General features: G+C 62.3%; 84 protein-coding genes, 3 tRNA genes, 2 pseudogenes and 2 riboswitches (1 of these 91 only partly in view). Of the genes and pseudogenes, 54 read left to right on the plus strand and 35 right to left on the minus strand.

Annotated elements, in window-relative coordinates:
• From ABWP22_RS11125 to ABWP22_RS11170, 10 genes are all read left to right on the plus strand, one after another.
• Positions 1-460, plus strand: partial view of a carbohydrate ABC transporter permease gene (locus ABWP22_RS11125; protein ID WP_353200046.1) — the 3' portion only. The gene continues 371 nt to the left of window position 1, outside the view; 460 of the gene's 831 nt are visible here — the last part of the coding sequence; the start codon falls outside the window, past its left edge; it ends in the stop codon at positions 458-460.
• A gap of 3 nt (positions 461-463) precedes the next feature.
• Positions 464-1,555: an ABC transporter ATP-binding protein gene (locus tag ABWP22_RS11130; protein WP_353200047.1), complete on the plus strand. Its 1,092-nt coding sequence runs from the start codon at positions 464-466 to the stop codon at positions 1,553-1,555.
• Between the two features lie 14 nt (positions 1,556-1,569).
• Positions 1,570-2,475, plus strand: a complete 906-nt coding sequence (locus ABWP22_RS11135; RefSeq protein ID WP_353200048.1) for a dihydrodipicolinate synthase family protein — start codon at positions 1,570-1,572, stop codon at positions 2,473-2,475.
• 23 nt (positions 2,476-2,498) lie between these two features.
• Positions 2,499-3,935 carry a diaminopimelate decarboxylase family protein gene (locus tag ABWP22_RS11140; protein WP_353200049.1) on the plus strand — a complete coding sequence of 479 codons (1,437 nt, stop codon included), beginning with the start codon at positions 2,499-2,501 and terminating at the stop codon, positions 3,933-3,935.
• Positions 3,936-3,940: 5 nt separating this feature from the next.
• A complete protein-coding gene (locus ABWP22_RS11145) occupies positions 3,941-4,723 on the plus strand; it encodes an SDR family oxidoreductase (RefSeq protein WP_353200050.1) in 783 nt (260 codons plus the stop codon).
• A gap of 2 nt (positions 4,724-4,725) precedes the next feature.
• A complete protein-coding gene (locus ABWP22_RS11150) occupies positions 4,726-5,463 on the plus strand; it encodes an SDR family NAD(P)-dependent oxidoreductase (protein ID WP_353200051.1) in 738 nt (245 codons plus the stop codon).
• A 549-nt stretch (positions 5,464-6,012) separates the two neighbouring features.
• Positions 6,013-9,165, plus strand: a complete 3,153-nt coding sequence (locus ABWP22_RS11155) for a TonB-dependent receptor plug domain-containing protein (protein ID WP_353200052.1) — start codon at positions 6,013-6,015, stop codon at positions 9,163-9,165.
• A 205-nt stretch (positions 9,166-9,370) separates the two neighbouring features.
• Entirely contained in the window at positions 9,371-12,535 is a 3,165-nt protein-coding gene (locus ABWP22_RS11160) for a VPS10 domain-containing protein (RefSeq protein ID WP_353200053.1), read from the plus strand.
• A 34-nt stretch (positions 12,536-12,569) separates the two neighbouring features.
• A complete protein-coding gene (locus ABWP22_RS11165; RefSeq protein ID WP_353200054.1) occupies positions 12,570-14,003 on the plus strand; it encodes an aminopeptidase P N-terminal domain-containing protein in 1,434 nt (477 codons plus the stop codon).
• A 70-nt stretch (positions 14,004-14,073) separates the two neighbouring features.
• Positions 14,074-16,041, plus strand: a complete 1,968-nt coding sequence (locus ABWP22_RS11170) for a TonB-dependent receptor (protein ID WP_353200055.1) — start codon at positions 14,074-14,076, stop codon at positions 16,039-16,041.
• Here ABWP22_RS11170 and maiA read toward each other — a convergent pair whose 3' ends face one another.
• The 3 genes from maiA to ABWP22_RS11185 are packed head-to-tail and all read right to left on the minus strand — an operon-like array spanning position 16,042 to position 18,735.
• On the minus strand, positions 16,042-16,683 hold the full coding sequence (maiA, locus tag ABWP22_RS11175) for a maleylacetoacetate isomerase (protein WP_353200056.1): 642 nt from the start codon (positions 16,681-16,683) through the stop codon (positions 16,042-16,044).
• Between the two features lie 39 nt (positions 16,684-16,722).
• Positions 16,723-18,288: a glutamine-hydrolyzing GMP synthase gene (guaA, locus tag ABWP22_RS11180; protein ID WP_353200057.1), complete on the minus strand. Its 1,566-nt coding sequence runs from the start codon at positions 18,286-18,288 to the stop codon at positions 16,723-16,725.
• A gap of 9 nt (positions 18,289-18,297) precedes the next feature.
• Positions 18,298-18,735 (minus strand): acyl-CoA thioesterase, encoded by a 438-nt coding sequence (locus tag ABWP22_RS11185; RefSeq protein WP_353200058.1) that lies wholly within the window; start codon positions 18,733-18,735, stop codon positions 18,298-18,300.
• Positions 18,736-18,848: 113 nt separating this feature from the next.
• Here ABWP22_RS11185 and ABWP22_RS11190 point away from each other — a divergent pair, with 113 nt between their 5' ends.
• Genes ABWP22_RS11190 through arsC form a run of 4 tightly spaced genes read left to right on the plus strand, consistent with a single transcriptional unit; the run spans position 18,849 to position 20,678 of the window.
• Positions 18,849-19,277 (plus strand): ArsI/CadI family heavy metal resistance metalloenzyme, encoded by a 429-nt coding sequence (locus ABWP22_RS11190; RefSeq protein WP_353200059.1) that lies wholly within the window; start codon positions 18,849-18,851, stop codon positions 19,275-19,277.
• Positions 19,278-19,288: 11 nt separating this feature from the next.
• Entirely contained in the window at positions 19,289-19,630 is a 342-nt protein-coding gene (locus ABWP22_RS11195) for an ArsR/SmtB family transcription factor (protein WP_353200060.1), read from the plus strand.
• Entirely contained in the window at positions 19,627-20,292 is a 666-nt protein-coding gene (locus tag ABWP22_RS11200) for an aquaporin (protein ID WP_353200061.1), read from the plus strand. Before ABWP22_RS11195 ends, ABWP22_RS11200 begins: the two co-directional genes overlap by 4 nt.
• Positions 20,289-20,678 (plus strand): arsenate reductase (glutaredoxin), encoded by a 390-nt coding sequence (arsC, locus tag ABWP22_RS11205; protein ID WP_353200062.1) that lies wholly within the window; start codon positions 20,289-20,291, stop codon positions 20,676-20,678. The genes ABWP22_RS11200 and arsC overlap by 4 nt, the downstream gene beginning before the upstream one ends.
• 65 nt (positions 20,679-20,743) lie before the next feature.
• Here arsC and ABWP22_RS11210 read toward each other — a convergent pair.
• Positions 20,744-20,819: transfer RNA gene (locus tag ABWP22_RS11210), tRNA-Ala, on the minus strand.
• 121 nt (positions 20,820-20,940) lie between these two features.
• Entirely contained in the window at positions 20,941-21,261 is a 321-nt protein-coding gene (locus ABWP22_RS11215; protein ID WP_353200063.1) for a TIGR02300 family protein, read from the minus strand.
• Positions 21,262-21,382: 121 nt separating this feature from the next.
• Between ABWP22_RS11215 and aroA the strand changes: the two genes are divergently transcribed.
• Positions 21,383-22,738, plus strand: coding sequence for a 3-phosphoshikimate 1-carboxyvinyltransferase (aroA, locus tag ABWP22_RS11220; RefSeq protein WP_353200064.1), 1,356 nt, complete (start codon positions 21,383-21,385; stop codon positions 22,736-22,738).
• Here the strand turns inward: aroA and wecB are convergent.
• Both wecB and ABWP22_RS11230 read right to left on the minus strand, forming a co-directional pair.
• The gene (gene wecB, locus ABWP22_RS11225) at positions 22,632-23,837 is read right to left on the minus strand and encodes a non-hydrolyzing UDP-N-acetylglucosamine 2-epimerase (RefSeq protein ID WP_353200065.1); all 1,206 of its coding nucleotides are present in this window, start codon (positions 23,835-23,837) and stop codon (positions 22,632-22,634) included. The two genes, aroA and wecB, sit on opposite strands and share 107 nt — an antisense overlap.
• A gap of 96 nt (positions 23,838-23,933) precedes the next feature.
• Entirely contained in the window at positions 23,934-25,211 is a 1,278-nt protein-coding gene (locus ABWP22_RS11230; protein ID WP_353200066.1) for an FAD-dependent oxidoreductase, read from the minus strand.
• A gap of 134 nt (positions 25,212-25,345) precedes the next feature.
• Here ABWP22_RS11230 and ABWP22_RS11235 point away from each other — a divergent pair, with 134 nt between their 5' ends.
• From ABWP22_RS11235 to ABWP22_RS11290, 12 genes are all read left to right on the plus strand, one after another.
• Positions 25,346-26,239 carry a sterol desaturase family protein gene (locus ABWP22_RS11235; protein WP_353200067.1) on the plus strand — a complete coding sequence of 298 codons (894 nt, stop codon included), beginning with the start codon at positions 25,346-25,348 and terminating at the stop codon, positions 26,237-26,239.
• Positions 26,240-26,325: 86 nt separating this feature from the next.
• On the plus strand, positions 26,326-26,976 hold the full coding sequence (gene cmk, locus ABWP22_RS11240) for a (d)CMP kinase (protein ID WP_353200068.1): 651 nt from the start codon (positions 26,326-26,328) through the stop codon (positions 26,974-26,976).
• A gap of 193 nt (positions 26,977-27,169) precedes the next feature.
• The gene (rpsA, locus tag ABWP22_RS11245; RefSeq protein WP_353200069.1) at positions 27,170-28,891 is read left to right on the plus strand and encodes a 30S ribosomal protein S1; all 1,722 of its coding nucleotides are present in this window, start codon (positions 27,170-27,172) and stop codon (positions 28,889-28,891) included.
• Positions 28,892-29,178: 287 nt separating this feature from the next.
• On the plus strand, positions 29,179-29,490 hold the full coding sequence (gene ihfB / locus ABWP22_RS11250; RefSeq protein WP_502951117.1) for an integration host factor subunit beta: 312 nt from the start codon (positions 29,179-29,181) through the stop codon (positions 29,488-29,490).
• A gap of 61 nt (positions 29,491-29,551) precedes the next feature.
• Positions 29,552-29,637: transfer RNA gene (locus ABWP22_RS11255), tRNA-Leu, on the plus strand.
• Between the two features lie 357 nt (positions 29,638-29,994).
• Positions 29,995-30,651, plus strand: coding sequence for a Tim44/TimA family putative adaptor protein (locus ABWP22_RS11260; RefSeq protein WP_353200071.1), 657 nt, complete (start codon positions 29,995-29,997; stop codon positions 30,649-30,651).
• A 30-nt stretch (positions 30,652-30,681) separates the two neighbouring features.
• Entirely contained in the window at positions 30,682-31,869 is a 1,188-nt protein-coding gene (gene mltA, locus ABWP22_RS11265; RefSeq protein ID WP_502951118.1) for a murein transglycosylase A, read from the plus strand.
• Complete coding sequence (locus ABWP22_RS11270) at positions 31,869-32,399, plus strand: Smr/MutS family protein (RefSeq protein ID WP_353200073.1); 531 nt, start codon at positions 31,869-31,871, stop codon at positions 32,397-32,399. Before mltA ends, ABWP22_RS11270 begins: the two co-directional genes overlap by 1 nt.
• Positions 32,400-32,510: 111 nt before the next feature.
• Positions 32,511-33,287, plus strand: coding sequence for an enoyl-CoA hydratase (locus ABWP22_RS11275; protein WP_353200074.1), 777 nt, complete (start codon positions 32,511-32,513; stop codon positions 33,285-33,287).
• A complete protein-coding gene (locus ABWP22_RS11280) occupies positions 33,284-34,591 on the plus strand; it encodes a cytochrome P450 (RefSeq protein WP_353200075.1) in 1,308 nt (435 codons plus the stop codon). The genes ABWP22_RS11275 and ABWP22_RS11280 overlap by 4 nt, the downstream gene beginning before the upstream one ends.
• On the plus strand, positions 34,588-35,019 hold the full coding sequence (locus ABWP22_RS11285; protein ID WP_353200076.1) for an acyl-CoA thioesterase: 432 nt from the start codon (positions 34,588-34,590) through the stop codon (positions 35,017-35,019). Before ABWP22_RS11280 ends, ABWP22_RS11285 begins: the two co-directional genes overlap by 4 nt.
• A 33-nt stretch (positions 35,020-35,052) precedes the next feature.
• Entirely contained in the window at positions 35,053-35,499 is a 447-nt protein-coding gene (locus tag ABWP22_RS11290) for a peptidylprolyl isomerase (RefSeq protein ID WP_353200077.1), read from the plus strand.
• Between the two features lie 126 nt (positions 35,500-35,625).
• Here ABWP22_RS11290 and ABWP22_RS11295 read toward each other — a convergent pair whose 3' ends face one another.
• Genes ABWP22_RS11295 through metX form a run of 3 tightly spaced genes read right to left on the minus strand, consistent with a single transcriptional unit; the run spans position 35,626 to position 37,730 of the window.
• Entirely contained in the window at positions 35,626-36,009 is a 384-nt protein-coding gene (locus ABWP22_RS11295) for a DUF1905 domain-containing protein (protein ID WP_353200078.1), read from the minus strand.
• A 15-nt stretch (positions 36,010-36,024) separates the two neighbouring features.
• Positions 36,025-36,618 (minus strand): methionine biosynthesis protein MetW, encoded by a 594-nt coding sequence (metW, locus tag ABWP22_RS11300; protein WP_353200079.1) that lies wholly within the window; start codon positions 36,616-36,618, stop codon positions 36,025-36,027.
• Positions 36,615-37,730, minus strand: a complete 1,116-nt coding sequence (gene metX, locus ABWP22_RS11305) for a homoserine O-acetyltransferase MetX (protein ID WP_353200080.1) — start codon at positions 37,728-37,730, stop codon at positions 36,615-36,617. The genes metW and metX overlap by 4 nt, the downstream gene beginning before the upstream one ends.
• Before the next feature lie 63 nt (positions 37,731-37,793).
• Here metX and hisC point away from each other — a divergent pair, with 63 nt between their 5' ends.
• Both hisC and ABWP22_RS11315 read left to right on the plus strand, forming a co-directional pair.
• A complete protein-coding gene (gene hisC, locus ABWP22_RS11310) occupies positions 37,794-38,912 on the plus strand; it encodes a histidinol-phosphate transaminase (RefSeq protein WP_353200081.1) in 1,119 nt (372 codons plus the stop codon).
• Positions 38,912-39,817 (plus strand): prephenate/arogenate dehydrogenase family protein, encoded by a 906-nt coding sequence (locus ABWP22_RS11315; RefSeq protein WP_353200082.1) that lies wholly within the window; start codon positions 38,912-38,914, stop codon positions 39,815-39,817. Before hisC ends, ABWP22_RS11315 begins: the two co-directional genes overlap by 1 nt.
• 93 nt (positions 39,818-39,910) lie before the next feature.
• Here the strand turns inward: ABWP22_RS11315 and ABWP22_RS11320 are convergent, their stop codons facing one another.
• The 8 genes from ABWP22_RS11320 to fabD form a co-directional block, all read right to left on the minus strand.
• Positions 39,911-40,906, minus strand: coding sequence for a hypothetical protein (locus tag ABWP22_RS11320; RefSeq protein WP_353200083.1), 996 nt, complete (start codon positions 40,904-40,906; stop codon positions 39,911-39,913).
• Positions 40,903-41,661 carry a lysophospholipid acyltransferase family protein gene (locus tag ABWP22_RS11325; protein WP_353200084.1) on the minus strand — a complete coding sequence of 253 codons (759 nt, stop codon included), beginning with the start codon at positions 41,659-41,661 and terminating at the stop codon, positions 40,903-40,905. Before ABWP22_RS11325 ends, ABWP22_RS11320 begins: the two co-directional genes overlap by 4 nt.
• Entirely contained in the window at positions 41,661-42,296 is a 636-nt protein-coding gene (locus ABWP22_RS11330) for a YdcF family protein (RefSeq protein WP_353200085.1), read from the minus strand. Before ABWP22_RS11330 ends, ABWP22_RS11325 begins: the two co-directional genes overlap by 1 nt.
• The gene (gene mltG / locus ABWP22_RS11335) at positions 42,293-43,258 is read right to left on the minus strand and encodes an endolytic transglycosylase MltG (protein ID WP_353200128.1); all 966 of its coding nucleotides are present in this window, start codon (positions 43,256-43,258) and stop codon (positions 42,293-42,295) included. Before mltG ends, ABWP22_RS11330 begins: the two co-directional genes overlap by 4 nt.
• Before the next feature lie 11 nt (positions 43,259-43,269).
• Positions 43,270-44,532: a beta-ketoacyl-ACP synthase II gene (fabF, locus tag ABWP22_RS11340; protein WP_353200086.1), complete on the minus strand. Its 1,263-nt coding sequence runs from the start codon at positions 44,530-44,532 to the stop codon at positions 43,270-43,272.
• 216 nt (positions 44,533-44,748) lie between these two features.
• The gene (locus ABWP22_RS11345; RefSeq protein WP_353200087.1) at positions 44,749-44,988 is read right to left on the minus strand and encodes an acyl carrier protein; all 240 of its coding nucleotides are present in this window, start codon (positions 44,986-44,988) and stop codon (positions 44,749-44,751) included.
• A 367-nt stretch (positions 44,989-45,355) separates the two neighbouring features.
• Positions 45,356-46,096, minus strand: a complete 741-nt coding sequence (gene fabG / locus ABWP22_RS11350) for a 3-oxoacyl-[acyl-carrier-protein] reductase (RefSeq protein ID WP_353200088.1) — start codon at positions 46,094-46,096, stop codon at positions 45,356-45,358.
• 88 nt (positions 46,097-46,184) lie between these two features.
• On the minus strand, positions 46,185-47,120 hold the full coding sequence (gene fabD / locus ABWP22_RS11355) for an ACP S-malonyltransferase (RefSeq protein WP_353200129.1): 936 nt from the start codon (positions 47,118-47,120) through the stop codon (positions 46,185-46,187).
• Between the two features lie 259 nt (positions 47,121-47,379).
• Here fabD and ABWP22_RS11360 point away from each other — a divergent pair, with 259 nt between their 5' ends.
• Positions 47,380-48,477: a hypothetical protein gene (locus tag ABWP22_RS11360; protein ID WP_353200089.1), complete on the plus strand. Its 1,098-nt coding sequence runs from the start codon at positions 47,380-47,382 to the stop codon at positions 48,475-48,477.
• Between the two features lie 60 nt (positions 48,478-48,537).
• Here the strand turns inward: ABWP22_RS11360 and ABWP22_RS11365 are convergent, their stop codons facing one another.
• Both ABWP22_RS11365 and ABWP22_RS11370 read right to left on the minus strand, forming a co-directional pair.
• Complete coding sequence (locus tag ABWP22_RS11365; RefSeq protein WP_353200090.1) at positions 48,538-49,185, minus strand: superoxide dismutase; 648 nt, start codon at positions 49,183-49,185, stop codon at positions 48,538-48,540.
• Positions 49,186-49,220: 35 nt separating this feature from the next.
• Positions 49,221-49,394, minus strand: coding sequence for a hypothetical protein (locus ABWP22_RS11370; RefSeq protein WP_353200091.1), 174 nt, complete (start codon positions 49,392-49,394; stop codon positions 49,221-49,223).
• Between the two features lie 223 nt (positions 49,395-49,617).
• On the opposite strand from ABWP22_RS11370, the gene ABWP22_RS11375 reads away from it, so the two are divergent.
• Positions 49,618-50,601 carry a hypothetical protein gene (locus ABWP22_RS11375; RefSeq protein ID WP_353200092.1) on the plus strand — a complete coding sequence of 328 codons (984 nt, stop codon included), beginning with the start codon at positions 49,618-49,620 and terminating at the stop codon, positions 50,599-50,601.
• 151 nt (positions 50,602-50,752) lie between these two features.
• On the opposite strand, the gene bfr is transcribed toward ABWP22_RS11375, so the two are convergent.
• The 3 genes from bfr to mutL all read right to left on the minus strand — a co-directional run bounded on the left by bfr (position 50,753) and on the right by mutL (position 53,519).
• Positions 50,753-51,232 (minus strand): bacterioferritin, encoded by a 480-nt coding sequence (gene bfr, locus ABWP22_RS11380; RefSeq protein WP_353200093.1) that lies wholly within the window; start codon positions 51,230-51,232, stop codon positions 50,753-50,755.
• A 186-nt stretch (positions 51,233-51,418) separates the two neighbouring features.
• The gene (locus ABWP22_RS11385; RefSeq protein ID WP_353200094.1) at positions 51,419-51,592 is read right to left on the minus strand and encodes a (2Fe-2S)-binding protein; all 174 of its coding nucleotides are present in this window, start codon (positions 51,590-51,592) and stop codon (positions 51,419-51,421) included.
• A 103-nt stretch (positions 51,593-51,695) separates the two neighbouring features.
• Entirely contained in the window at positions 51,696-53,519 is a 1,824-nt protein-coding gene (gene mutL / locus ABWP22_RS11390; RefSeq protein ID WP_353200095.1) for a DNA mismatch repair endonuclease MutL, read from the minus strand.
• 240 nt (positions 53,520-53,759) lie between these two features.
• Between mutL and ABWP22_RS11395 the strand changes: the two genes are divergently transcribed.
• The 6 genes from ABWP22_RS11395 (at position 53,760) to ABWP22_RS11420 (ending at position 59,696) form a co-directional block, all read left to right on the plus strand.
• Positions 53,760-54,800: a rod shape-determining protein gene (locus ABWP22_RS11395; protein ID WP_353200096.1), complete on the plus strand. Its 1,041-nt coding sequence runs from the start codon at positions 53,760-53,762 to the stop codon at positions 54,798-54,800.
• A 47-nt stretch (positions 54,801-54,847) separates the two neighbouring features.
• A complete protein-coding gene (gene mreC, locus ABWP22_RS11400) occupies positions 54,848-55,852 on the plus strand; it encodes a rod shape-determining protein MreC (protein ID WP_353200097.1) in 1,005 nt (334 codons plus the stop codon).
• A gap of 29 nt (positions 55,853-55,881) precedes the next feature.
• Positions 55,882-56,409 carry a rod shape-determining protein MreD gene (mreD, locus tag ABWP22_RS11405; protein WP_353200098.1) on the plus strand — a complete coding sequence of 176 codons (528 nt, stop codon included), beginning with the start codon at positions 55,882-55,884 and terminating at the stop codon, positions 56,407-56,409.
• Positions 56,402-58,405 carry a penicillin-binding protein 2 gene (gene mrdA, locus ABWP22_RS11410; protein ID WP_353200099.1) on the plus strand — a complete coding sequence of 668 codons (2,004 nt, stop codon included), beginning with the start codon at positions 56,402-56,404 and terminating at the stop codon, positions 58,403-58,405. The genes mreD and mrdA overlap by 8 nt, the downstream gene beginning before the upstream one ends.
• Entirely contained in the window at positions 58,405-59,514 is a 1,110-nt protein-coding gene (rodA, locus tag ABWP22_RS11415; RefSeq protein ID WP_353200100.1) for a rod shape-determining protein RodA, read from the plus strand. Before mrdA ends, rodA begins: the two co-directional genes overlap by 1 nt.
• Before the next feature lie 106 nt (positions 59,515-59,620).
• Positions 59,621-59,696 (plus strand) — tRNA-Lys (locus ABWP22_RS11420).
• Between the two features lie 143 nt (positions 59,697-59,839).
• On the opposite strand, the gene ABWP22_RS11425 is transcribed toward ABWP22_RS11420, so the two are convergent.
• Both ABWP22_RS11425 and ABWP22_RS11430 read right to left on the minus strand, forming a co-directional pair.
• Positions 59,840-60,421, minus strand: a complete 582-nt coding sequence (locus ABWP22_RS11425) for a hypothetical protein (RefSeq protein WP_353200101.1) — start codon at positions 60,419-60,421, stop codon at positions 59,840-59,842.
• A 137-nt stretch (positions 60,422-60,558) separates the two neighbouring features.
• The gene (locus tag ABWP22_RS11430; RefSeq protein ID WP_353200102.1) at positions 60,559-60,777 is read right to left on the minus strand and encodes a helix-turn-helix domain-containing protein; all 219 of its coding nucleotides are present in this window, start codon (positions 60,775-60,777) and stop codon (positions 60,559-60,561) included.
• A 141-nt stretch (positions 60,778-60,918) separates the two neighbouring features.
• On the opposite strand from ABWP22_RS11430, the gene ABWP22_RS11435 reads away from it, so the two are divergent.
• The 3 genes from ABWP22_RS11435 to ABWP22_RS11445 all read left to right on the plus strand — a co-directional run bounded on the left by ABWP22_RS11435 (position 60,919) and on the right by ABWP22_RS11445 (position 62,624).
• A complete protein-coding gene (locus ABWP22_RS11435; RefSeq protein WP_353200103.1) occupies positions 60,919-61,461 on the plus strand; it encodes an outer membrane protein in 543 nt (180 codons plus the stop codon).
• A 77-nt stretch (positions 61,462-61,538) separates the two neighbouring features.
• Positions 61,539-62,057 carry a hypothetical protein gene (locus tag ABWP22_RS11440; RefSeq protein ID WP_353200104.1) on the plus strand — a complete coding sequence of 173 codons (519 nt, stop codon included), beginning with the start codon at positions 61,539-61,541 and terminating at the stop codon, positions 62,055-62,057.
• 45 nt (positions 62,058-62,102) lie between these two features.
• Positions 62,103-62,624 (plus strand): DUF2846 domain-containing protein, encoded by a 522-nt coding sequence (locus ABWP22_RS11445; RefSeq protein WP_353200105.1) that lies wholly within the window; start codon positions 62,103-62,105, stop codon positions 62,622-62,624.
• A 268-nt stretch (positions 62,625-62,892) separates the two neighbouring features.
• On the opposite strand, the gene ABWP22_RS11450 is transcribed toward ABWP22_RS11445, so the two are convergent.
• Together ABWP22_RS11450 and ABWP22_RS11455 are read right to left on the minus strand one after the other, a co-directional pair.
• Positions 62,893-63,354, minus strand: coding sequence for a hypothetical protein (locus ABWP22_RS11450; protein WP_353200106.1), 462 nt, complete (start codon positions 63,352-63,354; stop codon positions 62,893-62,895).
• A gap of 726 nt (positions 63,355-64,080) precedes the next feature.
• Positions 64,081-64,662 carry a hypothetical protein gene (locus ABWP22_RS11455; RefSeq protein ID WP_353200107.1) on the minus strand — a complete coding sequence of 194 codons (582 nt, stop codon included), beginning with the start codon at positions 64,660-64,662 and terminating at the stop codon, positions 64,081-64,083.
• Positions 64,663-64,719: 57 nt separating this feature from the next.
• Positions 64,720-64,823, minus strand: a riboswitch (SAM-I-IV-variant riboswitch).
• Positions 64,824-65,733: 910 nt separating this feature from the next.
• Between ABWP22_RS11455 and ABWP22_RS11460 the strand changes: the two genes are divergently transcribed.
• From ABWP22_RS11460 to ABWP22_RS11500, 9 genes are all read left to right on the plus strand, one after another.
• Positions 65,734-66,120 carry a hypothetical protein gene (locus ABWP22_RS11460; protein WP_353200108.1) on the plus strand — a complete coding sequence of 129 codons (387 nt, stop codon included), beginning with the start codon at positions 65,734-65,736 and terminating at the stop codon, positions 66,118-66,120.
• Positions 66,121-66,152: 32 nt separating this feature from the next.
• The gene (locus ABWP22_RS11465; protein WP_353200109.1) at positions 66,153-69,500 is read left to right on the plus strand and encodes a DUF4132 domain-containing protein; all 3,348 of its coding nucleotides are present in this window, start codon (positions 66,153-66,155) and stop codon (positions 69,498-69,500) included.
• Entirely contained in the window at positions 69,500-70,033 is a 534-nt protein-coding gene (locus tag ABWP22_RS11470) for a hypothetical protein (protein ID WP_353200110.1), read from the plus strand. Before ABWP22_RS11465 ends, ABWP22_RS11470 begins: the two co-directional genes overlap by 1 nt.
• On the plus strand, positions 70,030-71,076 hold the full coding sequence (locus ABWP22_RS11475; RefSeq protein WP_353200111.1) for an ATP-binding protein: 1,047 nt from the start codon (positions 70,030-70,032) through the stop codon (positions 71,074-71,076). Before ABWP22_RS11470 ends, ABWP22_RS11475 begins: the two co-directional genes overlap by 4 nt.
• Positions 71,073-72,200, plus strand: a complete 1,128-nt coding sequence (locus tag ABWP22_RS11480; protein ID WP_353200112.1) for a vWA domain-containing protein — start codon at positions 71,073-71,075, stop codon at positions 72,198-72,200. Before ABWP22_RS11475 ends, ABWP22_RS11480 begins: the two co-directional genes overlap by 4 nt.
• A gap of 43 nt (positions 72,201-72,243) precedes the next feature.
• Entirely contained in the window at positions 72,244-73,323 is a 1,080-nt protein-coding gene (locus ABWP22_RS11485; RefSeq protein WP_353200113.1) for an ATP-dependent DNA ligase, read from the plus strand.
• A gap of 51 nt (positions 73,324-73,374) precedes the next feature.
• Positions 73,375-74,337 carry a hypothetical protein gene (locus ABWP22_RS11490; protein ID WP_353200114.1) on the plus strand — a complete coding sequence of 321 codons (963 nt, stop codon included), beginning with the start codon at positions 73,375-73,377 and terminating at the stop codon, positions 74,335-74,337.
• A gap of 494 nt (positions 74,338-74,831) precedes the next feature.
• Positions 74,832-75,734, plus strand: a complete 903-nt coding sequence (locus ABWP22_RS11495; protein WP_353200115.1) for a hypothetical protein — start codon at positions 74,832-74,834, stop codon at positions 75,732-75,734.
• Between the two features lie 225 nt (positions 75,735-75,959).
• The gene (locus ABWP22_RS11500; RefSeq protein WP_353200116.1) at positions 75,960-77,144 is read left to right on the plus strand and encodes a DUF1963 domain-containing protein; all 1,185 of its coding nucleotides are present in this window, start codon (positions 75,960-75,962) and stop codon (positions 77,142-77,144) included.
• Positions 77,145-77,299: 155 nt separating this feature from the next.
• Here the strand turns inward: ABWP22_RS11500 and ABWP22_RS11505 are convergent.
• Positions 77,300-77,440, minus strand: a pseudogene (locus tag ABWP22_RS11505) (integrase core domain-containing protein); the annotation flags it as partial.
• A 197-nt stretch (positions 77,441-77,637) separates the two neighbouring features.
• Positions 77,638-77,802: a transposase gene (locus ABWP22_RS11510; RefSeq protein ID WP_353200117.1), complete on the minus strand. Its 165-nt coding sequence runs from the start codon at positions 77,800-77,802 to the stop codon at positions 77,638-77,640.
• A 463-nt stretch (positions 77,803-78,265) separates the two neighbouring features.
• Here ABWP22_RS11510 and ABWP22_RS11515 point away from each other — a divergent pair, with 463 nt between their 5' ends.
• From ABWP22_RS11515 to ABWP22_RS11530, 4 genes are all read left to right on the plus strand, one after another.
• A complete protein-coding gene (locus ABWP22_RS11515; RefSeq protein WP_502951119.1) occupies positions 78,266-78,601 on the plus strand; it encodes an ASCH domain-containing protein in 336 nt (111 codons plus the stop codon).
• Positions 78,523-79,515 carry an IS481 family transposase gene (locus ABWP22_RS11520; RefSeq protein ID WP_353200118.1) on the plus strand — a complete coding sequence of 331 codons (993 nt, stop codon included), beginning with the start codon at positions 78,523-78,525 and terminating at the stop codon, positions 79,513-79,515. The genes ABWP22_RS11515 and ABWP22_RS11520 overlap by 79 nt, the downstream gene beginning before the upstream one ends.
• 109 nt (positions 79,516-79,624) lie before the next feature.
• The gene (locus ABWP22_RS11525; protein ID WP_353200119.1) at positions 79,625-79,810 is read left to right on the plus strand and encodes a hypothetical protein; all 186 of its coding nucleotides are present in this window, start codon (positions 79,625-79,627) and stop codon (positions 79,808-79,810) included.
• Positions 79,811-79,864: 54 nt separating this feature from the next.
• Positions 79,865-80,991 (plus strand): IS3 family transposase gene (locus ABWP22_RS11530; protein ID WP_502951120.1). Its coding sequence is split into 2 segments (ribosomal slippage): positions 79,865-80,105 and positions 80,105-80,991, totalling 1,128 coding nucleotides; the frame shifts between segments, so codons are not numbered across the junction.
• A 506-nt stretch (positions 80,992-81,497) separates the two neighbouring features.
• On the opposite strand, the gene ABWP22_RS11535 is transcribed toward ABWP22_RS11530, so the two are convergent.
• From ABWP22_RS11535 to ABWP22_RS11560, 6 genes are all read right to left on the minus strand, one after another.
• On the minus strand, positions 81,498-82,073 hold the full coding sequence (locus tag ABWP22_RS11535) for a hypothetical protein (RefSeq protein ID WP_353200121.1): 576 nt from the start codon (positions 82,071-82,073) through the stop codon (positions 81,498-81,500).
• Between the two features lie 57 nt (positions 82,074-82,130).
• A riboswitch (SAM-I-IV-variant riboswitch) is annotated at positions 82,131-82,234 on the minus strand.
• 97 nt (positions 82,235-82,331) lie between these two features.
• Positions 82,332-82,652, minus strand: coding sequence for a hypothetical protein (locus ABWP22_RS11540; protein ID WP_353200122.1), 321 nt, complete (start codon positions 82,650-82,652; stop codon positions 82,332-82,334).
• 103 nt (positions 82,653-82,755) lie between these two features.
• Positions 82,756-86,283, minus strand: coding sequence for a DEAD/DEAH box helicase (locus ABWP22_RS11545; RefSeq protein ID WP_353200123.1), 3,528 nt, complete (start codon positions 86,281-86,283; stop codon positions 82,756-82,758).
• A complete protein-coding gene (locus ABWP22_RS11550; protein WP_353200124.1) occupies positions 86,280-87,734 on the minus strand; it encodes an EH signature domain-containing protein in 1,455 nt (484 codons plus the stop codon). Before ABWP22_RS11550 ends, ABWP22_RS11545 begins: the two co-directional genes overlap by 4 nt.
• Positions 87,731-88,495 (minus strand): OmpA/MotB family protein, encoded by a 765-nt coding sequence (locus tag ABWP22_RS11555; RefSeq protein ID WP_353200125.1) that lies wholly within the window; start codon positions 88,493-88,495, stop codon positions 87,731-87,733. The genes ABWP22_RS11550 and ABWP22_RS11555 overlap by 4 nt, the downstream gene beginning before the upstream one ends.
• A 3-nt stretch (positions 88,496-88,498) precedes the next feature.
• Positions 88,499-90,841, minus strand: coding sequence for a hypothetical protein (locus ABWP22_RS11560; protein WP_353200126.1), 2,343 nt, complete (start codon positions 90,839-90,841; stop codon positions 88,499-88,501).
• A 267-nt stretch (positions 90,842-91,108) separates the two neighbouring features.
• On the opposite strand from ABWP22_RS11560, the pseudogene ABWP22_RS11565 reads away from it, so the two are divergent.
• Positions 91,109-91,415, plus strand: a pseudogene (locus ABWP22_RS11565) (transposase); the annotation flags it as partial.

Below are 91,415 nucleotides of genomic sequence, written 5' to 3' on the forward strand. Positions count from 1 at the left end.
CTATCTGATGCTGGTGAAGGTCGGGCTGGCCAACACGCTGGCCAGCCTGGTTGCGGCCTACATGAGCTTTGCGCTGCCCTATGCGCTGTGGCTGCTGCGTTCGTTCATGGCCGGCATTCCCGAAGATCTCGAATCTGCGGCCATGGTCGACGGTGCCAGCCGAATGGGCGCGTTCGTCGATGTCGTGCTGCCACAGGCGCTGCCGGGGATCATCTCCACGGCGCTGTTCACCTTCATCCTGGCCTGGAACGAATATCTCTATGCGCTGGTGCTGGTGAACAGCGATGAAGCGCGGCCATTGACCACCGGCGTGATGAACATGCTGATTTCGGCCTTCAATATCGAATGGTCGCTGCTGATGGCGGCATCGGTGATGATGAGCATCCCGCTGGTCATCCTGTTCGCCTTCTTTCAGCGCTATCTGACCAGCAGCTTCGGTGCCGGCGGCGTGAAGGGTTAGGGCGTGGTACAGGTCGTCTTCGAAAAGGTCCGCAAGAGCTTCGGCGCGACGGTCGCCATCCCGTGCCTCGATCTGAGGATCGAATCCGGCGAGTTCGTGTCGCTGCTGGGGCCTTCGGGTTGCGGCAAGACCACGACGCTGAGGATGCTGGCCGGGCTGGAACAGACCAGCAGTGGCAGCATCCGCATCGGTGACCGCGATGTGGTCGATCTGGCGCCGGCCGCGCGGGACATCGCAATGGTGTTCCAGTCCTACGCGCTTTATCCGCACATGACCGTCGCCGAAAACATCTGCTACCCGCTGAAGAAGCGCGGGGTGGCCAAGGCGGAGCGCGCCACCAAGCTGGCCGACGTCGCCGCGCTGCTGCAGCTCGGCCCGCTGCTGGACCGCAAGCCGAAACAATTGTCGGGCGGCCAACAGCAGCGCGTCGCGCTGGGCCGCGCCTTGGTGCGTGACCCCAGCGTCTTCCTGCTTGATGAGCCGCTGTCCAATCTTGATGCCGCGCTGCGCGCCCATATGCGCGCCGAACTGATCGAGCTGCACCGCCGGCTGGGCAAGACGATGGTCTATGTCACCCACGACCAGTTGGAAGCGATGACCATGTCGACCCGGATCGCGGTGATGCGCGATGGCGTGCTGCAGCAATTCGCGCCGCCTGCCGAAATCTACAACCATCCGGCCAATGCCTTCGTCGCCGGCTTCATCGGCACGCCGGCCATGACCCTGGCCGATGGCCTCCTGTTGCGCGAAGCGGACAAGGCGATTGTCCGGGTTGGCGCGCTGGCCATCGATCTGCCCCAAGCACGGGCTGCTTCGCTGCCGGCGGCGACGCCAAGCGCCATCACCGTGGGCATCCGGCCCGAAGACGTGGCGGTGGGGGCCGGCCCTTGGGCTGCAAGGGTGCGGCTGGTCGAACCGATCGGCCATGAAACCATCGTGTTTCTGGACGCCGATGGCCTGTCGTTGACCGCTCGCGTCACCGGATCGGCGGCGCTGCACGCCGGCGAGACGGTCGCCTTTGATCTGCGGCGGGACCGCCTGCATCTGTTCGACAAGATTGACGGCCGCCGGCTGGCGACCGTGCCCAGCGCCTGATCAGGGAGAGACACGTGGATCGAAACAGCGTCAACTGGTCGGGCCCGATGCCCGCCGTCACCACGGCCTTCCACGCTGATGGCCGCATCGATGAAGCCGGCTTTGCCGCCAACATGATCGAATTGATCGAAGCCGGCGCCACCGGCGTGGTGGTGGGCGGGTGCACCGGCGAATTCTGGGCGCTGAGCCATGATGAGCGCAAGCGCCTGTTTGATGTGGCGCGCGAGGCGATCGGCAGCCGCGGCACGTTGATCGTGGGCACCGGGGCAATCACGGTCGAGGAAAGCGTGGCGTTGACCCGCCATGCCGAAGCGATCGGCTGCGATGGCGCGCTGATCCTGCCGCCCTATTTCGTCAAGCTTTCAGACGACGAGATTTTCGCGCATTTTGCCGATATCACCGACCGTATCGGCCTGCCGGTGCTGCTCTACAACATCCCCGGCAACGCCGTGAATGCCATCACGCCGGCCCTCGCCCTGCGCCTCGCCGCGCTCGATCCGGTGGTGGCGATCAAGGAAAGCTCCGGCGACTGGAACAATTTCTACGGCACCTATCTGGCCGTCCATGATCGGCTGCGGGTGTTTTGCGGACCATCATCGGTGTTCGGCGTGCCGGCCGTGCAGTTGGGCGCCGATGGCACCATCGATTGCTTCCCCAATGTCTGGCGCCGCGGCGGCCTCGATCTCTATTTCGCGGCCAAGAATGGCGACAGCGCGCACGCCGCCGAACTGCAGGCGATGGGGCGCAAGCTGACCGACCTGTTCACCAGCGGCGGGCGCACATTGTATCCGGCCACCAAGGCCGCGATGGACATGCTAGGCTATCCCGGCGGCGGCACGCCGCGCCCGCCGCTGCGCCGCCTGTCGGCTGACGCGGCCGATGGCCTCAAGGCGGGGCTCCAGGCGCTTCATTTGCTTTGATCAGCGATTAGGGGAGAAACGACATGAACGTGCAGACCAGGATCGCCAGACAAGCGCCTGCGCTGGTGCCGGCCCGCCATGATGTGCAGTTCGGCGAGTTTATCGGGATCGGACCCAACGGCAATCTGTGGGTTGATGGCTGTGATGTCGCCGATCTGGCCGCCCGCTTCGGCACGCCGCTGTACATCATCTCCGAAAATCAGTTGCGCCACACCTATCGGGCGTTTCGCGATGCCTTCCGCGCCGAATATCCGGACGTCGAGATCCTGTTCGCCAACAAGTCCAACAATGGCCTTGCCATCCGCCACATCATGAACAGCGAAGGCGCCGGTGGCGACTGTTTCGGCGCGCAGGAAATGTACATGGCGCTGCTGGCCGGCACCAATCCGAAAACGCTGGTGCTGAACGGATCGAACAAGCAGACCGACGAACTGGAGATGGCCATCGCCAACGGCCTGTGCATCAATATCGATGCGATGGACGAGCTTGAGCGCATCGACGACGTGGCGCGCCGGCTGGGGGTTGTCGCCGATATCGGCATCCGCTTGAAGCTCGATCTGGAACCGCTGCGCGACCGCATGGGCGTGTCGATGCACGGGCCCGGCACCCTCAAGCAGCAGAGCGATTCCACCAAATGGGGCATGACCCGCGAGCAGACCGCCGACATCGTCCGGCGCGCGCTCACCCTGCCGACCGTGCGGCTGAAGGAGACCCATTTCCACCTGTCGCGCATGTCGAATGATCCGGCCGATTTTGCCGTGATGGCGCGCGAGATGATCACCTGGTCCGGTTACTTGCGGGATCACACCGGCTGGGTGCCGCCGTGCATCGATATCGGGGGCGGCTGGACCTTCGGCAAATGGTACGGCACCGGCCCCAATAGCCAGATGGATGACCAGAACGCGCCGACGCCGGCGGATTATGCCCGGCTGTGTTGCGGGGCGATCAAGGACGAGGCCGCGAAGCTGGGGCTGCCGCTGCCCCGGCTGCGGCTGGAACCGGGTCGCGCCTTGTCCGGCCCGGCCGGTGTCGCTGTGGGGCGCGTCGGCGCCGTGAAGCAAGGCGACACCCGCAAGTGGGTCAATCTCGATATCTCCACCAACCATCTGTCGTGGGCGGCGGTGCTGGATTGGTATTATCATGCGCTGCCGGTGGTGGATGCCGGCGCCGAGCCGACCGAAACCGTCGATCTGGTCGGGCCGTTGTGCAATTCGGATGAAGTGGGCAAGCATCGCCGCATGCCGGCGCTGCAGCGCGGCGATCTGGTCGCTTTCCTCGATACCGGCGGCTACACGGAATCCTCGGCGGCGCGCTACAATGCGCAATTGTTGCCGGCGACCGTGCTGGTCACCGGCAGCCATGCCGAAGTCACCACCGAACGCGAGCAATTGAAGGATGCCGTGGGCCGTTTCCGCGTGCCCGCGCATCTGCTCGCCGCTTCGTTCGCGCCGGCGGAATAAGCGCCATGGATCTGGGAATTTCCGGTCGTCACGCGCTGGTTTGTGGCGGCAGCAAGGGGCTGGGCCTGGCCGCAGCGCAGTCACTGGCGCGCGAAGGGGTGCATCTGACGCTGGTGGCGCGCAGCGCCGAAACCTTGGCCGCCGCGGCGCGCACGCTGGCAGATGAAACGGGCATACAGGCCAATATCATTGCCGCAGACCTGACCTTGCCGGACGCGCGCGCACGGGTGATCGCCGCCTGTCCCGATCTCGATATCCTGGTGTGCAATCCGGGGGTGCGGCAAACGCCCGACGATTTCCGCACCATGAGCCGCGCCGATTGGGATTTCTGGATGGAGGCGCATTTTTATGCGCAGCTCGATTTCATTCGCGCTGTCGTGCCGGGCATGTGCGACCGCAAGTTCGGCCGTGTCGTCAATATCTCGGTGAGCAACATCAAGTTCCCGCAGGTGAATTTTGCCCACAGCCATGCGGCCCGGGTCGGGCTGGCGGGCGCCATCGCGTCGATGGTGCGCGAACTCGTGCCGCACAATGTGGTGATCAACAGCGTGCTGCCGGGCTTTTTCGATACGGACGCGCTGCGCACCAACCTGCACAGCCATGCCGCGCGGGGCAATACGACCTATGAAGCGATCGTCGAGGACCGGCTGAAGATGACCCCGGCGCGGCGCTTTGCCGATCCGGCCGAGTGTGGTGAGCTGATCGCCTTTCTGTGCAGTGCCAATGTCGGCTTCATGACCGGGCAGAACATCGTCATTGATGGCGGCGTCTACCAGGGTCTGTTCTGATCATGGCTGACGCCGCACCCGCATCGATGCTGACGCCCGATGGCCGGGTGGTGATGATCTCGGGGGCGTCGCGCGGCATCGGCCTGGCCATTGCCCGCAAGCTGGCCAGCGAAGGCTATTTGCTCTCGCTTGGGCTGCGCAGTCCCGCCCGCTACAATTCGGACGGCTTCGATCCGGCCACGACGTTCATTCATGAGTTCGACGCGGCAGAGCCGGCCACGGCGCTGGCCTGGGTGGACGCGACGGTCGCGCGCTTCGGCCGCATCGATGGCTTGATCAACAATGCCGGCATCCTGCGCCAGATCGATTTCGACAGCGGCGACGAAGCGCTGCTCGACGCGCTCTGGGCGATCAACGTCAAGGCGCCATTTCGCCTGATCCGCCATGCGCTGCCGCATCTGGCGAAGGGCGGCAACGGCCGCATCATCAATATCGCCTCCACCGATGGCAAGCGTTACCGGCCCGGCGTCTCGATCGGCTACACGATGAGCAAGCACGCCGTGGTGGCGCTGACCCACGCCGCCCGCTTTGCCGGCCATGACCATGGCGTGCGGGCGACAGCGCTGTGCCCGGGCGCCGTGGACACCGATCTGATTGCCGGCATCCCCGGCGTGACCCCGCGCCAGGACCGCATCGACCCGGCCACCATCGCCCAGACCATAGGGTTCCTGCTGAGATTGCCGAACAGCAGTGCAGTTGCCGAGCTGGTGATGAACACGCGGCTGGAGACCTGGATCTAGGGCGGATTCCTGCGCGGGCACGGCCGCATGCGCAGACAGGTTCACGGGCGGCATCATGCGCCGTGCGCCGTGCGCCATTGGTGGTTTGATGGCCTGGCTCGGCGGCAGATCGCGCAGTCGATTGCGCACAATTCGACTCAGTTGATCGCCACAGAGCGGCCATTTGTTCGCTATTCGACCATGATTTTCCGCCTGTCTTAGGCACATGATGCGCATATTCTTCGATGCCCAGGGGAAGAAATGACACACAATCTGCCAGCTACCCGCGCATGAAGTCAAGATATTATTCTGTTAAATCAATAATTTAAGGTCAATTTTCGATCTCCCGGTCGCTGACAGATCCGACATCATGGTCTGATATTCGACCCTGCAATCTGTTCGCATAGGCGATATGAAGTAACGCTATTGACTCATCAATGCGTTGACATTCAGACTGTATCTTCAGGTTCACGAACGGGGATTGGCGTGCCTGACCCATGTCGGTTGCACGGTGCCACGTTCTGAAAGGGGAGCCGGGCTGGGTCCGGCCTGCAAGAGGGGAACAGACTCATGTCGGGATTTGAACAGCGTCGCCATCTGATGGGTTCGGCGATCCTTTCAGCCATGCTTGCCCTGTCCGCGCGCGCCGCGTTTGCGCAGCCAGCACCAGCCGAGCAGGCGGTGGCCGTCGACAACGCCGCCGAAGACGCCGCCAGGGACTCTGCCGAAACCATCATCGTCACCGGTTCCCGCCTGACGTCCAAGAATGTCGTGTCATCCAGCCCGGTGCAGACCGTCACGGAACAGGCGTTCGACGTGATCGGCGCGGTGGACACAATCGACCTGCTCAACACCCTGCCGGCCTTCACCCGCGCGCAGGACACCAGCTTTGCCAACGGCGCCAACGGCACCTCGACGCTCGATCTGCGCGGCCTCGGCTCGATCCGCACGCTGGTGCTGGTCAACGGCAAGCGCCTGCCGCCCGGTTCACCGACGCCGGGTGGCTATCCGTCCGACATCAACCTGATCCCGGCCCAGTTGATCCAGCGCGTTGAAGTCGTCACCGGCGGCGCTTCGGCGGTTTATGGCTCCGATGCCATCGCCGGCGTTGCCAACTTCATCATGAAGCGGGATTTCACCGGTCTGGAAATTGATGGCCTGTTCGGTTTCAACCAGTCGAACAACAACAGCGCGGACGCGCAAGCCCGCCTGCGGGCCGCAAACATCACGCCGCGCACCGGCAGTGACACCGGCAATCCCACCGTTGACGTCTCCGCCGTGTTCGGCGCCTCGCTCGATGGCGGCCGCGGCAATGTCACCGGCTTTGTCCGCTACATGCGCAACGATGGCCTCAACCAGTCGGAACGGGACTTTTCGCAGTGCGCGCTCAGCCTGGGGGCGAACCCCAGCCCGACGTGCCTGGGCGCCCCGACCGGCCCGTTCCCGACCAATTTCATCCTGACACCGGTGTTCGCGCCGGGCAGCGCCACGGCAGTCCCGCTGCGGGCGGCGAACGGCAGCATCCTGCTCGACGCGCAAGGCAATCCGCGCACGTCCGCCGCACTTGCCTTGCAGCCCGATGGCACGGTGGTGGACGGCACCAACAGCTTCAACTTCAACCCGTTCAACCCGTTGCGCCGCCAGGTGACGCGCATCAACGCCGGCTTCAGCGGCTATTACAACCTGACAGACAGCATCGAAGCCTATGCCGAATTCGGCTTCACCAAGTCGCAATCGCCGCAGATCATCGCGCCGTCGGGCGGCTTCGGCTCGGAAATCACCCGGGTGAACTGCGACAACCCGGTGCTGACCGTGCAGATGCGCCAATTGTTCTGCGGCAGTGCCTCGCTCACCGGCCCGTGGCCGCGCGATGTGGACAATGATCGCTATGTGCAGGCGCAGGTGCAGCGCCGCTTCGTTGAAGGCGGTCCGCGCACCGATGACCGCACGCTTACCAACTTCCGAACCGTTTATGGCGTGAAGGGCGACATCCTCGACAATGTGAAGTTCGACGTGTTTGGCCAGTGGGCGGAAACCAGCCTCGATCGCGTGCAGACCAACAATGTCACCCGCACGCCGCTGCAGAATGCGCTCGACATCATTACCGATCCGGCCACCGGCCAACCGGCCTGCCGCGTGGCGGTGGCCGGCACGGACCGCAACTGCGTGCCGTTCATCACCAATTACAACCCCAACGGCACCAATGATCCGCGCCTGGCCGCCTATCTCGACACGCCAACGCTGACCCGCGGCAAGACCAGCCAGATCATGTTCGGCGGCACGCTGCAATCCGATCTGGGCGCCTTCGGCATCACCAGCCCCTGGGCCGAGGATGGCATCTCGCTGCTGATCGGCGCGGAGTATCGCAAGGAGCAGTTGGTCACCCGCCCCGATGCCACCGCCGCCTCCGGCCAGTTGCTGGCCGGCGCCGGGGCGCTGCTGCCCGGCGACGGCCAGACCGAGGTGAAGGAATTCTTCGCCGAAACCTCGGTCCCGCTGGTGCAGGGCCGGCCCTTCTTTGATTCGCTGGCGCTGATCGGTGCCGTGCGTCGCTCGGAGTATGAATCCCGCAACAATCTCACCGGGGTGCGCGGCGGCAATTTCTCGCCGGTCAGCTATGCATTGGGCCTCAGCTGGGCACCGCTGAAGGAACTGCGGCTGCGCGGCCAGTATCAGCGCGCCATCCGCGCGCCCAACATCCTGGAGCTGTTCCTGCCGGTCAACACCGGTCTGGCCAATGTCGCCGATCCCTGCTCCGGCTTCACCGGCACCAGCCAGGCGCCGACGCGGCCGCTGAGCGCCTGCACCCGCACCGGCGTGACCGCGGCGCAGTTTGGCGCAATTCCGCCATCGGGCGCACAGGTCAACATCCGCACCGGCGGCAACCCCAATCTGCAGCCGGAAGTGGCCGACACGGTGACTTTGGGCGCGGTTTGGCAGCCCAGTTTCATCAGCAACCTTTCGATCAGCCTCGATTATTTCAACATCCGCGTGAAGGATGCCGTCGGCACGGTCCCGGCTGTGTTCACCATCGAACGCTGCCTCGATTCCGGCGCACCCGAATTCTGCAGCCTGATCCAGCGCGGTCCGGATGGCTCGCTCACCTTCCGCGGGGAGCCGCCGTCCTTCGTCGATCAGCGCACGCAGAACGTCGCCGGCCTGTCGACCTCTGGCATCGATGCGCAGGTCAGCTATGCCCACGATATCGGTGGGCTCGGCCGGCTGAACTGGAATTATGCCGCCACCTATCTGTTCAGCTTCAAGACCACGCCGGTGGCGGGCGGGTTCACCGCCAACTGCGTCGGCAAATATGATCTGCAGTGCGAACTGCCGCGCTTCCGCTATCGCCACAATGTCACCACCACCTGGCGCACGCCGTGGACGGTCGATATTGCGCTGAACTGGCGCTATTCGTCGGCCGTGGATCGCATCCAGTCGATCAACCCGACGACGGGCGTGCCCTTGACCTGGACCGAAGCCGGGCGGGGGAATTTCACCGGGGCACGCCTGAACGCCGAAAGCTACATCGATCTGACTGCGTTCTGGAACATCACCAAGAAAGCGCAACTGCGGGCCGGTGTGCGCAACCTGCTCGACAATGATCCGCCGGTGGTGCCGCAGTTCAACCCGGCGCCGTCGTTCACCGTGGAAGGCAACACCGTGTCGGGCGTCTATGAAGCGGTCGGCCGCTTCATCTTCGTCGGTGCCAATTTCCGGTTCTGACGCCGGGTCTGGCCAAGGAGACCGCTTGCAGCCTGGGCTGATGTCGGCTTCAATCACCCGCGTGTTGAAGGTGCCTGATCCGGTTGTTGCGCATGGGGTTCGTCTCGTCTTCCCCTGAGACGGCCCCCATGTCTTTTTCGTTTTGCTGCTTCGGTGTTTTGCAGTTGAAGCCCGTTCTGCCCTTACCGCATGGAGACGTGTTGACATGTCCGCACCCATAGATCCGATGTCCCCGCTGCGCCGCGCGCGGCTTGCCACGGCCGCATTTGCGGCGGTCCTGCTTGCGTCGGCCGGCTGGGCCGCAGCGCCCGATGGTCTGGTGGCCGAGGATCTGACTGCGCTGCAATGGCGCGAAGTGGGCACGGCGATGTCGAGCGGCCGCGTCACGCGCTTTGCCGTGCATCCCACCGATCAACGGATCATCTACACCGCCACCGCCTCGGGCGGCCTGTGGAAGACGGTGAATGCCGGCACGACCTGGACACCGGTGTTCGAGAAGGGTTCGACCATTTCGATGGGGGCGGTCACGCTCGATCCCAATGATCCCAACACCGTGTGGATCGGCACCGGCGAGCAGAACAACGTCCGCAGCTCGCAATATGGCGACGGCGTCTACCGGTCGCGCGACGGCGGCACGACCTGGGAACATATGGGCCTGACGGAAAGCCGCCACATCGGCCGGATCATCGTGCATCCCAAGGACAGCAACACGGTGTTCGTCGCAGCGCTGGGCTCTTTGTGGGGGCCGAACGAGGAACGCGGCCTGTACCGGACCAGGGACGGCGGCAAGACCTGGACGCGCCTGCTGCGCCCCAGCAAATTCACCGGTGTCGTCGAGGTGGCGATGCACCCGAACAATCCCGACATTCTTTATGCCGCCACCTTCCAGCGTGAACGGCGCCAGTGGAGCATGATCGGCGGCGGCGAAGAGGGCGGGCTGTGGCGCAGCACCGACGGCGGCGACAGCTGGGCGCGGGTGGGCAATGGCTTCCCGACCACCGCTGTCGGCCGGGTCGGCGTCACCTTCTGCGCCAGCAATCCCGACATGGTGTACGCGACGGCGGTTGGCCCCGCCGGCGGCACCTTCCGGTCCACCGATGGCGGCAATTCATGGGAACTGCGCAACGCCCAGTTGCAGAGCCACTGGTATTACGGCGAAATCTTCTGCGATCCGAAAAATCCGGAGCGGATCTATGAGCCCACCACGCCGTTGTCGCGATCGGATGATGGCGGGAAGACGTTCACCAACATCCTGCCGAATCAGGTCCACGCCGACAATCACACCATGTGGATCAACCCGAAGGACAGCGACCATCTGCTGCTCGGCAATGATGGCGGCATGTACACGTCGCGCGATGGTGGCAAGCGCTGGGTGTGGCAGTCCAACCTGCCGCTGATGCAGCTCTACACCGTGGCGGCCGACATGCAGGAGCCGTTCTACCACGTCTATGGCGGCACCCAGGACAATGGCTCGTGGGGTGGCCCGATCGGCACGCGGTTCGACGACGGCATCGCCAACGAGGATTTCAGCTTCCTGTCCAGCGGTGACGGATTTTATGCGGTGGCCGATCCGACCGATGCGGACATCATCTATTCCCAGTCGCAATATGGCGGCTTGGTACGCACCAACCGCAAGAGCCAGGCCCAGAAGCGCATCCAGCCGTGGCAGCCGCAGAAGGGCGAATTCCCGGCCTATCGCTGGAACTGGAGCGCGCCGTTCGTCATCTCTCCGCACGATCCCAAGACGCTGTATTTCGGCGCCAATGTGCTGTTCCGCAGCCGCGATCGCGGCGACAGCTGGGAGCGGATCAGCCCGGACCTGACGCGCCAGCTCAGCCGGGACAATCTGCCTTTGCAGGGCAAGATCCAGCCCGCCACCACCATCGATCTGCATTCGAGCACGGCGCTGTACGGCAACCTCCACTCCGTGGCGGTCTCGACCATGCGCCCCGGCTTGCTGGCGACTGGCAGCGATGATGGCCTGATCCAGGTCAGCCGCGATGACGGCCGCACCTGGACGAAATCCGCGGCCTTCCCCGGCGTTGCCAACCAGAAGAAGGTCGGCATGGTCACCTGGTCGCCGACCAAGGAAGGCACGCTCTATGCGGTCTTCGATGGCCACCAGGACAATGACTTTGCGCCCCATGCCGTGCGCAGCGACGATTATGGCGTTACCTGGCGGAACATCACCGCCGATCTGCCGGCCTTTGGGCCAACCAAGAGCATCACTGCCCACCCGAGGAACGGCGAGCTGCTGTTTGCCGGCACCGATTTCGGCGTGTATTTCTCGCGCGATGGCGGCGGGCATTGGCTGCCGCTGCGCGCCGGCCTGCCGACCAATTCGGTGCAGGGCATCATCGTCCACCCGCGCGAGAATGATCTGGTGATCGGCACCCACGGCCGCGGCTTCTGGGTGCTCGACCAACTCAACCTGGTCGAGAAGCTGACGCCTGAAGTTGTCGGCTCACACTCGTATCTGGCGCCGCCGCGCCGAGGCACGCAGATCCGCGATGTCGGCCGTGGCCGCAAGAACACCGGCCACCTGTATTTCACCACGAAGAATCCGCCGCGCGGCGCCATCATCGATTACTGGATCGGCACGCCGGGGGCCGGCCAGCCGGTGTCGATCGAGGTGCTCGATGGCAGTGGCAATCTGGTGCGCAAGATCGCCCAACCTACGCCCAAGCGCGGGGCGCAGCGCGCCGTGTGGGATCTGCGGTTCGAAGCGCCGCCGAACGACAACCCGTCCGCCTATCGCCGGCTGGCGGGGCGGTTCGTGATGCCCGGCACCTATCAGGTCCGGCTCAAGGTGGGTGATCAGGTGCACACCCAGCCGCTCGCTGTGCGGCTCGATCCGGGCATCAGCATCTCGAATGCCGACAGTGCCGCGCTCGAGGCCCTGCTGGCGTCGCAGGCGAAGCTGGTGGCGGCCACCTATCATGCGGGCAAGACGGTGAGCGCCAGCCTGACGCAAACAACGGCGCTGGTGAAGGCGCTGAAGGATGGCAAGGCCAACGCCAAGTTGATCGCCAGCGCCGAGGCTGCGCAAAAGGAGGCTGATCGGCTGAATGTCGTGCTGAATGGCCGGGAGGAAGGCATCGCCCAGCAGGAAACCTTCCTGCCGCTGATCGATCTCACCCAGCGGCTCTATTCCTCCACGCAGGAGTATAGCGCCGCGCCCGATCCGGCCCAGCGCCAGCTGACCCAGGTGGCACAGGGCGATGTGCAGACGCTCTACAAGGATCTGACCGCATTGGTGTCGGTGCAGCTTGCCGCGCTGCAAGCCGCCACGACGGCCGCCGGTGTGGCGTGGCCGGCCCCAGCCCTGCCGCAGCTGCCCCCCGCCGCTGTCACTGCTGCCCAACCCTGAGAAAGAGAGAAACATGATGACAGGCTCGAAACGCATGATTGTCCGCCTTGCGCTTGGCGCCGGGCTGTTGGGGCTGGCCGCGCTGTCTGCGCCGGCCGCGGCGGACGGGGGCGGCGGGCTGCTGTCGTTCGAGGCGCTCAAGTTTCGTGAAGGCCATCGCGAGGCGGCCATCGAGCGCCGGGCGCAATTCGCGCGCAAGATGCAGGGCGGCATCGCGGTGATCACCAGCGCCGACCGGTCGCAGCACAATCGTTATGAAGGCTATACCGACGACACGGAGAACAAGGATTTCGTCTATCTGACCGGCATTTACGATGCCGAACCCCCCGGCCATGTGCTGGTGATCAATCCGGGCGGCAGCACCTACAAGGAGGTGCTCTACACCGACATGAAGCCGGAAGAGGCGACCCGCCTGTCGGGCATCAAGCATGTTTTCCCGCGCAGCCGGTTCCTGGAGCATATGAGCAGCGCGGTCACCGATTATCGCAACCTGCGCATCACGCAATTGCGCTTCAAGGAAGTGGCGTCGGACTATGCGCGCGGGTGGGGTGACAAGGAAAAATTGCTGTACGTCAACTATCCACGCTTCGAGAATCTGAACGAGCCGCCGGCGCCGCGCCTGGCCTTTGTCGATCGCATCCGCGCAGCCAGCAGCGAGATCGCCGTGCGCGATGCCGGCGATATCCTCGATCCGATGCGCATGATCCTCGACAGTTTCGCGCGCAAGAATATCGATCAGGCCATCGCCATCACTGGCCTGGGCCTGCAGGAAGGCATGAAGCTGGCGCGGCCCGGCCTGACCACCTTGCAGGTGATGCACACCATCGATCATGTCTATCGCCTGCAAGGCGCGACGCTCGGCTTCATCACCGGCGTGATGGTGGCCAGCAATCTCAACGAGAAATTGAAGTGGGAAACCACCGCCGAGGAAGAGGCCGCGCGCAAGGGCGACGCCCGCATCCAGGCCGGCAACCTCGTCCACATCGATACCGGCGCGGCGATGAACCATTATTCGGCCGATACCCAGCGCACCGTGCCGGTGGACGGCAAATTCACCCCCGAACAGCGCAAGGTCTATCAAGGCGTTCTCGATGTGCAGAAGGCGGTGATCGCGGCGGTGAAGCCCGGTGTGACCTGGCAGGCGTTGCAGCAGATCGCCGAAACCGAACTGCGCAAGAAAGGCGGTTGGGACGAAAGCTATACTTATGGCATCGGCCATTTCATCGGCATGGAAGTGCATGAGAACGGCGATTATGTCGGCCCGCTGAAACCCGGCATGGTGATCGCCATCGAGCAGGGCGCGATCGTGAACGGCACCCGCGTGGCGTTCGAGGATGATGTGCTGGTCACGGAAACCGGCCATGAATGGCTGACCCGCTTCATCCCGATCGAAATCGACGAGGTGGAGGCGCTGCGCCGCCAGCCCGCCGCCTTGCAGCCCATTTCGGTGCCGACAAAGCGCCGCTGAACGGCCTTTGCCCTGACCGCACGGCAATCCTATACGCCGTGAGGCCATGACCAAAGGAAAGTTCACAAGGGTGGGCACGCTTGCGCATATCGCCCTGGGCGGACTGCTGCTCGCAGAGGCGACGCATGCGCAGGTTGCGGCGCCGCAGCCGGCGCAAACGCCGGAATCCGCGTTCATCACGGTGACCGCGCCGGCGCTGCCCGGCCGCGTCGCGACGCCACTGGTCGGCCTCAAACCCGAAGCCCTGCTCGATCGCCAGCCGCGCAGCGTGGCCGATGCCTTGCGCGGCTTGCCCGGCGTCTCGATCCGCACCAATTCGCGCGGCGAGACCTCGCCGCGGGTGCGCGGCGGTGACGAGCGGCAGACCCTGGTGTTCCTCGATGGCGCGCCGCTGGCGGTGCCCTGGGACGGCCGCATCGATCTCGGCCTATTGCCGGCCGGCATCCTCGGCAGTCTTTCGGTGCGCAAGGGTGCCGGCGCCATCGAATATGGTGCCAATGCCGTGGCCGGCGTCGTCGATCTGCAAAGCCGGCTGACCGGCGCGGTGGCGCAGGCGCAGGCCGGCCCCCATGGCCTGACCAATTTGTCGGCGGCGGCGGCGCTGCCGGTCGGCGGCCTCAAGCTGACACTGGCGGCGGCGCATCAGGCACAGGATGCGGCGGTTGTGGCGCGCAATTCGGCGCTGCCGTTCACGCAGCCGGCCAGCAATCGCCGGCTCAACAGCGATCTGGCCGCCACCAGCCTGTTCGGCGGCATTGGCGGCAGCGTCGGCGTGGTGAACTGGCGCGCCAGCCTGTTGCACATCGATGCCAGGCGGGGCATCGCGCCGGAATCCGATCGCGACCCGGCGCTCGCCGCGCCGCGCTTCTGGCGCACGCCGGATTGGCAATTGACGCAGGCGCAGGCCGCCGGCGAAGCCGGGCTGGGCGCGGCGACCGCCCGCGCCGTGGTGTGGCGGCAATGGTTCGGCCAGCGCATCGATGCGTATCGCGATGCCAGCTACACCACGCTGCGCAGCCGCGAAGGCAATGACGACGACATGATCGGTGGCCGCTTCACGCTCACCCACAAGGCCGGCCCGGCAACGCTGCGCTGGAGCCTGTCCAGCCAGCGCGGTGACCATCTGCAAACCGATACCGCCTTCCCGGCCGGCACGCCGGGGCCGACGCTGCGCTTTGCCCAGTTGCTGGCCTCGGGCGGGGTCGAAGCCGATCTGCCGATCGCCGGCGCTGCCCTCACGCTGGGGCTTGGCCTCGATCGTGCCTCCTACCCGGCCACCGGTGACAAGCAGGCGCAGCCCGTGCGCCAGGCCGCCGCCTTTTCCGCCGCACTGAAAACGCCGCTGGCCGCCGGGCTTGATCTCACCGTGTCAGGCGGGCGGCGCAACCGCTTTGCTTCGGCCCGCGAATTGTTCGGCGAAGCGCTGGGCCGGTTCCTGCCCAATCCGGCTCTGGAGCCGGAACAGGTCTGGCTGGCCGATGCCGAACTGGCTTGGGCGGCTGACGGCGTGCGGCTGAGCCTGAACCCGTTCTGGGCGCATACGCGGGGCAGCATCGGTCAGCGCGTCGTGCGGGTGAACAATGTCAACCTGCGGCAACGGTTCAACCAGAGCGCCGCCACCAGCTTTGGCGTCGACATGGCGGCGCAGATCAAGGTCGCGCAAGGCCTGACGTTCGAAGTGACCGGCACCGCACTCGATGCCAGCGCCGCCGGCCAGCCGCAGGTGCAGCGGCCATTCCACGAGGTGATGGCGGCAATCGATTGGGCGCTGGGCGAGGCCTTCGATCTGCGCGCCGAACTGCGCCGGCTGGGGCCCGCGCGCGATCTGGACGCGGCCGGCGCCCTCACCCGGCTGCCGCCGGCCACAGAGGTCAATCTGCGCGCCCGCCTGCCCGTCGCCTGCGTGCATGGCGCGCGCCTGTCGGCGACGGCGGCGGTGGACAATCTCACCAACGCCGTCGTGTTCCCGCAAGTGGGGCTGCCGCTGCCCGGCCGCACCGTGCGCATCGGCCTGCTGCTGGCGCGATCGCCCTGCTGATCATTCGGCGTCGGGCTGCTGCGCCGGTGCCGCCTGCGCGAACGGCGGCAACGCCATGGCGGCATCGAACACGCGCCGGATGCGGGGGTAGGGCGCCAGGTTCAGCTTGAAATTGGCCGCGTTGAACAGCTGCGGCACCAGGCAGATATCGGCCAACGTCGGGCTGTCGCCGTGCATGAACCGGCCGGTCTGCGGTTCGGCCAGCCGCTGTTCGATGGCGTCGAAGCCAGCCGCGATCCAGTGGTTGTACCAGCGCGCGACCGCTGCTTCATCCTGCCGTAGATCGTGGCGCAGGTAATTCAGCACGCGCAGATTGTCGATCGGGTGGATATCGCAGGCCACCATCTGCGCCAGCGCCCGCACCCGCGCCCGGCCCAGCGGATCGGCGGGGAGCAGGGCCGGGCCGACCGCCGTCTCATCCAGATATTCGATGATCGCCAGCGACTGGGTGAGCAGCGCGCCATCCGCCTCCAGCGCCGGCACCATGCCCTGGGGATTGAGCGCCAGATAATCGGGCAGCCGCTGCTCGCCGCGGCGCAGGTGGTGAAAGACCTGATCAGCGGCAAGGCCCTTCAGCGCCAGCGCGATCCGGACCCGAAACGCCGCCGACGACCGATAATAACCATGCAGAACCAGGCTCATGCCGCAAAGCACCTTCTCAGTCGGATGAACCGGCTCCCGTCACTCCCATTCGATGGTGCCGGGTGGTTTCGACGTGTAATCATACACCACGCGATTGATGCCCTTCACCTCGTTGACGATGCGGGTGGCAGTGCGGGTGAGGAAGCTGGCGTCGAACGGATAGACGTCGGCGGTCATGCCATCGACGCTGGTGACGGCGCGCAGCCCGCAGACCCGATCATAGGTGCGGCCGTCGCCCATCACACCAACGGTGCGCACCGGCAGCAGCACGGCAAAGGCCTGCCAGATCTCGTCATACAGCCCGGCCTTGCGGATCTCGTCGAGATAGACGGCATCGGCCTTGCGCAGCGTGTCACACGCCTCTTTCGTCACTTCGCCGGGGATGCGGATGGCAAGGCCAGGGCCGGGGAACGGGTGGCGGCCGACAAACGCCGGCGGCAGGCCAAGCTCGACACCCAGGCGGCGCACTTCATCCTTGAACAATTCACGTAGCGGCTCGACCAGCTTCATGTTCATGCGTTCGGGCAGGCCGCCGACATTGTGGTGGCTCTTGATCGTCACGCTGGGGCCGCCGGTGAACGACACGCTTTCGATCACATCGGGGTACAGCGTGCCCTGCGCGAGGAAATCGGCGCCGCCGAGCTTCTTCGCTTCGGCGTCGAACACCTCGATGAAGGTCTTGCCGATGAACTTGCGCTTGGCTTCCGGATCGGTGACGCCGGCCAGGCCGCCCAGGAACAAAGCCTCGGCCTCCACATGCACCAGCGGGATATGATAATGTTCGCGGAACAGGCTGACGACCTGTTCGGCCTCGCCCAGCCGCATCAGGCCATGATCGACGAACACGCAGGTGAGCTGATCGCCGATCGCTTCATGGATGAGCACCGCAGCCACCGCCGAATCGACGCCGCCCGAAAGCCCGCAGATCACCCGCGCATCACCAACCTGCGCGCGGATGTCGGCGACCTTGGCCGCGCGGAACCCGGCCATCGACCAGTTCGGCGTGACCCCGCAGACGCCGACGACAAAATTCTTCAGCAGCGCTGCGCCATCGGGCGTGTGCACCACTTCCGGGTGGAATTGTACGCCGTATCGCCGGGCTTCGTCGTTGGCGATGGCGGCGAACGGCGCGCCGGCGCTGGTCGCGACCGCGCGGAACCCCGCTGGAATGGCTTCGATGCGGTCACCGTGGCTCATCCACACGGTGGGCCGATCGCCCTTCGCCCAGACGCCGGCGAAGAACGCGCAATCATCGACGATCTCGATCTCGGCGCGGCCGAATTCGCGGTGGTCGGACGCCACCACCGACCCGCCGAGCTGGTGGCAGAGCGACTGCTCGCCGTAACAGATGCCGAGCAGCGGCACGTCGGCGGCCAGCACATTGGCCGGGATGCGCGGTCCGTTTTCGTCGCTGATGTTGGCCGGGCTGCCCGACAGGATCACGCCGCGCGGCTGCATCCGGTCATAGGCCTCGCCGCCCTTGGCGAACGGCACGATCTCGCAATAGACCCCGGCCTCGCGGATGCGCCGGGCGATCAATTGCGTCACCTGGCTGCCGAAATCGAGGATCAGGATGGAATCATCGGGGCGGGTTGGCGTGGTCATCGCAAGCGCTTAAGGCGTGTCTGCAGCGCGTGCAACCACCAGCGGCGCCAGCACACTGCGCCACGCATCGGGCAGCGCCAGCGGTCGCCGCGTCGTGCGATCGACATAGACATGCACGAAATGGCCTTCCGCCGCAGGCCCATCATGGCCAGCCGTGAACAGCCCTACCTCCCAGCGCACGCTGCTGGTGCCCAGCTTCGCGATCCGCAGATACGCCTCCACGGTTTCGGGAAACGCCACCGATCGGACATAGCGACAGCCGGTTTCCACCACCAGGCCGATGGGATTGCCGTGCTGGATATCCAGCAACCCAGCCTCCACCAGCCAGGCGTTCACCGCAGTATCGAACCAACTGTAATAAACCACATTGTTGACATGCCCATAGGCGTCGTTGTCCATCCAGCGCGTCGGGATGGTGCGCGATGTGCGATATTCGCTCCTGTTCATGACCCACCATCTGCCAGCGAACGGCGGAAAAACAAACCCCATTTGCCCGCATGTCCGCTCTTGCAGATGCTTTATTTCGATGTTACCCGAATTATCGAAACAAGGAGACCGCCATGAAGCGTCTGCACTTGCACATCAGCGTTGCCGAGCTGGAGCCCGCCATCGCCTTTTATTCCACCCTGTTCGGCAGCCCGCCCAGCGTCACCAAAGATGATTATGCCAAATGGATGCTCGAGGATCCCCGGGTCAATCTCGCCATCTCGTCGCGCGCCCGCGCCGTCGGCGTCGATCATGTCGGCATCCAGGTCGAAAGTGCCGCCGAACTGGCCGACATCGCCGGTCGCCTGAAATCTGCGGGTGCTGCGACCTTCGATCAGGCCGCCACCACCTGCTGCTATGCCAAATCCGACAAGAGCTGGGTTACCGATCCGGCCGGTGTGCGCTGGGAAAGCTTTTTCACCCACGGCGAATCGACGGCCTATGGCGAAGACGAAGCCCTGCCGGTCGCCACGCGCCAGCCGGCCAGTTCCGCCTGCTGCTGATGCAGGCCGCGATGAACGCACCCGGCGCCATCGAAACCCTGTCGGCGCTCGCCCATGCCAGCCGCCTTGCCGCCTTTCGCGCGCTGGTGCGGGCCGGGCCGGACGGGCTGTCGGCCGGTGCACTGGCCAGCGCTGTCGGCGCCCTGCCCAACACGCTGTCCACCCACCTTGCCATTCTCGAACGCGCGGGCCTGGTTGGCGCGCGGCGCGCCGGCCGCTCGATCATCTACACGGCGCAATTTGATCATATGCGCGCGCTGCTCGGCTTTCTGATGGCCGATTGCTGCGCCGGCCGCCCGGACATTTGCGACGCCATCCCTGCCCTCACTGCCGAACCGGAGACCTGCCCATGACCGACGCCCGCGCCATCGCTGCCGAACTGGTCGGCACCGCCTTGCTGCTCGCCATCATCGTCGGTTCCGGCCTGATGGCCGATCGCCTGTCGGCCGACAATGCCGGGGTGGCGCTGCTGGCCGACATGGTGGCGATCGGCGGCGGCCTGATCGTGCTGATCCACATGTTCGGCCCGATCAGCGGCGCGCATTTCAATCCGGCGGTCACGCTGATGGCCGTCGCCCGCCGCGAACTGCCATCCCATACGGCGTTCGCCTTCCTCGCCGTGCAATTCATCGGCGGCGTGGCCGGCGTCTGGCTGGCCCATGCCATGTTCGACCAGCCGATCGTGCAAGTCTCCGCCACGGCCCGTGCGGGCCTTGGCTCTGGCATTGCCGAAGCCGTCGCCACCTTCGGCCTGATCGGCACCATTCTGGCCGTGCAGCGCCACCGCCCGGATTTCACACCGGCGGCGGTGGGCATCTACATCACCTCGGCCTGCTGGTTCACCGCCTCCACCAGCTTCGCCAATCCGGCGGTGACCGTGGCGCGCGCGCTCACCACCAGCTCCACCGGCATCGCCCCGTCATCCGTGCCCACGTTCCTCGCCGGCCAGGCCGTCGGCACGCTGGCCGCCGTGCTGTTCTTCGGCTGGCTGCTCAAGCCCGAGGCAAAGCCATGAACGATGCGTTTCCCATCACCATCTATCACAACCCCGATTGCGGCACGTCCCGCACAGCGCTGGCTCTGATCGAGGCGGCTGGCCATGCGCCGACCATCATCGATTATCGCCAGGCCGGCTGGACCCGCCCGCTGCTCGATCAATTGTGCGCCGCCATGGGTCTCGGCCCACGCGCGCTGCTGCGCGAAAACGGCACACCGGCGGCCAGCCTCGGCCTGATCGATCCCGCCACCCATGACGAGGCCCTGTTGGCCGCAATGCTGGCCCACCCGATCCTGGTCAATCGCCCGATCGTCGTCACACCCAAGGGCACGCGCTTGTGCCGCCCGGCTGATGTGGTGCTCACCCTGCTCGATTCGCCGCCGGCCGACATGGCAGCGCCCTGAAAACCGCCTGGCCCAAACGAAAAACCCCGGCCGTTTGGCCGGGGTTTTCGTGTCTCATGGTGCGATGGTGGAGCCTAACGGGATCGAACCGTTGACCTCTACAATGCCATCGTAGCGCTCTCCCAGCTGAGCTAAGGCCCCCTACCAGAAATCGCACCATCCTGCCCCGCGGCCGCTGTTGCCAGCAACGTTGGGAGCGGCCGATTAGGCGAAACGATCTGACCATGCAAGCCATAATCGTTCGCGGCATCGGCCGCAGCGATCAATTATCTTCTTCCTGGCCTTCCGACACGACGCCCAGATCATCGTCGTCACCCAGATCGACATCGGCATCGGCCTGGCCGGCTTCGACATCGGTGTCGAGATCCAGATCCTCGTCCACCGCCACGGCCGGGTCATCGCCGGCAGCAACCAGCGGCTTGGCCTGTTCGAACGGCGTCGTCTGCTTGGATTTCAGGATGGGTTCCGGCGCCCAGGCAAAGCCGCAGGAAATGCAGGCCACCGGATCATCCTTGCCCAGATCATAGAATCGCGTGTTGCATTTCGGGCAGGCACGCTTCGTGCCCCATTCAGGCTTGACCATATCGTCTCCGTGCAGCTGCGATTTGGGCACCGCAGCAAATGGCAAGGGCCGGGCGGCAGACACCAGCCCGGCGAAGGCTGGCGCATTGCCACAGCCGGCCTGCCCTGTCAAAGCGCGGCACATGAACCCTGCGTCCGCCGCCACCCAACCGCTCAGCCTGTCGACCTCTGGCCCGCTGGCCGGCACGGTCACAGTGCCAGGCGACAAATCGATCAGCCACCGCGCCATCATGCTGGGCGCGCTCGCTGTGGGCGAAACCCGCATCACCGGCCTGCTGGAGGGCGAGGATGTGCTGGCCACGGCCGCTGCCATGCGGGCCATGGGGGCTGAGATCGAGCGCCGCAACGACGGCGACTGGCGGGTGCACGGCGTGGGCGTCGGCGGCCTGCTGCAACCCCGCACCGCGCTGGACATGGGGAACAGCGGCACCTCCACGCGGCTGTTGCTGGGCCTGATCGCCTCCCATCCGATCACCGCGACGTTCATCGGCGATGCCAGCCTGTCCGGCCGACCGATGGGCCGGGTGATCACGCCGCTGTCGTTGATGGGCGCCAGCTTCACCGCCACGCCCGGAGCCGGCGGCCGGCAGACGCTGCCGCTTACCATCACCGGCCTGTGCCCGGCGGTGGCGCTGTCCTACACATTGCCCGTCGCGTCGGCGCAGGTGAAATCCGCCGTGCTGCTCGCCGGGCTCAACACGCCGGGCGATACGGTGGTGATCGAGCCCGTCGCCACCCGCGACCACAGCGAGCGCATGCTGGCCGGATTCGGCGCGAAGCTGACCGTTGCCGAATCGCCGCAGGGCCGCATCATCACCCTGGCTGGCGAAGCCGAGCTGCGCCCGCAGGATATCATCGTGCCCGGCGATCCCTCCTCGGCGGCGTTCCCGATGGTCGCCGCGCTGATCGTGCCGGGCAGCGACATCCTGATCCGCAATGTCGGCATCAACCCGACCCGCGCCGGGCTGATCCGCGTGTTGCAGGCCATGGGTGGCGATATCACCCTTGTGAATGAGCGCATTGTCGGCGGCGAGCCGGTCGCCGATCTCCACGTCCGCCACAGCGCGCTAACCGGCATCGAGGTGCCGCCCGACGGCGCGCCGAGCATGATCGATGAATATCCCATCCTGTTCATCGCCGCCGCCTGCGCCGTCGGCACCACGGTGATGCGCGGGCTGGAGGAGTTGCGGGTGAAGGAATCGGACCGCATCAGCGTCATGGCCCAAGGCCTGGCCGCCTGCGGCGTTGCCTGCGAGGAATTGCCCGACGGCCTGATCGTGCACGGCCAGGGCGGCGAGCCGCTCCCCGGTGGCGCCACCGTGGCGGCGCAGCTTGATCACCGCATCGCCATGAGCTTCGCCGTGCTTGGTCTCAACGCGCAGGCGCGCGTGACCGTGGATGATGCGCGGCCGATCGCGACCAGCTTTCCGGATTTTGTGGCCATGATGCAGATGCTTGGCGCAACAGCACATCGTTGATCGCCTGCGCAGCCCCGCCGGCGCCATAGGGCAGCGCCGGACGCGACATGCTGGCCCGCAAGGCCGCATCATGCATGATCTGTTGCGCCGTCGCCACGATGACCGGGGTTTCGCACCCCAACAATATCGCATTGCCGCTGGCCACAGCCTCCGGCCGCTCCGTCACATCGCGCAGCACCAGGCACGGCAGGCCCAGCGCCGGCGCCTCTTCCTGCACCCCGCCGGAATCGGTCAGGACCAGCATCACACGGCCCATCAGCGCCACGAAGGCGGCATAGCCGAGCGGCGGCAGCAGATGCACGCCCGCCCGCCCGCCGAGGGCGCTTTGCACCGGGCCTGAGATCGCCGGATTGGGGTGCACAGGCAGGATGATTTCCACCGCCCCGGCCAGATCAGCCAGCGCCGCCAACACCGCCGCCAGCCGCGCACCCTGATTCTCGCGGCGATGGATGGTGGCCAGCAGCCAGGGCCGATGCTGCGGAACCTGCGCCAACGGCGCCGCCGCCAGCGACGCCAGCCCCGGATCATGCGCCAGTCGCGCCCGCATCAGCAGCAACGCATCGATGCCGCTGTTGCCGGTCACGTGCACGCCGGCCCGCACACCCTCCGCGGCCAGCGCCGCCGCTGCGGCGGCAGTCGGCGCGAAATGCAACTGTGCCATCTGCGCCACCAGCTTGCGATGCATTTCCTCCGGGTGCGGGTCATGGGTTCCGGTCCGCAGCCCGGCTTCCACATGCGCCAGCCGCGCGCCGGCATAGCGCGCGGCCAAAGCCCCGGCGAGCGTGGAACTCGTGTCGCCCTGCACCACCACCCACGCCGGTTGCCGGGCGCGCACCACGTCGGCCAGCATCGGCACCAGCCGGCCGACCGCCGCATCCGGCGAGGCCGCCATCAGCCCCAGATCATGATCGGCCTGCAATCCAAAGCCCGCCAGCGCTTCATCGAACATGTCGGGATGCTGCCCGGTCGCCACCAGCACGGGGCGCTGCCCACGCGCCAGCAGATCAAGGATCAACGGCGCCAGCTTCACCGCCTCCGGGCGGGTGCCGGCGATGAACATGATCGGGCCTGTTGCAACATCGGGGTCGTCGGCAGCCATCGCCCACCTGTGCGACGTGACTGACCCTGAACCCTGTTGTGCGCGAAGCCTGTCGATCTTGCAACTGCCGGACGGGCACCGCCCACGGCAGCAAGATCAGAACTTGGCGTCCTTCACGCGGAACAAGGCTTCCAGTTCCGGATCAGACCGCCGGCCCAGCACGCGCTCGGCAATATACTCGCCCACCACTGGCCCATGCTTGAATCCGTGGCCGGAACCGCCGCCGGCAATCCAGACATTGTCCCACCCCGGATGCTGCTGGATCATGAAATGTTCGTCCACGCTGTTTTCCAACTGGCACACCCGCGTTTCGATGACCGGCTGGTCCTTCAGCCCCGGAAAGCGGCGCGCCAGATAATCGCGCGACCGGCGCACCTGGAACGGCGTGACCATGCGATCATCATTGTCAGGGTCCATGATCGTATCGCCACCGACCGGGCAGACCTTGACGCCCTTGCCGTCAACACTGGGAAAACCATAATGGCTGGCTTCGGAAAACACCGGCAGATTGGGGCAGGAATATCGATCGTCACCGGCCGGCATGCCAAAGAAATAGACCTCGCGCCGCGGCGTCTGCAGCTTCTGGCCCAGCAGATCGGGGAACAGCCGTCCCAGCCACGGCCCGCAGGCAAAGACATATTTCGCGCCGCTCACCGCGCCGCCGCCTTGCAGCGCCAGATTGGCCATGGCGCCGCCACTGGCCTGCCCCGGCGCGGCGCGACCCGACACCAACTGCACGCCCTTGCGCGCCGCGGCTTCCGCCACGGCCAGGCAGGCGCGGTGCGCCCGCACGATCAGGGCGCCGGGTTCATACAGACCCACCGTGTTTTCGCCCGGCTCCATCTGCGGCCAACGCCGGCGCATGTCGGCGGCGGTCATCAGTTCATGATCGACCTTCAGCCGGGTGAACACATCGCGCGAGCCGCGCAGACCGGCATTGAGATCGGTCGCCAGTTGCAGCCGCCCCGCCTGTGACAGCAGCGGCAGCCCGAATTCGCGTTCGCGTTCCCGCCACAGCTCCATGCCGCGCAGCACCCAGCGCGAATAGACTTCGCGATCCCCATAGCCCACGCGGATCTGCCGGGTTTCCCCGCCCGACGTGGCCCGCGCATTGCCCGGCCCATAGGCATCAACCAGCGTGACCGTGTGGCCCATTTCGCGCAGCCGCAGCGCCGTCCAGCCGCCGAACGCGCCGGCGCCGATCACCACCACATCGGCGGGCTTGGCCGTGCGCTGCCATTTCAACGCGGATTGCGCCGAAGCGGACGCGGCGACACCGCTGGCCGCTGCCAGGCCGGCTGCCTTCAGAAATGTGCGACGTTCCACCGTTGACCCCCCAATTTTCAGCGCTTCACCGATTGCGGCGCGCGACATTTCTGCGGAGCCTAGGTCTGGCCCCGGCCACCGTCAATTGCGCCCCCCTGATGGCACGACAAAACAGCGCATTCCAAAGCGCTTGTCCTCGTGTAACCTGCCCGCAATCAACCAATGCGGCAGGAGCAGGCAAAGTGACCGCCCCAACAGGCACATTCAAAGACGCCATCTTCCGCTGGTTCGAACCGGCGACCCTGGCCTTCATCCTGCTGTTGTGGAGCCTGCTGCCCGCCGAAACCGCCAGCAACCCGCTCACCATCCTCGCCGCGACGCTCACCACGCGGGCAGTGATCCTGGGCCTGGAATTCGTGGGCGAACGCCATGCCGGCTGGCGGCTGAACCGGCGCGAGCTGCTGACCGATCTCTTCTATCTGGTGCTGGGCTACACGGTCATCCAGGCGGTCAACAACGAAGTCATCGATGGCGGCTTGCTGGCACTGAAGGCGCAATTGGGCATCGCCACCCCCGGCCTTGCACAACTGCCGCTGGCAGTGCAGGCGCTGCTGATCCTGTTCATCATCGAATTCGGCCAATATTGGCTACACCGCGGCATGCACAATTGGCGGCCGCTGTGGCTGCTGCACGCGCCGCACCATCACCTCACGCAGCTCAACGCGCTGAAGGGCGGCGTCGGCAATCCGCTGGAGTTGATCCTGGTGTTCGCCTCCGTGGTGGCGCTGTTCGATTTCTCGCTGCCGGCCTTGTTCTGCGCCGGGCATCTGGTCACCGCGATCACCTGCTTTGCCCACGCCAATGTCCGTTTCAAGGCGCCGGCCTGGTATGGATTTTTCTTCACCACCATCGCGCACCACAGCCTGCACCACAGCGTCGCCTATGACGACACACGCTGCAATTATGCCAATTCGCTGATCATCCTCGATCGCCTGTTCGGCACGTTCCGTGTCGGTGAAACGGATACCGTCGGCCAGGGCGAACGCCGCCGCCTGAGCATCCGCGAGCAATTTCTGTTCCCGGTGCTGCCCGCCATCAACGGCGCCAACGAACGGCCGGGTATTCCGGCAGAGTGAAGCGAGTCACCTTTCCCCCTGGGGGAGAGGTGATCGTGATCGCGGCCAGCTTGTGAAACGTCCACCCGCCCGCTAACGCCGCATCTGTGAACATATCTCCCCTCGTCATTGCCGTCGATGGCCCCGCCGCCAGCGGCAAGGGCACCATCGCCAAGGCGTTGGCCGCCCATTACGGCCTGCCGTTCATGGACACCGGCAAACTCTATCGCGCCTGCGGGCTGGCGGTGCGGTTGGCGGGGCATGATCCTTATGATGCCGATGCGGCCGCCGATGCGGCGCGGCACATCGACACCGGATTGCTCGACGATCCCGATCTGATGAGCGCGCTGAACAGCGATTATGCCTCCATCATCTCCAGCCATCCGCAGGTACGCGCCGCGCTGTTCGATACCCAGCGGGCCTTTGCGCAGCAGGCGGGCGGCGCCGTGCTCGATGGCCGCGATATCGGGACTGTCATTGCGCCCGATGCACCAGCCAAATTGTTCGTGACCGCTGCGCCCGAAATCCGCGCCCAGCGCCGCCACGCCGAACAGGCGGCGCGCGGCGCCCCCCATATGCTGGCCGATGTGCTGGCCGATATCCAGGCGCGCGATGCCCGCGATTCGGGGCGCTCGGCCGCGCCGCTGGTCCGCGCGGCCGATGCTGCCTTGCTTGATACCAGCAATCTGGATATAGCCGCGGCCGTTGCAGCCGCGATCGCGCTTGTTGAAAGTGCGCTTGCGCGCAACGGCCGCTGACCAGCGCCGCCCCGGCAGGACACCCGATTAGGGCCTGCGCGGGCGTTTTTGGTTTTCGGTGAATACCCAAGGGAGCGGCTGGCATGGTGCCACCGCGACGGCGATGAACGACGGGCAATGGTGCCACGTCGATGGGTTTGATGGCGCAGGTTCGCGCTGTCCCGGCCCGTGAATGCAAGGTGTTTTACTGTCTATGGCGACGTCTGCCCAACCGACCCGCGATGATTTTGCCGCGATGCTGGATGCCATGCTTGGCAAGAATCAAAGTTTCGAAGGCCGCGTTGTCCGCGGTGTCGTCACCGCGATCGAAAATGAATTTGCCGTCATCGATGTCGGCCTGAAGAGCGAAGGCCGCATTCCGCTGCGCGAGTTCGCCGACCTTACGGGCAAGGTCGAGCTGAACGCCGGCGATGAAGTCGAAGTGTTCGTCGATCGCGTCGAAAACGCCAATGGCGAAGCGATGCTGAGCCGCGACCGCGCCCGCCGCGAAGCCAGCTGGGACGCTCTGGAGAACAAGTTTGCCGCCGGTGAGCGCGTTGAAGGCGTGATCTTCGGCCGCGTGAAGGGTGGCTTCACCGTCGATCTCGGCGGCGCTGTCGCCTTCCTGCCGGGCAGCCAAGTCGATATCCGCCCGGTGCGCGATGTCACCCCGCTGATGAACCTGCCGCAGCCGTTCCAGGTGCTGAAGATGGACCGCAAGCGCGGCAACATCGTCGTCTCGCGCCGCTCGATCCTCGAAGAATCGCGCGCCGAAGCCCGCACCGGCCTGATCAGCAGCCTGGCCGAAGGTCAGATCGTTGACGGCACCGTCAAGAATATCACCGATTACGGCGCTTTCGTTGATCTGGGCGGCATCGATGGCCTGCTGCACGTCACCGACATGAGCTACAAGCGCGTCAACCACCCGTCGGAAGTGCTGAACATCGGCGATGTGCTGCGCGTGCAGATCGTGCGCATCAACCGCGACACCCAGCGCATCAGCCTTGGCATGAAGCAGCTCGAAGCTGATCCGTGGACGACGGCTGCTGCCAAATATGCCGTGGACACCCGCCACAAGGGCCGTGTCACCAACATCACCGAATATGGCGCCTTCGTCGAGCTCGAAGCCGGCATCGAAGGCCTAGTGCACGTGTCCGAAATGTCGTGGGTCAAGAAGAATGTCCACCCCGGCAAGATCGTTTCGACCAGCCAGGAAGTCGAAGTCATCGTGCTGGAAGTGGACGAAGAAAAGCGTCGCATCAGCCTTGGCCTCAAGCAGGCCCAGCGCAATCCGTGGGAAGTGTTTGCCGAAACCCACCCGGTTGGCAGCATCGTCGAAGGTGAAGTGAAGAACGCCACCGAATTCGGCCTGTTCATCGGCCTGGACGGCGACGTCGACGGCATGGTGCACATGAGCGATATCGCCTGGGGCATGACCGGCGAAGGTGCCCTGTCGCGCCACCACAAGGGCGAGCGCGTTTCCGCCCGCGTGCTGGAAGTGGACATCGAGAAAGAGCGCATCAGCCTGGGCATCAAGCAGCTCGATGAGACTGCTCCCGGCCCGGTCGTGCGCAACAACACCGGCGCCGACTGGAAGAAGAATGACGTCGTGACCGCCACGGTCGTTATCGCCCGCGACGGCGGTCTGGATGTGCAGATCGGCGAAGATGGCCCGGTGGTGTTCATCAAGCGTGGTGATCTCAGCCGTGACCGCGACGAGCAGAAGGCCGAACGCTTCCAGCCCGGCCAGAAGGTCGACACGATGGTTGTCGGCTTCGAAAAGGGCCGCAAGCCGATGCTCAGCATCAAGGCGCTGCAAATCAGCGAAGAAAAAGAAGCCGTTGCGCAGTTCGGCACCTCGGATTCGGGTGCCACGCTCGGCAATATTCTGGGCGCTGCCTTCAACAAGGCCCGCGAGGACGCCGAAAAGGGCTGATTTTCGGTTCATTTCAGGAACAAGGAAACCCCGGCGGTCCACCGCCGGGGTTTTTTGTGGGCGCGTCGCCAGATACGTCTGAATTTGTGACACCAATGTTGCATTTTTTCCGTTGGCACCTTGACCAGCGGCCCGGTTACAATAAGCTTCACCCGTGAAATCGGGCTTTGGTGCCTGTGCGCCAAACGGGGTACAGCAGCATGATGCGGTCTGAACTGGTTGCAGTTATTCGGCTGGCACCTTGACCGGCGGCTCGGTTGCAATAAGCTGGCGCAAAAAATCATGGGGTGGCGCGTGTGCGCCAAACGGGGAACAGCAGCATGATCCGGTCTGAACTGGTTGCCGTCATTGCCGAAGCGAATCCGCATCTGACCATTCGTGATGTGGAACAGATCGTTGCCACCGTGTTTGACGAAATCACCGATGCGCTGGCGCAGGGCCGCCGCGTGGAACTGCGCGGCTTTGGTGCCTTTTCCACCCGCGCCCGCGATGCCCGCACCGGGCGCAACCCGCGCACCGGCGATGCCGTCAAGGTCGATGCCAAACGCGTCCCCTATTTCAAGCCCGGCAAGGAATTGCGGGAACGGCTGAACGGCTGACACGCCGCTCAACACCGGCTAAGAGACGCTTCGTGGGCGGGCGCTATTGATGCCCCGCATTGCGGGCGTGGCGGAACCGGTAGACGCAGCGGACTTAAAATCCGCTTTCCCCTGGAAGTGCGGGTTCGAGTCCCGCCGCCCGCACCATGTTTTTCGCGCGATGCCGCCCACCAACCCATCGCGATTTGTCGCGCGATGCCGCCCACCAACCCATCGCGATTTGTCGCGCGATGCCGCCCGCCAACCCATCGCGCGGTCAGGCGCGGCAACAGCGCCGACCCGCGCGGCCCGCAAGCCCCCGCCACCACTGGCCAGGGCCTGCGGGTGTTTTCCCCATTGCCGTCATTGCCGCATTGGCTTGCATAAACGCGCGCAAAGGCCGATTATCACAGATGAGCAATCGCATGCCGTGAATGATTCTGCGGATTGCACGCGCCGTGTTAAACAGACATGGTGCGATATTGCGTTTATACTGCCGCCGCTTTGGCTGGCTGAGGAATGATGATGTCCGACGGGAATGCGTGGATCGAAATCGTGCTGCTGGCAATGCTGGCCGCGTTCATCGGTCTGCGGCTGGTGTCGGTGCTTGGCAAGCGCACCGGGCAGGAGCGGCCGATCGGTGACAGTTTCCGCCCCAGCACCGAAGTGGTGCCGGCCCCGCGCCGGGAAGCCGATCGCCCGGTGCGTGGCCGCCTGGTGCTGCCCGCCGGCACCGATGCCGCGCTGCAACCGATCCTGGAAGACATTGCCGCGGCCGATATCGGGTTCGCGCCGGAAAAATTCCTCGATGGCGCGCGCTTTGCCTATGGCATGATCCTGGAAGCCTTCTGGTCCGGCAATCTCGGCTCGCTGCACGGCCTTGCCTCCGATGAAGTGCTCGACAATCTGGGCGCGGCCATCGATGCCCGCGGCGCGGCGCGGCTTGGCAACACGCTGGTCGCCGTCGATGCGGCCATCATCCACGGCGCCGATCTGGTTGGCACCATGATCGAGATGACGGTGCGTTTTTCGGCCCGGGTATCGACCGCCGACGGCGAAACCGAAAGCCATGATCTGTGGACATTCAGCCGGCTGGCCGGCAGCCCCGATCCGGCCTGGGTGCTGATTGCCACCGACAATGAAGCCGACAGCAGCGACATGCTGCCTGACCATCTCGACTGACCACCGGCCGCAAGGCAGGGTGAAAGGATGATGCGCCAGACCATAGCGCTGGCCACGTTGTTGTTGCTTGCGGCCTGTGCCGGCAAGCGCGAGCGGCCGGCAACGCCGCCAGCCCCACCGACCATGCCGGCGGCGGCCGTTCCCGCACCAGTCCCGCCCGCCACGCCGGCCCGCGCCGCCGATGCCGGTGCAGCCCGCATCGAGTTGTCAACCCTGCCCGATGCCGTGGCCGCGCTCACCGCCTTCCGCCGCTCCTGCCCCGCCCTGCTGCGCCGCGAAGACCTGTCGGGCCTGACCACAACCGCTGATTGGCAAGCGGCCTGCGCGGCGTCCGCCAGCGTCGCGCCCGGCGCCGAAGCCGGCTTTTTCCAGCTATATTTCACCGCCGTTGCCGTGACCGGCGGCGACGGCTTTGCCACCGGCTATTATGAACCCGAAATCGCCGCCAGCCGTACCCGCGCGCCCGGTTACGACGTGCCGATCTACCGCCGGCCGCCCGATCTGATCGATGTGCCGCTGGGCGATTTCGCCGCCAGCCTGAAGGGCCGCACCGTGCGCGGCCGGGTGCAGGGCAACCGGCTGGTGCCCTATGCCAGCCGCGCCGAGATCAGCGCCGGTGCGCTCGCCGGTCGTGGCCTTGAACTGGCGTGGGCGGCCGATCCCTACGAGGCATTTTTCCTGGAAATCCAGGGCAGCGGCCGCCTGCGCCTGCCCGATGGCGAGGTGCTGCGCATCGGCTATGACGGGCAGAACGGCCGTGACTATCTGGCGATCGGCCGGCTGCTGATCGAACAGGGCCGGCTGGAACGCGGCAAGGCCAGCATGGTGCAGATCCTCGCCTGGCTGCGGGCCAATCCGGCCGAGGCGCCCGCCGTGCTCGACGCCAATGGCTCGAAGATCTTCTTTCGCATCCTGACCGGCGAAGGCCCGATCGGCGCGCTGAATGTGCCGGTGACGCCGCGCGTGAGCGTCGCGGCCGATCCGGCGTTCATTCCGCTTGGCGCGCCGCTGTTGGTGGATACGGTGCTGACCCGCAGCGGCGAGGCCTTCACGGCCCTGATGGTGGCACAGGATACCGGCGGGGCGATCAAGGGCGCCAACCGAATCGATCTCTTCCTGGGCGCCGGTGCCGACGCGGCGGCCACCGCCGGCGCGCAATCCGCGCGTGCACGGATCATCCTGCTGATCCCGACCAGCGCCGCCGCGCGCCTGCCCTGATGCGTCGGCTGAGCGCCCACGAACGCGCGCTGTGGGCGCGGGTGGCAGCCAGCGTGAAGCCCCTGCCCGGCCGCGAAATGCCGAAATTGCCCGCCGCGCCCGCGCCGGTCGCCACCGCAGAGCCGCCACCCGCGGCAAAGACCCCGCCCAGCCCGTCACGGCGTCCGCCCGCAGCACCGGCCGCCAAAGCAAAAGCCCCACACCCGCTCGGCGCGACACTGGATGGCAGTTGGGATCGCCAGATCGCCCGGGGTCGCCTGGCACCCGATCGCGTCGTCGATCTGCACGGCCACACGCTGGCCACAGCGCACGGCGTGCTGGCCAGCGCCATCCTGGCCGGCGATGGCGCGCGCGTCATATTGGTCATCACCGGCAAGGGCCGCCCGGACCGCCCGGCGCGCATCCGCGATGAACTGATGCACTGGCTGGATCGCCCCGATCTGCGCCCGCACGTCGCCTCCCTGCGCGGGGCCCACCCGCGCCATGGCGGCGGCGGCGCATTCTACATCATTTTGCGCCGGGGAAAGTGACAGCCCTATCGCCAATTGCAGTCGGCGCGGCCGTCACAAGCCTCTAACGATAATGGCGCTCAACGCCCTTCCCCTTGCGGGGACGGCGTGGCCTTGCGCAGGAGAATCGACATGAGCGAAGATGTGGTGCTGGTCAGCCGCGACGGCCCGGTGGCAATCGTCACCCTCAACCGGCCGCAGGCGATGAACGCACTCAGCGCCGCGCTGCGCCGCGCGCTTGCAGCGACGTTCCGCGACCTGGAGGCTGATGACAGCGTGCGCGCCATCGTGCTCACCGGCGCCGGCACACGGGCGTTCACCGCCGGGCTCGATCTGAAGGAACTCGGGCAACAGGGCCTGGGCGCCGCGAACGCCGAAGGGCCGGATGACAATCCGGTGAAAGCCATCGAGCAGACCGGCAAGCCGGTGATCGGTGCCATCAACGGCGTGGCCATCACCGGTGGCTTCGAGGTCGCGCTGGCCTGCGACGTGCTGATCGCATCGCAGAACGCCCGTTTTGCCGATACGCATGCGCGGGTGGGCATCATGCCGGGCTGGGGCCTCAGCCAGAAGCTCTCCCGGCTGATCGGCCCGTATCGCGCCCGCGAACTGTCGCTGTCCGGCAATTTCCTCGATGCTGCCACCGCCGAGCGCTGGGGGCTGGTGAACCGGGTCGTGCCGGCGGACGAATTGCTGCCGGCCGCGGTCAAGCTGGCGCACGACATGGCCAGCATCGCGCCGGAATTTTCAAGGACGTACAAACGGTTGATCGGCGACGGCTATGCGCTGCCGTTCGGCGAGGCGATGGCATTGGAGAATTCGCGCTCCACCGCCGCCAACGCCCGCGTATCGGCCGCCGATGTGGAGGCCGCACGCGGCCAGGTGCAAGAACGGGGACGCAGCCAATGACCGCCATGCCATTCCAAGGTTTCAACAGCGACACTATCGACGACATGCTGGTCAACCCGGCCGCCTATGCCGACGAAACCATCCATGACGCCTACACCACGCTGCGCCGCGACGATCCGGTGCACTGGACCCAGCCCACCGGCTTCCGACCGTTCTGGTCGATCACAAGGCACGCCGATATCGTGGCGATTTCCAAGGCCAATGATCGCTTCATCAACCGGGAACGCACCTATATCTCGCCCGTCGAGGCCGAAGACTGGGTGAAGGCCACCACCGGCGACACGCATCTGTTCCGCACGCTGGTTGATCTCGACGATCCGCTGCACATGAAATTGCGGCGCATCACCAACACATGGTTCATGCCGCAGAATCTGCGCGCGCTGGAACCGCGCATCGCCGGCATCGCCAAGGCGCATGTCGATCGCATGGCGGCGCTGGGCGGCACCTGCGATTTCGTGAACGAGGTCGCGCTCTGGTATCCGCTGCGGGTAATCATGATGATCCTGGGCCTGCCCGACGCCGACGAGAACCGCATGCTGCAGATGACGCAGGAGATTTTCGGCCCGCAGGACCCGGATGTGGTGGCGCGCAGCCGCATCATCACGCAGGGTTCGGGCAACCCTGAAGCCTCCGGCAATCCCCAGATCGATCTGTTCGCGCTGGTGCAGCAGTTCTTCGTCTATTTCGGGGAGGTGATCCAGGATCGCCGCGCCAACCCGCGCGACGATCTGGCGACCGTGATCGCACAAGGCACGGTGGATGGCGAACCCATCGGCCTGCACGAAGCGGTCAGCTATTACGCGATCACGGTCACCGCCGGCCATGACACCACCAGCAGCAGCGCGTCGGGCGGGCTGTTGCAACTGATCCGCAAACCCGCCGAGATGGCCAAGCTGAAGGCCGATCCGGCGCTGATCCCGCAAGCGGTGGAAGAAATGATCCGCTGGGTGACGCCGGTGAAGCATTTCATGCGCACCTGCACCCAGGATACCGAAATCGGCGGCAAGACCATCAAGGCCGGCGATGGCGTCGCCTTGTTCTATTGGTCGGGCAACCGCGACGAGACGGTGTTCGATGACCCGTTCAGTTTCAAGGTCGACCGCGCCGCCAACCCGCAGACCGCGTTCGGCAATGGTGTCCACCAATGCCTGGGCCTGCATCTGGCGCGCATGGAAATCCGCGCCTTGTTCGCCGAACTGCTGCCACGGCTGGACGAGATCGCCCTGACCGGCGAGCCGAAGAACAGCATCGCCAATTTCGTCTCCGGCCTGAAGACCCTGCCGGTGCGGTACAGCTTGCGATGAGAGGTGATCCGGGCCGGCTGCTGGCCGAAACCTATCCGGCACGGCTCGATCTGCCGACGCGCTTTGGCGACATGGATGCCAACGGCCATCTCAACAATGTTGCCATCGCGCAACTGTTCGAAGAGGCGCGCGTGCAGTTCAACACCGGCACGGCCAGGCTGTTCGCGGGGCCACGCCCGCGCTTCATGGTCGCGCATGTCGGCATCGATTATCTGGCGGAAGGCCATTATCCGCACGCCGTGGCGCTGATGCTGGGCGTGTCGCACATCGGCACCTCCAGTTTCCGCATGGCGATGGCGGCGTTCCAGGCGGAGCGCTGCATTGCCCTGTCCGATGCCGTGCTGGTGGTGCGCGGGCCCGATGGCGGCGCAGCACCGTTGCCGGCGATCCTGCGGGAACGGCTTGAGGCGCATCGCTTGCTCGGCTAAGGCCGCTTCCTTTCCCCCATCCGGAGACTGACCATGGCCGACACGCTCACCCTCACCCTGGAAACCGGCGATGTCGTCATCCGCCTGCGCAACGATCTGGCCCCCGGCCATGTCGAGCGCATTGCCGGCCTCGCCAACGAAGGCTTTTACGACGGTGTGGTCTTCCACCGCGTCATCCCCGGCTTCATGGCGCAGGGCGGCTGCCCCAAGGGCACCGGCACCGGCGGTTCGAAACTGCCCGATCTGAAGGCGGAATTCTCGGCCGAACCGCATGTGCGCGGCGTCTGCTCGATGGCCCGCACCAGCGCGCCGAACAGCGCCAACAGCCAGTTCTTCATCTGCTTCGACGATGCGCGCTTCCTCGATCGCCAGTACACGGTGTGGGGCGAAGTGACGTCGGGCATGGAGCATATCGATGCTCTGCCCAAGGGCGAACCGCCGCGCAGCCCCGGCAAGATCATCACCGCGCGCGCCGCCTAAGCGGGTCGATACAAGAACCAAGTCATGCTGGCGCAAGCCAGCATCCACCGTGCCGCCGGGCCCTTGCCCCACCGTGGATGCTGGCTTGCGCCAGCATGACTTGTTCTGTTTGGTGACCGCTGCGCTTCAAAGCGACAGTTCCACCGTCACCACATCACCCTCCCCCACGCCTTCCTTCTTGCGCACCGCGGCCTTGAACGGCAGCAGATAACCGCCGGCCTCCTTGGACGGGAAAACGGACGTCTGCCATAATGTCCCGCCCAGCCGCACCTTCACATACACCGATCCCCACGCCGCCGTGCGCCCCGGTGCTGCTGCCTTGATGCCATCGGCCACCGCGCCGGTGATGGTGAGGAAATGCCACGACACCGGGCTGGGCTTGCCGTCCTGCACCTTGCCCTTCCAGATCCACAGCGGCCCGCTGAACGTCCAGTTGCGGCCCGTCGGCAGTTCATGGCCGAGCTCCTCGCGCAGGAAGCGGATCAGTTCGGGATCGAGGTCGGCGTCCATGTGCCGGACGATATCCTATCGCCGCAACACGAACACCCCGGTATCGCCGAGCAGATTCGGCCACAGCGCCACCGGCTTGCCGGCGCTCAGCGCGGTGCGGCCCTGCACGGTCAGGCCCATCGCCACCGCCAGCGCTTCGAAATCCGCGATGGTGCAGAAATGGATGTTGGGCGTTTCGTGCCAACTGATCGGCAGGCTGCGCGTCACCGGCATCTGCCCCGTCAGCGCCAGCATGGCGCGCACCCGCCAATGGCCGAAATTCGGGAAGGAGACCACGGCACAGCGCCCGATCCGCACCAGTTCGCGCAGCACCACCGCCGGCCGCTGCATGGCCTGCAATGTGTTGGACAGGATCACCACATCGAAGGCGGCATCGGGATAATCGGCCAGATCGGTATCGGCATCGCCCTGCACCACCGCCAGCCCGCGCCCCACCGCCGCCGCCACATCATTCGGATCAAGCTCGATGCCGCGGCCCTCCACGGCCTTGGTGTCGCGCAGCCAGGCCAGCAACTGCCCATCGCCGCAGCCGATATCCAATACGCGCGCGCCAGTCGGCACAGCCGCAGCCACGGCGGCCAGATCGGGGCGCAGATGCACCGGGGTCATGCGGTGAGAAACCCGTTGATGACGCGGTTCATGTCCGGCGCCTCAAGCAGGAAGGCGTCATGGCCGAAGGGGCTTTCCAGCTCCACGAAGGAGACCGGCGCGCCAGCGGCGTTGAGCGCGCGCACGATGCGGCGGCTTTCGGCGGTGGGATAAAGCCAGTCGGAGGTGAAGGAGACGAGACAGAAGCGGCTCTGCACGCCGGCAAAGGCGCGCGCCAGATTGCCGTCATGCGGCTCGGCCAGATCGAAATAGTCCATGGCGCGGGTGATATAGAGGTAGGAGTTGGCATCGAACCGCTCGACGAAGCTGAGGCCCTGGTGGCGCAGATAGGATTCGACTTGGAAATCCGCGTCGAAGCCGAACGACACCGCGTCGCGATTCTGCAGCCGGCGGCCGAATTTTTCGGTCAGCCCGGCTTCGGACAGATAGGTGATGTGTGCCGCCATGCGCGCCACGGCCAGGCCCGCCACCGGCGGCGCGTCGCCATAATCGCCGCCCTGCCACATCGGATCGGCCATGATCGCCTGCCGCCCGACTTCGTGGAAGGCGATATTCTGCGCCGAATGACGCGCCGCCGTGGCAATGGCCACCACCTTCTGCACGCGATCAGGGTGCCGCACCGCCCAGGTGAGCGCCTGCATGCCGCCCATCGAGCCGCCGATCACCGCCGCGAGGCGATCCACCCCCAGATGATCGAGCAGGCGGGCCTGGGCCGCCACCATGTCGGAAATGGTGATCACCGGAAAGCGCGAGGCATAGGGCCGGCCATCGCGCGGATCGATGCTCGATGGCCCGGTCGAACCCATGCAGCCGCCCAGCACATTGGCGCAGATCACGAACCAGTCTGCGGGGTCCACCGGCTTGCCGGGGCCGACGAGCCGTGTCCACCAGCCGGCCCTGGCGGTGCGCGGGTTGGGGCTGGCGACATATTGATCGAGTGTCAACGCATGGCAGATCAGCACGGCATTGCTGGCATTGGCGTTGAGGCGCCCATAGGTTTCATAGGCGATGGTGAGTTCGGGCAGCACCGCGCCGCCGGCCAGCGGAAAATCGCCGGCCAAGGTGACGCGGCGATCAAGACCAAAGCGGGATTGGGAATAATCGTCATCCATGCTGCGCCGCGCAATACTTGCGCAGGGGTGACTGTGCCAGCGATATTCGCTAACCGGGCCGACATGAGCCCTGCCACCGCTGCCGCACCCGTGATGAAGCCCTGGATCGAAGCCATGCACGCCTATGTGCCGGGCAAGGCCGGCGCTGGCGGCGTGGCCGTCGTGGCCAAGCTGTCCTCCAACGAAAACCCCTGGGGGCCCTCGCCGCTTGCCGTGGCGGCGATGCAGAATGTGGTGGCGCAGGGCCACCGCTACCCCGATCCGGCGAGCACGGCGCTGCGCGATGCACTGGGCGCGAAATTTGGCGTGGACCCGGCCCACATCATCTGCGGCACCGGCAGCGACGAGATATTGCACATGATCGCCAGCGCCTTTGCCGGGCCGGGCGACGAGATCATCCATGTGCGCCATGGCTTTGCCGTGTACGAAGGCGCGACGCGGCGGGTGGGGGCAACGCCGGTGGTGGTGCCGGATGTCGATTACGCCGCCGATATCGATGCGATATTGGCTGCGGTCACACCGCTGACCCGCATCATCTATCTGGCCAATCCCAACAATCCCACCGGCACGCTGCTGCCGGCCGCAGACATTCGCCGCCTGCATGCCGGGCTGCGCCGCGATGTGATCCTGGTGCTGGATTGCGCCTATGCCGAATTCGTCGAGGGCGATTATGAAGACGGCTTCACCTTGGCGCAGGCCGCGCCCAACCTGATCGTGACCCGCACCTTTTCCAAGATCCACGGCCTCGCCGCGCAGCGCGTCGGCTGGGCGGTGGCACCACTGGCGATCATCGCCGCGCTCGATCGCGTGCGCGGGCCGTTCAACGTCACCAGCACCGGCCAGGCGGCAGCAGTCGCCTCGCTGGGCGACGATGCGCATATCGCCATGGTGCGGGCCGAAACCATCCGCCTGCGTGGCTGGCTGGCCGGCGAGATCGCGGCGTTGGGCAACGCCGGCCTGCGCGCCATCCCATCGGCGTGCAATTTCCTGCTGGTGGAATTCCCGGAGGATGGTCCGGTCACGGCGGCGGCGGCCAACCAGCATCTGCTCGAATCCGGCATCATCTGCCGTTACCTGGCCGTGCAGGACATGCCGCGCTGCCTGCGCATCTCGATCGGCACCGAAGCCGAAACCCAGGCCGTCGCCGCCGCGCTGCGGGCCTTCGTCGGCAGCGCCGCCTGATGCTGCCGTTCGCGCGCGTCACCATCATCGGCATGGGCCTGATCGGCTCGTCACTGGCGCGCGCCGTGCGCACCGCCATGCCCACGGTGCGGTTGAGCGTGTCCGACGCGGACCCGCAGGTGCGCGCGCGTGTGGCAGAGCTCGATCTGGCCGATGATGTGGCCGACCATGCGGGCGCGGCAGTGGTCGATGCCGATCTGGTGATCCTGTGCGTGCCGGTCGGCGCGATGGCAGCGGTCGCCGCCGAAATCGCTGGCGAACTCGCCCCCGATTGCGTGGTCAGTGATGTCGGTTCGGTGAAGGAAAGCGTGGCGAAGGTGCTGGGCGATGCCCTGCCCGGCGTGCATGTCATCCCCGCCCATCCGGTGGCCGGCACCGAAAAATCCGGGCCGGATGCCGGCTTTGCCAACCTGTTCCGTGATCGCTGGTGCATCATCACGCCGCCGCCGCGTGCCGATGAAGTGATGGTCGAACGGCTGGCGGAGTTCTGGCGCCGGCTGGGCGCGCGGGTCGATCGGATGGACGCCGCCCACCATGATCGCGTGCTGGCCGTCACCAGCCATCTGCCGCACCTGATCGCCTATTCGATCGTCGGCACCGCCAGCGATCTGGAAGCCGTCACCCGCAGCGAGGTGATCAAATATTCCGCTGGCGGCTTCCGCGATTTCACCCGCATCGCCGCTTCCGATCCGGTGATGTGGCGCGACGTGTTCCTCAACAATCGCGAGGCGGTGCTCGAACTCTTGGGCCGCTTCACCGAAGATCTGGTCGCCCTGCAACGCGCCATCCGCTGGAGCGACGGCGACACGCTGGAAGCCCTGTTCACTCGCACCCGCGCCATCCGCCGCAGCATCATCGATGAAGGGCAGGATACCGACAAGACGGATTTTGGCCGCAACGATTAGACCCGATTGGGTTTTGATTGAAGCACGTCGCCGCCCTCGCCCTTGCGGGGATGGCGTTAATCGCTTCAATCTCGGCGCAATGTTCCTTGGGCTTCAGCGCAAGCGCGGGCACGCCGGCAACTGGCCACGGCGCGGGCGGGTGGCGAGATCGGCGGGCATGCCGCGCAGGGCCACGGCGTCGCCGGCGGGCAAAAGGCTTTCGATGGCCAGTTGCACGGGCGCACGCAGCCGTTGTTCGGCCGGCGGCACGATGCCCGCCAGCGCCGCCTGCACACTGATCGGGCAGACGGTGCGAACCGTGCCCGCCAGGCGCAATCCGCTGCCCACCGGCACCAGGCTGGCCGCCAGCGCAAACAATTCGCCGGTGGCATCGCGGCCGCTGATGGCCAGATCGACACTGCCGGTGCCTGCCCACGCGCGCCACGCCCGCAGCGGCGCGGCGCCACGCACGTTCGCTTCCCCGGCCAGGCTGATCGCCGCACCGGCCCCGATGCGCAGCCCCTGTGCGCCGATCACCAATTGCCCGCGCGGCGGCAGGCTGGGATCATTGGCGGCGGGGGTGCCCGCCGGTTCGATTTCGCGCGCGTGCAACTCGAGATTGTCGGCCTGGAATGAAGGGCCTTCGCTGGCCAACCCGACGCTTCCGCTGGCTCCCGGCAGCACGATCGACAGCCGCGCCAGCCTTGTCTGGCCGCGTGGGTCCCTGCTCAGCTTCAGGCTCGCCGTGCCCGCTGGCGCGGTGATTCGCGGCGACAGGCCAGGCAACGCCGCCGCCAGCACCAGCCCCTCCCCTTGCGCCACCGTCAATTCCGGCCGCCACGGCCCGCGATTGAGCCGCAACCGCTCGGCCGTCATGCGCACGTCCACCTCGCCATCATGGGCCAGCGATACGCCGGCCAGCTCGGTTTCCAGCCGATAGGGAAAGCCGCTCACGATCGGCGCTTGCCCCGGAAACCAGCCGGCCAGCGTGGTTTCGAACTGCGCCGCCCAACCGCGCCACAACTGGCCATAGACCGCCAGCCCGAGGATCAGCGGCAACAGTGCCAACAGCAACGGCCAGCGGCGCCCGCCGGCAATTTTTTCGGTCATGATGGTATCCGCAACGCATTGATGGCGGCATGCACCCGCGTTTCCACATCGGCGCGCGGCAAGCCGGGCGGGATCGATGCGCCAATCTTCATGTGCACGGTGCCGGGATATTTGATGAAGCGTTTCGGCCACACGCTGCCGCTGTCCAGCGCCACCGGCACCACCGGCAGTTTCAACATCTTGTACAGGCCGGCAAAACCGGCGGCCAGCGGCGGGGTATCACCCACTTCCACCCGCGTGCCTTCCGGAAAGATCACCACCGGGCGCCCCTGCGCCACCGCCGCCTGCGCCTGGCGCATCATCTCGCGCAGCATGCCGGCGGTGCCGGCGCGATTGACGAAGATCGATCCATGCCGCGCCGACGCCAGCCCCCAGATCGGGATGGCGCGCAATTCCTGCTTCATCACCACCGCTGGGCGGTGGAACCACCACAGGGTCAGGATCGCTTCCAGCGCGCTTTCATGTTTCAGGGCAAACAGTTGCGGCCCCGCTGGAATCTGGCCGTCGATCTCGATGCGCACCCCGGCCACCACGCGGCTGGTCAAGCGGAACCAGCCGGCCCACAATTGCGGCCCGATATAGAGCAGCGCACTGCCGGAACCCTTCGGCACGATCAGCCCCAGCAGCAGCGCCAGCGGCACCAGCACCAGCGATCCGCCCATGAAGGCGATCTGGAACAGGCAGGTGCGCACGAAGGCCAAGATGGTGGCCAGCACCGGCGGCGCATCCTGCTGAGCCAACAGGGCCCGTTCCATCAGGCCACGCCGGCCAGCAGCGCCGCACGGCGCAGCAGATATTTCGAATATTCAAACGCCAGGCTCGGCGCTTTCGGTTCCGACGGCACGCCGTCCTGCAGCACGATCACCGCGGCCGGCAGCACCCGCGCCAGTTCCAGCCGGGCGCGCGGCATGTGCGCCGCCGACGTCACCAGCCGGATCGACGTGAACTTGTGACTGGCCACCCAGCGCGCGGTTTCTTCGGCGTTGGAGCGTGTGTCGATGGCTTCATAGCCCAGATCGGTGGTGCGCAGCCGCCGCGTGGCCACGCCGAACGCCCCGGCCAGATCGCGCCGGCTGGTGTTGGCGCCCACGCCCGACACCAGCAGGCGCCGCGCCGATCCGGATTCGACCACCGCCAGCCCGCGCCGGAAGCGGCCAACCCCGCCCGTCAGCACCACCACACCATCGGTTCGCGCGGCAAGCGGTGCCGGGCCGGGCAGCGCCAGACTGAACCAGATCAGCCCCAGGCACCAGCCGAGCACCGGCAGCGCCGCAAGGCGGGCCACCCACAGCCAGACACCGGCCCGGCGCTTGCGGGCGCTGGCAGGGCGGAACGGCACCGGCCGACTGGTCCGATTCGAATTGGCGCGCAAGGCCGGCTTGCGGCTCACATCTCACCGCGCTGGCGGCGGATGGCGAACCAGCGCTGCACGTTGCGGTTCTGCTCGGCGAGCGTGGCGGCAAAGACATGGCCGCCGCTGCCATCAGCCACGAAATACAGCGCGTCGGTCGCGGCCGGATCGAGCACGGCGCGCAGGCTCGCCCGCCCCGGATTTGCGATCGGCCCGGCGGGCAGGCCGGGTTTCAGATAGGTGTTGTATCCGGTGTCGCGCCGCAATTCCGATTGGCGGATTCGGCGACCCAGCGGCTTGCCCCTGGTGATCGGATAGATCACCGTCGGATCGGCATCCAGCTTCATGCCGGTGCGCAGCCGATTGCTGTACACGCCCGCAATGGTCCGGCGCTCGCTGGCCTTGCCGGTTTCCTTTTCGACGATGCTGGCCAGGATCACCGCTTCGGCCGGGCTTTTCACCACGGCGCGGGCGCTGCGCTTTGGCCATTCTTCGGCCAGCGCCCTGGCCATCGCGGCCTGCATGCGCCCCAGCACGGCGGCGCGCGGTTCGCCCGATTCATACGCATAGGTATCGGGCAGGATGCTGCCTTCGCGCGGTGGCGCGATCGTGCCGGCCAGGCCGGGCAGGCCGTTCAGGCGCTCAGCCACCAGCACCGCGGGCCAGCCTTCGGGGATGGTGACCGCCTGACGTTCGGTGCGCCCCTGCTGCAGGGCCGATAGGATGTCGCGCCAGGCCATGCCCGCGGCCAGGCGATAGCGGCCGGCCTGCACCGGTGCGTCGCTGCCCAGCACGCGCGCCAGCACGCGGAACTGCCCTGCCGAATGGATGATGTGCTGGTGCTCCAGCGCGCGCGTCACTTTGCCCAGGCTGGCGCCATTTTCGACGATGAAAGGCTGCGGCTGGCCCAGCGATGCCCCCCAGCCGAACCACGGTGCCACGCCCAGCGGCAAACCCAGCAGCGCCAGCAGAAGCAGAAAGGCCAGGCCGGTGCGCCGCATCACTCACACCATCACACGCCGCGCATCACCAGCGTGGCATTGGTGCCGCCAAAGCCGAAGCTGTTGTTCAGCACGGCGCGGATGCGGCGGGGTTTGGCGACATGCGGGACCAGATCGATGCCGATGCAGGCTTCGGACGGGTTGTCCAGGTTGAGCGTCGGCGGGGCCACCTGGTCGCGCAGGGCAAGCAGGCAGAAGATCGCTTCAACCGCGCCGGCACCGCCGAGCAGGTGACCGATGGCGGATTTGGTGGACGACATCGACACATTGCCGACGGCATCGCCGAACAGCCGCCGCACCGCCCCCAGTTCCAATTCATCCCCCATCGGCGTGGAGGTGCCATGGGCGTTGATGTAATCAATGTCTTCCGGGTTCAGGCCGGCCCGTTTCAGCGCCATCGCCATCGATCGGAACGCGCCCGATCCTTCCGGATGCGGCGCCGTCACATGCCAGGCATCGCCGGTCAGGCCATAGCCGATGACCTCACCATAGATTTTCGCGCCGCGCGCCTTGGCGTGCTCATATTCTTCCAGCACGACCACGCCGGCGCCTTCGCCCATCACGAAACCGTCGCGGGCCTGATCCCACGGGCGGCTGGCGCGGGTGGGATCATCGTTGAAATTGGTCGAAAGCGCGCGGGCCTGGGCAAAACCGGCGATGCCGAGCGGGCACAGCGCGCTTTCGGCGCCGCCGGCCAGCATGACATCGGCATCATCCAGCGCAATCATGCGCGCCGCATCGCCGATGGCATGGGCGCCCGTGGAACAGGCCGTCACCACCGCATGATTCGGCCCCATCAGGCCGTATTTGATCGAAACCTGGCCCGAGATCAGGTTGATCAGCCGGCCATGCACGAAATGGGGGCTGACGCGGCGCGGGCCTTTTTCATGCAGCACGATCGATTCGGCTTCGATGCCCGGCAGCCCGCCAATGCCGCTGCCGATCGAGCAGCCGGCGCGGAAGCGCTGTTCCTCGGTCATGTCGGTCAGCCCGGCATCCTCGATGGCCTGGCCGGCGGCATCGATGCCGAAGATGATGAACGGATCGACCTGGCGCTGCACCTTGTAATCGACGCGCTTGTTGGCATCGAAGGTCATACCGGTGCCATCGCCGGGCTTTATTTCGCCGGCGATGCGGCAGGCCTGGTTGCTGGCATCAAAGCGGGTGATCGGGCCGATGCCGGATCGCGACGCCAGGATATTGGCCCAGATGGTTTCGACATCACTGCCCAGTGGGGTGACAAGACCCAGCCCGGTGACCACGACACGGCGCATTGGCGCTCCACTTCCTCTGTGTCCGGCCTGTGTGGGCCGGCACCCTGACTTATTCTCTCACAAGCGGCGGGCCAGCGCAAAACGGCCCTCCGCTCAAGCTGAGCGAAGGGCCGGAAATTCGCAGGCGGGGCTGCTGGCCGGCCCATCGCTGACGGTCCGGCCGATTACGCCGAACCGCCCACGCGGGTTGAACCGTGCCCTTGCCCGGGCCGATCATCAACCCTTGCTGTTTTCCGCGATGAACCCGATCGCATCAGCGACGGTGAGGATCTTTTCAGCAGCATCGTCGGGGATTTCCACGCCGAACTCTTCTTCGAACGCCATCACCAGTTCGACCGTATCGAGGCTGTCGGCGCCCAGATCATCGATGAAGCTGGCAGCTTCAGTGACCTTCTCGGCTTCCACGCCCAGATGCTCCACCACGATCTTCTTCACGCGCTCGGCGACGTCGCTCATGTTCATTCCCCTAGGTTACGGCGGTCATTCGCCGGTAGGTTGCTTGGCGGCGATAGCCCGATGGCGAAATTGTGGCAAGAGCGCAGCGCCGCGGGCGCGCGTGCCGCGCGCCGACAGACGCAAGCACGGCCGGGCGGGCGGCGCGCGTACCTGCGCGCCGCCCGCTTCGAACCCGGCCTTCGCCGGGGCAGGCTTGTGGCGCCGCCACGCTCTTTCTTGCGTTCTTCTTTTGACAAGTTTCAGCGGACCCGGCGGCTTTGCCGCCGGCCGCGCCCGCTGGGGCCAAAGTCAGGCCCAGCGGCACATCCCCACCCCCGGCCCGGCCCCTGAGCCGCAGGCGAGCGCAGCTCAACGGGAGGGGAGATGGTCACGGCATCACCATCCCGCCATTCACATGCAGCGTCTGCCCCGTCACATACGAAGCCTCCTTCGACGCCAGATACACCACGCCCGCGGCAATATCCTCGCCAGCACCAAGCCTTCCGGCCGGAATTCGCCCCGTCAACGCCTCTTTCTGCGCATCCGGCAGTGCATCGGTCATCGCCGACACGATGAAGCCCGGTGCCACGCAATTCACCGTGATGGCGCGCGACGCCAGTTCCTGCGCCAGCGCCTTGGACATGCCGATCAGGCCGGCCTTTGATGCGGCATAATTGGCCTGGCCGGGATTGCCGGTCACGCCGACCACGCTGGTGATGGCGATCAGGCGGCCAAAACGCTGCTTCATCATCGGGCGCGCGGCGGCGCGATACAGGCGGAAGGTGGCTTCGAGGTTGATGCGGATCACATCCGACCATTCCTCATCCTTCATGCGCATCGCCAAATTGTCGCGGGTGATGCCGGCATTGGCGACCAGGATGTCCAGCCGGCCGCCCAGCGCCTCGACTGCCTGGCCGACCAGCGCATCGACCGCGGCAGAATCGGACAGGTTGCAGGGCAGGATCACGGCATCGGGGCCACAGTCTGCCGCCACCGCCGCCAGCGCCTCGGCGCGCGTGCCCGACAGCGCGACGCGCGCGCCCCGCGCCGCCAGGGCGCGCGCGATGGCGCTGCCGATGCCACCCGAAGCGCCGGTCACCAGCGCGGTCATGCCTGTCAGATCGAACATTTTTCGAACTCCCTCATGTCACAACGGGCGCAAACCCCTCACCCCGCTCGCCTGCGGCGAGTCGCCCTCTCCCTCAAGGGGAGAGGGATCAAAGCGACTTCGCAATCGCCTCCAGGCCGGGCATGTCCACGGCGGTGATCGTCGGCACATCGGGCGTGATGCGGCGGATCATCGGGCCGAGCACCTTGCCGCCCAATTCGACAAAGCCGGTCACGCCCAGATCGGCCATCGCCAGCACCGATTCGCGCCAGCGCACCGTGCCGCACACCTGTTCCACCAGCAGGCGGCGAATATCGTCGGGATCGCTGACCACGGCGGCCGTCACATTCGCCACCAGGGCGACCTGCGGCGCATGCAGCGGCGCCGCCGCCAGCGCCTCGGCCATGGCGTCCGCCGCCGGCTGCATCAGCGCGCAATGGAACGGCGCCGACACGGGCAGCAACACCGAATGACGCGCGCCCTTGGCCTTGGCGAGGTTCATGGCGCGAGCCACCGCCTCGACATGGCCGGAAACCACCACCTGGCCATTGGCATTGTCGTTGGCCGCCGCACAGACCTGACCCTGCGCGGCCTCTGCTGCCAGGCCGGTCACGGTTTCGAAATCCAGCCCGAGCAGCGCCGCCATCGCGCCCACGCCAGGCGGCACCGCCGCCTGCATCGCCTGCCCGCGCAACCGCAACAGCCGCGCCGTATCGGCCAGGCCCAGGCTGCCGGCGGCGCACAGCGCCGTATATTCACCCAGCGAATGCCCGGCCACGAAGGCCGCCTTGTCGGCCAGCCTGATGCCGGCTTCGGCTTCCAGCACGCGCAGGCAGGCCATGCTCAAGGCCATGATCGCCGGCTGCGCATTGGCGGTGAGCGTGAGATCGTCCTCCGGCCCCTCCCACATCAGGCGCGACAGGCGGTCGCCCAAGGCCTCGTCCACTTCCTCGAAAACGGCGCGGGCGTGCGGGCTGGCGTTGGCCAGGGCCTTGCCCATGCCCACCGATTGGCTGCCCTGGCCCGGAAAGATGAAGGCGCGAATGGTCGGTCTCCCCAGCAATTTGGCCCCGCCTGGCCGCAATATTGCGTCGGCGGATAGGCGCTTCACTGCGCGCACGCAACCATTTGGCCATAATTTGGCCATGCTACGGCGATTTGCCCCGTTGCGCCGGCTTTTCAATTCGCTAAACGGTGAAGCTTGCTTTGGGAGGAAGCAAGGGGGATTCGGTGGCGTTGCGATGGCAGCGCGCACGCTCCTTGCAACTGACCAGGCCTGGGTCTGCAACAGCCAAGGAAGAACAATGCTGAAAACCGCCCGACTGTTGATTGTCGTTCCGCTGCTTGCCGCGGCCATGCCGGCCAGTGCCGCCGTGTCGCAGGCCGTCGGCAAGGCGCTGAATGCCGCCGCTGCCGCCGCCAAGTCGCGCAATGCCGCCGGGGTGGCCGCCGCCATCGGCCAGGCCCGCGCTGCATCATCCTCAGCCGAAGAAAAGCAGAAGACCGCGCAGATGGCCGGCTACGCCTTCACTGCGGTCGGCCGTTATGCCGAAGCGGCGGCCGCGCTGCAGGAAGTCGGTGCCCCGTGCAACCAGTTGGCGCCGCTCTATTATCAGGCCGGTCAGCTCGACAAGGCCGTCGGCATCGCCAAGGGCTGCGGCGGCGAAGGCATGCAGATCCTGGTCGCGCAGGTCTACACCCGCCAGGGTCGCCACAAGGATGCCATCGCCTCTTACAACAAGCTGATCGCCAGCAACGGCGCCAAGGCGATCTATCTGGAAAATCTCGCTGGCGCGCAGTACAAGTCCGGCGACAAGGCGGGCTATCTGGCGACCACGACCAAGCTGATCAAGGTCGATGCCTCGCCGGCGCGCTGGAAGGCGCTGCTCACCAATTTCCAGCAGACCAACATGCGTTCGGAATCAAAGCTGGCGCTGTATCACCTGATGTTCAGCACCGGCACGTTGGACCGCAAGGAAGATTATCACGATTTCGCCAAGCTGGCGCTGATGAACGGCCAGGCCGCCGTCGCCAAGGCCGCGCTCGACAAATCCGGCGTGACCAGCGATCCGATGGACCAGAAGCTTTCTGCGGCCGCCGGCAAGGCCGTCGCCAGCGAAGGCCCGGAAGCCGCGAAATTGTCCGCCGCGCCGGCCACCGCCTTCAAGGGCGGCAACGCCTGGCTGGGCCTGAACGAATATGGCAAGGCCATCACCGCCTATGACAAGGCCATTGGCGCGAACGGCGCCGATGCCGATTATGCGCGCGTGTTCAAGGGCATTGCCGCGGTGAAGGCCGGCCAGAAATCCGTGGCCATCGCCAGCTTCAAGGGTGTGCAGGAAAAGAGCGGCATGAAGGACATCGCCGATCTGTGGAGCCTCTACGCGTCCAGCCGCGGCTGAGCCTGTTCGCAGCAGAATTTGGGCCGCTGTGGGCAACCACGGCGGCCCGTTTCGTTTCGTTCACACCGGATATTGCCAGCCTTCATCATCGGCAATGGCGGCCGCAAATTGCGCTTCGGCGTGGCGCCAGTTGGCCAGATCACCCATGAACGCCTTCAGAAACGCGCCGCGATCGTTGCGCCAATCGATATAATAGGCGTGTTCCCACACATCACACACCAGCAATGGCATCACCGGCTGTTCGACCCACACCGGCAGCGCATCGTGGGTGGAACAGATCGACAAGGCGCCATCGGCATCGCTGACCAGCCAGACCCAACCCGATCCGAACTCCGCCGTGCCGGTCTTCACGAATTGCGCCGCCATGGCATCAAAGCCACCGAAATCCCGCGCCATCGCCTCGGCCAGCCCGCCGCCGGGCCGCGCATCGGACGGCATATCAGACGGGGGGGCCGCCAGGCTGGCCCAGAAGAAGCCGTGATTCCACGCCTGCCCCGCCGCGTCGAACAGCGCGACATTGTCGGCTTCATCGGCATTGTCGACGATGGTTTCCAGATCGGCATCGGCATCGTCGGTGCCGGCGATCAATTCGTTGGTCTTGGTGACATAGGCGGCAAAATGCTTGCCATGGTGATAGGCAAAGGTCTCGGCCGAGATGTGCGGGGCAAGCGCATCGGCGGCGAATGGCAGGGGCATCAGGGTGATCATGGACGTCCTTTCAGGGGCGGATAGAGCCCGACAGATCACCAACCACCCAAACCGGCCTTTGGCTCCCTGCGGCAAAGCCAGCCACGCCACTGGTCCCGCCAGGGACGCGAAAACAGCAATTCAAAGCCGCCGTTGGTGAAGCTGCTGGCGCCTGCCGGGCTGCCGAGTGCGACGAGCGTGCCGGCAAGTAAGATGGTTGCCAGCTTCACGGATCATCCTTTGGTGGCTGGGTTGAACCGGCACAGCGCCGCTGCACCCCCGATGTTTTCAGCAGACTGCGCGCCATTGCCGCGTGGCTTGCGCCCCGAAATGAGCAGCCACCGTCTGACAAATGTAAAATCCTTCACTATCCTATATCGTGACGTCATTTCTGGAGCACGAATGTCAGCGATCGCCCCCGATCAGGGTTCCGGATTTGACGGGGGGAAGGCGATGGCCCCGTCATTTGCGGCGCCTGACATCGCCCGGCTGCTGGCGCGGCACTTCATTGCTGCCGGCAGCCTGCGGGCAGCGCGCTGGCGCGCAACACTCGACCTCAACGCCACCACGCTGCTGATCGTGCACGTCGCGCTGGCTGCCAATCTCGCCCGCATCCGTCTCGATGATCCGGCCGGCGCCGGCCTCGCCGTCGATGACAACCGCCGCCGGCCGGTCAGCCTGATGAGCATTGCCGAATCGATGGGGATTCCGCACGAAACGATCCGCCGCCAGGCGCTCGATCTGCAACGGCGCGGCACGCTCCAGAAGCTTGGCTCCGGCTGGATCGTGCCGGCGACGCTGCTGACGTTGCCCCCCGGCAAGGCGCTTGTCGACGCCGATGCGGCGGCGCTGGTGGCGATCGTCGGCGATCTCGCCGGGCTCGGCTCGGCATCGGCGCAGGCCATCGATCCGGCAACGCTGCGGGCGCTGCCGCCGGATCTGGTCGCGAGAGTGTGGAACGAATTCGCGGTGCTGACGGCAGAGGCTGCCTCCGATATGTGCGGGTCGCTGCTGGGTTTCACCCTGTTCATCGCCATCATCCGCATGAATGTCGAACATATCAACGCCGATCCGGGACGCTCAAGCCGCCACGCCGCTGCGGACGCCATTCCCGACGATCGCGACCGCCTGCCTGCAAGCCTGCGGGCGCTGGCGCAGTCCGAACAACTGACTTATGCGACCGTACGGCGGCGCGTTTTGGCGCTGATCACGCGCGGCCTTGTGGAAAGCCGTGGGGGCGGCGTGATCGTTCCGGCACGGGTGCACGGCAGTGAAGCCATGGTGCGCAACGGCCTGCTCTACGTCCGGCGCATCGAAAAGCTGTTGGCCGATCTGAAACGGCTTTGCTGCGCAGCCGCGGCGCCGCGCGCCGGAATGGGCATCGCCCAGCGTGAAGATTGCCGCATGCCGAACCCGACGCTGCAACCACCCTTATGACGCGCTGGCGGCGCACGACCGGTGCGGTCAGCCGCTGCAACGCCGCACGCTCTGGGCCTTTTCGGCCTTGAACGACCGGCCCCAGAGGAGCGGCCGGATGGGGGTCTGGCGCAGCCGCCGTCCTGGCGGTGCCGTCAATTGCCGCTCGTCCTCACGCCGCCGCCGACTTCGATTGCAGCTGGATATAATTGTGCAGGCCCATCTGACTGATCATCGTCTGCTGGGTTTCGATGAAATCCACATGCTCTTCCTCGGCGCGCAGGATTTCGGCGAACAGGTCGCGCGACGGGTAATCGCGCACGCTTTCGCAATATTGGATGGCGTCGCGCAGCAGGGCGATGGCCTCGTGTTCAAGCTCCAGATCGGCTTGCAGCACTTCTTCCACGGTTTCGCCGACGCGCAGGCGGCCGAGCTGTTGCATGCCGGGGAAACCATCGAGGAAGAAGATGCGCTCGATCAACTTGTCGGCGTGCTTCATCTCGTCGATGGATTCATGCCGCTCATAATCGGCCAGGCGCTTGATGCCGAGATTGTCGAGCAGGCGGTAATGCAGCCAATATTGGTTGACCGCGGTCAACTCGCCCTTGAGCACGGCGTTGAGAAAATCGATGACCTTGGCGTCGCCCTTCATGGCGTGTCTCCTAAGTTGCTGCAGGAGTGATGCCATCCGATCTGGCGCACGTCAAGAAAAAGCGTGATATTTCCGATACTTGCTGGTGAAACGCACTCGCAGTAGCAGTGGGATATCGCCACAACCATCGTCGTCACCCCGTGCTTGACACGGGGTGACGAGCGTATTTGATCGTAATTGCCGCCCTCAGGCGAAGCTGCTGGCCTGGGCGACGACTTCGCGCGCAAACGGCAGGCACTGGCCACATTTCACCTTGGCGCCAAGCTGGGCATAGGCCGCGTGCGGGCAGGCCGTGCCGGCAGCGCGGGCGGCCTGCTTCACGTCGCGTTCCTTCAGGGCATTGCAGACACAGACGTACACGCCAATTCCCCACTCCGCCCGCTGACGATCCAGCGGCTGTTGAGACGCGTTATCACCGAGTCGCGCGCCAAATGCAAGTGGTTCGCAACAGCAAAGATGCGTTTCAGCGCCGTCCGAACAATTTCTCGATATCGGTCTTGGCGAGGCGCACCCAGGTCGGGCGGCCATGGTTGCACTGGCCGCTGTGGGGGGTGATCTCCATTTCGCGCAGCAGGGCATTCATTTCGGCGACGGACAATTGCCGGCCGGCGCGCACGCTGCCGTGGCAGGCCATGGTGGCGGCGACCGCATCCAGCCGTTCTTTCAGGGACAACGCCTTGCCGAAGGCGGCGAGATCATCGCCGAGATCGGTGATCAGGCCGCGCACATCGCAGGTGCCGAGCATGGCCGGGGTGGCGCGCACGAGGATGGCGGTGGAGCCGAAGGCTTCGATGTCCAGCCCCAACTCGGCCAGTTCCGGGGCGCGGGCGGCAATGCGGCCCGCGGCAATTTCATCCAGCTCGACCACTTCGGGCACCAGCAACGCCTGCGCCGGCACCGCGCCGCCGGCCAAAGCCGCGTCTTGCAATGCTTTCTTCATGCGCTCCAGCGTCAGCCGTTCGTGGGCGGCATGCTGATCGACGATGATCAGCGCATCGGCGGTTTCGGCGACAATATAGGTGGCGGCGATCTGGCCGCGCGCCGCGCCCAAGGCATATTGCTGCGGAAATTGCTGCGGTGCTGGTGCCGCCGGCGCCGGCATGTGGGCAGCAAAGGCCGGCGGGAAGGCCGGTGGCAGTTCAGTGAACAGGCGCGGCGGTTCGGCGAATGCAGCGGGCGGCGCAGCGACCCCGAACGCCGGCATCTGCGGTTCGGCCGCGAACGCCGCCGTCATCGGTTCGGCGACGAACGCCGAAAGCGCCGACGCCGCCACCCGGCTGCTGGCGCGGATGCCGGCCTCGTCCAGCGCACGCCGCAGCCCCGAAACGATCATGCCGCGCACCATGGCAGCATCCTGAAACCGCACCTCCGTCTTGGCCGGGTGCACGTTCACATCGACGAAATCGTGCGGCACATCCAGGAACAGCGCCACCACCGGATGGCGATCGCGGGCCAGCAAATCCTGATAGGCGCCGCGCACCGCGCCGACCAGCAGGCGGTCGCGCACCGGGCGGCGGTTGACGAACAGATATTGGTGATCGGCGACGCCGCGGTTCCAGGTCGGCAGGCCGGCAAGGCCAGCCAGATGCAGGCCATCGCGCGCCAGATCGACTGCCACGGCATTGCCGGCAAAGTCCGCGCCGATGATCGCGGCCAGCCGCGCCAGGCTGCTGGCCGGCGACGGGTCGGGCAACGGCGGCAGATTGAGCAGCCGCCGGCCTTCATGTTCGAGCACGAAGCCGACCTGCGGATTGGCCATCGCCAGGCGGCGGATATGATCATGGCACACCGCCAGTTCGCTGCGCGGCGATTTCAGGAATTTGCGGCGCGCCGGCACCTGTGCGAACAGGCCTTCGACCCGCGCCACCGTGCCGGGCGCGGCGCTGGCCGGGCCATCGGCGATGATGCGGCCATTATCGACCACCAGTTCCCACCCTTCGCCATTTGCCGCGCGGCTGGTGAGCGACAGCGTGGCGACGGAGCCGATCGACGGCAGCGCTTCGCCGCGAAAGCCCATGGTGGCGATGGCCGACAGATCGCCATCGGGCAATTTGGAGGTGGCGTGGCGTTCGATGGCCAGGCGCAATTGATCGGGCGCCATGCCAATCCCGTCGTCGGCAACCTCGAGGCCGTCGATGCCACCATTCAACAGCACAACCCGGATATGGCGTGCGCCGGAGTCAAGCGCATTTTCGACCAGTTCCTTGGCCGCGCTGGCCGGCCGCTCCACCACCTCGCCGGCAGCGATGCGGTTGATCAGCGTTTCTGGGAGGCGACGGATCGGCACAAGCTGGTGTTTAAGCTCAAAAAGCCGCAATGTCAGCCGCTGCGGAGCGTTTTGGCCATGCTTCGCATACCAGATCGGGGCAAACCGATACCAACGGAACCGTTATTGGCGCTTTTCAGCGGTTGACGGCGGGTGTTGACGCTTGCCGAATCGGACGTTCAGGGCCAAAGCCGACTCGGTTGTTCGCGTGCCCCCCCGCGATCGATTCCGGCCATCCTCCTACCTGCGGTTTCCATTTGTATGTCGTTTTTTTCGCGCATGTTTTCGTTCCTTGCACAGGACATGGCCATTGATTTGGGCACGGCCAACACGCTGGTCTATGTGCGCGGGCGAGGCATCGTGCTGAACGAGCCGAGCGTGGTGGCGATCGAGACCATCCGCGGCAACAAGATCGTCAAGGCCGTCGGCAACGAAGCCAAGGTGATGATGGGCCGCACGCCGGGCAATGTCGAATGCATCCGCCCGCTGCGCGATGGCGTGATCGCCGATATCGATGTCGCCGAACAGATGATCAAGCACTTCATCAGAAAGGTGCAGACCAGCCGCTTTGGCCGTTACCCCGAAATCGTCATCTGCGTGCCATCGGGTTCGACCAGCGTTGAAAAGCGCGCCATTCGTGACGCCGCCAACAATGCCGGCGCCACCCAGGTCTACCTGATCGAAGAGCCGATGGCCGCCGCCATCGGCGCCGGCATGCCGGTGACCGAACCGATCGGATCGATGGTCGTCGATATCGGCGGCGGCACCACCGAAGTGGCGGTGCTGTCGTTGAAGGGCCTGGCCTATACCACCAGCGTGCGCGTCGGCGGCGACAAGATGGACGAAGCCATCGTCAACTATGTGCGCCGCAACCATAATCTGCTGATCGGCGAAATGACGGCCGAGCGCATCAAGAAGGAAATCGGCACCGCCAAGCGACCGGCGGACGGGGTGGGCCTCACCATCGACATCAAGGGCCGTGACCTGATGAACGGCGTGCCCACCGAAATCCAGATCAACCAGGCGCAGATCGCCGAAGCCTTGTCCGAACCCGTGGCCACCATCGTCGAAGGCGTGCGCGCCGCGCTGGAAAACACCCAGCCTGAACTGGCGGCCGATATCGTCGATCAGGGCATCGTGCTCACCGGCGGCGGTGCGCTGCTGACCAATCTGGATGTCGTGTTGCGCGAAGCCACCGGGCTGCCGGTGAGCATTGCCGATGAACCCTTGTCCTGCGTTGCCATCGGCACCGGCCGTGCGCTGGAAGATCCGATGTACCGCGGGGTGCTGATCTCGGCTTGAGCCTTTAGAACACAATCGAAAAGCCCGCATCGGGGACCTGCCGGCACATGGATTGGACACAGACACCGCGCCGTTCGAGCGCCATGCGCCGCGAGCAGAATCTTGCGCTGGTTTCGGCGGTGATATCTGGCGCGGTGATCGCGGCCGGCCTGCTGCTGCTGCTGCTGGCGCGGGTAAACCCCGAAACCGCCAGCAGCATCCGCACCATGGCAACGGACGTGGCGGCGCCCGCGTGGGGCGTGGTGCGCGCGCCGATCGATGGCATGACGCGGCTGGTTGCCGGAATCGGGGATTATTTCGGTGCGGTGTCACGGGCGCAGGCGCTGGAAACCCAGCTTGATCTGGCCAATGCCCGGCTGCGGCAATCCCGGGTTCAGGCGCGTGAACTTGTGCAATTGAAACGGCTGATGGCCGTGCGGGAGCCAAAGCGGCAGGTGATCGTCACCACCCGCATTGCCGCCGCCGCGTCGGGCAGCGTCGTGCGCACTGCCATGCTGGCGGTGGGCAGCGCCGCCGGTGTGTCGCGCGACATGCCGGTGATCGGTGCCGATGGCCTTGTCGGCCGCACCCAGGATGTCGGCCAGCTCAGCAGCCTCGTGCTGCTCATCACCGATCCGCTCAGCCGCGTGCCGGTGATCATCGAGCGCACGGGCCAGGCCGGGCTCGCGGCCGGGAGCAACCAGCCGACGCTGGTGCTGATCGACCGCGTCGGCCCCGATCTGCCGCTGCGCGTGGGCGATCGCATCGTCACATCCGGGGATGGCGGCGTCTATCCCCCCGGTGTGCCGGTCGGCGTGGTGATCGAAGTGCGCAACGATGGCCCGGTGATCCGCCCGGCGCAACCGCCCCTGGGCGCCGGCTTTGTCACGGTTGAAACGGCCTGGCTGCAAATGCCGGCTGCAGCCGCCACCGGTCCGCTGTTCGATGCGCCGGTGCCGGTGGAGGCGCGCACCCGCGGTGCGCCAAAGCCGCGGCTGCGCAGTGCCGAACCGGGGGCAGATCCGGCGACCGAACCCACGGCAGCCGCCGCCCTGATCGTGCCCGTGCCATGATTGCGTCCCCGCCGCCCCCTGCCCTGTTGATGACCAAGGCCGAGCGCCGGCGTTGGTTGCTGGCGAGCTGGCGCTATGCAGTGCCGGCGATGACCAGCATCTTCCTGCTGATGCTCATGCTGGCGCCGCTGCCGCTGGTGGTGCCGGTCATGCCACATCTGGGCCTGCTGGCCGTGCTGGCCTGGGCGATGCTGCAACCCGGCCTGATGCCGCCGTGGGTGGCCTTCGGCGTGGGCGCGCTCGCCGATCTGTTGTTCGGCCAGCCGCTTGGCGTCAATGCCACGCTGTTTGCGGTGGCGGCGAGCGTCATGCGGCTGCTGGATCGGCGGGTCGGGCGCCATGGCCACAGCTTTGATTGGGCGGTGGCGACCGTCGTCATGCTGGGGGTGATGGCCTGCACCGGGCCGTTGATGGCGCTGGCCGGGCGGCCGGTGCCGATGGCGCCGATGCTGTGGCAGGCGCCGGCCAGCCTGATGGCCTGGCCGCTGGTGGTGCGCCTTGCCGCCGCCATCCAGCGTCGCCTGGTGGCGTCGATGCCCGGATGGCGCCATGGATGATCCCGCACGCCGCCTGGGATTTTCGCGCCGTGCCTTGCTGCTGGGTGCTGGCATGGCCGGCACCGGCGCGCTGCTGGCCGGACGGCTGGCATGGCTGTCGTTGTTCGAAGGCGAACGCTATCAACTGAAGGCGCAGGAAAATCGCATCCAGAATCGGCTGATCCCGCCGCGTCGGGGCTGGATTGTCGATCGCAATGGCAAGCCGTTGGCGATGAACCGCCCGGATTACCGGCTGGAACTGCGCCCTGCCGAAGTGGTCGATCTTGATGCCACGCTGATCGCCATTCGCGCGGTGATCGATCTGGATATCAACAACGAATATCGCATTCGCGATGATATCGGCAGCCAGCCCAGCTTCATGCCGGTGGTGGTGCGCCAGAACCTGACCTGGCCGGAATTTTCCGCCTGCAACGTGCGGCTGGCCACCCTGCCCGGCGTGTCGGCCGTGCAAAGCTTTTCGCGCTACTATCCCGAAGGCGACCGCCTTGCGCATCTGATCGGCTATGTCGGGGCACCGACGCCCGAACAATATCGCGAAAGCCGTGATGCGCTGCTGATCTACCCCGGATTCCGCATTGGCAAGGATGGGATCGAACGCCACGAGGACAAGCACCTGCGCGGCACCGCCGGCGCGGCGCGCGTGGAGGTGACGGCGCGCGGCGAGCTGGTGCGCGAGCTTGGCACAAGTGCCGACGATCCGGGTGACACGCTGAAACTCACCATCGATCGCGAACTGCAAAGCTATACGGCGCGGCGGCTGGCAGACAATTCGGGCAGCGTCATCGTCATCGACTGCCAGACCGGCGACCTCAGGTGCATGGTATCGATGCCGGCCTATGACCCCAATATCTTTTCCACCCGCGTGCCGGCCGCCTTGTGGCAGGCGTTGCAAGCCGATGATCACACGCCGCTGCTCAACAAGAGCGCGATGGGCCTTTACCCCCCCGGCTCGACCTTCAAGCTGGTCACCACGCTGGCGGCGCTGGCGGCCGGGGTCGATCCCGACGAGATGATTGGCTGCAGCGGCGCCTACCGACTGGGCACCAACACCTGGCATTGCCACGCCCGCCGCGGCCACGGCGGAGTCAATATGCACCGGGCGCTGCCGCTGTCGTGCGACACCTATTTCTACATCATGGGGCGGCGCATCGGCATCGATGCGATTGCGGCGATGGCCCGCCGGCTGGGGCTGGGCCAGGAATATGAACTGCCGGTGCCGGGCCAGGCCAGCGGCATCGTGCCCGACAAGGCGTGGAAACAGCGGCGATACGGCAAAAGCTGGCGCGAAGGCGAAACCCTGAATGCCGCCATCGGCCAAGGCTATATCATCACCAACCCGTTGCAACTGGCGGTGATGACGGCGCGCGTGGCCAGCGGCCGTGCCGTCATGCCGCGCCTGATCGCCGATGGGCCCCAAAACGGCGCCTTGCCGCCGGAATTTCCATCGCTGGGCATCCCCGAAGCCCATCTGGCGCTGGTGCGGCAGGGCATGATCGATGTGGTCAACGCCGGATATGGCACCGCACCGGCGGCGCGCAGTGCGGTGCCCGACGTGGTGATCGCCGGCAAGACCGGCACGGCCCAGGTGCGCCGCATCAGCATGGCCGAACGGCGCCGCGGCGTGATCCGCAACGAAGCCCTGCCGTGGAAGCAGCGCGATCATGCACTGTTCGTGGCCTTTGCCCCGGCCAGTGCCCCGCGCTATGCCGCCTCGGTGATCCTCGAACACGGCATTGCCGGCGGGCGCTATGCCGCGCCGATCGCGCGCGATGTGCTGACCTACATGTTCGAACCGCAACGCGCGCTGGCGGCGCTGCCCGCCATCGAAGCCGACGCCGCCCGCCGCCGCGCCGAACGCACTGCGACCGAAGCCGCCGCCAGCATCGCCAGGGACCGCCAGCAGATGATGCCGAGCTGGCTGAAGATCGATCTGGCGCCGCCCGAATATGAAATCGCGGATGCCGACGCGCCACAGCCCCCCAGAGAGCCGGAATAATGGATCTGCTCAACGGCCCCTGGCGACGAGAGCTGGCCCGCCTGCCGTGGGGCATCGTGCTGCTCGTGGTGGCCCTCGCCGGCTTTGGGCTGGTCGTGCTCTATTCGGCCGCCGGCGGCTCGCTCAATCCTTGGGCGCTCAAGCAGGGCATCCGCTTTGCCGTCCTGCTGGGCGCTGCGGTGGTGCTGGCGATGGTGCCGCCCGAACGCTGGCTCGCCTGGGCCTGGCCGATCTATTTCACGCTGCTGGCGGCGCTGCTGGGGGTGGAACTGGTCGGCGCGGTGCGCGGCGGCAGCCAGCGCTGGCTCGATATCGGCATCATGCAATTTCAGCCGTCGGAATTGATGAAGCTGGGCATCATCCTGGCGCTCGCGCGTTATTATCATTATGTGCCAAAGGGTTATGAAACCCGGCCGGATGTGCTGCTGCCGGCGCTGGTGCTGATCGCCATGCCGGCCGGTCTGGTGATGCTGCAACCCGATCTGGGCACGGCGCTGGCGATCGTGTTCGGCGGCGTCGTGGTGCTGTTCCTTGCGGGGGTGCGGCTGTGGCTGTTCGGCGCGGCAGCGGCCGCCATGGCCGCCATGCTGCCGGTGGCCTGGTCGCTGCTGCATGAATATCAGCGCAACCGCGTGCTGATCTTCCTCGATCCCGAATCCGATCCGCGCGGCGCCGGTTATCACATCACCCAAAGCAAGATCGCCATCGGATCGGGGGGCCTGACGGGCAAGGGGTTCCTGAACGGCACGCAAAGCCATCTCGATTATCTGCCGGAACTGCACACCGATTTCGCCTTTGCCACCATGGCCGAGGAATGGGGCCTGCTGGGCGGGATGTATGTGATCATCCTTTATGGCTGCGTGCTGGCCTGGGGCATCCGCACCGCCATGAACGCGAACAGCCAGTTTCAGCGCCTGATGTGCGTGGGCCTGGTGGCGACTTTGTTTTTCTATCTGGCGATCAACATGATGATGGTGATGGGCCTGGCGCCGGTGGTCGGCATTCCGTTGCCGCTGATCAGTTGGGGCGGCAGCGCGATGTTGACGGTGATGATCCTGCTCGGCCTGGTGATGGGCATCGCCCGCGCCAACCGCGCCCGCCTTGATTGAACGGCCGCCCTCGGCAGAAACAGGTTTACAAGCCTCCCACCCCCTGCTATCCGCCCGCACCCGATGGGTGGCCAAGCCCCCAACCGGTCGCCCACCACGGCGAGATGGACGCATAGCTCAGTCGGTAGAGCAGCTGACTCTTAATCAGCGGGTCCCAGGTTCGAGCCCTGGTGCGTCCACCATTTTTCTCAATAACTTAGACTAGTCTATCTACCCATCGGGGGCTCTGCACTCCGGTCTAGGCATCAGATAGGCATCAGGCCAAAAACAGGCTTCGAGATCGGCTGCCGGGTACATTCGGGAGCTCTTGGCCTGCTGCCACAGCCTACCCCCGCCGGACCATCGCCGCCAGCCGCTCCAACTCGTTTTCGACAACCTGATGCTTCGCGGCGATCCGCGACCACAGCCGATCCTTGGTGGGATTGCGCGCATACTTTGACAACGCCTTGCGCCGGACGTTTGCCTTGTCGATGGCGCGATAGGCACGATGCACTTCGCACTCGCGCTGCGAGCCGTAGGGAATGCGCCAACCCTTCACTGACGCGAACTGGCGCGCACCGGGCGGCAGTATCAGGACCGCGCATCGCCTCCCCGTCTTCGGGCACAGCGCGTACCAGCGCTCCCCGCCCAGCGGCAGGTCCACGGCCTCCAGCCACACGAGGCAGTCGATGTGGCGCCCGAACGCCGTACCGGTAATCTTGAGGCACGGGTGCGGCTCCAAGCAGTCCGTGTCGGCAACGATTGTGAGCCGAGCCACGACCTCGCCGTCGACCGTCCAGACGCGCTCGCGCCGGTTCATGCAATGGCGCTGCAGCATGCCCCAGCGCTTCATCTCGGCGAGGTTGATCCTGATGCACTCATCAGTACTGGGACGATCCGTGCGCCTGCCCGATCCGTAGCCGCCCATGTGCTAGCCCTGTATTAATCGAAATACGCTTCGCAAATAGCATCTGTGATTGACTTTGTCGATAATATAACGGGCGACGATGAAGCTGGACGCAGTAACCCGGCAACTTAGGGCATGGCAGGAGAGCAATCAGGGGGTCAGACTTTTAGGTCCAAAGTGCCGTCGTTCATCGCCACAATCACGTCCGCTGGATCGATGCGTAGGTGGTGGCAGATCGCAATCAACTCCAACACGTCGATGCGCCGATCTCCCTTCTCAATCTTTGAGACGAAGGACTGCGGACGTCCCAGCTTTTCTGCCAACTCGACCTGATTGAGCCCTGCCGCCCGACGCGCTTCCACGAGGCGCGCGAGCATCCGACCGTAGGCAACAGTGTAAACAGACTTAGGCACAGCGCATGCAACTGAAACCTATTGTGGGATATCCCAACTTCGGATATTTCCCGCAGCGAGAGGTACGCTTCTCGACTTAAGTTTGGCCTAACAAGGGGTTTCTAAATGACTAAGAAAGCAGCATTTTTGCTGATTGGCCTGCTGGCTGCGTCGCCTGCGTTAGCTAAAGCCGAAGGCTGGGGCAGCATCGGAGGCGGCGTCAATCTTGATGGCGGCCGGTTCATGGGACAAGTTCAATTGGGACTGGATGCCTCGCTGGGCGAAACCATGTTCGCCGGGTTCGGCGTTGGCATTGGTCGCAGCGGCGCAAAGGACTGCGTCAGTAATTTTTTTGTGGCTGGTGACCGCGTCTGCGTGAAAGGCGACAGGATGTTCTCTGCTGAAGCGCGGCTCGGCACGGTCACAAAAGGCGGCTCGAAGATTTATGTGCTGGGCGGATACTCGAACTTGGGCCTTAAGGCAGATGCCAGTGTGAACAGGGTCACAGTCTCATCCGGCGTCACTGGTTACGGGGGCTTTTCTATCGGCGCGGGCTGGCAAATTCCTGTTGGAAACAAAGTGTTCTTCCGTACCGAGTATCGTTACGGATCCTACAGTGACGGGGTCTCAACGCACACGCTGGCGCCCTCCATTGGCATCAGCTTCTAATCAAGCGCATCGAGGTTCGTGAGATGCTCACCTTGAGACTAATGAAAGGCATCCCGCTAGGCCTTCTGTGCATCTCGGTGAGCAGCTCTGCCAGCGAGGTCGACCAAATAGCTCAGGCAACAAATGTGGAAGCCGGACCGTGCGCGGCGGCAAAGGTTGAGGGGCGGCTAGGATACTGCGTGCCAGCGTTAACCGCAGTGGTCTTAGCCACCACCTCATCGCTCAGCAGCCGAACATCAAGAACCGGTGACCGATTTGGGATCGTGCTGACCAAGGCGGTTGAGGCGAACGGGGTCGTGGTGCTCCCACAGGGCTTAACGGGTGAAGGAGAAGTCGTTCACGCCAAAGCCTCCGGGGCTGGTGTTGGCGGGGAGCTTGTCCTGGCTGCGCGTCATCTCGATCTACAAAACGGCCGCGTGAAGCTGCGGAGTATGAAAATCCTCGCCCGCGGGAAAGACCAGATCGACACCGCATTTGTAGTTGCTGCCATCTCCCCAATCGGCGGCCTTTTGGTACGCGGAAAGCACATCGACACCCCTGCAGGGGCGATTGCAGAAGCAAAAACGGCGGAAGAAGTCTGGGTGGATGCCAAGTAGCTTTCCTCATTAAAGTTACAACCATCAGAGAAAGGACACATAATAATGACCAAATTTATGATCATTGCATTGGCGACTGCTTTGAGCGTGTTTTCTTCAATTGGTGCAGAAGCGCAAACTGCAAAGAAGAACGAGCTCAAGGTTAACACGATACAGCTTCCGACACCGCCGAAGGGTAAGGGCCAGATCGTGTTCTTTCGCGGGAGTGGCGGTGGCGTGATCGTGGGTTGCTCGGTCAACGAGAATGGTCAGAAAGTCAGTTCGCTGGGCGATAACAAATACTTCGTTATGATCACCGACCCGGGCCGGCACGAATTTGCGGTCAAAAGCGAAGCCAAAGATGTCCTCGCTATCGAAGTGGAGCCGGACGAAACCCAGTTCGTGGAATGCAGGATCAAGATGGGTATTGTGATTGGCAGGCCCGATCTGGCTCCGGCCACAGAGGAAAACTTCCGGAAAAAACGCACCCTGAAGATGGTTGATGCAGAGGACATGGGGCCCGGCCTTGGCGCACTGCGTCCCGAGGACGTCCAGGCAGCGCTTAGCGCTTCAGCTATCTCCCGCTGATACGCCTTTTACGGCCAATCGATCATCTGGAATGACAGGCTGCCCCGCGGCCTCGACCAGACTTCTGCTGGGCGAGCACGTCGGGAACGGTCGCAGTTCGATCTCTACCGAAAAGACCGAGCCAACCGAAACGGCCTTTCGGTAAAGCGGTGCACTAGACCGAAAAGACCGGCCACCCTCAAGGCCGGTCTTTTCGGGCACGGCGGTCGCCGGAAACCAGATCAGTTGAGCGACAGCCACCCCTCGAACTCATAGACACGCACGAGGGTCAAGTCGTTGCCAGTGAATGCTGCAACCGCTTGCACCGCTCATCGGTCATGTAGCGCCGTCCAAGGTTCGTTATACTGAGCCCGTAGTCGGCCTTGATACCATCTCCACGGAACCTGCGAACATGCGGCAGCATCTCGCGGATCGACGCTTCGGTCGGTTCTTGGCCCGTCTGCGCCCACATGAAGTCGACAAAAGCGGTCAGGTCTTCGGTCAGACCGCTCTTCAGGATCTGCCGCATATGATAAGCCGCCTGTCCGCTTGCCTGATCGACGGACGCCTCGACAATTGCCCTGACCAGCGCCCGATCAGTGGTCAGGCTCACCTCGGCCTTTTGTTCTGGCGGTTCAAGGACGAGCGGTTCGTCTGATGGGTCATCGACAGTGTCTGGCGCCTCTTCGGCAGGCACACCGGCCGACGCCAGCTTGGGCGACAGCCAATTCCGCAGTGTGAACCGGATCATTTAGGCGGGCCTTTCGGCGGAGGCTGGAGCCCTGCCGGGTCTGGTGACGGCGAGTCTTTCGGGCGCGGGCTCAGCCTACTGAAGCTGACAACGCCACCGTTCATGCGGAGCGATATCTCTTTCTGCTCCTTTTTGGTGTATGGCGGTCTGTGATAGCAAAAGCCATCAGGCAACGTGACTTTAACCATGAGTGCTATCCAACACGCTGGCGACAGGTTTAGAGAAGCGTTTCAAGTGCAGACTGGCAGGACCCAGCTTGGGCGAAAGCCACTTGGGCAATGTGAACCGGATCATTTGCAAGGCCTCCTCGGGCGCGATTGTGATGGTGCGTGCCTAACTGTCCGTCCCGTCAGTTTTATCGACCGCTTGAACTGAAGGCACAGTTCCTCCGTCATGAAAGGTCCACCGGTTCCGTCGAAACCGCTCCCATAACGCTTTGTGTATATTAGGGTTCTGAAAACATGCAGCTGTGACAGAATTTCTTTGACAGCAGCCTCGTCCAGTACACGCCCCGTTTGGGACCATCCATAGTGGACATACAGTATCATGTCGTTGACTAGGCCAATTTTTCTTGCATCTCTTGTCCATTGCACACTTGTACTATTTACTTCGCCCCATGATGCCGCGGCCAAGTCATCAACAAGCTTTTGCAGCCAACCAAAGGCCAGCGGCAGATCTTGCTTGGCCGCCTCGAGCCGCCGATACAGCAGCTGGATTTCCTCCGGGTCACGCTTCCGCATACGCCCGTACTTCCGTGTTCAGGCACAGCTCGTTCAGGCGCGCTTGCAGCAGCGACAGCGACAAGGGATCGTGAACCTCCACCCAGCGCGCTGAACTCATCGGGTTGGAGAACGACTCGAAAATCACCTGGCCCTCGCGGCGGCCTTTGCCGCGATCGGGGAAGAGGTCGTGCTTCTGCAGGAAGGTGTAGGCTCGGGCTTCGGGCGACAGGTTGTGCTCCCACTGGTCTTCCCACGAGTAGCCGTCCATCGGCCGGAACAGCTCTTCCTCGGTCCAGCCTTCGTCGTCGCACACGGCGTCGATCTGCTCCTGCGTGTCGAGCACATGGCCATGCCAGCGCAGGTTGTCGATCAGCAGCTGTGGCCTGGGGATCTCGAATGCCGGCTGACCAAGATGCAGCCGCCAATGATCTTCGACAGGCTCGTAATAGATCACCTTGCCAGCCTCGGTCGGCGTGATCAGCCACGGGCTGCGGGTGTCCGCGACGGCGGTAGCAACCTCTTTGACGAATGAGGCGGTGATGATGGTTCCCGCACCCAGCAGGAACGAACGACGGGTAAATGACATGGGTGTTCTCCTTGCGAAACGCACCGCAAGAAGGGCTCGACACGACGTTGCAGGAAAACAGGCTCGTTGGCTTGCGTTACCCGCCACATCTCGCCTTAGCGAATGCCACCTTACCCGAGCAGGCAGGTTGGCGAGGGTTGAACCCTCTCTTGATGCAGGGCAAACATATCGCGGGAGATCGTGAGAGGTCAAGGGCGGCGGGATGCAGTGGCTGATGGAGATGCCCGCAAGCGGCGGGTCAGTGATACCGGCGCATGCCATGCGGCCAGACCGGGTTGTTGATCCCGTGGGCGCCAAGCTGAGGCTGTTCAACGCCTAGCCAACGTGGACGCGCATTGAACTGCTGCCGGTTTGATGGACACGAGGGAAGGCTACATTGGCCTGCCGCTCGAAGTCGATGGGGCTGGGATACGCAAAGGTCGAGTGCCCGCGTGTCAGATTGTAGAAGCGTTCGACGTAATCGAATACCTCGGCACAACTCAGCGATGGGCGGACCCCTATCCGCTCGGCGAAGGGAAAGTCGGATTTTAGCCAATGATCCGTGGCGTTAAAACATTTTGTCAAATGGATCCATAATCGACGGTATTTTTGCTTGCTCAAGATTCACTCTTCTAGAGACTGATCAAGGAAAATTATTCCCGGTCAAACCGACCGTGCGGAGCATTTATGGGCCATGCGACCAGCCATTCTCGGTCTGCCCTTGGGCAGTTTATTGGCTGCCCGCGCCGTTTCAATCGCCAGCGCCGTGTGGAACTGGCACCTCCTGCGAGGGCGCCATTGACGCCGGCCGTTGCTGCGGATGCCTTGCTGAAGAATGAGATTGTCGCCGTGCGCTCCACGGGTGTATCTCATCCATTCTGGGAACGTTACGGCCTGAGCGTTGGAGCGTTCCGCCACCCCGATATCGACCTCTGGTCGCGTTCAACCGCCCACAACAATTCGCCCATCTTTGGCTGCGCAATGGGCCGACGGAACAAAAAGAGGTCGCCGAAAATGATTCGAGACAATTGCTGCTCCCTTCGGTTACGCAGTCCGCCGAATCAGACCGCATTGGTGAAGGGGAGATGAAAAATGCGTTTTTGGGGGTACTGGGTTTCAGCAGACCGGGACGATCTCGAAGTGGTGGCTGGGGAGTTCGATGACACGGATCTTTCCGATCACTCCGATTGGAAAGAAGCCTGGCAAAACGAGGATCCCGAGTATGCTCATGGGTTCCTTGACCCGCTTACGATGCTGCACGACCTCAGCAAAAGGATCACTGGCGAGATCGATGCTGGAGATCTGGAAGCGGCTGCCGACAAGTTCCGGGAGGGGACGCCTTTCCCGGTGAATGACCTGGAGGCCCTCGCCAGATTGATCCAGTTGCTCATTCCGAAGGCTCTTCCACGGTCGGCCATGCTCCAGCTGCCAAATCCATCTTTGACAAATGATGGAGTAGATATCCCTTTTGGAAAATAACGAGATTTTGGAATTTATTATCGGGAGGCGTCATGACGGTCGAAGAATTCAATGAAATGTCAATTAGTGAAGCAAGGGACAAGTTAAATAAGTATGGATTGAATATTTTAATCAAAAAATCTGGAGAATTTTATTGTGATTTTTTTACATATGCAATTTGGCACTCAGACTTTAAAGAAAAGCTAGGTATTCTTGTTGAGCACGGCTTAGATCTGAATCGGGAAATTTGTGAGAGAGGGAGGGAGAAAAAGGCGCCTATTTTTGAGGCTCTGTCGAGCTTGTTTATAAAGGCGTCATCAATAAAGGCGCTTGTTGAATGTGGCGCCGACATAAATCTACGGAACGATGCTGGACAAACGCCTATCATGGTCGCGTCCACTGGCCGATATCAAGGTGATATGAGCAAGCCATCGATAGTGAAAGCGCTCATAAGGGCAGGGGCCGATTTGAACTTGAAGGATAGCAAGGGCAACCTTGTTACTGATCTAGCGGACGCAAAAGCACTGCCAACACTTATCGCCGCCAACGCTAGTATAAACCAAAATAGTAAGTCCATCTTATCGACCGCAATTTCTGCAGAGAATCTCGGTCTAACAATTGATTTTCTTCAGAGAGGGGTGAAGGCTCAACTTCATTTATATGCAGTTTATAAGCATATGCCCTTTCTTCGCACAGTCGCACATTCAGTGCCCGCGCTTTTCAATAATGGTTTGTCGTTAGAAGGAGATGAGGACAGTTGGGGAAAACACCATCGCGACCTTAAGAAAGCGGGGAAAGAATTTCTGAAACTGATTAGAACGTGCGAGGCTCCCGCGGAGGATCGGAAAATCGAGCAATGCGATGAAATGACGTTGCCGTCTTCACTGCGCGTTGGTGCGTGGCCCTCGCAACAGCCCGAGCCCACCGGTCCAATCAACGTTCAAGCGCCCCCTGCACCTGCTCCCGAGTTTCACTTCCCCCCAGATTTGCAGTCGGCCTGCGAGCAAATTTGCGAAATTAAATCTGACAAGCGATCTGCAGACAAGAAGCGATCAGATTTTTCTAAATTCATCTTCACGATAGAAAAAACTCTAACGGATATCGAAAATACGGACTGGGAGACGCAAACTAGGGAATTCATTAAAAAACCTATTGCAAGGGTTTATAAGGAATCAAAATCTTCCCGTATCAGGAAGGTCAGTGAATTATTGCGCCACCATCGGGAAGTGGCGTTCAATACATATTATACTCATAACGTGGATAGCGGACAGGAGAGAGGAAAGGGGCCGTTGAGTGTCAACATTGGAATGGGGTTCACCAACACATTCAATCACTTTGTTGCAATTAAAACATCTATCCCCACCCTTGGCCAGGCTGCCTTGCGCATTTGGTCGAATGACGAAGATCTCCTAAAAGACAAAAAATTCATTTTATATGCCGAAATGCTCGAAAATGGGGCTCTTTTCATAAGGCATGTAGAGAGGGAAATAAATTTTGATGATATCGGGATATTTGAATCTGGCGATCTTCAAAAATATCTCGAAATATTCGGATTCTTAAGATTCAAGTGGCTTTGGAGCGGTGCTAAGAAAATAAACTACTGCACCCTAGCGTATAGGATTGGTCCATCTGCATCTGAGGCACTGCAGAGCATTGCCAAAGCGGGAGATGAGCATGCACTCGGTTGCCTCTCGCACCTTAATGCGGAATCCTTGGCCTCCTTCATGGCTGAAACCCTTACACTGCCAGGGAGAGCCAAACACGTGCTAGCCTGGTTCCGGCTTTTTCCCGAGACCGCCGTCACTGGATTATTGAAATGTTCCTTTGGAGACGATTTGAATGAGCGGAGCAATGCTCAGCAGGCCCTCCGCTTGCTTGCTGAGAATGGTTCGCGGCAGCAGATAATCGACTGCGCCCTGAAGTTTGGCCAGGAAGCGCAAGCGGTAGCGATTGAGTTTCTGGGATACGACCCCCGGGCTGATTTCCTGCCGAAGAAAATGCCAAAAGTGCCTTCATATTTTGTAGCCAGTGCGCACCCGGTGCCTACCCTGAAATCTTCCGGCCAAGCGTTGCCCTGGCACGCTGTCGAGACACTCGTACGGATGATGCTGGTATCGACATGTCATGTCCAAACCCCCGCCATGAGGGAGGTTATGGAAGCTTGTGATCCGCAATCTCTCGCAGACTTCGCACTTAGTGTTTGTGTGACGTGGGCCAAAAATGGCTCGAAGAAGGATGGCATAGGCTTCCAGCACGCGCTGGGGTATCTGGGAGATAGCCGATCCGCGCTACTGCTTGCTAAATGGTATAAAAGCTATCCCTTCAATGCCGATACGGAGGGCGGCATTGAAGTCCTTGGCGTTCTTGGCCTACGTGGAAGTAACACAGCCATAGCGGGCCTGCAGGCCATTGCAAGGTTCAGCAAGTATGACAAGGCCATCGTCAAAGCTAGGGAGGTTCTGGAAGATGTCGCATTTTCGCGAGGCTTAACGCCCGCGTTGCTGGAAGACTTGGCTGTTCCCGATCTAGGACTTGACCCAAACAGCCGGATGTCACTCGATTTTGGCCCTCGCATTTTTGTGGTCACGCTCGATTCCAAGCTCGACGCTGTGCTGATGGATGAGAGCGGCAATGCCCTCAAGGCATTGCCCAAGGCCCTGAAGAGCGACAACGCTCAGAAGGCGAAGGCTGCAACCGCTCAGTGGCAGGAGTTCAAGGCCGCTCTCAAAGTGCAGGCATCCGACCAGAAGAAGCGGTTCGAGCAGGCCATGCTCACTCGCAGGGAATGGGATGGAGCGACGTTCAAGGAAGTCGTCGCCAATCACCCACTGCTTTCGAAGATGGTTCGCAGTCTGGTTTGGGCGACTGTGAATGGCGATCGCCCCGGCACCGTTTTCAGGATCGACGCTGATGGTCGTTATGCCACGGCAGATGGCGCAGGGTTCCTTCTGGCGGACGATGCGCGGGTCATGCTGCCACATCCGGTTCATCTCGGCGGAGCAGTGGAAATCTGGCTTCAGACCTTTGCCGAGAACAAGCTAACCCAACCGTTCCTTCAGTTGGCAAGGAAGTGGTTTGTGGAAGGCCCTGATACCGAGAATCTGATCAGCGACAGGGACGGAACCAAGGTGCCGCTTGGCGCGCTCCGGGGCCTCAAGGCCAAGGGTTGGGAGTTCGAAGAGGGTGGCGCTGGCATGGTATGGAGCGTCTACAAATCCGTCGAGGGCACTCGGGCTTCGATCAATGTCGAGCCGGGCTGGTCGCTGTCTGGATTCGATTATGAAGACTTCGGTGGCGATCAAGCTGTCAAACTCAGCCTCCGTGGAAGCGACCCAATCGCCTACAGCGAGCTGGTAAGAGACTTCCTCTCGCTACCGGTTGCGACGGGTGAAGAACCCTGATGAGCGATCTGGTGGCTACCGATCCGGATCTAACCAACCTGTCGGCGCCCGAGTTGGACAGGATGATTGGCGCGTCTGTCAGGCTGGACAGCAAAATTGCGCAACACGAACGGGTAGCCGGTTCAACGCTGGTGAAGCTTGCTCAATCTCGTTCTGCATCGGTTTTGCGGAATGTGGCCCTCAACCCGGTCTGTCCGAAGGAGACCTTGCTGAGGCTGGCACCAAAATTTCCGAATGAATTTTTTGCCAATCCGGCCATTTTTCTGCTGTTGCTCGAAGACCCCGATCTATTTCAGCGCCTGCCAGTCACGGCCATCAAAGCGATACTGAAGTCACCCGATTGTCCTCCGTCCGTCATCGATTGGGCAATGCGCTCCGGCAACAGTTCATATGCTCTTGCATTGGCAGGAAGGGCGGACATTTCAGTATCCAGCCTGAGGCAGATTGCAACAGGCCCCCACATCAAGGCAGCGGAATTCGCGACGTCTCGCCTGATGGGCATGGGAGAGCCACTTAAAGAGAAATCTGAATGACAGCGATAAACTCAAAACAGGCAACGGCAGCAGTTGGCGCGGCACATACACCTCAGGCACTCGTCACCTCACTGACGACCATTCTCGCAAATGACGTCAAGCTGAGCCTGATGATCTGGGGGCCACCGGGGGTAGGGAAGTCGAGCATCGTTGCGCAATGCGCGCGCCAGAGCGAGTTGGATCTGATTGATCTCAGGCTAAGCCAACTCGCGCCGACCGACCTGCGCGGGCTTCCCGTGCCGATCGATAACGTCAGCAAGTGGTATCCGCCGGAGTTTCTGCCCCGCGATGGGCAGGGAATTTTGTTTCTCGATGAGATAAACATGGCGCCACCCGCCATGCAAGGCATCGCGCAGCAGTTGGTCCTTGATCGAAAGGTTGGGAGCTATGTGGTTCCCGATGGCTGGTTCGTCTGGGCAGCAGGGAACCGAAAGGAGGATAAGGCGTCGGTGTTCGACATGCCGTCTCCACTTGCCAACCGCTTCGTGCACCTCGAGGTCCAGCCAGATTTCGACAGCTTCAAGTCCCACGCGTTGAAGGTCGGCCTGGACGAGCGCATTTTGGCGTTTCTTGCTTATAGAACAAACCTTCTGCACCATATCGACCCACGGCAGCCTGCTTGGCCATCACCTCGCACCTGGTTCATGGCAAGCCAACTCAGGTCGATCGGATTGCCGATCGCGGCCGCCGTGGGCAGCGCTGCTGCATTGGAATTTGAAGCGTTCGAGGCCGTTTATCGGAAACTGCCAGATCTTGATGCGATCGCCGCGGGGCGTAAAGGCGTCGCCTTCCCTGATGAGCCATCAGTCCGGTACGCTGTTACGATAGGCTTGGCGATAAGGGCGACTGATCCCGAACGGGCCCAGAACGTCATTGAATGGTCGAGCAAAAACGCACCATCGGAGTGGTTTCAGGTTCTGACCACTGACATCCTGAAAAGCAGCCGGGAAGCGGGCTTTGCAGACACGCTGGTGCGCAATCTGATCGTCAACCCGGTGATCAAGGATCGTCTGCTCGCATTCAGGGACTTGCTGTTTGGATGAGGGAGGACCCTAACCTTCAGCGGGCCAGCCTGGGGCTACGCATGTCAGCACCGTTTTTTGCTGGCCTGCTGCTCTTTGCGAACGTGCAGCCAAAAATTGGCCTCGGAACTGCGGCGACAGACGGCAGGACAATCTATTACGACCCTGCCTATCTTGCCACCTTAACCGTCAAGCAGGTTCAGGGCCTGTTGATGCACGAGGTGCTGCACTGCGCCTTGCAGCACGTACCCCGTCGGCAACTAAGGCATCCCGAGCTTTGGAATTTTGCTGCGGATATCGTCGTGAATGGAATGATTGCATCGCTTGGGGGCTACGAGCTGCCCCTTGGTGCCATTCGTCGGCCGGCACTTGAGCACTTTAGTGTCGAAGAGGTCTACGCGATCCTTGAACGTACCGCTGTGGCAATCCCGGCGGCACTCATTCTGGACCTGTCATACGGTGACGCCGGCGACGTGGTAGATGACCCTCCCCAAGGGATCGATGCGGGAGGATCTGAGGCGTACTGGCAGCATGCAATCCGATGCGCCCAGATGATGGCTGAGGCAAGCGAACGGGGACGTGGGTCAATCCCCGCTGAGTTTGAAAGGGAATTGCGCTTCGCTGATGCGCCCCAGATAGACTGGAAAACTGCGCTCTGGAGGTTCCTCGTTCGAACCCCATGCGACTTCGATGGTTACGACAGGCGGTTCATCCACAGCGGGTTGTACATTGATGACCTGGCCGGAGAGAGCCTGAAGGTTCACATCGCGATAGACACCAGTGCTTCCGTGAATGATCTGGAAATTTCGCAATTCCTTGCAGAAGTGCAGGCCATTGTGGGCGCCTATCCCCACATTGCCTGCCACCTTTATTATGCTGATGCAGATCTGCACGGCCCATACAAACTCGACCGAGCTTCAGAGATTCCGCCTCCCAAAGGCGGAGGTGGCACATCATTCAGGCCGTTTTTCACGGCAGTGGAAGAGATCGCATCATCACAGGAAGATGACCTCTGCATCTATCTCACGGATGGGTTTGGCGACTTTCCGGCCAAGGCCCCGGATTATCCCGTCATGTGGGTTCTGGTGCCTGGTGGCGCCAATGATGCCGAGTTTCCGTTTGGGGACATACTTAGAATGGTTTAGGCGCCGCCCGCGCGAAAAACAGCCTTCGGAACAGGGAACTCAAATGCAAGCCGATACCATAAGCCATCCGCCAATTTTCAAACGGGATACGTCCGGTCGCATTCGGATTTGGCGGATGGAGCAGCAGGGATCTGCCCATCGGGTGCTTTCTGGTCTTCGTGACGGTGCACAGGCCGCGACAGGATGGACTGTGTGCGAGGGCAAACAGGGACGCAATGGTGTCCAGCAAGCTGACTTCGAGATCGCCTCGGCCTATACCTACCACCTCAAGCGTGAGTATTTTGAGAATGTGGAGGATGTTGATTCGCCGCGATTTTTCAAACCCATGCTGGCTGGGAAATACGACGGCTTTGCCCCTGGCTTTGCTCAGCCCAAGCTGGATGGCATTCGGTGTCTCGCGCGTCAGTCAGGGCTCTACACCCGTGAAGGCCAACCGATCCTGGGGGCGCCGCATGTCCATGCCGATATGGCCGGGCTCTTCCAGCGAAACCCCGACCTGATTATCGATGGTGAGCTTTACAACCACGAGCTGAAGGACGACTTCAACTCGATCGTCAGTCTTGTACGGCGCAAGGAACCCGACGCGGAGCACATCGCCCGATCCCGCGACCTGGTTCAGTATCACGTCTACGACTTGCCTTCATCGGCAGGTGTGTTTGGCCAGCGGTTGGACCAGCTCACTGATGCCGTCGCCGCTTGCTCCAGAGACGTCGTCCAACTGGTCGAAACCCATGCGATTGAACAGCCAGATCATTATGACGTCCTTCACGGAAACTGGCTTGAAGCCGGGTACGAAGGCTCCATGTGGCGGGCCGATGCTCAATATGAGCAAAAGCGATCGAAGACGCTTCTGAAACGCAAGGAGTTTCAGGACGCCGAGTATGAGTGCGTCGAGATCGTGGAAGGAACGGGCAACTGGGCTGGTTTGGCCAAGAGCGTCATGTGCCGTCTGCCGGATGGCCGAACCTTCGGTGCCGGGATCAAAGGCAGTCAGCAGCGGGCAGCGGAACTGCTCTCCGAGACCCATCGGGTGGTGACCGTACAGTTCTTTCATCTCACGCCGGATGGAATCCCTCGGTTTCCCGTCGTGACCAAGTTCTGGGGTGAAGCGCGGGAACTTTAGTCGACCCGCCCGATGCGGGCGCATCAACCCCAGTGATTGAAGGAAGTATGAATGATCCAAAAGAGCAAAAGCGATCTCCTGCAGGATTCTGACTTCAGTGAAGCGTTGATTTGCGCAAATTCCGTCGAAATTTTCGATATTGAAAGAATTTTGATTGAGCACAAGTCCAAAACTGAAACTGATTTCATATTCAGCGTCAAAATATATGATGTTATCAAAACAAATATTAAAATATTCACTGAATACGTAAGAAAAAGTAAGGCAATTTCCATTTCAGACAGTGAGCATATAGATTTTCTGCTGCATTTCGCAGATAGTATATCATGGTGCTTCCCGGTAGAAATAAAAGTTTGCAATAGAGAATTATTAGATCGATCAAAGGCGTTGATGGCTGGGCCACTTTTTACGTCGTTAAAATATCCTTGGCCAGAATGCGGTGGTCGCTACAAAGAGCCTGTGTTTCAATTATTTCTAGAAGAAGTAAGCCGAATCACCGGTATTGATTATGGCGCCGGCTTGCTACAACTTTGGGTTGGACCGGACTGTTTTGAAGGAGAAGCGGGCTCAGAACATTTCCGTCTGATTCCCACCGCAGACGTGCGGTTGGATCAAATTGCTGCCATTCCGCATGAAATATCGAAAGACTATTTTTTGCAGCATGAGTTTACCGCGGGCGGTAAAGGTATTTGGCCGGATTGTGAAGAAGGTGGCCACTGTTTCGAGATTGTCGGCTTCCGAGAAAGAGTTATTACATGGAATGAGCACGGAAATTATATTGACATGAAGAAATTGAAGCGCGTCTTTGATGAAGATTTGCTATGTGTATTTGCTGGTCAAATCGACTATCTTGTTTCGAATTTTCGCCCTTACAAGGGACATAATTTGATGGGAGAGGGCTGGTTCTTCATGTTTGGCGGAAATAGTCCGGATCTTTGGTCAGGTAAAATTTTGCGAGTATCCGAGCACAATGGTAAATGGTTGTTACACCGTTTTGATAGCGAATTCGATTTTTAACATCAAATTAGTTTTAATAATATTTACTCCTTATGTTTTAATGACATCGAATTGGCGCGAATTTTGATTTTTAAATCGGCATGATCACCATTTGAGCGCTTAATCACCGTATCAGGCGACCAATTGGGGCTAATATCAGTTCATCGACAAGAAAGGAAAGCGAATGAAGAAAGAAGGTTTTTGGTTAGGCTTAACCGCCTTTATCGTGTTTCCCGCATTGTTTTGGATTTATACCATCGCAATGCTTCCCTCTAACTAAGCGGACTTGTCTTATAAAGATGTCGGACTTTCTGCGAAGATAGGCTGCCGCCGGCGAGCCGCAAACTCGCCGGCGGCGGGAAGGGATGGATCGCGAACGGACAGGCCGTGTTGGACGAAGTCTGCCGGCGCCTTGTCCAATGGGTGCTCTCGAACGCCCTGTCCCGGAAGCGGGTTTTTATCGCCCAGGCCGACGCGGGCGATCGGATTTCATTGCATAATTGAGGAGAAAATTCATGCGCGACGGATTCGGGTTGGAGGTTTCCAGTAAATTTGCAACCATATGTGAGCAACTTGCTTGTAATAATTCGAGTGTAATTTGCGATCGTGATTTAGGAGACAGCATTTTGTCTTTTATCGATGATATTGATTTATTTGTCAGAAATAATGAGGATAGATACAGCGAATATGACGACATCATCGCATATATCAACCATCTGAAATCAATTTCCTGGTGCTTCCCTGTGAGAACCTCGAAGCGGAATATGGAAGATTTCGATCGAACAAAGCCTTTATTGGCCGGTCCTCTTTTTACATCGCAATCGCATCCTTGGCCGGAGTACGGGGGGCGATATAGGGAGCCAGTCGTCCAATTTTTTCTGGAAGATGCAGGTCTATGGACAGAAACGCACTGTGGTGAGGGATTGTTGCAGGTCTGGGTGGGGCCGTATTTTGAAGACGGAAATGGCGAGTCATTTGTCGTCCGGGTGATTCCCACAGTCGACGTACTGGTCGAGCATCTTTCACCTGTTCCATCAGAAATTACCCCCACATACTTCTCTGAGCATGAGTTTACAGCGGGTGGAGAAAGCATTTGGCCTGAACGTACAAAGAATTGCAGCATATATGAGATTCTCGGGGTGAACGGTTGCGCGCTTACATGGAATGATAATTTGAATTATATTGAACAACCGGAAGAAATGCAAAACGATCAACTTCTGAATATGTTGTTGACTTTGGTTGATACGATAATCGAAAATCGGAAGCCATTCAAAGGACATTCTTTTATGGGAGATTGTTGGTTCTTCATTTTCGATGGCAATGAGCCTGCTCTCTGGCCTGATTTTGGTTATGCTCGCTTGGCTGAAGGGGGAGATAGCTACGCTCTATTGTGGAGCCGGTATGAAGACTTTGTATGACATATGCTGTCGGATTTGACCGAGGTGACCCTGCACGGCTCGACTGTGGAAGGATGTAGGGGATGATCCCGCATTCGACCGGGGCATCTCATCGTGACCATTCCGTTCGTCCATCTGACAGCAGGCGGTGCCCCCCGGTTTCCCGTTGTGACCAAATTCTGGGGTGAAGCGCGGGAACTTTAGTCGACTGAGGTATACGACGTTGCCAATCCGCCTATCTCAGCCATGCGTCGACCGTTCCGTTGCCTTCGAGAGGCAACTGAGCGCCACCCCGGGCTACAGGTTGTCATCCTGGCCGGGATCTTTTGCGAGGGTCAGGTTCTTACCGAATGTTGTCGGGTGGCATCACGTGTCAATCCAGATATTGCAGGTCGACCATCCTTCGGTGAGTATGCAAACGAACCTCTCATTGGGTTGAGGGTCGTGGGGAGAGGGGCGCCATCAGACGGAATACAGTTACGCACTTTGGCCAGGAGGGAAGGAACCGCAATGAACATAAAAGAAATAAAGAGCGCGCTTGATGCGCAAATGATCAACCAAAGTGGCGAAATAAAAACTGAATTAGGAAATTTTATCATCCAAATGGCGAAATCCATTTCTTCGGAAATTGAAAATTATATCTCCGATAATAAACTAGATTTTGATGAATATCATCCTTTGGTCAGGTTTTCGAAAAAACTTTTACTGATATCGTGGTGCTATCCAATCTCAACTAAAAAAATCGAAGCATCAAGGGTTAATCGTTTAAATTCAATGTTTTGCGGACCATTCTTCATATCGAAGGAATTCCCATGGCCCGAGATGGACGGTCGATATGCTGAACCAATTGTTCAATTGAACTTGGAGGAAGTCCAACCTATTTCGCCGGTTCCAATTGGCTCAGGTATGCTTCAATTGTGGGCTGGCGAATGGGGTGAAGATTTTTTAATTAGGATCATCCCTCCTGCGGAAATTGAGGAAGAGAATATGTCTCTTATCCCAGAATGCATAAAGGGTGAATATTATGGTGAAATGCGCTGGGGTATTACCTTAATTGCTTGGCCTGAAGATGATTACAAAAAGAAGGTTCCAATTGCATACGAAATTACAGAATTCAAATTACAGAAATTGAGTTGGCCGGGAGATTTAGAGGGTCTTAGTTTTTCCCTTGAAGAGGAACTGAAGGATGCTCAATTGGTAGATAAAATAAGAGAGTTTGTATCCATATTTCCTTGCGATCACCCATCCACAGAGCCGCATCTTTTTGGATCATTCGATCAAATCCAATATGATCCCATTGATGCGAATGCTACGTTTTTGGCACTCGAAAGTCGGCCGTGTTTCGATTGGAATAGTGGTAATGCCCAAATTTCGTATTGGCAGAACGACAAGGGCGAGGTCGAGTTTGGTTTCGCATGGAGTTGTCAATGAGTGTCATATTGAGCATCGCAAACGGCGTGCCGCAGGAACTGCCTGAATCCTCCTACGGTGGTGGTGGATGACCTGATCCCCTGATTTCATCCAGCGGGGATTAGGCCGTGTACCCATATGACCTGCTCCCCGTTCCTGGACCGCCCGGCTGGACGTCATCCGGTCCTTGTCGGCCAGGGCGGGCCATGTGCCGCTGACCGGTTTACGGGCGATATCGGCGGTTTGTTGCCGATCGCGATATGGGGTCGAACTTCGTTGTAGTCTCTGCGCCAAGCTTCGCATTGTGAACACGCGTCCAACGGCGACCCCTTTCAAAAACGACGTAAGCGATTGTTTCTGATCGCTTACGAGCCTCTTGGCCGGCGTCCCTCTTCGCTCGAAACGTGCCCCCCTCAGAACGATGTGTTACCCAATTAATACAGCAGGTTGCGAGACTTCTTGGTGGGGTCATTATTCAAAGCGTTTTCACACCAGGCGGCGCATCCGCCGCGAGCTAGCTACGCCAAGTATACAACTGCCCCGTCGAGATCTCGTGCCGCCGCGCCACCTCTGTCGGGCAAGCCCCGGGTGCGAACGCCTCGGTTAGGATCTGGAGCCGCTGTTCGTCGTTCCAGCGCCGCCGGCGCTCAGGCCCTGAAAACACCGTGATCGGGCCCATGTGCCGCTCCTGTGTGCGCTCATACGAGCGCTCTTTGGAGCGGACCTGCGCCTGCCCGACAAGGCGGCACTCGACGGATGGATACTCCGCGCCACGATGATGCCGCGGCTGTTATCGTCACGCGCGACGAGATTCTGACCGCTCTCGATTTTGGCGATCGTTTCTGGCACGCGCTATTGTGGGTCAGCAATCGTTTCGCCGGACTGCCGGCGTATATTTGCCAGCCCTTTCCGCGGAAGCCAGACTTTAGCGCGACGGCGGTCGTATATTCGATCGACGGGCTCATCTCTCGCGCAGCCTGACCGGGCAATTTAACCCTGGAACCGGCATCTGATGAGATCGATTTTCGCGCTATCCCGGATTTGCGCTTTGAATCAGATGTTTATCTCCAAACTATTCCACACATTGGCGTGCTAACCCCTGCTAGATAGTTCGGCGTCATCAAGACAGAGGGAGAATCAGCATGGCGCTCAAGGGTTTGATCATTCGGCAACCGTGGATCGGGATGATCCTGGCCGGCACGAAAACATGGGAGATGCGAGCAGAACGAACGAAGGTGCGAGGACCTATCGCGCTTATAGAAAAGGGCACTGGATTGGTCGTCGGTGTCGCTAATCTCACAGACTCGCTGTCCCCACTCAGCCTGCGGGAAATGAGCGCTAGATGTTTGATCCCAGGCTTTGATGGTGCATTATTCACCGACAGCTGGAAGGAAGCACTATGGGCCAGGTACTCCACGGGAGCGCCACAACGACTGAGGCAGTCCGTCGAGCGATACAGCATGGTCAAGCGAGCCTGAGGACGCTCGCCAAGCGGCACGGCATCAACCAGAAGACGGTTGCCAAGTGGAAGCGGCGCACCTCCACCGCCGATCTGCCGACTGGACCGAAAGTCGCGCGATCGACCGTGCTCTCCATTGAGAACGAGGCGGTCATCGTCGCCTTCCGCCGGCATACACTGCTGCCGCTGGACGATTGCTTATATGCTCTGCAGGCGACCATTCCGCACCTGACGCGCTCCTCGCTGCACCGCTGCCTCCAGCGCCACGGCATCTCGCAATTGCCCGCAATCGAAGGGGACGCGCCCAACAAACGCAAGTTCAAGAGCTACCCCATCGGCTACTTCCACATCGATATCGCAGAAGTCCGCACCGAGCAGGGCAAGCTCTACATGCTGGTCGCGATCGATCGAACCTCGAAGTTCGCCTTCGTCGAACTGCATGAGAAAGCAACAACCAGGGTCGCTGCCGACTTCCTTCGCCACCTCATCGCAGCGGTGCCCTACAAGGTGCACACCGTGCTCACCGACAACGGCATCCACTTCACCGACCCGAAGTACCCGGGCTCAGCTGTCGAAGAGGTCAAGCTTGCCATCGCAAATGGCGAACTCTTCCGCTGCCACTCCTTCGCACTCGCCTGCGCGCAGAACGACATCGATCACCGGCTCACCAAGCCGCGCCACCCTTGGACCAACGGCCAGGTCGAACGGATGAACCGCACCATCAAGGACGCGACCGTCAAACGCTACCACTACGAAAACCACGACCAGCTCAGGCAGCACCTTGGCGACTTCGTCGCTGCCTACAACTTCGGCCGCAGGCTCAAGACCCTGAAAGGCCTCACGCCCTACGAAGCCATCTGCAAAACGTGGCTCAAAGAGCCACACCGCTTCACGTCAAATCCAACCCACCAAATCCCGGGACCAAACATCTAGCCGCACCAACCATTGCATCCCTGCTGAAGTTAGTGGTGAGGTGGGCTTCAAATGGTTCACGCCCTGGGTTCTGGCCGAGGTAAGCCGACTTGCGCATCCGGTACCCTACATGCATCGCTCCGGCGCTGTGATTTGGGTGGCGCTTGATGCCGACGTCGAAGCGGCAGTCCATTCGCAGTCGCAAACGGAATTTGAACGCGCGCCGCCGGTCGCCAAGCCGCTGCCGGCAGCGGAGCCCGTGCCAATGCTGAGCGATAATTCCGGCAGGGCTGGCGTCCACATTCTGGACTTGTAACGGTTTTGTGCCGGTCACCTGAGCGTTTAGAGCTCGCAGCAGGAGACCGACGAGATGATGAAGCTTTCCGAAGAGTTCAAGCAGGAGGCGGTGCGGATTGCGCTGACCAGCGGGCTATCGCGTGAGCGCGTGGCCAAGGATTTGGGCATTGGTAAATCGACGCTGGGCAAGTGGATTTCGCAATACCGGCCGACTGATCTGCTAGCAGCGCCGCAGGCAGATCTGGCCCGCGAGAACGAGCGGCTTCGCCTTGAGAACCGCGTACTCAAGGAGGAGAGGGACATCCTAAAAAAGGCCACACAGTTCTTCGCGAGCCAGCGGCCGTGAGGTTTGCGTTCGTGGAGAGCTGGCGCCATATCTGGCCAGTCGAGACGATCTGCCGGGTGATGCAGATCAGCACGCGCGGCTATCGTTCATGGAGGTCACGACCGGTCAGTCAGCGTTCCCGCACGGACATGAAGGTGCTGGCCCACATCCGGGAGCAATACAGCCTGAGCCTGGGCAGCTATGGTCGTCCTCGCATGACGATGGAACTCAAAGAGGCGGGCTTCGCTGTCGGTGAGCGCCGTGTCGGACGGCTGATGCGCCTCAACGGGATCAAGCCGGTCCGCACCCGCAGACACAAGGTCACCACCGACAGCAACCACCGCCTGGGTGTCGCGGCGAACTGGCTTGACGGGGACTTTGTTGCCGCTGCGCCCAACCAGAAGTGGGCCGGCGACATCACCTATATCTGGACGTCGGAAGGCTGGCTCTACCTGGCTGTCATTCTTGATCTGCATAGCCGCCGTGTGGTGGGCTGGGCCGTCAGCGACAGAATGAAGAAGGATCTGGCCATCCGTGCACTCGATATGGCGGTGCGGCTGCGTAATCCACCGCCAGACTGCCTTTTCCACTCGGATCGCGGCAGCCAGTATTGCTCCTACGATTATCAGAAAAAGCTGCAGGCCTACGGCCTGCGGCCATCAATGAGTGGCAAGGGCAATTGCTATGACAACTCCGCCGTGGAGACGTTCTTCAAATCCTTGAAGGCTGAACTCATCTGGCGGCAGAAATGGCCAAACCGGCGTCACGCTGAGACTGCCATCTTCCAATACATCAACGGGTTCTACAACACCCGCAGGCGCCATTCATACCTGGGCGGCATTAGCCCGCTCGCATTCGAAGCCAAGGTGGCATAGTGAGATAGTGACCGGCACAAAACCGTTACAAGTCCAATATGATAAGCCGCCTGTCCGCTGGACGGTCCGCTTGCCTGATCAACTGAAGCCTCGACAATTGCCCTGACTTGCGCCCGATCAGTGGTCGGGCTCACCCCGGCCTTTTGTTCTGGCGGTTCGAGGTTGAGCGGTTCGTCTGATGGGTGATCGACAGTGTCTGGTAACTCTTTGACACGGACACGCCGGCCGAAGCCGGCTTGGACGACAGCCACTTTGGCATTGTGAACCGGATCATTTGGGCGGACCTTTCGGCGGAGCCTGAAGCCCTGCCGGCTCTGGTGACGATGAGGCGTTCGGGCGCGGGCTCAGCCTACTGAAGCTGACAACGCCGCCGTTCATGCGGAGCGACATCTCTCGCTGCTCCTTTTTGGTGTACGGCGGCCTATGGTAGCAGACGCCATTAGGCAACGTGACTTTAACCATGAGCGACCTCCAAGACACTGGAGGGGCGTCTGGCGGAGCGGTGATTACGCATAAGCCCGCACCTCCGTGTTGAGAGTGAGCTCGTTCAGCCGAGCCTGCAGCAGCGACAGCGACAGAGGATCGTGAACCTCAACCCAGCGCGCTGAGCTCATCGGGTTGGAGAAGGACTCGAAGATCACCTGCCCTTCGCGTCGGCCCTTGCCGCCTTCGGGGAAGAGGTCGTGCTTCTGCAGAAACGTGTAGGCTTGGGCTTCGGGCGACAGGTTGTGCTCCCACTGGTCTTCCCACGAATAGCCGTCCATCGGCTGGAACAGCTCTTCCTCGGTCCAGCCTTCATCGTCACACAGGACGTCGATCTGCTCCTGCGTGTCGAGCAGATGGCCATGCCAGCGCAGGTTGTCGATCAGCAGTTGCGGCTTGGGGATCTCGAAGGCCGGCTGGCCAAGATGGAGCCGCCAATGGTCTTCGACGGGCTCGTAGTAAATCGCCTTTGCAGCTTCAGGCGGCTTGATCAGCAACGGGCTACGGGTGTCTGCAACGGCGGTCGCCACCTCTTTGACGAATGAGGCGGTGATGATGGTTCCTGCGCCCAGCAGGAACGAACGACGGGTAAATGACATGGGTGTTATCCTTGCGAAACGCACCGCAAGAAGGGCTCGACACGACGTTGCAGGAAAACAGGCTCGTTGGCTTGCGTTACCCGCCACATCTCGCCTTAGCGAATGCCACCTTACCCGAGCAGGCAGGTTGGCGAGGGTTGACCCCTCTCTTGATGCAAGGCAAACATAACGCCGAAGATCGTCAGGGGTCAAGGGCGGCGAGATGCAGTGGCTGTTGCTGCGCATTCTAGCAACAGCCAATCTTACCGGCGTGTACGCTCAGTTGCTGGCTTCATCATCATTCACGGTGCGGGAGAGGGCCATAAGACCCAAAACCATTCTTCTTTCCCCCTCACGCCATATTGCTACGCATCGATTTTCTAAGATGGCTTCATACACATCACTATCGTCTTCGCAAAAATAAACCTTTTGTTCACATTTTCTGCAAAATCGAATATAATCATTCTTAGTTTTCTCCAGCTCATCCCAATCCTTTGGACACTGGTACCCGAACTTACAGTTTCTTATAAAGTAGCCTTTTTCATCGTTTATTGATAGCGCTCTCAAGACAAAATTTTCTTCTTCATCCTTTGTTGCCATCATAGTACCCCTCTAATGATAATTAATGAATATCAATCTATCTGATTGTTTAGGACATAGGGTGTTTTTCGCTCTCATCGAACAGTAAGTAGAGCCGAAAATTTCAAATGCCCTTCGAAAGATTGAACCAGCGACAAATCACAGTTTTGGCATTCCTACTCATAATATGGTCGATGCCTCCGCCGATATCCCACGTAAGCGTTGATCCATCTACAAAAAGCGCGACGATCTTCCGATCATGGAGAATGATGCCGCTACGCTTCGACCGAAACGAAGGGAGAAAGCGCACGTCCCCCAACCCAGCGTCGAGCATTTGTTTTACCAGAAACCGGCTCTGGGCGGAACAATCGATAAACTCGCGCGCAACACTGTCGGCATCCCAACACTCGACGTCGACCGTTTGAATTCCGACCCCACGCTCGCGTAGACCAGCAAGAAAATCGGCAAGTTGTTTGCAGTTTCGCGGGGCGGCTGCAGCGTAAGGATCAACGATATCAATCCGTTTAACCTGCTCGCCTGCAAGCACGTCTGTGAACAGCTGCCATGGCACATCTTGGCCGGGACGCTTTTCCCACCGAACTGGCGCAAGTCGGCGATCATCCAGCGGTGGCTCCGGCGCCGACGCGACGGGTGTCGGCTTTTCGATGGGCGGTTGCTTCGGCGCTAAGGAGCTTGGCGGTTGAGCCTCGGCCTCTGGCACGTCTGGTGCTGCCAGTTCAGGCTCCTCTGTAAACGATGCAGCAGCCTGCGCAGGTGCGCTGGCCAGAACTGTTTCGAACAGTTCGGACGCGTCTGTTTCACTTTCAGGTTCTACCAGCAACCCCTGAGCCAAGCCACGCTTACGCCGCAGCATGGCCGCAAGACTATGGTCAAAACTTGATTGCCGAATACTAGGGTCAGGGTGCTCGGCAATCGGCACCCAAACTGTCACGCCTTTGGTCTGACCGATGCGGTAGGCGCGGTCGGTTGCCTGATCTTCAACAGCGGGGTTCCACCAGCGGGTAAGGTGAATGACATGGTTAGCCGCCGTGATTGTAAGCCCAACACCGCCTGCTCGAGGCGAGAGGATCATTACGTCAAATCCGAGCGGTCGGGATTGGAAGTCGTCGACCAAACGCTGGCGCGCGTCCCCGGCCACCTCTCCCGAGATACAGAGCACCGGTCGGATCAGCCCGTATCGCCGACGCAATTCAGCTGCAAGACGAGGTTGGAGCTCCAGTGACTCGCAGAATATCAGTGCCTTTTCGCACCGAGCCTTCACTTCATCAAGTATTGCAATACATGCTTGCAATCTGGCGGAGTTTTCTGCGAATGCCGGCCCGATCGTGGGAAGCTCTGGGGCCAAAGAAATTGCCCGCAAACGCCCCAGTGTTTCGAGGATGGCTTCACGGCTGCCGGTGCCCTTCAGCAGCTGCGCGCGCTGAACGGCCTGCGCATATGCCGCAGCCTGCCGCGCAGGCATATGAACGGGTCGTTCTACTTCCTTCTTTGCCGGCAGTCCTTCAACGTGGTCGGCCTTCATTCTCCGGATCATGAAAGCTGGCCACGGTGGAGTCCCCGTTGTGAGCTGTGCGTTTAACTCGCGGAGCCGGTCATTATCAGCCTGACCGTATCGCATTTCGAACGCTTTGCTTGACCCAAGCATACTGGGCTGCATGACGTCGGCAATGGACCAAAGGTCCTGCAGGCGATTTTCGACCGGCGTACCAGTCATCGCAATCGAGAAACGGGCGCGCAACGTCTTGGCCGCACGCGTAATTTGGGCAGCCGGGTTTTTTAGTCGCTGTGCTTCGTCATACGCTATGACTGCAAACTCAACCCGAGCCATGCTGATGTGATAATCTCGCATGGTTTCATAAGTGGTTAGAACAACGCCAGCGTCACGCCAATCCGCCGTGTTCAATCGCGCAGTCCCGATGCTGGTGTCGGTTCCATTACCCTCTCGATGTGCCTTGAGCGTGTTACCGTAGGCACGCAGAACGGGACCCAGGAAGCCCGCAACAAGGTGCCGGTCGATCTCAGCCTGCCAGTTGGCCAACAGCCCAGTCGGCGCCACGATGAGGATCGGAGCGCGAACGCCCTGCTCACGCAACCAGCAGAAGAATGTCAGCGCTTGCAGGGTTTTACCTAAGCCCATGTCATCAGCAAGCAAAACGCCGGGTCGTTGACTGCGCCACGCGGTGGCAAGCCATTTGAAACCTTCTACCTGATGGGGCTTCAAGATGGTTTTTACTCCCGCTGGCAGTATCACGGGCGGCGCAGGTGCAGCGTCAACGCGTGCCAGCGGTGCGTAGGAGACCTCCTCAAGATTGTCTTTGATCTGCAGAAATAGCTTATTTGCGATTTCGGGAGGCGGCACCGACGGCGGCACGGGGTCACTGCCCGGCGGTGGCAGAAGCGATGCAAGGTTCGTAAGCGCAGCAATGGCGGCCGGCGATGCTGGCACTGCTACTCCACCGATCGCTACCGTTGTCTGCCCAGCCGCCGCGGCCGCCTCCATTTTTTGAAGAGCGGCATTAAGTTCGGACGGCAAGATCTCAACGTGAACAGGGGGATCGCCAACGACAATACCAAAACGGTCCGGCAGCCATGTGTTTGGTTTGGGTTTGATCCAAGGTAGCACCGGCTGTCGCCATGGGTCGATCCCAGTCACGCGCTCCGAGTACTGAGCCGTTTCGATAAACAGTGACTCCAGCAGTTCCGGTGGTTCGCCAAGCGCCTCGGCAATCACACGCCGGGGTGAGGCAGCAAACTGGCGACGCTGGGACTCAGGCGCAGTCTGCTGTTCCCCTACGACTGTTAACGCACGCGCCAGTGATGGATCCAGGAACAGGATTGTACCGTCTTGCAGAAGGTAAGAAGACGATTTCCCACGCCGGACACGAAATTGCCGCGCGAATGCCGCCTGCTGCTCTGGGGTCAGCAGATTATCCGCACTTTCGTCGATCGTTTGCCCAGCTTCAACGGCTTCACCGATGCGGGGCCCGAACAGCACAGGGTCAAACTGGCTACCGTCGAGAGAGAGCGAGAAGTTACCAGCAAAGGCAATGCGAGTTTCGGTTAGAATGCCATCAAGGATAGCCTGATCGGCATGCTGCTCTAGCATCTGCCGTAGCTCGGCAAAGGCAGCCTGACGGGCCGATAATTCTTTGGGCTGATTGACCGCACGTGCTGCACGGTAGAGACTGAACAGTGGCTCAGGCAGGCGATAGTCGGCGCCGTTTAACCGAACCCGCGCGCCACACACATCAACTGCGATCCTTGATCCATTTGTACGCGCCCAACGCGTCTCAACGGCAAAACTATCTTCGACAATTAGACCCCGGCCCTGCAATGAAAGCACAATCGGCGCCGCTGGTGGCAGACCCGCGGGGATGGCGATGGTCTCGGGCAGCGCGGCAACCGTTGATGGCGGCAATGTCAGGCTTACACCGTCATCATCCGCCAAACCCCTAGCGGCGAGGTCAAGAAGAGACACAGCCGCACCCGTTGGTTCAAGATCGGGCCATTTCGTAGTTTCCAGCGCTGCAGTCCTCTCCCTTTGGAAGAAGCCGCTGCCCTTGATCAGCTGTTGCAATTGGATACGAGCGCCGCCCTCTGGGGTAAAGACTGCGACAAATGCCGTGCTCACCACTCGGCCTCCGTCCAGCGGATGCTCGTCCAATCGCGAATTTGACGGGCAAATTTCGCATGCCAGCCGCGCGTTGTCCTCAAACGCTGCGGCGTGTGCGCCAACGCAATCCAGAGGGGATCTCCGCCCAGTTTGGTTGCCTGCCGCGCGGCAGCCCCGCTCATACGATCCGTGTTCCGCATCAGGCCGCCGTCATATCGGCGCAACCCAAATACAGGGCGATGCACGGCGTCTGGCTTCCAAAAGCAACAACTCCCAGAGTGGGTCCATTCGGCAATGACGATATCGCCAATTTCCATCAAAAAGGCTGAATGGTCGGGATCGGCACCCGTATCAATCAGGCCGTAACCACCAGCCTCTTGCAACTTCTGCCAATGCGGCCGCGCCCGGCGCTCGGCGTCCGTGCCCAACATGAAATAGGCACGCTTAATATGATTGGTTTCGAGATAGTGTCGCCAGAATTCCTCACGAGCGGCCCACTGGATGGGGTCTGAGGTGCTTTGCCCGATTAGCTTGAAAAAAATCTCAAACGCCGCTCGGTTCAGCCACTGCAGAACGATAGTTTTGAGTGCCTCGGTGTCCTGCTTGTACCCGAGCGCCTTGAGGTCAGCAAAGAATTGCGCCCACTTCGATCCATCAAAACGGGGGTCACCATACTGTTTAAGGGCAAAACGCTGGATACGCACACGCAGCTCATTATCCGGGGCAGCCTTAATCCACGGCCTGAGCAGAGCGCGCACCAGCAACGGCCGGGTCCGAGTGGACACGGCGGCGTCGCCCATACGTTCCAATAACCCTAACAAATGTTCACAATTTCCGGCTGCAGCGACCAGCTTACTGTCCGCCACCACACCGCAGACGCTTTCCAATGCGGATTGGACCAGATTTCCGCTGTACACCCCTGCGTGAAGGCTGGCCCGCCGGAGTACAGTGTCCGGTTCCGTCGCCTCGAGCAGTTCTTTGCCCACGCGTAGGGCGCCCTCGTGGCGATCCCATAACTGAAATTCGCGCCCAGCTGACCTATAGGGCCAATCATGCCGCTCAGCGGCGGTGCCGGCCGCTTGAGCGAGTATCTCCGCGCCTTGCTCGTTGGGAAAGAGGTCTAACCACGTCATCACCAACGCACGATCGATCTGCCGGCTCTGGCGTTTAACGGCGTCGAGAGTAAGTCGGGTCAACCATTCGGCATCGCTGCTCTCCGAACGGTCAACCCAGCGCCAAGCCGGCGGTAGCGACTGCCTCACATCGCGATTGGATAGGCTTTCGGGATCGGCCGGGCGAACACGGCGAAGTAGTTCCGCATCTACTTCGGGGTCTGACATCATTCTGGAGGCCTCCCACTTTTCCAAGCGTCGCGACGCCTGCCCCGTATGCACAGGTGTATCAGGCATCCTTGGCAAGGCGCCTGCTACGGTATGAAGTTGCCGGATTGCATCGCGCAGAGCAGTCATTGTAGCAGCATGTTCCTTGCGCTTTCAGGATCCGGCGTCACCATCAGGAAACGCAAGTCGATACGGCGGTTCTTGCTCAGGTCAGCTGCGCTGAAGCTGTCATAGCCCGGGATAGTGCGGTTCAAGCCGTAGCCGCTAACTGACAAGATCGGGACCAAGCGACCACTTTTGCTGCCGAGGCCGCGGTACTGTGTTTGCAGTCCATCGAGATCCGGCTGCTTGCCTATCAGCGCAAGATAAGTGTTGATCGCGCGACTTGCTGACAGATCGATGTTCGTATCGCGGCCGCCGCGTATCAAGAGTTGCTTATCCGTATGGCCCTCGATGAACAGAGCATCGATGCGGTAGGGGCTCTTGGCTGCCAAGCGACACTTCAACCGCGGATGGTCTTCGGTGTAGCAGGGCATCACGGCCGCCATGACGTTGGCCACCTTCGCGACAGCCTTAACCCCGCTATCAGACAAATCCGCATTTCCGCTGTCGAAGAGCACGGCGTCGGGCAAGCGCAACACACCCGTCACCCAATCAATCTCGACTGGAAGGCCCTCACGGTCGAGCCGACGCTGCAACTCTTCCAAAAGCTCTTTGCGTGCTTGGTTAGCACCGGTCAGCTCTTGCGTCGTTTGTCGGAATTGGAACGCGAAATAGAGAAGCAAGATAATGAAGACAAAAAGCAAACCAGTCAGCATATCCGACATACTGACAAAATAGCCTTCATCTTCTTCGTGGTGGGCCGATGCCCTTCGGCTAAGGCGAGCCATCTATCAGGCCCCCCGCGCGACAGCTGCGGCCTTTTCAAGTGGTTCAGCGAGATCCACCAGCAGGTCCACCGCACCGGTCAACTTGTTCACCGCGTTGCCCAGATTGGCATCGACCATGGTCGAATAGCCACTAAGCCTTTCGGAAACATCGGTGGCCGCATTGGCCAGCGCCGAGACCGCTCCAGCCAGCGACTCGTCTACCTCGACAAATCGATCTTGGTAATCAGCGAACGTCGTTCGGGCAGCGGTTCCCACTGCCTCCAAATCGGTCGCCATGCGGCGCATTATGTCAACTTGCTGTTGGTTTGCCACTTGCTGCGCTGTGATGGCCTGGCGAACTTCTGCAACGCTTTCGGCTATGGCATCGGTTGCCTCTCGCACGGGCTCAGATGCTTCAACAAGCGCGTTAGCGGCCTTGCCAAATCGGATGGTGGCATCGTTTGCGGCAACCGTAAGCTGTCCGCTCAGACGCTCAGTAGCTATCGTTGTCTCCGCCATTCTGTCGGCCTGACGACTCGCATTGAGCGTTGCTCGCTCCATGTTGCCCCCGAAACCAACAAGCTTCTCAGAGCTGTCAGTGATGCCAACCGTCAGTTTGCGGGCACTGTCGTCGAAACGCTTTGCGAAGTCGGCAAACAGTGCCTCAACCGTGTCAGCCGACGCTTTGGCTGCGGCCTCGGCTCCCTTTGTCGCAGCGTTGGCCATATCGGCCCCCGCTTTACGGAGAATATCCTCCAATTCTTTGCGCGTGCGGTCAGCGGACGCGGTACTTTCCTTTGCGTTTTGGTCGACCTGATCTGCCATCTGCTGCTGAATGGTAGTGAGTGTATCGCCAACCTTCACCATCAAGCCTTGCATGTCCGCACCTGCCTGATCGATAAGCTTCGTATTGTTTTTTGCACCTTGGTCTAGTGTGTTGGATACACTACGAATGTCTTCAGCCAGCTTGGCTGCCGCGGCGGCAAGAGACTCAGCGGCGGCTTTCGAGGCTTCCTCGAGCGCCTGACGCGAGCGATCTGTGGCCTCCTTACTTTCGTCTGCGTTGCGTGACGCCTGTTCGGCAATCTGTTTTTGAAGCGCTTCAAGCGTAGAGCCGAGCGAGCCAATCAGTGTCTTCATCTCAACGCCAGCAGCCCGCATCGCTTCGCCATTTTGGCGCGCTCCATCACCGAATGCAGTACCAGCACCGGCAAAGTCTTCCTTAAGTTGCTCACGCACCTGCTTCTGTTGCGCAGCATATGCGTCGCCTGTCTGGGTGATACGAGACTGCAATGCATCAAACGACGACGCCATCGTTTCGCTGGCGTCTTTGAACAGCTGAGCAGCTTCAAGGATGCGGCGGTTGGCATCATCAGCACTATCGCTAAGCTGCTTGGGGATCCCACCGAGATGCTCGCCCATTACGGCCAATGCAGCGGCCAACGCTTGCATTTCCTTACCAGCCGTTTGGCTAAGCGTCTCATTGATTGAGTCACTTACGCCGCTGGTGAGATCTTTGGAAAGCCCCTCGATGGACCCTTTGATCTCGCCCAGCACGGTGACCATCGGTTGAAATTTGTCGGTAAGTTTGTCGGCAATAGCGACAGCCAACTCATTGGCAAGCTTGCTCTGAGCAGTTGCCATTTGCTCAAGGTGCTTTTCCTGAGCAACGGCAACGGTCTGCGCAGGCAGATAAACCAGCCCCTTCTCGAGCGTATCGGTGAAATTGCTGACAGCTGAGCGTAGCTGGCGCTGAATGGTATCATCCCAGTAACGCAGGATTACAGAAGCGATCACACCAGCAGCAGACGTAAGAAATTTGGCCGCAGTAACGCTCAAAAGCGTGCGAAGAGCCTCCTGCATCGAGTTTGCCGTACCAGCAGCTTTAAGTGCTGCCGAGGTATTGCCAAGTGCTGCAATGATCCCGAGAAAGGTCAAGACTAATCCGACCGCGACGGCCAAATTGGCCCAGAGCAAGAGGCCTCTCGACTGGTCCGCCAACGGTGCGAAAAACTCATCGGGTCGAACCGTGTTTTTGAGCCGCTCAGCTTGAGGGTCGACAATGCACTCCTCGAACTCGACCCATGCACGTTGGAAGCCGCCATTCTCCGCCCCATGCGCTATCTTCGCGATATCCTGATACTGAGCTCGCAAGGCAGACTTGGCTTCATCGTCCTTGGCAGAACGGATCGGCTCAAGGGCTTTGTTTGCCTGTTCGAAAATGTCTAACAGAGGTTTTATTCGGTTGTTCGCTCGGAGCCCCAGGGCCACAGCTGCGCCGATGATCCCCACACCGAAAACAAACGCCGTTTCCACGGTAAAAACCACCTGCAGAAATTCGATCAGCGCTGCAACCAATTCCGTCATGCGGTCCACCCCTGCCTGAAGCCTTTTTTGCTAGATGGACGATAAGCCACCGCATTCCAGTTATCTCAACCCCCATTCTGATGATCTAACCACTCGACGAGGAACCGAAACTGAAACGCAGACCGGTCAAACGGCTCCAACCCAAAGGTGGACACGGTTTCTTCAATCTCGACGGGGTTCATGAACAGGAGCCTGTCGACACTGTGACGTGCACCCCTGAATTGGTGCCATTTTTGGGTAGAGTCCGTTTCTCGAGGAGACGGACGAATGAAACGGAGCAGGTTTTCAGACGAGCAGATCATCGCGATCGTGAAGGAGCAGGAAGCAGGCATGGCGACAGCCGAGGTCTGCCGGCGGCACGGCGTTAGCGGTGCGACGTTCTACAAATGGAAGGCCAAGTACGGCGGGCTGGAGGTCTCTGAGGCCAAGCGGCTGCGGTCGCTGGAGGACGAGAACGCCAAGCTGAAGAAGCTGCTGGCCGAGGCGATGCTGGACATCGCGGTGTTGAAAGACATCTCATCAAAAAAATGGTGACGCCCGACGCGAAGCGGAATGCGGTCGCCCATGCCCGGGA

Origin of the sequence: Sandarakinorhabdus sp., assembly GCF_040398665.1 — a bacterium.
In the GTDB taxonomy this organism is placed as follows: Bacteria; Pseudomonadota; Alphaproteobacteria; order Sphingomonadales; family Sphingomonadaceae; genus Sandarakinorhabdus.

Coding starts and splice junctions, on each gene's coding strand:
- ABWP22_RS11465 (WP_353200109.1), top strand. CDS start 66,153: ATGACGGTCGAAGAATTCAATGAAATGTCAATTAGTGAAGCAAGGGAC.
- ABWP22_RS11215 (WP_353200063.1), bottom strand. CDS start 21,261: ATGGTCAAGCCTGAATGGGGCACGAAGCGTGCCTGCCCGAAATGCAAC.
- ABWP22_RS11395 (WP_353200096.1), top strand. CDS start 53,760: ATGTCGTTTTTTTCGCGCATGTTTTCGTTCCTTGCACAGGACATGGCC.
- mltG (WP_353200128.1), bottom strand. CDS start 43,258: ATGCGGCGCACCGGCCTGGCCTTTCTGCTTCTGCTGGCGCTGCTGGGT.
- ABWP22_RS11475 (WP_353200111.1), top strand. CDS start 70,030: ATGACAGCGATAAACTCAAAACAGGCAACGGCAGCAGTTGGCGCGGCA.
- ABWP22_RS11190 (WP_353200059.1), top strand. CDS start 18,849: ATGAAGCGTCTGCACTTGCACATCAGCGTTGCCGAGCTGGAGCCCGCC.
- arsC (WP_353200062.1), top strand. CDS start 20,289: ATGAACGATGCGTTTCCCATCACCATCTATCACAACCCCGATTGCGGC.
- ABWP22_RS11345 (WP_353200087.1), bottom strand. CDS start 44,988: ATGAGCGACGTCGCCGAGCGCGTGAAGAAGATCGTGGTGGAGCATCTG.
- guaA (WP_353200057.1), bottom strand. CDS start 18,288: ATGACCACGCCAACCCGCCCCGATGATTCCATCCTGATCCTCGATTTC.
- ABWP22_RS11320 (WP_353200083.1), bottom strand. CDS start 40,906: ATGACCGAAAAAATTGCCGGCGGGCGCCGCTGGCCGTTGCTGTTGGCA.
- ABWP22_RS11435 (WP_353200103.1), top strand. CDS start 60,919: ATGACTAAGAAAGCAGCATTTTTGCTGATTGGCCTGCTGGCTGCGTCG.
- ABWP22_RS11470 (WP_353200110.1), top strand. CDS start 69,500: ATGAGCGATCTGGTGGCTACCGATCCGGATCTAACCAACCTGTCGGCG.
- hisC (WP_353200081.1), top strand. CDS start 37,794: ATGAGCCCTGCCACCGCTGCCGCACCCGTGATGAAGCCCTGGATCGAA.
- metX (WP_353200080.1), bottom strand. CDS start 37,730: ATGGATGACGATTATTCCCAATCCCGCTTTGGTCTTGATCGCCGCGTC.
- ABWP22_RS11325 (WP_353200084.1), bottom strand. CDS start 41,661: ATGGAACGGGCCCTGTTGGCTCAGCAGGATGCGCCGCCGGTGCTGGCC.
- ABWP22_RS11315 (WP_353200082.1), top strand. CDS start 38,912: ATGCTGCCGTTCGCGCGCGTCACCATCATCGGCATGGGCCTGATCGGC.
- ABWP22_RS11430 (WP_353200102.1), bottom strand. CDS start 60,777: ATGCTCGCGCGCCTCGTGGAAGCGCGTCGGGCGGCAGGGCTCAATCAG.
- ABWP22_RS11290 (WP_353200077.1), top strand. CDS start 35,053: ATGGCCGACACGCTCACCCTCACCCTGGAAACCGGCGATGTCGTCATC.
- rpsA (WP_353200069.1), top strand. CDS start 27,170: ATGGCGACGTCTGCCCAACCGACCCGCGATGATTTTGCCGCGATGCTG.
- mreD (WP_353200098.1), top strand. CDS start 55,882: ATGACCAAGGCCGAGCGCCGGCGTTGGTTGCTGGCGAGCTGGCGCTAT.
- ABWP22_RS11525 (WP_353200119.1), top strand. CDS start 79,625: ATGCATCGCTCCGGCGCTGTGATTTGGGTGGCGCTTGATGCCGACGTC.
- ABWP22_RS11230 (WP_353200066.1), bottom strand. CDS start 25,211: ATGTCGCGCGCCGCAATCGGTGAAGCGCTGAAAATTGGGGGGTCAACG.
- ABWP22_RS11185 (WP_353200058.1), bottom strand. CDS start 18,735: ATGAACAGGAGCGAATATCGCACATCGCGCACCATCCCGACGCGCTGG.
- ABWP22_RS11540 (WP_353200122.1), bottom strand. CDS start 82,652: ATGGCAACAAAGGATGAAGAAGAAAATTTTGTCTTGAGAGCGCTATCA.
- ABWP22_RS11515 (WP_502951119.1), top strand. CDS start 78,266: ATGGCGCTCAAGGGTTTGATCATTCGGCAACCGTGGATCGGGATGATC.
- ABWP22_RS11520 (WP_353200118.1), top strand. CDS start 78,523: ATGGGCCAGGTACTCCACGGGAGCGCCACAACGACTGAGGCAGTCCGT.
- ABWP22_RS11460 (WP_353200108.1), top strand. CDS start 65,734: ATGCGTTTTTGGGGGTACTGGGTTTCAGCAGACCGGGACGATCTCGAA.
- ABWP22_RS11490 (WP_353200114.1), top strand. CDS start 73,375: ATGATCCAAAAGAGCAAAAGCGATCTCCTGCAGGATTCTGACTTCAGT.
- ABWP22_RS11150 (WP_353200051.1), top strand. CDS start 4,726: ATGGCTGACGCCGCACCCGCATCGATGCTGACGCCCGATGGCCGGGTG.
- ABWP22_RS11560 (WP_353200126.1), bottom strand. CDS start 90,841: ATGACGGAATTGGTTGCAGCGCTGATCGAATTTCTGCAGGTGGTTTTT.
- ABWP22_RS11495 (WP_353200115.1), top strand. CDS start 74,832: ATGCGCGACGGATTCGGGTTGGAGGTTTCCAGTAAATTTGCAACCATA.
- ABWP22_RS11480 (WP_353200112.1), top strand. CDS start 71,073: ATGAGGGAGGACCCTAACCTTCAGCGGGCCAGCCTGGGGCTACGCATG.
- ABWP22_RS11425 (WP_353200101.1), bottom strand. CDS start 60,421: ATGGGCGGCTACGGATCGGGCAGGCGCACGGATCGTCCCAGTACTGAT.
- ABWP22_RS11485 (WP_353200113.1), top strand. CDS start 72,244: ATGCAAGCCGATACCATAAGCCATCCGCCAATTTTCAAACGGGATACG.
- ABWP22_RS11155 (WP_353200052.1), top strand. CDS start 6,013: ATGTCGGGATTTGAACAGCGTCGCCATCTGATGGGTTCGGCGATCCTT.
- ABWP22_RS11360 (WP_353200089.1), top strand. CDS start 47,380: ATGCTGAAAACCGCCCGACTGTTGATTGTCGTTCCGCTGCTTGCCGCG.
- ABWP22_RS11275 (WP_353200074.1), top strand. CDS start 32,511: ATGAGCGAAGATGTGGTGCTGGTCAGCCGCGACGGCCCGGTGGCAATC.
- ABWP22_RS11140 (WP_353200049.1), top strand. CDS start 2,499: ATGAACGTGCAGACCAGGATCGCCAGACAAGCGCCTGCGCTGGTGCCG.
- ABWP22_RS11550 (WP_353200124.1), bottom strand. CDS start 87,734: ATGACTGCTCTGCGCGATGCAATCCGGCAACTTCATACCGTAGCAGGC.
- ABWP22_RS11260 (WP_353200071.1), top strand. CDS start 29,995: ATGTCCGACGGGAATGCGTGGATCGAAATCGTGCTGCTGGCAATGCTG.
- ABWP22_RS11510 (WP_353200117.1), bottom strand. CDS start 77,802: ATGGGCCCGATCACGGTGTTTTCAGGGCCTGAGCGCCGGCGGCGCTGG.
- ABWP22_RS11165 (WP_353200054.1), top strand. CDS start 12,570: ATGATTGTCCGCCTTGCGCTTGGCGCCGGGCTGTTGGGGCTGGCCGCG.
- ABWP22_RS11535 (WP_353200121.1), bottom strand. CDS start 82,073: ATGTCATTTACCCGTCGTTCGTTCCTGCTGGGCGCAGGAACCATCATC.
- ABWP22_RS11455 (WP_353200107.1), bottom strand. CDS start 64,662: ATGTCATTTACCCGTCGTTCGTTCCTGCTGGGTGCGGGAACCATCATC.
- mrdA (WP_353200099.1), top strand. CDS start 56,402: ATGGATGATCCCGCACGCCGCCTGGGATTTTCGCGCCGTGCCTTGCTG.
- fabF (WP_353200086.1), bottom strand. CDS start 44,532: ATGCGCCGTGTCGTGGTCACCGGGCTGGGTCTTGTCACCCCACTGGGC.
- aroA (WP_353200064.1), top strand. CDS start 21,383: ATGAACCCTGCGTCCGCCGCCACCCAACCGCTCAGCCTGTCGACCTCT.
- ABWP22_RS11445 (WP_353200105.1), top strand. CDS start 62,103: ATGACCAAATTTATGATCATTGCATTGGCGACTGCTTTGAGCGTGTTT.
- ABWP22_RS11270 (WP_353200073.1), top strand. CDS start 31,869: ATGCGTCGGCTGAGCGCCCACGAACGCGCGCTGTGGGCGCGGGTGGCA.
- wecB (WP_353200065.1), bottom strand. CDS start 23,837: ATGGCTGCCGACGACCCCGATGTTGCAACAGGCCCGATCATGTTCATC.
- fabG (WP_353200088.1), bottom strand. CDS start 46,096: ATGTTCGATCTGACAGGCATGACCGCGCTGGTGACCGGCGCTTCGGGT.
- ABWP22_RS11500 (WP_353200116.1), top strand. CDS start 75,960: ATGCGTCGACCGTTCCGTTGCCTTCGAGAGGCAACTGAGCGCCACCCC.
- rodA (WP_353200100.1), top strand. CDS start 58,405: ATGGATCTGCTCAACGGCCCCTGGCGACGAGAGCTGGCCCGCCTGCCG.
- ABWP22_RS11365 (WP_353200090.1), bottom strand. CDS start 49,185: ATGATCACCCTGATGCCCCTGCCATTCGCCGCCGATGCGCTTGCCCCG.
- mltA (WP_502951118.1), top strand. CDS start 30,682: ATGCGCCAGACCATAGCGCTGGCCACGTTGTTGTTGCTTGCGGCCTGT.
- ABWP22_RS11195 (WP_353200060.1), top strand. CDS start 19,289: ATGAACGCACCCGGCGCCATCGAAACCCTGTCGGCGCTCGCCCATGCC.
- ABWP22_RS11555 (WP_353200125.1), bottom strand. CDS start 88,495: ATGGCTCGCCTTAGCCGAAGGGCATCGGCCCACCACGAAGAAGATGAA.
- ABWP22_RS11160 (WP_353200053.1), top strand. CDS start 9,371: ATGTCCGCACCCATAGATCCGATGTCCCCGCTGCGCCGCGCGCGGCTT.
- ABWP22_RS11200 (WP_353200061.1), top strand. CDS start 19,627: ATGACCGACGCCCGCGCCATCGCTGCCGAACTGGTCGGCACCGCCTTG.
- ABWP22_RS11375 (WP_353200092.1), top strand. CDS start 49,618: ATGGCCCCGTCATTTGCGGCGCCTGACATCGCCCGGCTGCTGGCGCGG.
- ABWP22_RS11285 (WP_353200076.1), top strand. CDS start 34,588: ATGAGAGGTGATCCGGGCCGGCTGCTGGCCGAAACCTATCCGGCACGG.
- maiA (WP_353200056.1), bottom strand. CDS start 16,683: ATGAGCCTGGTTCTGCATGGTTATTATCGGTCGTCGGCGGCGTTTCGG.
- ABWP22_RS11450 (WP_353200106.1), bottom strand. CDS start 63,354: ATGATCCGGTTCACACTGCGGAATTGGCTGTCGCCCAAGCTGGCGTCG.
- ABWP22_RS11280 (WP_353200075.1), top strand. CDS start 33,284: ATGACCGCCATGCCATTCCAAGGTTTCAACAGCGACACTATCGACGAC.
- mreC (WP_353200097.1), top strand. CDS start 54,848: ATGGATTGGACACAGACACCGCGCCGTTCGAGCGCCATGCGCCGCGAG.
- ABWP22_RS11295 (WP_353200078.1), bottom strand. CDS start 36,009: ATGGACGCCGACCTCGATCCCGAACTGATCCGCTTCCTGCGCGAGGAG.
- ABWP22_RS11145 (WP_353200050.1), top strand. CDS start 3,941: ATGGATCTGGGAATTTCCGGTCGTCACGCGCTGGTTTGTGGCGGCAGC.
- metW (WP_353200079.1), bottom strand. CDS start 36,618: ATGACCCCGGTGCATCTGCGCCCCGATCTGGCCGCCGTGGCTGCGGCT.
- bfr (WP_353200093.1), bottom strand. CDS start 51,232: ATGAAGGGCGACGCCAAGGTCATCGATTTTCTCAACGCCGTGCTCAAG.